The organism is Lysobacter antibioticus (assembly GCF_001442535.1).
Classification (GTDB): domain Bacteria; phylum Pseudomonadota; class Gammaproteobacteria; order Xanthomonadales; family Xanthomonadaceae; genus Lysobacter; species Lysobacter antibioticus.
The window spans coordinates 3727847-3809950 of the sequence record NZ_CP013141.1 but is presented as its reverse complement, the minus strand read 5'-3'; the positions used below and the strand labels follow the sequence as shown (position 1 = coordinate 3809950).

The window sequence follows — 82104 nt, the reverse complement described above, 5'->3', positions numbered from 1 at the left end:
CAGCGCCGGGCGGGCGCCGCGGGCGCGGACGAACTCGGGGCCGAAGGCCTGGCCGGCACCGGGCAGGCATCGCGGCGCGGCCCAGCGCCAAGGAGCGCGCGGGCTCAGCGTCCAGTCGATCGCCGGCCGGCCCAGGGCCTGGGTCAGGGCATTGGCTTGGCGCTGATTGCCGGCATGGCCGTCGGTCAGGATCCAGGTTGCAGCCGTGGAGTTAGTTTTGGCAGAAAGGCCGTTTCGTTGCACAGATGCGCTTAATCCGTTCCGGGATTGTCGGTTCTAAGGTCAGATTGAGACTCTACACTTCGTCTCCCGATCAATGCCCAGCGCGGCAGCCTCATGGAGAAGACGATGTCCAGGCCCCTGAACGACGAAGCCCTCGATCAACTGTTCCGCACCGCCCGCACGCATAACGAGCTCGGCGGCGAGGTCAGCGACGAGACGCTGCGCCAGCTGTACGACCTGGTCAAATGGGCGCCGACCAGCGCCAACGGTTCGCCGGCGCGCTTCGTGTTCGTGAAGTCGGCGCAAGCCAAGGAAAAGCTGCGCCCGGCGCTCTCGGAAGGCAACCTGGCCAAGACCATGGCCGCCCCGGTCACGGTGATCGTCGGCCACGACCTGGAATTCCACGACAAGCTGCCCTACCTGTTCCCGCACGCCGATGCCCGCAGCTGGTTCGCCGGCAACGACGAGCACATCCGCACCACCGCCTTCCGTAACGGCAGCCTGCAGGGCGCTTACCTGATCCTGGCGGCGCGCTCGCTCGGCCTGGACACCGGCCCGATGTCGGGCTTCGACAACGCCAAGGTCGACGAGGCCTTCTTCGCCGGCACCCAGGTCAAGTCCAACTTCCTGATCAACCTTGGCGCCGGCGACCCGGCGGCGTTGTTCCCGCGCTCGCCGCGCCTGCCGTTCGACGAGGCCGCGCGCATCGATTGAGGCGTGCGCGCCGCCACGCTTCCGGCGTGGGCCGATGCCGGCCCGCGCCTGCTTGCGCAATAGTGCCGTGAAGTCTTTACCCGCGATCCATCCCTGATAATTCCCCTTTCGAGGAGCTCACCATGAAGCGCATCCTGCTTGCCGCTGCCCTGGGCCTGGCCTTCGCCGGCACCGCCAGCGCCGCCGCCCTGACCTACAAGATCGACCCCAACCACACCGACGTCGTGGTCGGCTGGAGCCACTTCGGTTTCTCCAACCCGATCGCGCATTTCGGCAAGGTCGACGGCACCATCACCTACGATCCGGCCAAGCCGGCGGCGTCCTCGGTGCAGGTGACCATCCCGCTGTCGGGCCTGAACTCGCACGTGCCGGACTTCGACGAGCACCTCAAGAGCGCCGATTTCTTCGACGCCGAGAAATTCCCGACCATCACCTTCAAGAGCACCAAGGTCGAGGCGGCCGGCGAGAAGAAGCTCAAGGTGAGCGGCGATCTGACCGTGCACGGCGTGACCAAGCCGGCCGTGCTCGACGTCACCATCAACAAGATCGGCGAGCAGCCGATGGCCAAGCGCGCCGCCGCCGGCTTCGACGCCAGCACCACGCTCAAGCGCAGCGATTTCGGCCTCGGCAAGTACGCGCCGAACGTCAGCGACGAAGTCAGCATCCGCATCACCACCGAAGCGCTGGTGCCCAAGCCCGAAGCCAAGAAGTAAGCGCGAACGCATGATCATCGAACGTCCATCCAGCGCCCGCGGCCATGTCCAGGCGGGTTGGCTCGACAGCCGCCACACGTTCTCGTTCGGCGGCTATTACGACCCGGCCTGGATGGGCTTCGGTGCCTTGCGCGTGATCAACGAAGACCGCGTCGACCCCGGCGCGGGCTTCGCGCCGCATCGCCACGCCAACATGGAAATCCTCAGCTACGTGCTGAGCGGCCGCCTGGCGCACCAAGGCAGCGCCGACGACGGCGGCGTGATCGGCGCCGGCGAACTGCAGTGGATGAGCGCCGGCCACGGCGTCGAACACAGCGAGTACAACGCCTCCGACAGCGAGCCGGTGCATTTCCTGCAGATCTGGGTCCAGCCCGATCGGCTCAACGCCCAGCCCGCCTACGCCAAACGCGAAGCGGTCGCGGCCGCTGACGGCGAGTTCGTTCTCCTGGCCTCGCGCGACGGCGCCCACGGCGGCTTGCCGGTGCGCCAGGACCTGCGCCTGTACTCGCTGGCGCTGACGCCAGGGTCCAGCGCGCGGCGCCTGCTCGATGCAGGGCGGCTGTATTGGCTGCAGGTCGCGCAGGGGCGGGTCGAGGCGGGTGGACGTACGCTCGAAGCCGGCGACGCGCTGGGGTTTCGCGACGAGTCGGCCGAGCTGGTGCTGACCGGGCTGGGCGATTCGACCGCCGATCTGCTGTTTTTCGATCTGCCGCCGGGGGGCTGAGAGCAAGAACCAGGGGATTGCTCCTGAGCACCCCACCCGACCGCCGCGCCCCGCACACGGCCCGACCGCGCAACGCTGCTAAACTGCCACCCCCGCGTCGCCATCCGTCGTCTCCCTCATGACCGCAGCCAACGCCCATCCCACCCAGGCCAACGCCGAGCAGCGCTACACCGTCACGCGCGCCGACCTGCCGTTGAGCTGCCCGCTGCCGTCGATGGCGCTGTGGAACTCGCACCCGCGCGTGTACCTGCCGATCGAGGCCGAGCGCGAGTGCCAGTGCCCGTACTGCGGCGCGCATTTCACCCTGGTCGACGACTGATCGCGGCCGCGTGACACCGCCCACGCCGAGCATGCGCCGGCTGACGGTGATGCAATTGCTGCCGAAGCTGGAATCCGGCGGCGTCGAACGTTCGACTCTCGAAATCGCCGAGGCGCTGGTGCGCGCCGGCCACCGCGCCATCGTGGTCTCGGCCGGCGGCCGCCTGGTGCCCCAGCTCATCGCCTCGGGCGCCGAACACATCGAACTGGCGATCGGGCGCAAATCGCCGTCGACCCTGCGCCATGGCTTCACCCTGCGCCGGCTGTGGGCCGAACATTCGGTCGACATCGTCCACGCGCGTTCGCGCCTGCCGGCCTGGATCGGCCTGCTGGCCTGGCGCGGCCTGGACGAAGCTACACGGCCGCGCTTCGTCACCACCGTGCACGGGCTCAACTCGCCGTCGCGCTACAGCGCGGTGATGACCCGCGGCGAACGCAGCATCTGCGTCTCGCGCACGGTCCGCGACTACGTGCTCGAACACTATCCCGACACCGATGCCGACAAGCTGCGGATCATTCCGCGCGGCATCGACCCGGCGGCGTTCCCGCACGCGCCCTGGCCCGATCCGCAAGCGCGGGCCTGGGCCGCGGCGCGGCATCCCGCGCTCGCCGGCGACGGTCCCTTGTTGCTGTTGCCCGGGCGCGGCACGCGCCTGAAAGGTCATGCCGATGCGCTGGCCTTGCTCGCCGCGATCCGCGCCGACGGCCGCGATGCGCGCCTTTGGCTGCCGGGCGCGCGCGAGGCCGGGCGCGAGGCGTATATCGTCGAACTGGAACAGGCCGCGCAGCAGCTCGGCATCGGCGAAGCGATCGCCTTCACCGCACCGACCGACGAGATCGCCCGGGCCTACGCCGCGAGCGACCTGGTCCTGCAGCTCTCGCGCAAACCCGAGGCCTTCGGCCGCACCGTGGTCGAGGCGCTGTCCTGCGGGCGGCCGGTGGTCGGTTGGAACCACGGCGGCGTCGGCGAGCTGCTGACCCAATTGCAGCCGCGCGGCGCGGTCGCGCCGTTCGACCTGCAGGCCCTGCGCGCGGCGGCTTGCGAATTGCTAACGCAAGCGCCCGCGGCTGTGGATACGATGGCGTTTTCCCTGCGGGCGATGCAGGAGGCCACGCTTGCCGTCTATGCCGAACTCGTCGATGCCTCACGCCGCGCCTGATCCGGCGACGGCGTCGTCCGGGCCGCCGCCCGCCGAGGCACCTCATGCGATCGTCGGCTGGCGCTGGGCGCCGGCCTGGATCCTGGCCTATGTCGCGCTGCTGTTCGCGCCGGGCTATGCCGAAACCGTACTTACCCTCGGTGCGCTGACCGCCCTGGTGCGGCTGGTGCTGGTGCGCTTCAACACCGGCGCGCGCCTGCTCAGCGATCCGGCCTGGGTGCTGACCAGTGCCCTGTTCGCGGCGTACTGGTTGCCGGAACTGATCTCGGCGACCGATGCGGTCGACCCCGGGCGCGCCTTGCGCGAGGCCGCGGTCGATCTGCGCTATCTGCCGTTCCTGTGGCTGGTCGCGGCCGCGGTCGCGACCCGGCAGGGGCAGCGCACCACCTTCGGCGGTTTGGCCATCATCATCGGCCTGTGGACCGTCGACGCCTTGCTGCAAGGCCTCACCGGCACCAGCCCGCTGTTCTTCGGCATCGACTCGCTGAAGCAGGCGATCAGCGGCCACGGCATGTGTTCGGACGCCGAGATCGCCAGCGTCGACCGCCTCAGCGGCGTGCTCGGCCCGTGCAATCTCAAACTCGGCCAAGTGATCGCGAGCTTCTCGCCGTTCGTGCTGTACGCGGTCGGCCGCCGTTTCCGTCTCGGTGGTTGGTTGGTCGCGGCGGCCGCGGTCGGCGTGGTGGTGGTGCTGGCCGGCTCGCGCGCCTCGTGGATCACCTACGGCCTGGTGCTGGTGCTGTCGGGCTGGCGCCTGCTCGGTTGGAAGCGCTTGCTCGGCGTGTTCGCGTTCGGCGTGCTGGCTCTGGCCGTGCTGGACCAAACCACCCCGCAAGTGCACGACCGTCTTGCCCGCACCGCGCACATCGTCAGCGCCGACGTCGAAGGCCTCGACAGCGCGCTGTCCGGGCGCACGCGCATCTGGCGCGCGGCGCTGTGCATGGTCGGCGAGCATCCGCTCAACGGCGTCGGCGCGCGCGGTTTCCGCGAAGCCTTCCCGGCCTGCGACCCGCAACCCGGGCGCACCACGTCCTGGGGCGAAGGCCCGGCGCTGCATGCGCATCAGCTGCTGCTCGAAGTGCTCGCCGAAACCGGCGCTTTCGGCCTGTTGCTGTGGTTGGCCGGTGCGGCCCTGGCCTGGCGGGCCTGGGCGGTCGCCGACGCGCGCGCACGCGAAGCAGCGCGGCCGGCGATGCTGGCCTTGCTGGTGACGGTGTTCCCGTTCAACACCCACCTGGCCTTTTATTCGACCTTTTGGGGCGGGCTGACCTTGTTGTTGGCTGCCTTGTACGCCGGCAGCCTGCTCGCGCAACCGCCGGACGAGGGCGACGCGACGGTGTGAGCGGTCGCGTTGTTCTGGCCCCGATCGGGCCGATCAGGCCGGGGCGTTTTCGACCGGCTTCTTGTACGGCGAGCGCTGGCCCGGCGGGCGGCGCTTGAAGCGGCGGTGGATCCACAGGTACTGGCTCGGCGCTTCGCGCACCATCGCCTCGATCTGGGCGTTGACGCGGGTGCTGTCCTGGGTGGCGTCGCTGGACGGGAACTCGGCCAGCGGCGCACCGACGCGCAACACGTAGTCGGCGCCTTCGCGGCGATGGAAGAACGGCACCACCGCGCAACCGCTGAGGCGCGCGAACTGGTGGGTGGCGGTGATCGTCGCCGCCGGCACGCCGAAGAACGGCGCGAACACCGTGTCCTTGCCGCGCATGTCCTGGTCCGGCGCATACCACAGGAAGCCGCCCTGCTTGAGGTGGCGCATCGCCGGGCGGATCTCTTCGTTGGTGAACATGGCCGCGGCATAGCGCAGCCGGCCGCGTTTGACCGCCCATTCCATGACCGGGTTGCGGTGCTTGCGGTACATGCCGGCCAGCGGCAGGTGGTCGCACATCAGCCGGCCGCACATCTCCAGGGTCATGAAATGGCCGGAGATCATCAGCACGCCGCGTCCGGACGCGCGCACCTCGTCGAGCCGCTCCAGGCCTTCGATGCGCACCGTGCGCCGCATCGGCGCGACCTCGCCCCACCAGGCGCGGGCGAACTCGAAGAAACCGATGCCGAGGTCGCGGAAGCTTTGCCGCAGCAGGGTTTCGCGCTCGGCCTCGGTCTTTTCCGGGAAGCACAGGGCCAGGTTGATGCGGGCCGCGCGCCGGCGCTGGCTCGCCACGCGCAGGGCGAAGACTCCGATCAGGTGGCCGAGCGCACGTTGCAGGCCCCAGGGCAGGCGCGCGCCGAAACACATCGCGGCCAGCGCGAGCCACATCGGCCACAGGCGCGGCACCAGCAGGGAAGGGCGAGGGGGCAGGACAGGTTCGGCCATGGCCATAGTTTATGCGGTGAGCGTGTAGTGCCGCTGCAATACGGGCTACGAGCGCGACCGCGGCGGGCATCCGCACGTCGGGGTTCGATGCCGGCGGTGTCTGGTTTGCGCTGCGCTGCGGGCCTCGCGGCCTGCGCGCCGATCAGCTGCGAATGCCCGCGTATCGGCGGTTTTGCGCACCCGGTCGAGTCCGCCACGGTGCGCGATGACGGCATCCACGACCGGATCACCTCCGCAAGCTTTATCCTTGTCGGATGCGGAAGGACTTGATCGAGCGCCTGTTGCGCGGCCTGTATTCGGTCGCGCTGTATCTGTTGGCGCCGGTGACGATCTATCACCTGATCTGGCGCGGTTTCCGCCAGCCGGCCTATTTCCAGCGCTGGCTCGAGCGTTACGCGATCTATCGCGGCCCCGCGCAGACCCGCACCCTGTGGTTGCACGCGGTCTCGGTCGGCGAGGTCAACGCCGCGATTCCGTTGGTGAATGCCTTGCGCCGCGGCCGCCCGGACCTGCGCCTGCTGGTGACCACGATCACCCCGACCGGTTCGGACCGTGCGCGTTCGGCCTGGGGCGATTCGGTCGAGCACGTGTATCTGCCTTACGACTTGCCCGGCGCGGTCGGGCGTTTTCTGCGCCATCACCAGCCCTGTGCGGCGCTGATCATGGAAACCGAGCTGTGGCCGAACCTGCTGTTCGGTTGCCGCGACCGCGGGATTCCGGCCTACATCCTCAATGCGCGCCTGTCGGAGCGTTCGCTGCGCGGCTACCGGGTGCTCGCGCCCTTGGTGGGACGGGCCCTGCGCACGGTGCGAACGGTGGCGGCGCAATCGCGCGCCGACGGCGAGCGTTTCGTCGAACTCGGCGCGCGCCCCGAGCAGGTCACCGAGACCGGCAACCTCAAATTCGACGTCAACGTGCCCGACGCGCTCGACGAATTCGCCCTCGAATGCCACCGCCACACCGGCGAACGGCCGGTATGGATCGCCGCGAGCACGCACGAGGACGAAGAGGCCGCCACAGTCACCATGCATCGGCGTCTGCGCGAGCGTTTCCCCGACCTGCTGCTGTTGTGGGCGCCGCGCCATCCGGAACGCTTCCGGATGGTCGCCGAACACGCCCGCAGCGCCGGCTGGCAGGTGTCGACGCGTTCGCGCGCGCGCTGGCCGCAGCCCGGCGACGATGTTTTCGTCATCGACACCCTCGGCGAACTGATGAGCTTCTACGCCTGCGCCGACGTCGCCTTCGTCGGCGGCAGCCTGCAGGCGATCGGCGGGCACAACCTGCTCGAACCGGCCGCGACCGGCACCCCGATCGTGACCGGCCCGCACCTGCACAACTTCGTCGAGATCGCGCAGCGGCTGGAAACCGCCGGCGCGTTGCGGATCGGCGCCGACGCCGAAGTGGTCGAGGCCGCGGTCGAGCGCCTGTTGGCCGACCCGATCGAACGTGCCAGGATGATCGACGCCGGCCGCGCCCTGGTCGAGCTGGGCCGCGGCGCCTTGGCGCGCACCATGGCGCTGTTGCAGCCGGCGTTACCGCCGCTGCGCTGAGCGCGGCGAATTCCCCCTGTAGGAGCGGCGTAAGCCGCGACAGCGGGATGGGTAGAAACGTCATCGTCGTCGTAAATCATCGACGCGAAATACCGGCACGCGGGTAGGAGCGGCGCAAGCCGCGACCGCGCATCGGCAGCCATTGCGCTGCCATCCGCAGCGCGCCGTATTCGCAGCGGTGCCCGCGGTTGCGCGGCTGTTGCCGCCGCGTGGTCGCGGCTTGCGCCGCTCCTACCCTGGTCCGCTGACCGCCGCTGCTCTCAGGAGTAGGAGCGGCGCGAGCCGCGACCGCGCATCGGCAGCCATTGCGCTGCCATCCGCAGAGCGCCGTATTCGCCGCGGTGCCCGCGGTTGCGCGGCTGTTGCCGCAGCGTGGTCGCGGCTTGCGCCGCTCCTACCCCGGTGAAGATGCGCGGCCTCGATCGATCACATCGACGATGTGGCTGCTGCGCATCCATTGTCGCGGCTCACGCCGCTCCTACAGGGGGAACAGGCGCCGCCGCAAACGAAAAAACCGCCGGTGGGCCGGCGGTTTTTCGTAGGGCTCCGAACGTATCCGGATCGCCGCGTTATTGCGCCTGCGGCGGTGCCAGGTTGGTCGCCGCGTCGGCGGTCAGCAAGCGGTTGATGTCCTGCACGTCGGCGACATCGAGCGAGCCGGCGGCCTGTTCCAACAGCAGGCGGTTCTGCAGGTAGTTGTACTTGGACTGGGCATAGGCCTGCTGCGCTTCCAGCAGGGTGCGCTGGTTGTTCAACACGTCCAGCACGGTGCGGGTGCCGACTTCCAGGCCGACCTGCGAGGCGTCGTAGGCGGCTTGCGCCGAGACCAGGGCGAGGCGGCGCGCTTCGACTTCGCTGATGCCGGCGACCAGGGTCTGGTAGGCGTTGCGGGTGGTGCGCACGAGCAGGCGCTTCTGCCGTTCGAGTTCGTCCTGGGCGGCGTCGCGACGCGCCAGGGCCTGGCGCACGCCGGACTGGATGCGGCCGCCCGCATACAACGGCACCGACAGTTCCAAGCCGATGCTCGGCCCGTGGTTGGCGTTGCCGGGCGCGTTCATGGTCTGACCCATGAAGGTGCGGTCGCCCCAGTTGGCGTTGTCGCCGTAGCTGCCGTTCAAGCTCAGGGTCGGCCAATGGCCGGCGCGCGCGGTTTCCACGCCGATTTCGGCGGCGCGCACCTGCAGGTCTTGCGCACGCAGCGAAGGGTTGTTCTGCACCGCGTTGTTGACCCAACCTTCGACGTCCTGCGCTTCCGGCAGGTTCGGCTTGAAGTCGGCCGGCAAGGCCTTGAGTGCGCGCACCGGCTGGCCGGTGATCTGGCTCAGGCCCTGGTAGGCGTCTTCGACCGCGTTGCGCGCGGTGATGGTGCCGGCGCGGGCGGTGTCGTACTGCGCGCGCGCTTCGTGCACGTCGGTGATCGGCGCCAGGCCGACTTCCAGGCGCTTGGAGGCGTAGTCGAACTGCTTCTGCAACGCGGTTTCGGCGGCTTCGGCGGCGGCGAGGTTCTCGAGCTTGACCAGCACGTCGAAGTAGGCCGCCGAGGTGCGCGTGATCAGTTCCTGGCTGGCCGACTCCAGGGTGAAGTCGCTGGCCTGGCTGATCGCATTCTGACCCTGGTAGGTCTTGATGCTGGCGCGGTTGTAGATCATCTGACTCGCGGCGAGCGAGTAGTTGCGCGAGGTGCTGTCGGAACGAAAGTCGACCCCGGCCGGGATCGGATCCGGATCGGTCGGATCGCTGCTGCCCGAACCGCCTTCGGTGGTGGTGCGGCTGCGGGTCAGCCGCGCCGTGCCCGACAAGGACGGCAGCAGCGCGGCGCGGGCCTGGATGCGGTCTTCCTTGGTCGCCAGACGGTTGGATTCGGCCGCCGACAGCTGCGGATCGCCCTGGCGCGCGAGTTCATAGGTCTGCAACAAGTCTTCCGCCGACGCGACGGCCGGCAGCAGGGATAAGGCCAGGGCAAGAACGAGAGGGCGGCGGATCATGCGGCTTCCTTGAGCGTTCAGAACTCGAAGGCAGGCGCGGGGGCCGCGCCGACGAGATAGGGGAGGTCGGTTTCGAACAACGATTGGATGCGCGCAGCGTTGACATCGTTGCGTTCGCCGGCGGTGACCCGCAGTCCTTCCATGGCCGGCGAGCGGCCGCGGACGACGAACAAACGGCCGTTGGGCTGCAACCACTGCAACCACTGCGGCGGAATTTCCGAGACCGCGCCGGTCACGCAGATCGCGTTGAAGCGGCGGTCGGTGCGGTACGTCAGGGCGTCGGCATCGACGACCTGGACATTGTTGATCGATTGCGCGGCCAGGCGCTTGCGCGCGGTCGCGGCGAGGTCGGCGTGGCGTTCCAGGCTGACCACTTCGCGGGCGAGACGGCCGAGGCAGGCGGTCAGGTAACCGCTGCCGGTGCCGATCTCGAGCACATCGTCGGTCGGGTCGACCGCGAGCGACTGCAGCGTGCGGCCTTCGAGCACCGGCTTCATCATGAATTCGCCGTGCGCCAACGGCAGCTGCACGTCGGTATAGGCCAGATTGCGGTGCGCTTCGTCGACGAAGGCCTCACGCGGCAAAGCGGCCAGCACATCGAGCACGCGCGGGTCGAGCACGTCCCACGGCCGAACCTGTTGTTCGACCATCAGTTCACGTGCTTTTGCGTAATCGAGCGTCGTCATCGGGGCGTCTTCATGTTGCGTGGGAACTGCGAATTCTACCGGGACCACGCGACCCCCGGAGCAAAAGAATTAACCACGCCCGGGCCCGGGCTTAGTGCCGAAAGTCACCGGAACTCTCGGCACCGTGCGGGTTTCGGGCCTCGGCGCGGCGGTTTCAGCGCTCGCGGCGGGCGTAGGCACGCAGGAACATCGACACCGAGGCGTCGATGTGCGCGCGCACCTCGGTCCGGCCTGGCGCGCCGCAGCCGAACATCAGCAAAGCGTGCGGTTCGCCCTTGACCAGGCAGAAGAACTGCGGCGCGGCGCGGGGCACGTCGTCGATCTCCAGCTCGCCGGCCTCGACCCGGCGCTGCAGCAAGGCGGTGAATTCGTCGTGCAGGCGCTGCGGCCCGGCCTCCCAGAACATCTTCGACAGCGGCGATTGGGCGACCTGGGGCGAGCACAACAGACGATGAATCTGGATCGCCTCGGGCGAGCTGACCATCTCGTAGAAGGCGTTGGCGATCGCCAGAAGGCGCTCGCGCAGCGGCGTGGCCGGGTCGGGCACGAACATCAGCGGCGGCAGGTGCTGCTCGCAATAGGCCTTGACCGCGGCGCCGAACAGGGTCTCTTTGTCGCCGAAATGGCTGTAGACGGTGAGCTTGGAGACCCCGGCCCCGGCGGCGATCTGGTCCATGCTGACCCCGTCGAAGCCATCGACAAGGAACAGGCGCTTGGCCGCGTCGAGGATCGCGTTGCGCTTGCTGAGGTCCTTCGGACGGCCTGGGCCGGCCGGCTTGGCCGGTGACGTCGGGGGGCTGGAGGGTCGGGGCGAGGACATAAGGAATACTGGACTACCGGGTTCGTTATTTATACAGTACTGGCAAGTACATTAATTCGCGATGAGGCTAACCGCAATGCGCCACCGGACTTTTACCGCCGCGCCCACCGCCCCGATGCTGTTCGGCGCGGCGCTCATGCTGGTCCTGACGGCCTGCGGCAACGGCCAACAGGTCGAAGAGTCCCCGCGGCCGGTGCTGGTCGCCCGCCCGGGCGGTGCGGTCAACGGGGTCTCGGCCTTCGCCGGCGAGGTCCGGGCCCGCGAGGAGAGCCCGCTGTCGTTCCGGGTCGGCGGCAAGCTGATCGAGCGCAAGGTCGACGTCGGCGCCCATGTTGCCGCAGGCCAGGTGCTGGCGATACTCGATGCCGGCGATCTGGAGGCCCAGGCCCGTGCGGCCCAGGCCCAGCTCGCCGCCGCCGAGGCCGACTACGGCCGTGCCCGCGCCGACCAGGTCCGCTACTCGCAGCTGGCCAAGGACCAACTGGTCAGCCGTTCGACCCAGGACGCCCAGGACGCCGCGGCCAAGGCCGCGCTCGGCCAGGTCAACGCCGCCCGCGCCAACCTCGAGGTCGCGCGCAACCAGTCTGCCTATACCCATCTGCGCGCACCGAGTGCCGGCGTGATCGCCAGCCGCAGCGCCGAGGCCGGCCAGGTGGTCGCCGCCGGCCAGCAGGTGTTCGCGCTGGCCGCCGACGGCGCCCGCGAAGTCGCCTTCGCCGTGCCCGAGGGTGCGATCGCGACCTTCAAGCCGGGCCAGGAGGTCTTGATCGAACTGTGGTCGCAGTCCGGCCAGCGTTGGCCGGGCCGGGTCCGCGAGGTGTCGCCGGCGGCCGATCCGGCCTCGCGCACGTACGCCGCGCGGGTCACCGTCGACGCGCCGGCCGGCACCCTGGAGCTGGGCCAGAGCGCGCGCATCTACCTGCCCAACCAGGCCGCCAGCGGGCTCAGCGTGCCGCTCGCGGCGGTGCAGCGCAGCGCCAACGGCACGGCCGTGTTCGTCGCCGACCTCAACAGCGGCACGGTCAAGTTGCGGCCGGTGCAGACCGGCGCCTACGGCCCCGAGCGGGTGCCGGTGAACTCGGGCCTGCAGCCCGGCGACTGGATCGTCGTCGCCGGCGGCCACCTGCTGCGCGACGGCCAGAAAGTCGTCGCCGTCGACCGCGACAACCACCCGGTCGAGCAGTCGCCCAGCGACGGCAAGCGCCCGTCGCTCAGCGACGCTAAACGCTAACCGCCCCGCGACCCCGACCAGGCCGGCCATGCCCTCGCGCTACCGCCCGCACCCTCGCCCCAACTCTGTCCCGCCCGCCGGGACAGGGGCCTACGAAGTGAGCTGATCCATGCGCTTCAATCTTTCCGAATGGGCCCTGCGCCATCGCAGCCTGATCGTCTACGCCATGCTGGTGCTGGCCATCGCCGGTGCGATGTCCTACCTGCGCCTGGGCCGCAGCGAGGACCCGGCTTTCACCTTCAAGGTGATGGTGGTGCGCACCCTGTGGCCCGGCGCGACCGCCGAGGAAGTCTCGCGCCAGGTCACCGAGCGCATCGAGAAGAAACTCATGGAGACCGGCGAGTACGAGTTCATCCGCTCGTACTCGCGTGCCGGCGAATCGCAGGTGATCTTCGCCGCGCGCGATTCGATGCGTTCCAGTGAAATCGGGCCGCTGTGGTATCAGGTGCGCAAGAAGATCGGCGACATCCGCCCGACCTTGCCCAGCGACGTGGTCGGCCCGTTCTTCAACGACGAATTCGGCGACACCTTCGGCAACATCTACGCACTGACCGGCGAGGGCTTCGACTACGCCGTGCTCAAGGACTACGCCGAGCGCGTGCAACTGGCGCTGCAGAGCCAGACCGACGTCGGCAAGATCGAACTGATCGGCGTGCAGGACGAAAAGATCTGGGTCGAGCTGTCGAACGTGAAGCTGTCGACCCTCGGGGTGCCGGCGCAGGCCGTGCAGGAAGCGCTGAATCAGCAGAACGCGCTGGCCCCGGCCGGTTTCTTCGAGACCCCGACCAGCCGCGTGCCCTTGCGCGTCGGCGGCCAGTTCACTTCGGTCGAACAGATCCGCGAGTTCCCGATCCGGGTCGGCGACCGCACCTTCAGGCTGGCCGACGTCGCCGACGTGCGTCGCGGTTTCTCCGATCCGCCGCAGCCGCGCATGCGCTTCATGGGCCAGGATGCGATCGGCATCGGCGTGTCGATGAAGCAGGGCGGCGACATCCTGCAGCTCGGCAAGACCCTGGAATCGGAATTCGCGCGCCTGCAGAAAACCCTGCCGGCCGGCATGGAGCTGCGCAAGGTCGCCGACCAGCCCGCCGCGGTCGAGGAATCGGTCGGCGAGTTCGTGCGCGTGCTCGCCGAAGCGGTCGCGATCGTGCTGCTGGTGAGCTTCTTCTCGCTCGGCCTGCGCACCGGACTGGTGGTGGCGCTGTCGATTCCGCTGGTGCTGGCGATGACCTTCGCGGTCATGGATTTCTTCGGCGTCGGCCTGCACAAGATTTCGCTCGGCGCGCTGGTGCTGGCCCTGGGCCTGCTGGTCGACGACGCGATCATCGCGGTGGAGATGATGGCGATCAAGATGGAGCAAGGCTTCGACCGCCTGCGCGCCGCCGCCTTCGCCTGGGACAGCACCGCCTTCCCGATGCTGACCGGTACCCTGGTCACCGCGGCCGGCTTCCTGCCGATCGCGACCGCCGCATCGAGCACCGGTGAGTACACCCGCTCGTTGTTCCAGGTGGTGACCATCGCGCTGTTGGTGTCGTGGATCGCCGCGGTCGCCTTCATTCCCTTCCTCGGCGACAAGCTGCTGCCGGACTACGGCCACGCCGCGGCGCCGCCGAAGCCCGGTTCGCTGGCCGCGCGCTGGCACGATGCGCGCGTGGCCTGGGCCCAGCGCATGCCGATGTTCGCCAGCGTGATCGCGCCGAAGCCGCCGATCGACGGCCACGCCCACGACCCCTACGAGTCCAAGTTCTACGTGCGCTTTCGTCGCTGGGTGACCTGGTGCGTGCGCCGGCGCTGGCTGGTGATCGGCATCACCATCGGCGCGTTCCTGCTGTCGGTGTTCATGTTCCGCTTCGTGCCGCAGCAGTTCTTCCCGGATTCGGTGCGCCCCGAATTGATGGTCGACATGGAACTGGCCGAAGGCAGCTCGCTGCGCCAGACCGGCGAACAGGTCCAGCGCCTGGAAGCCATGCTCAAGCAGCGCAAGGACCTGGCCAATTACGTGTCCTACGTCGGCACCGGTTCGCCGCGTTTCTACTTGCCGCTCGACCAACAGCTGCCGGCGGCGAACTTCGCCCAGTTCGTGCTGATGCCGAAGGACTTGCAGGCCCGCGAAACCCTGCGCACCTGGATCATCCAGGACGTGGTGCCGCGCTTCCCCGAACTGCAGTTGCGGGTGACGCGCCTGGAGAACGGCCCGCCGGTCGGTTATCCGGTGCAGTTCCGCGTGTCCGGCGAACACATCGACCAGGTGCGCAAGATCGCCAACCAGGTGCGCGAGAAGATCCGCGCCAACCCGCACGTGGCCAACGTCAACCTCGACTGGGACGAGCCGAGCAAGGTCGTGCGCCTGCAGGTCGACCAGGAGCGTGCGCGTGCGCTCGGCATCAGCTCGGCGCAGTTGTCCCAGTTCCTGTCCAGCTCGCTGTCGGGCTCGCACATCAGCACCTACCGCGAAAGCAACGAGCTGATCGAGATGCTGCTGCGCGGCCCCGACCAGGAACGCCTGCAGCTCGACATGCTCGGCAGCCTGATGGTGCCGACCGGCAACAACCGCAGCGTGCCGTTGACCCAGATCGCGACCCTGGAATACGGTTTCGAGGAAGGCATCATCTGGCATCGCGACCGCCTGCCGACCATGACCGTGCGCGCCGACATCTACGACGGCACCCAGCCTTCGAGCGTGATGGCGCAGATTTCGCCGACCCTGGACGGACTGCGCGCCAAGCTGCCGTACGGCTATTCGATCGACGTCGGCGGCAGCGTCGAGGACTCGGCGCGCGGGCAGAAGTCGATCAACGCCGGCGTGCCGCTGTTCCTGTTCGCGGTGTTCACCCTGCTGATGCTGCAGCTGCGCAGTTTCTCGCGCAGCTTCATGGTGCTGTTGACCGCGCCGCTGGGGCTGATCGGCGTGACCCTGTTCCTGTTGGTGTTCCGGGTGCCGTTCGGCTTCGTCGCGATGCTCGGCACGATCGCGCTGGCCGGCATGATCATGCGCAACTCGGTGATCCTGGTCGACCAGATCGAACAGGACCGCAGCGAAGGGCATGAGCCGTGGAAAGCCATCGTCGATGCGACCGTGCGGCGCTTCCGCCCGATCGTATTGACCGCGCTGGCGGCGATCCTGGCGATGATCCCGCTGTCGCGCAGCGCCTTCTTCGGCCCGATGGCGGTGGCGATCATGGGCGGCTTGATGGTGGCGACCGCGTTGACCCTGTTGTTCCTGCCGGCGCTGTATGCGGCCTGGTTCCGGATCAAGGTGCCGAGCGAGGGCTGAGGTCGAACTGACCCGTCGCATCGAACGCTCCCTCTCCCGTAAACGGGAGAGGGGTTAAGCAGGCCACGGCCAAGGCCGAGCCGCGTTGCTTCAAGCGTGCTCGACGCTGAAGGCCAGGGTCGCCTCGATCGCGCGCTTCCAACCCGCATACAAGCGTTCGCGTTCGGCCTCCAGCATCTGCGGCTCGAAGCTGCGCTCGACCTGCCATTGCTGCGCGATCTGTTCGCGGCTTTCCCAGAACCCCACCGCCAAACCCGCCAGATACGCCGCGCCGAGCGCGGTGGTCTCGCTGACCCGCGGACGCTTCAAGGGCACGTCGAGAATGTCGGCCTGGAACTGGGCAGTGAAATCGTTGGCGATGGCGCCGCCGTCGGCGCGCAGGGATTTCAGTTCGATGCCCGAATCGGCCTGCATCGCGCTGAGCACGTCGCGGGTCTGATAGGCCAGCGATTCGAGCACGGCGCGGACGAAGTGCTCCTTGCTGGTGCCGCGGGTCAGGCCGAACATCGCGCCGCGCACGTCGCTGCGCCAGTACGGGGCGCCCAGGCCGACGAAGGCGGGCACGAAGTACACGCCTTCGGTCGAACGTGCGCGCTCGGCGTAGGCCTGCGAATCGCCGGCCTTGCCGAGCATGCGCAGACCGTCGCGCAACCATTGCACCGCCGAACCGGCGACGAAGATGCTGCCTTCCAGGGCGTACTCGACCTGGCCGTCGATGCCCCAGGCGATCGTGGTCAGCAGGCCGTTGTTCGAGCGCACCGCCTTGTCGCCGGTGTTCATCAGCAGGAAACAGCCGGTGCCGTAGGTGTTCTTGGCCATGCCGGCCTCGAAGCAGGCCTGGCCGAACAGCGCCGCCTGCTGGTCGCCGGCGACGCCGCAGATCGGCACCGAGTTGTTGAAGAAATGGCGCGCGCCGGTGTGGGCATAGACCTCGCTGCTGGAGCGCACCTGCGGCAGCATCGACGCCGGCACGCCGAGCATCTTCAACAGCTCCGGGCACCACTGGCGCTTGTGGATGTCGTACATCAACGTTCGCGAAGCGTTGCTGTAGTCGGTGACGTGGGCCTTGTTCTCCGACAGGTTCCAGATCAGCCAGGTGTCGATGGTGCCGAACAACAGGTCGCCGCGCTCGGCCTTTTCGCGCGCGCCCTCGACGTGGTCGAGGATCCACTTGACCTTGGTCCCGGAGAAATACGCATCGATCAGCAGGCCGGTGCGTTCGCGCACCATCTCTTCATAGCCGTCGGCCTTGAGCTGGTCGCAGATCGCCGCGGTCTGGCGCGATTGCCAGACGATGGCGTTGTGGATCGCCTGGCCGGTATGGCGGTCCCACACCACCGTGGTCTCGCGCTGGTTGGTGATGCCGATGCCGGCGATCTGCGAGGCGCTGATCTGGGCCTTGGTCATCGCCTCGATGGCGGTGGTCTGCACGCTGGCGAGGATCTCGCGTGGGTCGTGCTCGACCCAGCCCGGGCGCGGAAAGATCTGCTCGAACTCGCGCTGGGCCACGCCGACCACGGCGCCGTTGCGATCGAACAGCATCGCGCGCGAGCTCGTCGTGCCCTGGTCGATGGCGAGGATGTAGGACTTGTCCATGTGGGTACTCGTTCGGGGTCGAGGTCGGGAATCGGGAATAGAGAATTGGGAATCGGGAAGTGCGAATAGGGATTGGCGAATAGCGAATAGGGGACGGAGTCGGGTGGCGCTGGCCGGTGCGTCGCACCGATTTACGATTCCCGATTCTCCATTCCCGATTCCCGCCTCTCACCCATACACGGCTTGGAAAGCGAATGCGCCCAGCAGTGCGCCGATGATCGGCGCGACCACCGGCACCCAGGCATAGCCCCAGTCGGAGCCGCCCTTGCCGGCGATCGGCAGCAGCGCATGGGCGATGCGCGGACCGAGATCGCGCGCGGGATTGATTGCATAACCGGTCGGTCCGCCGAGCGACATGCCGACCACCACCACGAGCAGGCCGACTCCGAGCGGGCCCATGCCGGGCGCGAGCGTGTTGGCGCCGATGGCGAGCGCGCCGAAGGTCAGGGCGAAGGTACCGATGGTTTCGGTCAGCACGTTGGCCTTGGTGTCGCGCACCGCCGGCGCGGTGCAGAAGATCGCGAGCTTGGCCGCCGGATCGTCGCTGATCCGCCAATGGGCGAGATAGGCCAGCCACACCAGCACCGCGCCGGCGAAAGCGCCGGCGATCTGCGCGGCGACATAGCCGGGCACCACCGCCCATGAGAGTTTGCCGATGCTCGCCAGGGCGATGGTCAGCGCGGGATTCATGATCGCGCCGCTGGTCGGCCCGGCGATGAAGATGCCGATCAGCACCGCCAGCCCCCAGGCCGCGGTGATCACGCCCCAGCCGGCGCCTTGCGCCTTCGACCGATTGAGCAGAGCGCCGGCGACCACGCCGTTGCCGAGCAGGATCAACATGCCGGTGGCGATGAACTCGCTGAGGTATTGCGACATCGGTGTGACCATTGCGATGGATCTCCTGGGTGCCGCGTTGCTGCGATGGCGCTGTTATGGAGGGCGGCTACGGCGTTGTGGGTCGAGGCAACAGATCGGTTGCGATCTGTGGGCGAGTAACGGAAACGAGATTCCTTTGAACGCGATTCCCGATAGTGCGCGGTGGCACGCGGGCTCATGCGTGCCCCGCTGGTGCATCTCTATCGACTCGACCGGCCACGCGTAGCGCGACATACCCCTGCAGTTGCATCGCGCCGGCTGCATCGATGCGCAGCCCGAGCTTCGAGCGCCGCCACAGAATGTCGTCGGCGCTGCGCGCCCACTCGGAATCGACCAGGTAATCGACCTCGGCCGTGTACAGGTCGGCGCCCAAACATTCGCCCAGGTCCTGCAGATGCGAGCAGCTCTCGACGATGCGCAGCGCCCGGCTGCCGTAGTTGCGGCACAGGCGCAGGGCCAGCGCGTCCGGCAGCCACGGCCGGCGCAGGCTGAAGTCTTCATGGAAGGCGTCGAAATCGGCATCGGGCAGATCGCCGCCCGGCAACGGTGCGGTGCCGGTCCAGGCCGGGCGCAGTCCGCCGAACAGCGGTGCGAGCCGGTCGCAGGCTTCCTCGGCCAGCTTGCGCGCGGTGGTTAGCTTGCCGCCGAACACGTTGAGCAGCGGCGCGCCTTCGCGGTCGAGGGTGAGCAGGTAATCGCGGGTGATTTCCGATGCGGCGTCGCTTTCGTCGTCGAGCAGGGGCCGCACGCCGCTGTAGGTCCAGACCACGTCGCTCGCTTGGATGGCGCGCTTGAAATAGCGCGAGGCGGCCTCGCACAGGTACTGGGTTTCGGCCTCGTCGATGTGCGGCGCCGAAGGGTCGGCGCGGTAGTCGACATCGGTGGTGCCGATCAGGGTGTAGTCGTGCTCGTACGGGATCGCGAACACGATGCGGCGATCGGGTTGCTGGAAGATGTAGGCATGATCGTGCTCGAACAACCGCGGCACGACGATGTGGCTGCCCTTGATCAGGCGCAGGCTGTGCCGGTGCGGCACCTGCGCGACTTGGTCGAGGAAGCGTACCGCCCACGGACCGGTGGCATTGATCAGGACACGCGCGCGCACTTGCCGCGACACGCCGTCGGCGCCGCGCAAGCGTACGTCCCAAGCCTGTTCTCCACGCCGCGCCGAGACGCAGGCGGTGCGGGTCAGCACGGTCGCGCCGCGCTCGGCCGCATCCATCGCGTTGAGCACCGCCAGGCGCGCGTCCTGGACCCAGGCGTCGGAGTAGACGAAGCCGTGGATGAAGTCGTCGCGCAACGGCCGCCCGGTGATGTGCTTGCGCAGGTTGACCGAGCGCGAACCGGGCAGTCCGCGTCCGCGCCGGCCGCCGAGCCGGTCGTACAGGAACAGGCCGATGCGGATCATCCACGCCGGGCGCAGATGCGGTTGATGCGGCAGGACGAAACGCAGCGGCCAGATGATGTGCGGGGCCATGCGCAACAGGCGCTTGCGTTCGGCCAGGGCCTTGCCGACCAGGGCGAACTCGAACTGTTCGAGATAGCGCAGGCCGCCGTGGATCAGCTTGGTGCTGGCGCTGGAGGTGTGCGAGGCGATGTCGTCGCGTTCGCACAGCAGCACCGACAAGCCGCGGCCGGCGGCGTCGCGGGCGATGGCGACGCCGTTGATGCCGCCGCCGACGACGAGCAGGTCGACATCGGGCAAGCTCACGACAGGCGGTTCGATGACGGATCGGTCGAGAGAGGATGCGGGTTCGGTCATGCGCTCTCGCGAATGCTGCGGGCCGCGGCGTCGACCCAGGACACGTCAGGATGATGGCATACGGTGACGAATCGATTGTGGCCGGGGTTCACATCAACGACGGGTGACGGCGGTGTTGCGGTGCGGCCGGGCGAAGGGCAAAAAAAACCCGATGCACGAGCACCGGGCCAGGAGTTACCAGAACTTTGGAGAGAGCGGTCTTGCGGTTGCCGCAAGCCGCCGGGGCGGCCTGCGGACGATGGGCCGAGGCGTCAGTCGCGCAGTTCGGGGATGTGGCAGGGCAGTTCGAGTTGCGCCAGCACCGCGTCGGTGACCGCGCGGGTGCCGACGGCCTGGCCGGCCGGGGCGAGGTCGGCGGTCAGCACGCCGGCTTCGAGCACGGCCGCGACCGCCTGCTCGATGCACTCGGCTTCCGCATTCAGGCCCAGCGAATGACGCAGCAACATCGCCGCGCTGAGGATGGTGCCGCAGGGGTTGGCGATGCCGCGGCCGGCGATGTCGGGCGCCGAGCCGTGGATCGGCTCATACAGACCGACCTTGCCTTCGCCGAGCGAGGCCGACGGCAGCAGGCCCAGCGAACCGGCCAGCATCGAGGCTTCGTCGGTGAGGATGTCGCCGAACATGTTCTCGGTCACGATGACGTCGAATGCGCGTGGCTTGGCGATCAGGTGCATCGCCATCGAGTCGACCAACTGGTGCTCCAGGGTGATGTCCGGGAACTCGTCGCGGGCGATGCGGGTGGCGACTTCGCGCCACAGGCGAGAGGTTTCCAGCACGTTGGCCTTGTCGACCGAGACCACGTGCTGGCGACGGCCGCGCGCGAGCTGGCAGGCGCGGCGCACGACCCGTTCGATTTCCTCGACGCTGTATTCGCACAGGTCGCTGGCGCTGGTCTCGCTGCGTTGCTTCTGGCCGAAATAGATGCCGCCGGTCAGTTCGCGCACCACGATCATGTCGACGCCGGCCAGCAGATGCGGCTTGATCGGCGAAGCGCCGAGGGTGGCCGCGTGCGGTTGCACCGGGCGCAGGTTGGCGTACAGGCCCAGGCCCTTGCGCAGCGCCAGCAGGCCCTGCTCCGGACGTACTTTCGCCTTCGGGTCCGACCACTTGGGGCCACCGACCGCGCCGAGCAGGACCGCATCGGCGCGCTGGCAGGCGCTCAGGGTCGCAGCCGGCAAGGGCTCGCCGCTGGCATCGATCGCGGCGCCGCCGATCAGGTGCTCGTTGAGGGTGAACTGATGGCCGTAGCGGCGGCCGACCGCACGCAGCACTTCGACCGCGGCGGCGGTGACTTCCGGACCGATGCCGTCGCCCGGCAGAACGACGATGTCAGCGCGCATGTTGATTCTCCTGGCGGGGGTTCAGTGCCGTCGCGCGGCGCTGTTCGTATTGGTTGATGGTGTCGAGTTGGCGCAGCAGATAGCCGAGCTGGTCCACGCCTTCGATCAGACAGGTCTGGGCGAAGGCGTCGAGCGGGAACTCGATCGCACGGCCGTCGGGCAGGTGCAGGCGTCGCGTGCGCACGTCGATGCGCAGCTCGATGCCGGGCTGGTCCAGCAGTTCGTCCAGCAGTTCCTGCGAGACCACGATCGGCAGCAGGCCGTTCTTGAGCGAGTTGCTGCGGAAGATGTCGGCGATCTCGCTGCTGATGACCGCGCGCAGGCCCAGGTCGGTCAGCGCCCACGGCGCGTGTTCGCGCGAGGAGCCGCAGCCGAAATTGCGGCCGGCGACGAGGATCGCGGCACCTGCGTTCTCTGGACGGTTGAAGACGAAGTCCGGGTTCGGCGAGCCGTCCGGCAGCGCGCGCCAGTCGTTGAAGGCGAACCGGCCCAGCCCCTTGCGCTCGGTGGTGGTGAGAAAGCGCGCCGGAATGATCTGGTCGGTGTCGATATTGCGTTCGCGCAGCACCACGGTGCGCGCGATCAGCTCGACGAAGCCGTCATTGGACTGCGCCGCGGCGAAGTGGGTGCCGGAGGATTGGGACGCGGACATTACGCGACCTCCTTCACAGTGGCGAGATAGGCACGCGGGTCGGTGACGTGGCCGGCGATGGCGCAGGCGGCGGCGGTCAGCGGCGAGGCCAGCAGGGTGCGCGAGCCCTTGCCCTGGCGGCCCTCGAAATTGCGGTTGCTGGTCGAGACCGCGAGTTGGCCGGGGCCGACGAGATCGCCGTTCATGGCGATGCACATCGAGCAACCCGGCTCGCGCCATTCGGCGCCGGCCTCGCGGACGATGCGGTCGATGCCTTCGGCCTCGGCGTCGCGCTTGACCTGCTCCGAGCCCGGCACCACCAGCATGCGCACGCGCGGATGGATGTGGCGGCCGCGCAGCACCTGCGCGGCTTCGCGCAGGTCCGACAAGCGCGAGTTGGTGCAACTGCCGACGAAGACCACGTCGACCGGGCGGCCGGCCATCGCCGCGCCGCCGTCGAAGCCCATGTAGGCCAGGGCCTTGGCTTCGTCGGCATCGTTCGCCTGCGGCAGATGCGCATCGATCGCCGCGACTTGGCCGGGGTGGGTGCCCCAGGTCAGGGTCGGTTTGATCGCGCTGGCGTCGATATGCACTTCGCGATCGAACACCGCGCCGTCGTCGGTCTTGAAAGCGCTCCAGCGTTCGACGGCGCGCTCGAAGTCGACGCCGCGCGGCGTGCGCGGGGTCGCGGCCAGATAGTCGAAGGTGGTCTGGTCGGGCGCGATCAGGCCGGCGCGCGCGCCGGCTTCGATCGACATATTGCATACGGTCATACGCTGGTCCATCGACAGCGCGCGGATGGTCGAGCCGCGGTACTCGATGACCTGGCCGGTGCCGCCGTTGACGCCGATCTCGCCGATGATGTGCAGGATCAGGTCCTTGGCGCCGACACCAGGCGCCAGCTTGCCCTCGACGTTGATCGCCAGGGTCCTGGGCTTGCGTTGCAGCAGGCACTGAGTGGCCAGGACGTGACCGACCTCGCTGGTGCCGATGCCGAAGGCGAGCGCGCCGAAGGCGCCGTGAGTGGCGGTGTGGCTGTCGCCGCAGACGATGGTCATGCCGGGCTGGGTCAGGCCGAGTTCCGGGCCGATCACGTGGACGATGCCGCGGTAAGCGCTGTCGAAATCGAACAGTTCGACGCCGTGGCGCGCGCAGTTGCGGCGCAGGGTATCGACTTGGCTCTCGGCCTCGGCGGTGAAGTAGGGCAGGCGGCCGTCGGCGCCGGCCGGCAGGGTCGGGGTGGAGTGGTCGAGCGTGCCCTTGGTCAGGTCCGGGCGGCGCGGCGCGAGCCCGCGCGATTCGAGTTCGGCGAACGCCTGCGGCGAGGTGACTTCGTGGATCAGGTGCAGGTCGATGTACAGGACCGCGGGCACGGCGTCGCTTTCGGGCGATACCAGGTGCGCGTCCCACAGTTTGTCGAACAAGGTGCTGGGAGGAGCCGAGGTGGTAGTCATGGAGTCCGGTGTTCTGTGTTGGCTGCTATGGCTGGAGTGTTTCGTGGTGGTTTCGGCTGTTTGCTTCTCGCCTCTCTCCCGCCAAGCGGGAGAGAGGCTGGATTCATGCCGTGGCCGTCAGCCGCTGCGGCGCCTGCTGGGTGCGACGGATGCGGTTGGCGACGTCGAGCCAGGCCAGGGCGCTGGCCTCGATGATGTCGGTGCTGGTGCCCGAGCCGGTCATCTCGATGCCGTCGATGCGCGCGGTCACGCTGGCCTGGCCCTGGGCGTCGTCGCCGGTGGTCACGCTCGACACGTTGTAGCTGTCGATGCGCAAGGCTACGCCGGTCGCGCGCGCGAGCGCGGCGAACAAGGCGTGCACCGGGCCGTCGCCGATCGCCGCCTCGCTGACCGCGGCGCCGTCGGGATCGAGCAACTGCACGCTCGCGGTCGGCAGGCTGCCGTCGGCGACGCCGGTGCTGACGTGCGCGCGTACCAGGCGATGGCCGCGGGCGGCTTTGGCGTCGGCGCCGAGCACCAGCGATTCCAGGTCGGCGTCGAACACTTCGCGCTTTTTCTCGGCCAAGGCTTTGAAGCCGGCGAACACCGCGTTCAAGCGCGCCTCGTCCAGGGTGAAACCCAGGGTCTGCAGGCGGTCGCTCAATGCGGCGCGGCCGCTGTGGCGGCCCATCACCATCTGCGACTGCGCCCAGCCCACGTCTTCCGGATGCATGATCTCGTAGGTGCCCCGGTGCTTGAGCATGCCGTGCTGGTGGATGCCGGACTCGTGGGCGAAGGCGTTCTGGCCGACGATGGCCTTGTTGCGCTGGACCACCATGCCGGTGATGCGCGACAGCAGGCGCGAGGTCGGCACCAGCCGGCGCGTGTCGATGCGCGTGCCGACGTTGTAATAAGCGTTGCGCACGCGCAGCGCCATCACCAGCTCTTCCAGGGCGCAGTTGCCGGCGCGTTCGCCGATGCCGTTGATGGTGCACTCGACCTGGCGCGCGCCGCCTTCGATCGCGGCCAGGCTGTTGGCCACGGCCAGGCCCAGGTCGTTGTGGCAGTGGGCGCTGAACACGGCGCGGTCGGCGTCGCGCACGTTCGCGCGCAGGTACTCGAACAGGCTGCGGATTTCGCTCGGCGTGGTGTAGCCGACGGTGTCGGGGATATTCAAGGTGCGCGCGCCGGTGGCGACCGCGGCGCTGCAGATCTGCGCCAGATAGTCGTGCTCGGTGCGCAGCGCGTCCTCGGCCGAGAATTCGACGTCGTCGACGTATCGACGCGCCTGTTCGACCGCGGCGATCGCGCGTTCGATCACCTGCTCCTTGTCGAGGTTGAGCTTGTGCTGGCGGTGCAACGGGCTGGTCGAGATGAAGACATGGATGCGCGGCTTGGCGGCGCCTTCGAGCGCGCGCGCACAGGCTTCGATGTCGCCGGGGTGGCAGCGCGCCAGGGTCGCGACGGTCGAGCCGCGTACCTCGCGCACGATCGCGCGGGTGCCTTCCAGATCGGCTTCGGAGCTGGCCGGGAAGCCGGCTTCGATGACGTCGACGCCGAGCTCGGACAGGGCGTGGGCGAAGCGCAGCTTCTGCGAGGCGGTCATGCTGCAACCGGGCGATTGCTCGCCGTCGCGCAGGCTGGTGTCGAAGATGGTGACGTGTTGAGGCGCGTCGGTGATCGCGTTGGTAATAGGTACTACCGGTCCTGGCGAGTCGTTCATGCGGGGACTTCCTCTGTTACAGCTGAATGGCGGGTGGAATACGGGGCATCGGTGGCGGGGCGGGAGTCGGGGCCGCTCGGGCCCCGGCTAAGTCGCAGCGCGGGAGGAAGATTGGCCAGCGTATAAATGTCCGCCTCGATGGTTGCGGTCTCGCGACCGAGCGCCTCGCGGGTGCGCCGACGCGGGCGCCGCGGCGCCCGCGGGCGCACTTCCGAGAGCAGGCGCGCCAGCACGCCGGCATCGAGGTTGCCGCCGGAGACGACCGCGCATTTGCGTTTGCCGACGATGCGGCGGCCCGCGGCCAGGGCCAGCGCGCCGGCGCCCTCGGCGATGATGTGTTCTTCCAGGGCCAGGCGGACCAGGGTCTCGCGCAGCTCGGCTTCGCGGACGATGACGATGTCGTCGAGCATGCTCTCGAGCACGCGTTCGGTCAGGCGGCCCGGGTCCTTGACCCGCACGCCGTCGGCCAGGGTCGCGACCGGTTCGATCAGGCGGCGGTCGCCCTTGAGCGCGCGCGCCATCGAGTCGACGCCCTCGACCTGAGCGCCGATCACGCGGATGCGCCGCGCCGCGGGGGTGCGCGCCAGCAACTCGGATTTCAGCGCCAGCACCACGCCGGCGGCCAGGCCGCCGCCGCCGATCGGCACCATCACCACGTCGGGCGCGAACGCGGCCAGCTCCAGGCCGACCGTGCCCTGGCCGGCGATCACGTCGGGGTCGTCGAAGGCCGACAGCAGGCGGTAATCGTGCTGGTCGGCCAGTTCGATCGCGAAGGCCTTGGCCTCGTCATAGGTCTCGCCGTGCAGGCGCACGGTGGCGCCCCAGTGGGCGACGCCGGCGATCTTGGTCTGCGGCGCGCAGCGCGGCATCACCGTGATGACGTTGATGCCCAGGCGATAAGCCGCCCAGGCCAGGCCTTGCGCATGATTGCCGGCGGAGGCGGCGATCACGGTGCGGTGATCGCCGCGTTCGCGCGCGGCCAGCAAGGCGTTCAAGGCGCCGCGCACCTTGTAGGAGCCGGTGCGCTGCAGGTTTTCCAGCTTCAACCAGCAGCCGAAACGCTCGGCGTGGTGCAGCGGAGTGGGTTCCAGATAACGCCGCAACCGCGCCTGCGCCGCCAACAGATCGGCGGCGCTGACTTGGGCCAGGCTGGCTACGTCGCAGTCCACGGCGTCAGACCGGGGTCAGCCACGAGGTGTAGCGCGATTCCTCGCCCCGCACCACGCGCGCGTACAAAGCGGCCAGCTCGCGCGTGACCGGGTTGTCGCCGAACTCGCGCCGGTCGAGCACGGCGATCGCGGTCGCTTCGGCGGCGGTGCCGCAGACGAAGACCTCGTCGGCATCGAGCAACTCGTGCAAGGTCACTTCGCGCGATTGTGCGCCCGACAGCTCGATCATGGTATCGCGGGTGATGCCCGGCAGGGCGTCGCGATGGTCGACCGAGGTGATCGCGCCGTTCTTGACCATGAACACGTTGGCGCCGGTGCATTCGACGACATAGCCCTTGTCGTCGGTGAACAACGCCTCGTCGAAGCCGCGTTGCTTGGCTTCGCGCTTGGCCAGGATCGAATTGACGTAGGCGCCGCTGAGCTTCAGCGCCGGCAGGGACGTGGCCGGATTGCGCTTCCACGGCGACACGGTCAGGCGGGTGCGCGCGCCGCCCAGATGCACGACCTTGGCGAGCGTTGCGATCATCAGGTGCTGGGTCAGCGGATCGACGTCCAGGCCGATGCTGCCGGTGCCCATCCAGGTCAACGGACGGATGTAGGCGTCGCGATGGCCGTTGGCGCGCAGAGTCGCCAAGGTCGCCTCGCTCGCGCGGTCGACGTCGAAGTCGATGCCGAACATCTGCGCGCCCTTGCGCATGCGCTCCATGTGTTCGGGCAGGCGGAACACCGCCGCGCCGCCGTCGGCGGTGGCGTAGCTGCGGATGCCCTCGAACACCGCGGTGCCGTAGTGCATGGCATGGGTGGTCAGCGGCGCTTCCGGCGTGTCGCCCGCGATGAAGTTGCCGTCGAACCAAATGAGTGGTTGATCAACCGCAATCGGGACTTCGCCGCCAATGCGGGACTCAGAGCCACGAGCGGCGGTCGAACCATCGACTTCAGCGCTCAGGACTTCGCTGCGAGCCGGCGCATAAGCCCGCTCGCGCATCGTCGACGCGGCTTGCGCCGGCGATTGCGTCTCGGCTTGGGCCGGACGCTCCAGGATTTCGGCATTCAGGTGCATGGGGAAACCTCGACAGCAAGACAGTCGTAAAGCTTGGCGAGTTGGCTCTGCAGCGCGGAGTCGGCGCGGTCGCCCTCCACGGTCATGCGCAGATGCCAACGATCGCCGTCGGGTTGCGCTTCGCCGTCCACCGACAGGGGACGGAAGCCGCGACGTTCGGCGGCGCCCAATACGCGAGCCAGCGCGCCTTCGGCCTGGCGCAGGGTCAGTTCAAGCTGGTATCGCATGGGCGTCCTCCTTCTCGGCGGTGGTGGGGGGCGTCAGGCTGACGATCGCGTCGGCGTCGTTGGCCTCGGGGTCGAGCATCTGAGCGTTGTTGTGGTTCGGCGGCACCAGCGGCCAGACGTTGGCGGCCTGGTCGATGGCGACGTGCAGCAGCACCGGGCCCGGGGTGTCGAGCATGTAGGCCAGCGCTTCCTCGACCGAGTCGGCGCGGTCGACGTACATGGCCTTGATGCCGAACGCGGTGGCCAGGGCGCAGAAGTCCGGGTTGTCGGACAGGTCGATTTCGGAATAGCGGCGTTCGAAGAACAGCTCCTGCCACTGCCGCACCATGCCCAGGGCCTGGTTGTCGAGCAGGACGATCTTCACCGGCAGGCGGTAACGCGCGGCGGTGGCCAGCTCCTGCACGTTCATCAGGAACGAGCCGTCGCCGCTGACGCAGATGACCTGCGGCTCCGGCTCGCCGTCGCGGCGCAGCGCCAGTTGCGCGCCGATCGCCGCGGGCAGGCCGAAGCCCATCGCGCCGAGGGCGCCGCTGGTCAGGTGCTTGCGCGGGTCGTCGAAGCGCCAGTGCTGAGCGACCCACATCTGGTGCTGGCCGACGTCGCAGCTGACCACCGCTTGAGGCGCCAGCTCGGACAGCCGCTTGAGCAGCGACGGCGCGTACACGCTTTCGCCGGGCGCATCGTAGCGCGGCGTGCAGTCGCGCTTGCGTTGCAGGCAGGTGTCGCGCCAGCTGCGGCGCGCGTTGCCGTTGCGGCCGCGCAGTTGCGCGGTGCACGGCGGCGTCAGCGCATCCAGGGCACGGCGCAGGTCGCCGTTGACCGCGGCATCGGCGTGACGCAGCTTGCCGATTTCGCAGGCGTCCAGGTCCATGTGGACCACGCGCGCGTTCGGTGCGAACTCGGCCAGCTTGCCGGTGGCGCGGTCGTCGAAGCGCGCACCGACCACGATCAGCAGATCGCATTCCTGCACCGACATATTGGCGGCGCGGTTGCCGTGCATGCCCAGCATGCCCAGGTTCAAGGCATGCGCGGCCGGCAGCGCGCCCAGGCCCTTGAGGGTCAGCACCGCCGGAATCTGGCAGCCGTCGACGAAGGCGCGGAAGGACTCGACCGCATCGCCCAGGGCGATGCCGCCGCCGCCGTAGATCAGCGGCTTTTGCGCATGCGCGATCAACGCCGCGGCTTCGTGATAAGCCGCATCCGGCGCGCTCGGCACCGGATCGGTCGGCAGCGGCACGTGCGCGGCCAGATGGGTAGCGTCGGCGTTCTGCACGTCCTTGGGCAGATCGATCAACACCGGGCCCGGACGGCCCGAACGCGCCAGCCGGAAGGCCTCGGCGACCATGCCCGGCAAGTCGTCGACGCGGCGCACGATGAAGCTGTGCTTGACGATCGGCATGGTCATGCCGAACACGTCGAGTTCCTGGAAGGCGTCGGTGCCCATCAGCGAGGTCGCGACCTGGCCGGTGATGGCGACCATCGGCACCGAGTCCAGCATCGCGTCGGCGATGCCGGTGACCAGGTTGGACGCGCCCGGACCGGACGTGGCTACGCATACACCGACTCGCCCGCTGGCACGGGCATAGCCGTTGGCCGCGAAAGCCGCGCCTTGCTCGTGACGGACCAGCACATGCTTGAGGTCCGACCCGTGCAGGGCATCGTAGAAAGGCATGATCGTGCCGCCCGGATAACCGAACAGCGTGTCCACGCCTTCTGCGGCCAGTGCTTGCACCAGCCAGCGGGCACCGTTCATCAGGCGGCCTCTTCCTGTCGTTCGCCGCGGGGCGCGGCGGGGGCGGCGGTCTGCGCTTTCGGCGCGGTGTCCAGCCACTTCATGTTGGCGCGCAGCTTCTTGCCGACCGCTTCGATCGGGTGGTCGAGGTCGCCCTGCTTGAGCTTCTTGTAGTTGGCGTTGCCCGAGGCGTACTCGGCGATCCACTGGCGGGCGAAGGTGCCGTCCTGGATTTCGGTCAGCACCTTGCGCATCTGCGCCTTGGTGTTGTCGTCGACCACATAGGTGCCGCGGGTCAGCGCGCCGTACTGGGCGGTCTCGCTGATGAACTCGTGCATGCGGGTCACGCCGCCTTCGTAGAACAGGTCGACGATCAGCTTCAGTTCGTGCAAGCACTCGTAGTAGGCGACTTCGGGCTGGTAGCCGGCCTCGACCAGGGTTTCCCAGCCGGCCTGGACCAGCTTGGTCGCGCCGCCGCACAGCACCGCCTGTTCGCCGAACAGATCGGTCTCGGTCTCTTCCTTGAAGGTGGTCTTGATCGCGTTCTGGCGTGCGCCGCCGATGCCGCCGCAGTAGGTCAGGGCGAACTCTTCGGCGCGACCGCTGGTGTCCTGGTGCACGGCGTAGACGCTCGGCACGCCGCGGCCGATTTCGTATTCGCGGCGGACCAGCGCGCCCGGGCCCTTCGGCGCGACCAGCACCACGTCCAGGTCGGCGCGCGGTGCGATCTGGCCGTAGTGCACGTTGAAGCCGTGCGCGAACAGCAGGCAGGCGCCCTGGGCGATGTTGGGTTCGATCACGTCGCGGTAGAGCTGCGCCTGGACCATGTCCGGGGTCAGCACGGCGACGATTTCGGCGCCGGCGACGGCTTCGGCCGGCGATTTGACGGTAAAGCCGTCGGCCTTGGCCTTGATCTCGGTCGGGCCGCCCGGGCGCAGGCCTACGGTGACGTCGAAGCCGGAGTCGCGCAGGTTCAGCGCATGGGCGCGGCCCTGGCTGCCGTAGCCGACGATGGCGATCTTGGGGCGGGAGGCGGTGCTGGTGGTCATGACGGATCTCGTAAGGAGGAGTGAAGAGCAGGAGTGAGTGCGGAGGAGTGAGGAGCGAGCGGACAGTCAGGCGGGTTCGGGAACGGGGGTGTCGATCAGGGTCGCGTCGATGTTTTTCGTTGCCGGCGATTGCAGCGGGCCGGGTGCGGTGACCGCGCCCTGCGAGGCCGAACCGACCAGGCGCGCGTACTTGGCCAACACGCCGGTGGTGACGCGCGGTTCGATGCGCGCGGGCTCGCGCGCGGTGAGGTCGGCGGCGACGTCGAGACGACGCGTCTTGACGTCGATGCTGACCACGTCGCCTTCGCGCAGACGCGCGATCGGGCCGCCGTGCGCGGCTTCCGGCGAGATGTGGCCGACCATGAAGCCATGGGTGGCGCCGCTGAAGCGGCCGTCGGTGATCAGCGCGACGTCGTTGCTCAGGCCCTGGCCGACCAGGGCCGCGGTGACCGCCAGCATCTCGCGCATGCCGGGGCCGCCGGCCGGGCCCTCGAAGCGGATCACCACGATGTCGCCGGCGTTGATCCGGCGCGCCTGCACCGCGGCGAACGCGGCTTCTTCGGAATCGAACACGCGCGCCGGGCCGGCGAAATGTTCGCGGCCGTGACCGGCCAGCTTGAGGATGCAGCCCTCCGGCGCGAGGTTGCCGTACAGGATCGAATAGCCGCCGCGCGGCTTCAGCGGGTCGGCGATCGGACGCACCACGTCCTGCGCGTCGGCCATCCTGGCCTCGGCCAGCTCCTGGAAAAAGGAACGGCCGGTGACCGTCGGAATATCCTCGATCAAACCGGCCGCCTTGAGTTCGCGAGCCACCAGTGCCGCACCGCCGAATTCGAACATCTCCGCGGCGGTGTAACGGCCGCCCGGTTTCAGGTCGGCGATGACCGGCGTATGCGCGGCGGCTTCGAATTCTTCCAGGTCGAAGGCGACGCCGGCTTCGTGGGCGATCGCCAACAGGTGCAGTGCGGCATTGGTGGAACCGGCGGTGGCCGAGACCGCGCGCGCTGCGTTGCGCAACGCATGGGGAGAGAGAAGCGCTCGCGGTCTCGGCCCGCCATTGCGCAACTGGTGCATGACCATTTCGCCGCAGGCGCGCGCGGCCTCGGGCTTGTCGGCGTGGATCGCCGGGATGTCGTTGAGGCCCAGCGGCGACAGGCCCAGGAAGGTCAGCACCATCGCCATGGTGTTGGCGGTGAACTGACCGCCGCAGGCGCCGGCGCCGGGGCAGGCATGCGATTCGATGCGGTGCAGCTCGGCGTCGTCGATGCGCCCGGCCGAATGTGCGCCGACCGCCTCGAACACGTCCTGCACGGTCAGCGGCTTGTCGTCCTGGCCGGCCTTGGACGGACAGTGGCCCGGCATGATCGTGCCGCCGTAGAGGATCACGGTCGGGATATCCAGGCGCGCCGCGGCCATCGCCGCGGCCGGGATGGTCTTGTCGCAACCGACCAGCAGCACCATCGCGTCCAGGCAATGGCCGGACACCGCCAGCTCGATCGAATCGGCGATGGTTTCGCGCGAAGCCAGCGACGCGCGCATGCCGTCGGTGCCCATCGCGATGCCGTCGGTGACGGCGATGGTGTTGAACTCGATCGGCGTGCCGCCGCCGTCGTGCACGCCGCGGCGCACGTGCTGGGCCAGATCGCGCAGGGTGATGTTGCACGGCGAAACGTCGGACCAGGTGTGGACGACGGCGACCAGCGGTCTGGCGATGGCCGCGTCGTCGAGGCCGGTCGCACGCAACATCGCGCGTGCGGGGGCTCGGGCCGGGCCTTGCTTGATGGCGTTGCTTCTCACGAACAGGTGTTCCTAAGTCGTTGGCGACAGGAACCCAGGGCCTTAAAACGAAAAACCCCGCGCCTTTCGGGCGCGGGGTCTAGGTTCTTTCGACCTGGGTTGTGTGGTTTTGCTACACGAACCCGACTCCCGCGCTTGTAAGCGAGGTAATAAGTACGAGGACGAGAATAAGCGTGGCGATAACCGGCCCGTGTCGGAGCGCAACGCGCGCGGCGTCGTTCGAGGCCTGCTGGGCCTGGACCGAAGTCGTCTGCGAGTGGTTGCTGCGCTGCGTCATGTCAGCGAGAAGAACATGCCCGTTTGGGGCTTGTCAATAGTTTCTGGGAAAACCATCGCAGGGCGCGGACGCGGTCACATCTCGCCCGATCCAGCGAATGTGTCTTGTCCTTCCTTGCGGTTCCCGCGTTTCAACATGGGGAGCTTTCATTGCAGCTCTCCCCCTTTGGAAAGGGGGGGCGGGGGCATTTGCTTTTGCCCTTATCGCAAGGCCCGAGGCAAATCCCCGGCGCGTCGGCGCGTTCAGGCTTCGTGTTCACGCCGGGCGTGGCCTCTTCTTCAAAGGGGCGCATAGACCGCGCGCGTTCCCTTATGCGCCGTCCGCCAACAAGCGCTCCCGCAACGCCGCGTAGTCCGCCGGCAACGGTTCCGCGCTCGCCGGCCGGGCCAACGACTCGGCCAGCGCCGGCGGCGGTTCCACGACATGACCGACCAGCGGTTCGACGATGCTGTCGAACTTGGCCGGATGCGCGGTGGCGACTACCGCCCAAGGGCGTTCGTCGCCTTGCCCGCGCAAGGTCTCGAGCAGGTGCAGGCCGGTCGCGGTGTGCGGACAGGGCACGATGCCGTGGCGTTGCGGCGCGCTGCGGATGGTCTCGGTGATGGTGGCATCGTCGACGCCGACCGCGCGCACGGCGGCACGCAGTTCGGCATCGTCGCGATGCCAATGGCGCAGGCGCTCGAAGTTGCTCGGTGCGCCGACGTCCATCGCATTGGCGAGGGTCGCTCGGGTCGGCTGAGCCAGGTAGTCGGCGCCGGCGAAATAGCGCGGCAAGGTGTCGTTGGCATTGGTCGCCAGCACGATCTCGCCGATCGGCAGGCCCATGCGCTTGGCGACGAAGGCGGCGCAGGCGTTGCCGAGGTTGCCGGTGGGGACGATGAAGTTGAGCGGCTCGCCGCGTTCGGCGTAATGGCGTGCGGCGGCGTGGGCGTAATACGCCGCCTGCGGCAGCAGCCGCCCGAGGCTGATGCTGTTGGCCGAACTCAGCGGCCGTTGCGCGCGCAGGGCTTCGTCCGACAGCGCTTGCTTGGCCAGGCGTTGGCAGGCATCGAAATCGCCGTCGACGCGCAGCGCGCGGACGTTGTCGCCCCAGCAGCCCAGGCCATGCGCCTGGCGCGGCGAGACGCGACCGTCGGGATAGAGGATCACCACTTCGAAACCGGGGCGGCGATGGAAGGCGGCCGCGACCGCTGCGCCGGTATCGCCCGAGGTTGCGACCAGGATCGTGGTCGGCGGCGCATCGGCCTCGCGCAGGCCGGCGAGCGCTTCTGCGAGAAAACGCGCGGCGTAGTCCTTGAACGCGGCGGTCGGGCCGTGGAACAACTCGAGCAACCAATCGTCGGGTCGCGACAGCGGGCGCAGCGGCGCATCGAAGGAGAAGGCGTGCTCGCAGATCTGATCGAGGCGCTCGCGCAGCGAGGACTGCTCGAAGTAAGGCGCGAGAATAGTGTGGGCGGTGTCGGCCAGTCGCTCGGCGGCGAGCGGTTGCGACAACGGCAGGATGCGTTCGGGCACGTAGAGCCCGCCGTCGGGCGCAAGACCGGCGACGAGCGCCTGGTCGATCGCGGTCGGCGGGGTGTTGCCGCGGGTGCTGAGGAAGTTCATGCGATGTCCGGGTGAGTGAGTGCGGTGTTTGTAAGGAGGGCAGCCCCCTCGATCCCCCTTTCTCAACGGGGGAAGACAAGCACGTCGAATAGGTGGCAGCAGGAAGTAGGTGAAAGCCGGAAGCGTTTGCCGTTGCCGTTGCTACTCCCCCCTTTGACAAAGGGGGGCAGGGGGGATTTGCTCTGCCGCATCCCTACCCGATCACCTCCGCGCGCGGTCCCGCCACCGGCGTGACGTAAGCGCGCGAATCGAAGCCGGCGTCGGCGAAGGCTTGCTGCATCGCCGGTGCCGCCGCGGCCGCTTCGGCGCGCGAGGCGAACCAGGCGAAACAACTCGGGCCCGCGCCGGAAATGCTCGCGCCGAGCGCGCCGTGATCGAGCGCCGCCGCTTTGACCGCGGCGAAGCCGGGGATCAACGGGGCGCGACGCGGTTCGACCAGCAGGTCGACCAGGCCTTCGCGCAACAAGCCGGCATCGCCGCGCTGCAAACCGGTCAGGAACAAGGCCAGGTGCGCGCTTTGCTTCACCACCAACGCCAGCGCATACGGATCGGCGAGTACGGCGCGGGCGCGCCGCGTTTCCAACACCTGGTCCGGATGCACGACGACCGCGTACAGCCAGTCGGGCACCGACAGCGGAATCATCCGCGTCGAGGTCGCCATGACCACGCCGCCCAACAGCATCGGCGCGACGTTGTCGCCGTGGCGGCTGCCGCTCGACACCGATTCGCCGTCGAGGGCGAATTCGTACAGCGCATCGCGCGACAGCGGTTGCGCGAGCACCGCATTGGCCGCGACCAGCGCGGCGACGCAGGACGCCGCCGAGCCGCCGAGGCCGGAGCCGAGCGGTATGCCCTTGTCGAGTTCGAGTTCGAAGCCGTGGCCGAGGCCGAGTTTTTCGCGCAGCGCGATCAAGGCCTGGCCGGCGGTATTGCGCGCGGCTTCCAGCGGCAGCGAGTCGGCGCCGGGCACGTCGCCGCGGATCGCGCGGATGCGTACTTCGGGCGCATCGATGCGACGCACCGTGGCGACGTCGCGCGGCCCTTCGATCGAATGCCCGAGCAGGTCGAAGCCCACGCCGATGTTGCCGACGCTGGCCGGCGCGAACGCGCTGGCCTGGCGCCGCTGCGCGGCCGCGTCGGAGGCGGACGAAGCGGAAGAGGAGGCGGAAGAAAAAGCGGCGCTCATGCACGGGCTCCAAGGGTTTGCGCGATCGTCAGCAAGTCGCCGAAGACGCCGGCGGCGGTGACGTCCGGGCCCGCGCCGGGGCCTTGCACCACCAGCGGATTATCGGCGTAACGGCGGGTGCGGAACTGGATCAGATTGTCGGTGAGCGCGCCGTGCAAGGCGGCGTGGCCCGGCGGCGGCGAGACCACGCCGACGCTGGCGCGGCCTTCGCGATCGAGGCGGGCGAGGTAACGCAGGCTGAGGCCGGCGGCACGGGCGGCGTCGAAGCGCTGCTGCAGCGGCGCATCGAGTTCGTGCAGGCGCTCGAAGAATTCTTCCTTCGATACGCTGCGCAGCGCTTCCGGCACCAGGCTCTCGACTTCGATCTGGTCGAGCGACAGGGCGCGACCGGCTTCGCGGGCGAGGATCACCAGCTTGCGGGCGACATCGGTGCCGGACAGGTCGTCGCGCGGATCGGGTTCGGTGTAACCCAGCGCATGCGCTTCGCGCACCAGTTCGGAGAACGCGGTCTGGCCGTCGTAGCGGTTGAACAACCAGGCCAGCGTGCCCGAGAGAATGCCTTCGACTTCGGTCAGTTCGTCGCCGGTGTCGAGCAGCGAGCGCAGGGTCTGGATCACCGGCAGGCCGGCGCCGACCGTGGCTTCGTAGCGGAACTGGCCGCCGCTGCGCTCGGCCTCGCGGATGGCCTCGTAGCGCGCCAACGGGCCGGAACCGGCGTGCTTGCTCGGCGTGACGATATGGATGCCGGCGGCGATCCATTGCGGATAGAACGCGGCGACCGCATCGCTGCCGCTGCAGTCGACGATCAACGCATGCGGGATGTGTTCGGCGCGTACGTGCGCGGCGAAGCGCTCCAGCGCCAGGGTTTCCACGCCGTCGCCGGCCAGCGCTTCATGGGCGTCGTCGAAGGCCATCGCGCGCGGCGCGAGGTGCATTCGGCGGCTGTCGGCGATCGCGCGCAGGCGCAGGTCGACCTTGTTGTGGCGGCTGTCGCGTTGGAAACGCGATTGCGCTTCGTGCAATTGCGCGAGCAGGGCGCGGCCGACCTTGCCGGGGCCGATCAACCCGATCGACAGGCAATGCGGCGACAGCCAGAACGCCGAATGCGCCGCGCGCAGGGCGCGGGTGGCATCGCGCGCGGCGATCGCGACCGAGATGTTGCGCTCGCCGGCGCCCTGGGCGATCGCACGCAGATTGATGCGCGCCTTGGCCAGGCCGTCGAACAGCTGGGCGGCGACGCCGGGCGTGCCGACCATGCCGTCGCCGACCGCGGCGAGCACGCAGATGTCCGGGGTGACGGTGACCTCCTGGGCCTGGCCGTCGGCCATGGCATCGGCGAAGGCGGCGACGATGGCGTCGCGGCCGCGCGCGGCCTGGTCGGCGCGCACCACGCAACAGATCGAATGCTCGGACGAGCCCTGCGAAATCATCGTCACCGATACGCCGGCGCTGCGCAGCGCGCCGAACAGGCGTTCGGCGGTGCCGGGCACGCCGACCATGCCGTTGCCGATCAGTTCCAGCACCGCCAGGTCGTGGACCAGGCTCAGGCCTTTGACCGGCGCGGCATCGGGTTCCGATACCAGGCTGATCAAGGTGCCGGGTGCCTGCGGATTGCGGGTGTTGCGGATGCGCAGCGGGATGCCGCGTTGTTGCACCGGCGCCAGTGTCTGCGGATGCAGGACCTTGGCGCCGAAATAAGCGAGTTCGCAGGCCTCGGCATACGACATGGTCGGCAGGCACACCGCATCGGGCACCAGGCGCGGGTCGGCCGACAGCACGCCGTCGACGTCGGTCCAGATCGTCAGCGCATCGGCGTCGAACAGGTTGGCGAAGATCGCCGCGGAGTAGTCGCTGCCGTTGCGGCCGAGCGTGGTGTCGCGGCCCTGGCCGTCGCGGGCGACGAAACCGGTAACGACGACGTCGTTGTCGGCATGCTGTTTGCGCCAGTCGGCGAGGCGCGCGCGGCTCAGCGCCCAATCAACGCCGACACCCATCTCGCCCGGATGCACCACCAGCACCTCGCGCGCGTCGAGCCGCGCCCAGCCCGCGGCTTCGCCGCCGAGTGCGGCATGCATGAGGTAGGAGGACAGAACTTCGCCGAGGCCGGGCAGGGCATCGGCGTAGGCGCCGTCGGAGGCGGTCGCGAGCGCTTCGAGCGCCGCGCGCAGGCTGTCGAACTCGGCATCGATCGCCGCGTGCGCGCCGTGACGGTGTTGGCCGTCGAGTGTGTCGGCGGTGTCGAGGTGACGCTGGCGCAGGTCGGACCAGGCCGGTACCCAGTCCTGGCCGGCGCGGGCGCTGGCGACCAGGGCGACCAGCGCATCGGTGACGCCCTGCATCGCCGAGACCACCACCACTCGTTGCGGTGCGCCGTCGTCGAGCAGGCCGGCGGCGATGCGGTAACGGCCGGCGTCGGCCAGGCTGCTGCCCCCGAATTTGTGGGCATGGCGTGCGGGCGCGCGCACCGGCGCATAGGCCGAGCCCTGCATGGGCGGCGAGAAGGCTTGCGCCGGTTTGGACGCTTCGGCGTCGGAGCCAGCCGCTTCGGGCTGGTCGTCTAGAGCGGGCTGAGGTTGAGCGGACGACATGGAAAACTCCTGATGGAGCTCCGTGTCCCGGTTCGGGTGAGGCTGGCAGCCCGCACCCTGGTCGGGTGCGGAGCGGCGTGGTCGATTAGCTGGACACGCCCGTCCGCACCTTGTGAGAGGTGGTACCGGTACCGGTGGTGGTAATCGACATCGACGCAATCGCCGATACCCCGCCTTGCGGCCGGGTCGAGACGTTGCGGGCGATGGCGAAGGCGGGGTGCATGGGCTAGCAATAACCCGCCGTTGTGCGGCGCGTCAAGTGGGGGCCGGCAGGAATGTGGCGAACGGCGGAATCGGCCGCTGCCCGGGGCCCTCTCCCCCAGCCGGGCGCCGGCCCCCGGCGCGGGGAGGCGCCGGCGCGGACTCAGCGGCCGTAGTTTGCGGTGATCCGGGCCTGGCCGATGACGTGGTCCCGCAGCATGAAGGCGGCCAGGGCGCCGCCGGCATTGGTGTCGACCTTGAGTTTGTCGACCTTGAGCGCCCACACGGTGAATTCGTAGCGATGCGTGGTGCCCGCGGGCGGGCAGGGCCCGGCATAACCGGGCTTGCCGAAATCGTTGCGGGTCTGCACGGCGCCCGGCGGGAAGGCCTTCGCAACCGCGCTCGCGCCGCTGTCGAGAAACGTGGCCTTGGCCGGGATGTTGACCACCACCCAATGCCACCAGCCCTTGCCGCCCGCGGCGTCGGGGTCGTGCACGGTGACCGCGAAACTGCGGGTGCCGGCCGGCGGGTTGTGCCAGGCCAGCGCCGGCGACTGATTGCCGCCCTTGCAGCCGAAACCGTTGAACACGTAGCGCGCGTCGATCGTGTCGCCGTCGCGGATGTCGGGGCTTTCGACGACGAAATCGGCGGCCAAGGCGCACGGCGAGGCTAGCAGTAAGGCGACGGGCAGCAGGTGGCGCAACAGGTTCATGGCGTGGCATCCGTGTGGGCGATGGACCGAGGCGAAGGCATCGGCGGGTCATGGGCGTGCGCGCAGCACGATCACGAAAGGAGCGGCTGCGCATTATCGCCAGCCGGCGTGGCCTGGCGAGTGTCGGTGTGTCAGACGTTGCTTAGCTGCCCCACGGCGGCGCAGGTGCCGGCACCGGTTGGGTCAAGTCGAATTCGACCCGGAACAATCGCCCCGGGCGGGCGAGCTCGTAGACGAAGCGGCGCTCGTCGATCTCGATCGCCCAGACATTGGGAATCGAGACCGCGCGGCCGAGCTTGCCGAACAAGGCCTTGCTTTCGTCGTCGGCGGGAAACTCGTAGCGACCGGCGCGCGGCGACTCGCGCCAATCGCCGCCGTAAAGCGTCATCGCATCGGCGCTGCCGTCGGCGTGGCGATGATCGTGCTTGAGGTTAAAGCGCGTGCCGTCGTCGCGCAGCACCCAGGTGCGCGAGCGGTCGTCGCCGACATGGAACGGCACCCGGATTTCGTTCGCGCTGCATTCGCGGACGTGCATGACCAGCGGCTTGCCGGCGAAAGGGTCGTCGGCGCTCTTGGGCGTGTCGACGACGACGCGCCCGGCGAAGGCCTTGCCGCACAACGGGCGCAGGCGGTCGAGCAGATCGGAGCGGGTGGCCGTCGTTGTGGCGGTGGTCGCGGCGATGCCGGGGCCGGGCTTCGCGGCCGGGCCGGCGCAGGCGGACAGGGCCAGGGCCAGCGGGGCCGCGACGAGCGCGGCAAGGGCGGGCAGGAGGTGGGCGCGTCGGCGCGGCAGGGTCGGTTTCATCGCCGAACCCTAGCCGGCCCGGTCATCGCGGGCAATCGCGGCCGTCGCCGGGCACCGCCCGCGGCCCGGCCGGATTGGCGCCGTCGCCGGTTTCCATGTCTAATGCGCGTTGAAGCGGGGGTACCGCCGATGGCCTGAACGGCCCGGTGGTTGAGACAGACCCTTCGAACCTGATGCGGTTTAGACCGCCGTAGGGAAGCTTCGCCGGAGGCGCCTTCAGCGCGTCCGCGCGCCGCCCGCTTCGTCCCGGCTCGAATGAGCCAAGCTCAAAGAGCTATCCACAGGACGAACTCCGATGAATGCGGTGCCCAGCGAACTGATCCAGCAAGCCGAGAAGTTGTCGGCCGACGTCACCCGCCCGATCCCAGGCTCGCACAAGATCCATGTGCAAGGCTCGCGTCCGGACCTGCAAGTGCCGATGCGCGAGATCGCGCTGGCACGCACCCCGACCATCTTCGGCGGCGAAGACAATGCGCCGCTGGCGGTCTACGACACCTCGGGCATCTACACCGACACCGGCGCGGTCATCGACCTGGCCGCTGGCCTGGCGCCGTTGCGCGCGGCCTGGATCGCCGAGCGCGGCGACACCGAAGCGCTGGCCGGCCTGTCCTCGGAGTTCGGCCGCAAGCGCGAGCACGACCCCAAGCTGGCGCACGTGCGTTTCGGCAACCGGCCGCTGCCGCGCCGCGCCATCGGCGGCGCCAACGTCACCCAGATGCATTACGCGCGCCGCGGCATCGTTACCCCGGAAATGGAATACATCGCGATCCGCGAGAACCAGCGCCTGGAAGCGATCCGCGAAGGCCATCTGCTGACCCAGCACCCGGGCCAGAGCTTCGGCGCCAACATCCAGAAGATCATCACCCCGGAATTCGTTCGCGACGAAGTCGCGCGCGGCCGCGCGATCATCCCGAACAACATCAACCACCCGGAAAGCGAGCCGATGATCATCGGTCGCAACTTCCTGACCAAGGTCAACGCGAACATCGGCAACAGCGCGGTGTCTTCGGGCATCGCCGAGGAAGTCGAGAAGCTGGTGTGGTCGATCCGCTGGGGCGCCGACACGGTCATGGACCTGTCGACCGGCAAGCACATCCACGAAACCCGCGAGTGGATCATCCGCAACTCGCCGGTGCCGATCGGCACGGTGCCGATCTACCAGGCGCTGGAAAAGGTCGACGGCCGCGCCGAAGAGCTCAACTGGGAGATCTTCCGCGACACCTTGATCGAACAGGCCGAGCAGGGCGTGGATTACTTCACCATCCATGCCGGCGTGCTGCTGCGCTATGTGCCGCTGACCGCCAAGCGCGTGACCGGCATCGTCTCGCGCGGCGGCTCGATCCTGGCCAAGTGGTGCCTGGCGCACCACAAGGAGAATTTCCTCTACACCCACTTCGAGGAAATCTGCGAAATCATGAAGGCCTACGACGTGGCCTTCTCGCTCGGCGACGGCCTGCGTCCGGGTTCGATCGCCGACGCCAACGACGCGGCCCAGTTCGGCGAGCTGGAAACCCTGGGCGAACTGACCAAGATCGCCTGGAAGCACGACGTCCAGACCATGATCGAAGGCCCCGGCCACGTGCCGATGCAGTTGATCAAGGAGAACATGGACAAGCAGCTCGAGGTCTGCGGCGAAGCGCCGTTCTACACCCTCGGGCCGCTGACCACCGACATCGCGCCGGGCTACGACCACATCACCTCGGCGATCGGCGCGGCGATGATCGGTTGGTTCGGCACCGCGATGCTTTGCTACGTCACCCCGAAGGAACACCTGGGGCTGCCCAACAAGCACGACGTGCGCGAAGGCCTGATGGCCTACAAGATCGCCGCCCACGCGGCCGACCTGGCCAAGGGCCACCCGGGCGCGCAGGCGCGCGACAACGCGATGAGCAAGGCGCGTTTCGAGTTCCGTTGGGAAGACCAGTTCAACCTCGGCTTGGATCCGGAGCGCGCCCGCGAGTACCACGACGAGACCCTGCCGAAGGACGCGCACAAGGTCGCGCACTTCTGCTCGATGTGCGGCCCGCATTTCTGCTCGATGAAGATCACCCAGGACGTGCGCGACTACGCCAAGGAACACGGCGTCGAAGAAATCGCCGCGCTCGACGAAGGCATGGCCGAAAAGGCCGCCGAGTTCCGCGCCCAGGGCGCGGAAGTCTATCGTCGCGCCTGATCGTCGCGGATCGTCGAGAAGGTCCGGCGCGACGCGATGGCGTCGCGCTGGATTTCCAACATCGCGCCGCTTCTCCTGTAGGAGCGGCGTAAGCCGCGACCAACCGAAGCGTCGTACGAAAGCGCAGTAACCGAAGCCCCGAAGCCCCGAAGTCCCGAAGCCCCGAAGTCCCACGGCTCTGGTCGAGTGCGATCCGGATGCCTGCCGCTGCGGAGGCTGGCGTGGTATTCGGCCTCTTCGGTGGGGCGCGGCCCGCGCCGCTGCTACCCTTGAAGCGGTTGCGCGCTCACCCCTCTGTGCGCCGTCCGCCAAGTCCTGCACACTCTCGCCGCATGAGCGACCGCAGCTACACCTCCCTCAAATGGCGCGTCCATGCGCGACGCCACCCCTCGGCCTTCCTGCTCGCGGCGCAGCTGCTGAGCCTGCTCGTCTACCCCTTGTTCGAGCCCGCCGGCGGCGGACGGGTGGTGTTCGGCGCGTTCGGCGTATTGGTGCTGGCGTTGGCGGTATGGGTGGTCAACCGCAGCCCGGCGATCAAATGGATCGCCTGGATCATCGCGGTGCCGGCGTTCGTGCTGTCGGTGTTGTCGGTGCTGTACGCCAGCCCCGGTCTGTTGATCGCTTCCTCGGCGCTGGAGGCGGCGCTGTACTTCTACGCGGCCAGCGCCCTGATCGCGTACATGATGAGCGACCACCGGGTGACCGCCGACGAGCTGTTCGCCGCTGGCGCGACCTTCACCCTGCTGGCCTGGGGCTTCGCCTACGCCTTCCTGGTCTGCCAGGCCTGGTACCCGGGCAGTTTCATCGGCGCCGAACGCCCGGGCGAGCCGCGCACCTGGCTCGAGCTGCTGTTCCTGAGCTTCACCAATCTGTCGGCGGTCGGCCTTGGCGACATCCTGCCGATCAGCCCGGCGGCGCGGGTGCTGACCATGTTCGAGCAGCTCGCCGGGGTCGGCTACATCGCCGCAGTGGTCTCGCGCCTGATCGGCCTGACCATCCTGCGCAACGACCGGCCGTGAGGCCTTAACACCCTCGCGTTACAGGGCATTGCACGGGTCTTGGGCCCTTTTGGAACGATACGTTCCGGTGTTTTGGCCGGTTTGAGGCCGCCTGCGTCACTCGAACAGGTCCGGCTCAGCTTCGCGGACGCTAGAATAGGCGGTTCCAACGCGCTTTTCCGATTGCGCCATCGCGCCATGCCGGATATGTCGGTTTGTCGTTTCGCCGCCCATGCGTTCAGGCACATGACCGGCGGCGGGCGAGTGCGCATCATCAGCAGGATTCATGCCGCGAATTCACGAGCCATCGTTACCGACTCCGCCCGCCGAGCAGCTGCGGGTGGGGGAGTGCCTGGTCGACATCCCCTTGCGCGAGATCCGCGCACCGGGCGCCCGTCGGCCTCGCCGCATCACGCCCAAATCGATGGGCGTGCTGCTGGTGCTCGTCGAACACGCCGACCGGGTGGTCAGCCGCGACGCGCTGCTGACCGAGGTCTGGCCCGACACCTTGCCGACCGACGACGTGGTCACCCAGGCCATCACCCAACTGCGCAAGGCCTTCGACGAAGACCGCGGTAATCCGCGCTACATCGAGACCATCGCCAAGAACGGCTACCGCCTGCTGGCCGAGGTCGAATGGCTGCCGCAGGAGAGCGCGGCCTCCACGCACCACGAGCCAGCCGACGACGTTGAAATATCGACCGCACCGGCGGCGTTGATCGACGAGCGCGTCGAACCGGTGCCCTTGCCGAGCCACCCGCGTCCGCGCGGCACCTGGCGTTCGATCGTCGGCGTGATCGCGCTGGTGATCGGCCTGGTCGGCGGCCTGGTGTGGTGGTCGCTCGCGCGCCAGACGCAATCGCAGGCGGCCGCACCGGCGGTCGATCCGGCGCGCGCGACCAATACGCCTCGCCCGTATCGCCTGATCACCTCGATGCCCGGCTTCGAGCTCGCCCCGACCCTGTCGCCCGATGCGGCGATGGTGGCTTACGTGGCGATTCCCGAAGGCCAGCGCGGCACCGCGATCCTGGTGCAGACCACCGATCAGACTCCGCCGCGCCAGCTCACCCAACCGAACGGCCAGGCCGAGGACAGCGCGCCGGCGTGGTCGCCGGACGGTCGTTCGATCGCCTTCCTGCGGCTCGAACCCGGGGTGTCGTGCCGGGTGCTGGTGATCGCCGCCAACGGCGGCGCCGAGCGCGAAGTCGGCAGCTGCGACTCGCGAAATCCGCCGACCTTCGATTGGACCGGCGACGGCCGCGGCCTGATTTTCGGCAGCATGTGGACCCCGCAGGGCATCGTCGGCATGCGCGTGCTCGACCTCGCCAGCGGCGAGTGGCGCGCGGTGCCGTACCAACCGGGCGCCGGCAACCTCGACCTGTCGCCGCGGTTCTCGCCGGACGGGCGCTGGCTGGTGTTCGTGCGCAACAGCCCGCAGGGCGATTTCTGGCGCCTGCCGGCCGAAGGCGGCAAGGCCGAACGCTTGAGCCATCTCAGTGCCGACGTGCGCGGCTGGGACTGGTTGCCGGACAGCCGCAACATTCTGTTCGGGCGGATGATCGACGGCGATACGCGCATGTTCCGTCTCGACCTGGACACCGGCCAGGCCCGCGACCTCGGCATCGAGTCGGCGCAGGCGCCGGCGGTGGCGGCGGCGCGGCCGGCCGCGGCCTTCGTCCAGCGCAAGCCGTACTTCGGCCTGTTCCGGGTGGTGCTCGGCGACACCTCGCAAGGCGCGGTGCACGTGGTCGACCCGCTGTTCCCGTCCTCGGCGCGCGACATCCTGCCGACCATCGCCCCCGACGCGCACCAGATCGTGTTCGTCTCCGACCGCTCCGGCAGCACCCATCTGTGGTGGGCCGACATGAACCAGCCCGATTCGCTGCGCATGCTGCAGGGCGTGCAGCCCGGAACGCGTTATGCGCCGTCGTGGTCGAGCGACAGCGCACGGGTGACCGTGGTCGGGCCGGACGCCGAAGGCCGCAACGTGGTCCACGAGATCGTCCCGGCCAGTGGCCGGGTCACTCGGCTGCCGGTGCCGCTGCCGGACCCGATCCAGGCCGTGCAACTGCCCGACCCGCATCGCCTGCTGGTCCTGGCCGGCACCGGCGACGGCCGCCTGAGCCTGAATCTGTTCGACCGCCGGCTGACGCCCTGGCGCCTGCTGACCCAACTGGCCGATGTTTCCGAGGTCCGCGTCGACGGCGCCCGCAACCGTCTGCTGTTCACCCGCCAGACCGAGGCCGGGCTGTGGCAGTCGGACCTGGCCCTGACCCCGGCCAGCGTGCGTCGCATCGACGACGGCGAGCCGGTCGCCGACCGCTACCGGCTCTGGGACGTGGCGACCGAGACCGGCGAGCTGCGCTATCTCGATCAGCAGCCGACCTGCCTGTCACTGCTGCGCCGGATCGCCTCGCCGGAGTTGCCGCCGTCGGTCCTGTGCCTGGACCAAAGCCGGCGTTCGGCGATCAACGGATTCAGCCTGAGCCCGCGCGGCGACGCCGTTTATCTGGCCCTGGCCAAGTGGGACGGCGCTGATATCGGTTACATGGACCTGCCCGAAGAGCCGAAGACCTTCGTGCCCGGCTGGCTCAACTGATTGATTCTGCAAATAAATGTGCTTTCGGAAAAGCTTCGGTTGTGACGTCGTTCCGAATTCGCCTAACTCTCCGTCAAATTTCTGAAGTCGCGCGCCGGACTTAGGCAAAACAACACCTCATTCTCGGCACATGAGGTGGACCAATGGAGCAAGCATTGTGGGCGGATCGCGGACAGCTGTTGCAGCTGGACGCTCAGGATCCCGCCATTCAGGCCAGTTGCGTCGGCGTCTCCCGTCTCGGCAGCGCCCAGCTGTCGGGCACGCATTTCTCGATCTGGGTCCAGCTGCGCGGCAGCTCCTGGGTCGAAGCCAAGGAAGGTAAGTTCCGCCTCAAGCGCGGCGACTGGATCGCGTTCGAACGCGACTCCAAGCCGGTCCTGCAGGCCGACCGCTACGGCGTCTGCGTCGGTCTCAACCTGACCGCCGACGCGATCAAGGCCATGACCCGGCTCGCCGAGTGCAGCCTGTATGCCGGCCGCGGCCGCATGAGCCGCCACGACGCCCGCATCGCCCTGCGCCTGTGGCGCCAGGCCCATGCCCGCAACGGCGAGGCCGACGGCGGCCTGGACATCAACGCCCTGCGTCCGATCCTGCTGCACCTGGCCGGCGTCCAGCGCGAGCTGACCGCACGCATCCAGCGCTGCCCGGGCCGCTCGCGCAGCCGCAAGCGCCAGGTGTTCGGCCGTCTGCAACGCGCCCGCCTGTACCTGGAAGGCAACTGCGACCGGGTGGTGCGGATCAGCGAGTTGGCCGAACTGACCAGCTTCTCGAGCTGGTACTTCTCCAAGACCTTCCACAGTCTTTATGAGGAGAGCCCGCAGGCGGCCTCGGCGCGCATGCGTCTGGAGCACGCGGCCGATCTGCTCAAGAACACCTCGATGATGATCGGCGAAGTCGCCGCGGCGAGCGGTTTCGACAACTGCTGCAGCTTCGCCCGCGCCTTCCGCGCACGCTTCGGCACCTCGGCCACGCGTTACCGCAGCGCAGCCGCCAGCGCCAAGCTGGAAGCGGCGAAGCCGGCGGCCGCACCGCTGCGCAAGGCCGCATAAGCCGCATCGTTTGTCGCGACACGCGGATCGGCGCATGCGCCGTACGCAACACCGCAATACGTAAGCAGGACGACCGCTGAAGTTTCGAATGCGCGCCGCGCGCGCATCGAAACTTCGGCGAGGATCGTGGCCCCGGCCACGAGCGCAGGGCCAGCCCGGCACGATCGCCGCACGCGATCTCCCAGCACGCAGCGCCATTGCGATTTATTTCTCCAGCAACCTGCGCTGAATCGTTGCGCAGTCGAGCGCGGTGCGATGCCGCGCTCGCCGCCGTTTCGATTTATCGGTCGTTCATGCCGAGCGCATCGACAGCATCGGCAAACTTTCTCGTCTGCGCGCGCAAACCTGTGCGTCGCCTGAGTGTGTCGTCGCATCGACTCGCTGTCGACGATCGATCGCGGCGTGCGCATCGCGTTTTCATCGGCGCTTGATTGCATCGTTGCGTTGTGACCACGACCGCGACGACTCAATCGGCAAAGTCTCCCGGCCTCAAGGGCAAAGCAGCAACGGCTTGCGGGTCGTACTTTTGCAAAGCGTTTTAACACGCCCATAACGAGATTACTGGAGAGAGATAGATGAACCATCGCAGTCTGCGCCCCGCGGCGCGGTACGGCTTGCTGCCGTCCGCCATCGCCACGGCGTTAGTGTCGGCCCTGATCCCGGCGATCGCCGGCGCACAGGAAGCCGACGCCTCCAATCAGGCCACCACCACCCTCGACCGCATCGAAGTCACCGGTTCGCGCATCCGTCAGGCGAATCTGGAAACCTCGCAGCCGGTCGTCACGATGACGCGCGCCGACATCCAGAAGCAGGGCTTCACGAGCGTCGCGGACATCGTCCAGAACATCACCGCCACCGGTTCGCCGGCGATCTCGCGCGCCGACGCGCTGTCGTCGGGCGAAGAAGTGGGCGGTCAGTACGTCGACCTGCGCAACCTCGGCCCGCAGCGCACGCTGGTGCTGATCGACGGTAAGCGCATGGGCATCAGCTCCAGCGGTTACTCCGACTTGGCAGCGATCCCGAGCTCGATCGTCGAGCGCATCGAAGTCCTCACCGACGGCGCTTCGGCCCTGTACGGTTCGGACGCGATCGCCGGCGTGGTCAACATCATCACCCGCAAGCGTTTCGACGGCCTCGAAGCCAGCGCCTACCTGGGCCAGTACGGCCAGGGCGACGGCAACAAGGAAGTCTATAACTTCGTCGTCGGCCAGACCGGCGAGCGCGGTTCGGTGACCTTGGGCGCCGAGTACAGCAAGGAAGATCCGGTCATGGCCCGCGATCGCGCCTTCACTCGCTACCCGAACGGTCGTGGCCATCCCTTCCCCGATCTCGGCGGCGCGAACGGCGGCGTGCGTAGCAACGGTTGGAGTGCCATCAATCAGTGGGGCACGCTGATCGATACCCTTGGTGATGCCGATCCGGACAACGACATTCTCCTGACGGCGAACCGTGGTACGACGAATACCAAGGACAAGAACAACTTCCATGAGACCAACGGTCTCACGGACATGGCCAACGCGAACGAACAGATGTATCTGTCGACCGGCCTGGAGCGTCGTTCGGTGTTCGCCAATGCCGAGTTCGACATCACCGACAACCTGCGCGCCAAGGCCGACGTCCTGTACACGGACCGCGAAGCCGTCCAGCAGATCGCCGGCTATCCGTTCCGTTCCACCGGTTTCAGCGATCGCTACGAAGGCGACCTGAGCCTGAAGGCCGGCAGCGCGTTCAACCCGTTGGGTCGTGACGCCGACTTCTTCCGCCGTGGCTGGGAAGTGCCGCGCCAGACCAAGTCCGAGCTGACCACCTACCGCTTCAGCGGCGGCCTGGAAGGTTCGTTCGAACTGGCCGGCAAGCCGTGGGATTGGGACGCTGGTTACATGTACAACCAGAACAAGGGCGTCAAGACCGGCACCGGCAACCTGTACCTGCCGCACGCCGAGAAGGCCCTGGGTCCGTCGTTCATCGACGCGGGCGGCGTGGCCCGTTGCGGCACCGCGGCCAACCCGATCGCCGACTGCCTGGCGTGGAACCCGCTGCTGGGTCCGGACGTCAATGCACCGGGTTCGTTGAACAACAAGGATCTGCAGAAGTACCTGTACCTGCCGACCCACGACACCTCGACCACCAAGACCGAGGTCTACAGCCTCAACCTCAGCGGCGTGCTCGCCACGCTGCCGGCGGGCGATCTCGGCCTGGCGGCCGGTTACGAGCACCGCAAGGAATCGGCGCACTACTCGCCGGACGCCCTGCTGCAGTCGGGCCTGAGCACCGACCTGGCCGGTAGCGAAACCCAGGGCGGCTACTCGCTCGACGAGCTCTACGTCGAACTCGCCGTGCCGGTGCTGGCCGACGTGGCCTTCGCGAAGGAACTGTCGTTCAGCCTCGCCGGTCGTTACTCGGACTACAACACCTTCGGCGACACCACCAACGGCAAGTTCAGCCTGAAGTGGAAGCCGATCGACGACCTGCTGGTGCGCGGCACCTACGCGACGGGCTTCCGCGCCCCGACCGTGGCCGATCTGTACGGCGGCGTCAGCGAGAGCTTCGACAACTACACCGATCCTTGCGACACCTCGTTCGGCTCGGCCGTGCGTAACCCGCAGGTCGCCACCCGTTGCGGCGGCGCGGTCCCGGCGAACTTCCGCCAGGTCGCTTCCGGCGGCCGTCCGGCCACCGGCCCGAACGCCCAGTCCGACAGCGCTTTCCTGTCCGGTTCGAACCCGAACCTGATGCCGGAAACCTCGAAGTCGACCAGCATCGGTTTCGTCTATAGCCCGAGCTACGTCAGCGGCCTCGACATCAGCCTGGACTGGTGGAAGATCAAGATCGACGACGTGATCGCGGCTGAAACCGTCACCTCGATCCTCAACAACTGCTACGTGCTCGGCATCGATTCGGCCTGCAGCCGCTTCGAACGCGATGCCGATGGCCAGGTCGTGGGCGTGACCCGCAACCTGATCAACGGCGGCTACCAGGAAACGGCCGGTTACGACCTCGGCGTCGCCTACCGTCTGACCGACACCCGCTTCGGCAACTTCTCGTTCAGCTGGAAGACGACCTACGTCGACTACCTGGAATACAAGCGCGACGGCGAGTCCACCACGCCGGTCGAGCAGCGTACGAGCTGGGTCGCCGACGGCGCCAGCAACTTCCGCGTGCGTTCGAACTTGAACGCCGACTGGAGCTACGGCGACTTCGGCGCGAGCTGGGGCGTGCGTTACTACTCCGGCCTGAAGGAAGAGTGCGCGTATGACCTGAACGGCGGCGCGGAATGCGACAAGCCGAACTACCAGTCGGGTTACAAGGGCATCCAGCCGATCCGCGAAGTGGGCGGCAACACCTTCCACGACATGCAGGTCCGCTACAACACCCCGTGGAACGCCACGGTAGCGGTGGGTGCGAACAACGTGTTCGACCACGTCGGCCAGACCATGTACAGCCAGCCGAACAGCAGCTTCTCGTACAACGGCAGCTTCGACATCGGTCGCTTCGTGTACATGAAGTACACCCAGCGCTTCTGATAAGCGTCAGGTAGTACCCGCAATACGACTACGGCCCCGAAAGGGGCCGTAGTTTTTTGTGGTGTAAGCGGCCGGTGATGTTGTCGCCGTTGGTTCTGGGCTAAATCGATAAAACAGCGAGAGTGGACGAAGAGGCGAGTGCCGTGAGCCGGCGCTTTTGGAAAGAACAGAAAGTAGCTGCCTTTTATCTGGCAAGGCGATGACGCATGAGGCGCCATAAGCGAGTCAGACCCGGAAACAAAAAGCCGCCCGAAGGCGGCTTTTGCTTTTGTGCAAACGTATCGAAGATCAGAACTTCGGCTTGTCTTCTTCCGAGGTGGCCGCGTAGCGCTCGATGGCTTCGACCAGGATCTTCTTGGCTTCTTCGGCGTTGCCCCAACCGTCGAGCTTGACCCACTTGCCCTTCTCCAGGTCCTTGTAGTGCTCGAAGAAGTGGCCGATGCGCTCGAGCCAGTGCGGGCTGACCTGTTCGATGTCGTGGATGTGGCTGTAGCCGGCGAAGACCTTGTCGACCGGCACGGCGAGCAGCTTTTCGTCGCTGCCGGCTTCGTCGGACATCTTCAGCACGGCCACCGGACGGCAGCGGATCACCGAGCCGGGGATCAGCGGCAGCGGCAGGATCACCAGCACGTCGGCCGGGTCGCCGTCGCCGCAGACGGTGTGCGGGACATAGCCGTAGTTGCAGGGATAGCGCATCGGGGTCGACAGGATGCGGTCGACGAAGATGGCGCCGGAGGACTTGTCGACCTCGTACTTGACCGGCTCGGCATCCTTCGGGATTTCGATGATGACGTTGATCTCGTGCGGCGGATTCTTGCCGGTGGAAACGAGGTCCAGACCCATGTGTGCTCCGACTGCTGAGGCCCGCCGGAAGGCGGGCGGTGAAAGAAAGAGGGCCATTCTACGCGGCCGGGTGCTGCGTTGCAGCACGCAGCTTGGGCGGGTTCGGGCGGGGGCCGGCGTCTGCGTAAACGTCCAAGCGGCGACAAAGCTGCGGCTTCGTGCATGCATCGGCGGCGAACCGTGCGTCAGCCGCGGTGCCGCTGGGCGCCGTTGCGGGCCGCGTCCAAAACGTCCAGGCGCCGTCCAACGGGCGCAGGGCCCAGTTCCCGGCGGGTGTGCTTGCCGCTCGCTGCGCAGGGTGTTAATCCTGCATTTAGATCGATACAAATGCGGGGAGCGACGATGGCGTGGTGGGGCTATGTCGAGCAGGAGCTGATCGGTTTCTTCGGCCTGGGGGCCTTGCTGCAGCTAGTGGCCGAGCAGGGCTACCGGGCGCTGCTGAGCGCCGACGGGGCCGCGGCCTTGTTGTACCCGGTCATTCCGATCCTGCTCGTGTACGAGCTGCTGCGCACGATCGCCCAGCGCCGCTTCAAGCTCGAGGACTACAAACTCCCGTTCCTGACTCTGTTGGCCAACCGGCTGATCTCGACCTTCCTGACCTTCGGCGTGGTGACCTTGTGCATCGGCCTGTTCCAGCCGTATGCGCCGTTCCAGGTCGGCATCGGCGTGCCCGGGCTGATCTACGGTTACCTGGTCTGGGAGTTCGCCCATTTCGTCTATCACTACCTCGCCCACAAGGTGCGCTTGCTGTGGTGCCTGCACTCGACTCATCACGCGCCGGTGGCGATGAATCTGTCGGTCAACTACGCCCACCTGTTCCTGGAGGCGCCGTACGCGGATCTGGTGCGCACCACGATCTGCATCCTGGCCGGGGTCGAGCCGCCGCTGCTGTTGCTGATCATGTTCGTCGACGGGCTGTGGGGGCAGTTCATCCACCTGGGCGAGCACGCGCTCAAGGACGGGCGCTTGGGGTTCCTGCACCGGGTGATCCTGACGCCGGCGCACCACCGCGTGCATCACGCGCGCAATGCGGTCTACATGGACACCAATTTCTGCAATCTGCTTAATGTCTGGGACCGCGTGTTCCGTACTTATCAGCCGCAGCGTGAGGATGTGCGGATCGAGTACGGCATCACCCGGCCGCTGAAACCCGGCAGTTTTCTCGATGCCTACCTGGGCGAGTTCGTCGCCTTGTCGCGCGACGTCGCCGCCGCGCCCGGATGGAAGAACAAACTGCTGTATCCGATCATGCCGCCGGGCTGGAGCCACGACGGCGAGCACAAGACCGCCGAGGTCAGCAAACGTGCCTGGCTGGCGCAGCAGGGGGCGCAATGAAGCGTCGGCAGATCGCGTTGCTGTGGTTGGCGGCGGCCTTGCCGACCGCAATGGTCTGCGCGGGCGAGCCTGCGCGAACCAATCTCGCCTTGCATCGCCCGGCCACCGGCTCGGCGATCTGCAAGCCCGGAGAGGAGGCGCAGAAGGCGGTCAACGGCTTGCTCGCCAGCAAGACCCACGACAAGTTCTGTTCGCTGCAGCGGCCGGCCTGGCTGCGCGTCGATCTGCAAGCCGAGCGCGAGCTGCGCGGCTTCACCGTCAAGCATGCGCAAGCCGGCGGCGAAGCGGCCGCCATGAACACCCGCGCTTTCGCGCTGTCGGTTTCCGGCGACGGCGCGACTTGGCGGCAGGTAGTGAAGGTGGACGACAACGTCGACGGCGTGAGCGTGCATCGCATTGCCCCGACGCGGGCGCGTTATGTGCGCCTGGACATCGCGCAGCCGGCGCAGGACCCGGCCGACCCGGCGACCCGCATCTACGAGCTGGAAGCCTGGTGACCGCGTCTCGCGGCGGCTCGGCATCGGCTCGGCATCGGTACTGGGGCCGACCCTAGCGTGGGTACGCCCTAGCTTGGATGCGGCCATACGTCTGCGTATCTAGGAGGCTCGTACTCCGTCCATCGCAGGCCTGCCATGTCCGTACAGCTCGACGCCACCCGTTCCGCGCCGCCGACCGACACCTATTGGAACGATCCGGTCGCCGCCGACCCGAACCGTCTGGCCGAGCCAGCTGTCATCCAAACAGCAGTCGCCGACACGACAGTCGCCGAGCTTGCCGAGCCTGACCGCCCGGCGCTGGACGAGGCGGTGGCGATCGACGGCAGCGACACGAATCCGCGGCAGCGCACCCAGGGCACTACGCCGGACGGCAAGACCGTACGGATCGATCCGCTGCACCAGGGCGCCGAAGTCTCGATCGCGCGCGAGCAGACCCTCGCCGACGCCGGCCTGGGTCGCACCTATGTCAGCAGCGACCAGGTCGTGCTGACCACCGGCGCCAAGAACGACGACGTGCAGATCACCCAGCGCGACGACGGCACCCTCGATGTCGGCATCAACGGCGAGAAGTACGAGGTGCGCCTGGGCGAGAACCAGGAGCTGACCATCCGCAGCGGCGCCGGCAACGACACCATCAATGTCGCCTCGAACGTGAAGGTGAACATCGTCGTCGACGGCGGCGCCGGCGACGACAAGATCGCCACCGGCGCGGGCAACGACCGCATCGACGGCGGCCTCGGCAACGACACCGTCGCCACCGGCGCCGGCCGCGACGATCTGTTCGGCAACAGCGGCGACGACCGTCTCGATGCCGGCGACGGCGACGACGTGGTCTATGGCGGCGACGGTGCCGACACGCTCGGCGGCGGCAACGGCGTGGACTTCCTTGAGGGCGGCCAGGGTCAGGACACGCTCGAAGGCGGCGCCGGCAAGGACATGCTGTCCGGCGGCCTCGGCGACGACAGCTTGGGCGGCGGCGACGGCGACGACGCGGTCTATACCGGCGCCGGCAAGGACACGGTCGACAACCGCTCCGGCCACGACACCGTGTACGCGCAGCAGGCCAGCGACCTCATCAATGCCGGTACCGGCGCCCGCAACACGGTGATCAACGTCGAGATCAGCGCCAGCAAGGGCGTGACCATCGAGGGCTCGGACGCGTTCAAACAACGCGTCGGCGCCGAGATCGAGTTCCTGCGCAGCTCGCCGAACGGACAGCAGATGCTGGCCGAGTTCGACCAGGCCGCCGCGCGCGGCAACACCGTCACCATCAAGGAACTGGCCAACGAGCACAACGGCTACGCCCAGACCTTCAGCAACGACGCCGACATCGCCAACGGCAAGCCCGGCGCCGGCGGCGACGTGCAGATCAGCTACAACCCCTCGTTCCACATGGCCGAGTTCCCGGCGCCGGTGGTCGTGCTGTATCACGAGATGTCGCACGCCTATAACGGCGTCACCGGCACCTTCCAGCCTGGCACCTATCGCGGCACCGGGCCCGACAACGGCGAGGTGCCGAACGCCGAGCGCCAGGCGGTCGGCCTGGAGACCAGCGCACCGGCCTACGATTTCGACGGCGATCCGAATACGCCCAAGACCACCGCCAATCCCGATCATCTGACCGAGAACGGCATCCGCGGCGAACTCGGCCTGCCGGACCGGCCGAGCTATACGCTCTGAACCTCGCCGGCGCCGCGTTCGCCTTTGCGGCGACTCGGGTACGCGCGCTCCGGTGCCGCCTGGAAAGGGCCGCATCGGCCTTGGACTGCGCGATGATCGGCCCCGTCACCTTCAGCAACGCGCTCATCGCTAGAGTCGCGACATGACATCCCATCACGTCCACCGCCGTTTACCCGCCGCGCTGCTGGTCGCACTGGCCGCGTTCGCAACGCCTTCCTTCGCCGCCGAGCCCGCCCGGACCATGTCAGCCTCCGTTCCCGCGCCGTCGAGCGGCGCGAACACCCACGTGCACGGCCAAGGCGCCGCGTTGGATGTCCGATTCGCCTACGATCCGGACCAGCAGGCGCTGCGCGTGGATTACAAACTGCGCAACGTCGGGACCGCGGCGTTGGCGGTGTTCGACCGCGGCGATCGCCACGCGGTGGCCAGCGGCCGGCAGAAGGTCGGCGCGATTGTTCCGCCGGCGTGGCGCGACCAAGCCGGCGATGTCACCCTCAGCCACCTCGCCCTGCCGCTGGCCGATCCAGCGCCGACCGCGCCGGTGCGGTCGTTGGCGCTCAAGCTCGCGCCCGGCGCCGAGTCCAGCGGCCGGTTCGCGTTCGCCGTGCCCGGCCTGCAAGCGCCCAGGCGTTTGCGCTGGTGCCTGGGCGTGGCCGCGTTCGCCGACACCGATTTCGATACGCCCGAGCGCGTCGGTGCGCTGGAAATCTGGCGCGCGTGCTTCGCGGTGTCGGAGCGGCAACAGATGCTGTGCACGCCCTGGTTCGATGTCGCGCGCGGAGCGTTCGAAGCCTGAGCTCTGGACGTCTGTTCCCGAAGCACCTGTAGAAACTGCTGCAACTGCGGCCGCGAATCGCAACGATTGCGTAAGCATCGACGCAGTGGCACAGGCGCGGTCGCGGCTCGTGACCGAAGGAGCTCCGCGTGGGGCGCCGCTCCGGCAGGATGAGCGCGCCATCGCCGCGGAAAACGAAAACGGCGGCCGAGGCCACCGTTTTCGCTGACCCGATGGCTACGCTCCGGGTTATTCGACTTTCACCTCGACCCGTCGTGCTTCTTCGGGCTTGCCGTCGCCGGTGGTGACCGCCGGCTTGTCCAGTACGATGCGCTCGGCGGCGATTCCCTGCGACTCGAACCATTGCTGCACCGCTTGCGCGCGCTGCTTGGATACCTCAGCGTTGGCCGCGGCGCTGCCGGTCTCGTCATGGAAGCCGGAAATCCGCAGCTTCTTGTCCTGATGCGCGTTCAGCACCAACAGCACGCCCTTCAGATCGTCCGCGATGTTGGCCGGCAACTGCGCGGTGCCGACGTCGAAGTACAGCTTGGCCTCGTGCTTGTAGTCGGCGACTTCGAAGAAGGACTGGTCGTCGATGACGTCCTCGCCCTTGACGGCCGCCGAAGCGACCGCGGCGGAGTCGGCGGCGCCGTGCCGTGCCGATTCGCCGACCGCCGAGACCGGCAACAGCGGCACCAGCAACAAGGCGACGATGTTGATGATCTTGATCAGCGGGTTGATCGCCGGGCCGGCGGTGTCCTTGTACGGATCGCCGACGGTATCGCCGGTGACGGCGGCCTTGTGCGCTTCCGAACCCTTGCCGCCGTGGTGGCCGTCTTCGATGTACTTCTTGGCGTTGTCCCAGGCGCCGCCGCCGGTGGTCATCGAGATGGCGACGAACAGGCCGGTGACGATGGTGCCGATCAGCAGACCGCCGAGCGCCTTCGGCCCGAGCAGCAGGCCCACCACCACCGGCACCGCGACCGGCAACAGCGACGGCACGATCATTTCCTTGATCGCCGACTTGGTCAGCATGTCCACGGCGCGGTCGTACTGCGGCTTGCCGGTGCCTTCCATGATTCCGGGAATGTCGCGGAACTGGCGCCGCACTTCCTCGACCACCGCGCCGGCGGCGCGGCCGACCGCTTCCATCGCCATCGCGCCGAACAGATAGGGAATCAGGCCGCCGATGAGCAGGCCGATGATCACCATGTGGTCGGACAGGTCGAAGTTGAACACGATGCCCGGATGCGCGGCCTGCAGGTTGTGGGTGTAGTCGGCGAACAACACCAGCGCGGCCAGCGCCGCCGAACCGATCGCATAGCCCTTGGTCACCGCCTTGGTGGTGTTGCCGACGGCGTCGAGCGGGTCGGTGACCGCGCGCACGTCCGAGGGCAGCTCGGCCATTTCGGCGATGCCGCCGGCGTTGTCGGTGATCGGGCCGTAGGCGTCGAGGGCGACGATCATGCCGGCCATCGACAGCATCGAGGTGGCGGCGATGGCGATGCCGTACAGGCCGCCGAGCGCGTGCGAGCCCCAGATCGCCACGCACACCGCGATCACCGGCAGCGCGGTCGACTTCATCGATACGCCGAGGCCGGCGATGATGTTGGTGCCGTGGCCGGTGGTCGATGCGGCGGCGACGTGCTTGACCGGTGCGTACTGGGTGCCGGTGTAGTACTCGGTGATCCAGACGATGGCGCCGGTCAGGATCAGGCCGATCAGCGCGCAGCCGTACAGGTTCATCGCGCCGTGGCTGGCATCGCGCATCAGCTCGGTGGTGATCGGATAGAACGCGATCGCCGCGAGCACCGCCGAGACGATCACGCCCTTGTACAGCGCGCCCATGATCGAGCCGCCGGCCTTCACCTTGACGAAGAACGCGCCGATGATCGAGGCGATGATCGACACGCCGCCGAGCACCAGCGGGTACAGCACGCCATTGGCGCCGACCGTGCTGGCCATCAGGCTGCCGAGCAGCATCGTCGCGATCACCGTGACCGCGTAGGTCTCGAACAAGTCCGCCGCCATGCCGGCGCAGTCGCCGACGTTGTCGCCGACGTTGTCGGCGATCACCGCCGGGTTGCGCGGGTCGTCCTCGGGGATGCCGGCTTCGACCTTGCCCACCAGGTCGGCACCGACGTCGGCGCCCTTGGTGAAGATGCCGCCGCCGAGTCGGGCGAAGATCGAAATCAGCGATGAGCCGAAAGCCAGGCCGACCAGGGCGTGCAGCGCCTTTTCGCCGGTCACGCCGAGCTTGGCCAGCGCCAGCCAGTAGCCGGCCACGCCGAGCAGCCCCAGGCCGACCACGAGCATGCCGGTGATCGCGCCGCCGCGGAAGGCGACGTCCATGGCCGGGCCGATGCCCTTGCGCGCGGCCTCGGCGGTGCGCACGTTGGCGCGCACCGAGACGTTCATGCCGATGTAGCCGGCCGCGCCAGAGAGCACCGCGCCGAGCAGAAAGCCGATCGCGGTCGGCCCGCCGAGTGCGAACCAGATCAACACGAACAGCACTGCGCCGGCGATGCCGATGGTCATGTACTGGCGGTTGAGATAGGCGCGTGCGCCTTCCTGGATGGCGCCGGCGATCTCCTGCATTCGTTCGTTGCCGGCGGGTTGTGCGCTGATCCAGCGCGCGGACACGATGCCGTAAAGGATCGCGATGACGGCGCAGCCCAGCGCCAAGGTCAAACCGTACTGCTCCAGCATGAACCCCTCCCCAAGTGTAGAAGTGGACATCACAGGACAACGGGTCGATCGTGTTGTGCCGCGGAAAGCTGTTGGCCGGTGTGCCGCGGAATCGCTTCTTGCGCTGATGCGTGTTGCATTGCAGCGACGCCGTGCTGCGAACACGGCGGTGTCGCGACTATCGCACACGCACTGGGCCGGTGAAACCTCGCCGCCGAGAGCTGGCGCAAGCGGCCGGCGGCCGTCGGCGGGGCTGCGACTGCAGTCACGGATCGGGTCCGGTTCGTTCCCGGGATCGACCCGTTATCGCCTTGACCCGTGCACGCGTGCGCTGTGACGCAGCAGCTGAATACGCGCGCTGCGGATCGACCGGCGCAGCGGCATGCATGGGCGTGCGGACGCTCGCACAGCGCCGACAGGCCATCGGTTTGACACTGCCTGCGCTGCGCCGCTTAGATCGATGGCGCGCATCGTGTCGGCCAGGGAATCGCCACGGTTTGCCGATGCGCACTGCGGGCATGGCCCGCAGGGGGAGCCACGGGCGGATGCGTCGTTGCGGCGTCGATGCCGGTGTGCGCTTGAGTACAGGAAAGGGTTTTCCATCGAACCTCAAGTCAGGAGATGTCCATGAGCAAGAAGCTGATCGCATGTTGTGTGTTCGTGTTCGGTATGGGGCTGGGGCTGACCGCCGCGGCCGGTGGGTCCAGCATCACGCCGGAAATGGCGCAGTGCATCTACGACTGCAAGCTGGCCGGTAACACCCAGGCCTATTGCTGGTCGTGCTGCGTGCAGAAGCAGTGCCCCATCCCGCTGGAATAAACCCGGCCGGTTGAACCCCGGGTCGTGTCGACCCGCGCGTCGGCCGCCTTATCCGGGCGGCCGACGCGTTCGCCCGATCGCCCTGCGTTCGCCATCTGGGCCGGGCGGAGCGGGCCTTGCAGGCCCGGCCGGCGAGGGTTCAGCCAATGCGTGCCAGTCTGCGCCGGCCTTGTGAGAGCGGAGCCGACGATGCGATTCGTTCCCGTTTTATTCGTTTCGATTCTGTGCGCGGGCCTGCCTGCGCTCGCCACCGCCGCCGATCCGGTGCCCGAGATCAAGCGCGGGCCGATTCCGGCCCAGGCGGTCGCCCGCCTGCACACCCTGCGCCAGATTCCCGAAGCCTGCGCGCGGGTCGAGGGGATATTCACCGGCCAGGCCGCGGATCCCTACAAATTCGCGGTCGTGCGCACCAGCCCGAACTGCCAGCCGCGTGCGCGTTTCGTCGACGCCGCCAAGGCGCAGCCTTCCGAAGCCGGCGGCTGGAAGTTCAACGATCTGATCCGCGTGCCCAGCGCCGCCTGCCCGCAGCAACAGGCGGTGGTGCGGATCTGGCGCAAGCCGGCCGCGGCCGCGGTGCCGCCGACCCTGGATGCGCAGGGCAAGTCGCGCCTGTACCTGCAGGACGAAAAGGAAAAGGCCGCGGCCAACAAGCTCGCCGCGATTCCGATGTTCGCGGCTGAAATGAAAGTCGAAGGCCAGGCCTGCGGCGGCTGAATACGCGCCGGGGCGACCGCCTCATCGCGAGCTGAGCATCGTCAAAAAGCGTCGCATAAAGAAAGGGCCGCAATGCGGCCCTTTCTTTCATCCTGCCCGAGTGCAGTGGCTTCGTTGCGAAGCCGCTGCGCTTACTTGGCGACCCGGCAGTTGCCGATGTGGATGAGACGAGTGTCGGCCTGGTAGGAGTCGAAGGTGCCGACCAGGTCGAGTTTGTCGCCCTTGCGCAGGGTCATCGAATAACCGCGCTGGTCCGAGGCCATGTGGCACATTACGCGGGTGAAGACGATGGCGTCGCGGCTGCTCGGAATGAAGCCGGGCAGCAACGAGGGCTTCATGTCGTAGAACACGCTCAGGCCGCCGCTGCCGGATTCCGAACCCAGGAAGTAGCCGCTCACGCGATACGTCTTGCCCTTGTTGCGCACGTCGATCATCGCGACGTTGTCTTCGACGGTCTTGGAGACTTCGTCGGCCAGCTTGATCGCCGAGATCGAGATCGGCTTGGCGCCGCCGGCGGTCTTCGGCGGTGCCTTGCCGGGCTTGAGCTGGTACAGCATCTTGCACATCGAGGTCTTGATCGAGTCGGCGTTGGCGAGCGCGCCGCGGCGCGTCTTCATCAACATCGTCACGGTGCCGTCCGGCACCGCGGTCACGTAGACCTGCAGGCCGCGATGGGCGACGTTCGGCGACACCTCGAGCAGCAGCGAGCCGGTCTGGCTGTTCGCGTCGATCACGTTCATGCCGTCGGACACGGCGATGTTGTTCATCTGGGCGACCGCGCTGGCGACGCTGAGGCCTGGCACGGTCACCGAAGTCGAGTACTCGGTGCCCTTGAGCGGGTTGCCGGACTTGGTGAAATTGTCTTCGCACTTGCCGGCCAGGGCCGAAGCCGAGGGCAGCAAGAGAATGAGCAGCGGTAACAGCTTGCCTTTCATGAAGGCCTCCTTGATATGTCGAAACTCAGCGTCCGTGCGTCCGCCATTAAGTGCATGAACGCGCGCGATGGCAGAGTGCCGTAATCGCCCAGGCGATTCAACGGGTTTCGCCGTATGGTTAATGTGCTGTGTGCCTATTCCTGACGCAGCGCACAGCTTGCGGCGCCCGCGAAAACTGAACTCGCGGCCGTGCAGGCGGGTTGGACATCGCCTGCGCGTCGGTGATCGAGGGGGCGTTCGTGCACTGCGTGCTGCCGATGCGTCCGCGTACGGGCGCACCGGTGGACAGCGTTCCCAGCCTCAGCAGCCCGGGGCCTGCGCGTAGCGGCGCTGCATTTCTTCCGGCTCGATCTGCTCGATGCTGTGGCCGATGTTCCAGCGATGGCCGAACGGGTCGATGACCGTGCCCGAGCGTTCGCCGTAGAAGTGATCGCGCGGCGCCATTGTCAGGCGTGCGCCGGCGGCGACCGCGCGTGCGACCACGTCGTCGGCATCGTCGACGTGCAGGTGCAGGGTGTGGCTGTGGCCGCGTTCCGGCTCCGGACGGCGGATCTCGACCTCGGGGAATTCCTCGCACAGCATCAAGGTGGTGCCGCCCAGGTCGAGTTCGACGTGGCCGATGCGGCCGCCGGGTTCGACCAGGCGGAATTTCTCGGTGGCGTCGAAGACCTTGCAGTAGAACGCGATCGCGGCCTGGGCGTCGCCGACGCACAGATAGGAAAACAATTCGTGGACGGCCATGGCGGGCTCCGGGGTGGATGACGGCGCCAGCATGGCTGCGGGCCGCTCGCGAGGATTGGAGAAAATTGACCGGCGCCGCGCACGGCGCTCGCGCCTGGCTAGCCCGGTCCGATCGGCAGATGATGCGGCGCGGCGAGCGGCGCGGCCAGATACTCGCGCGGGCTGACCCCGGCGAATTCGCGGAACTCGCCGATCAGGTGCGACTGGTCGAAATAACCGTGCTCGAGCGCGAGCTGCGCCCACGCCGGCCGCGGCGTCGCCGACAAGGCCGCGAGCAGGCGGCGGAAACGCTGCACGCGCGCATAGCGCTTGGGCGCCAGGCCCACCGCATCGCGGAAGCCAGCGATGAAGTGACGATGGCTGCGGCCGCCGGCTTCGGCGATCGCGGCGATGGTGTCGTCCGTGCCGGATGCCCGCTCGAGCCGGGTCGCCGCCTGCGCGATCTGTGGGTCGAGGCCGCGCAACGGGCGCAAACGCTCGTGCAGGAAGCGCTCGAACACCTGGCGACGACGGCGCGGATCGTCGGTTACGGCAAGACGCTCGTACAGCAGCTCGGCGGCATTGCCGCACAGATCGCCCAGCGATACGTGTTGGCCGGCGAGCTCGGCCGCGGACACGCCGAACAAGGCCAGTGACGCGCCGGGGCGCAGCACGGCGCCCACCGACGCGGCCGGCGCCGAGGTGTCCTTGATGCAATACGTGGCGCGGATGCCGGCGACGGTCGCGGCGGCGTGGCGACGGCCGATGCGATCGTCGGCACCGGCGTACAAGCGCAGCGGCGGTCCGTCCAGGCGCACGACCAGGTGCATCGAGCCGTTCGGCAAGGAATGCTCGCGCAGGGCGCGCTCCGGCCCGGCCGGACGCGCCTGCACCCAGATGCGTTCGATCCAGGGATGCAGCGAAGCCTGCATGGGGCGTTCGGCGGTCATGGCGTGCGGGAGAAGGGCGACAGGTCGTGGCGGCGGCAATGCACGATCATGCGCTCGTATCCGATAGCGGTGCTCGATGCCTGGGGCCGGCGCGCATTCATATCGAGACGGAGCGCACCGGGATCGCGGCGTTCTTGCACGATGCACCCGCGCCGCTGGCGGTGTAGTCGTAGATGCTGCCGTTGCGGACCATGAACCTGATCGTGCAGCGGCCGGTGTCCGCGGCCGGTGCCGATGGAGCCGCCTCGCGCATCGGTCCGGTGGCGCCGAAGACGTAGTGCAGCCAGCGGCTGCTGTCTTCCTCGCGGTACGAGAGCGGGTCGCCCCAGGTGCCGACCAACAGTTGCACAGGTGCGTCGATCCAGCTTTCCAATGCCGGGTTCGGCGTGCGCTGGCGACGTTCGCTCGCGCGGGCGTTGCGCGCCGAGGCTTCGGCCTGCGCGCGGGCGTCGTCCTGCTGGTCGCGCAATTCGGTGTGGACCTGGTCCATCGCGCCGGACAGGCGCGCGAGCGTGCTTTCGACTTCCTGCTGGCGCGCGGCGATCCGGGTCTTGGAGCGGGAGGTGGTGTAGCGCGGCCGCTTGCCGTCGGTCCAGAAGCGCTGCCAGGACAGGTCGACCACGGTCAGTTGGTTCGCCGCGCCGTCGAGCGGGGTCATGCCGTGCTCGGGGTTGCGCGAGGCCGGCTCACAGGCGAAGCGCTGCGCCTGGGTCATCCAGCCGGCGGGCGTGGGCGCCCACTCGCTCGGCGCCCGGCTTTCCTGGGTGTCGTTGCGCCGATACACCTCGACCGCGGTGCTGCGCGCTTGTCCGCGCGCACAGTCGAACTGCAGGTGGTGGACGATCTTGTCCGGCGCAGACTGGTGCTCCATGACCTCGAACACCCGGATCGAACGCGGCGCCGCTTCGCGCGCGCTCATCGCCGCGTCGGGGCCGTCGGCGAACAGGATCCGGCTTTCCTCTTCCGGCGACAGAGCGGTCTCGATCCAACTGCTGTCGGCGTAGATCAGGCCGCGCGTGGGTTTGTCGCCGTAGCGATGCAACAGATAACCCTCGCCGGCACAGGCCGGTGCCGCCGCCAGCACGAGGGCGGCGAGGCTGGCCGACAGTGCGGCTTTCTTGCCGGCTCTCTTGCCTGCTCTTTTGGCGGCCTTCGTGGAGGTGTTCGTCCAACTGTCCATGATCGAACGCGGTCCTTGGGGCGGCGACCATCGCCGCTGCCCGAGGATAGCGCCGCCCGCTGTGGGCGGCGCGCTCAGGCCGGTTTTGCGATGGCGTTAGCGGCCGGCCGTCGCAGTTCGCTCAGCCCTCGAAGGCTGGCAACTTGGGTTTCACCGCGATGTTCTTCAACGCTACGTACTTGGGCAGGCCGTCGCGGCCGTACGGCGGCGGGGCTTCGCCGCGGATCAGCGGCTCCAGATAGGCGCGGGCCTTGGCGGTGATGCCGTAGCCGTCCTTGCGCAGGAACCCGGCCGGCATCTTCTTCTCGTGGTTGGCGACCTTGCTCAGCGGCGCGGCCTCGATCTTCCAGCGATACGGCGCGTCCGAGGTGCGCACGATCACCGGCATCACCGAGTTCTGGCCCTTCAACGCGAACTCGACCGCGGCCTTGCCGACCGCGCGGGCCTGCTCGACGTCGGTCTTGGAGGCCAGGTGGCGGGCCGAGCGCTGCAGATAGTCGGGCAAGGCCCAGTGCACCTTGTAGCCCAGAGCGTCCTTGACCCGCCCGGCCAGGTGCGAGGCGACGCCGCCGAGCTGGGTGTGGCCGAAGGAGTCGTGGCCGCCGCCGGCATCGGCGACGAAGCGGCCGTCGGCGGTCTGGATGCCTTCGCTGGCGACCACCACGCAATAGCCGACGCGTTCGACCGTGGCCCGGACCTTGGCGAAGAAATCGGCCTCATCGAAGGGGCGTTCCGGAAACAGGATCAGATGCGGAGCCTCGTCCGCGCCCTGGCCGGCCAGGCCGGCGGCTGCGGCCAGCCAGCCGGCGTGGCGGCCCATGGCCTCGTAGACGAAGACCTTGGTCGAGGTCTCGGCCATCGCCGCCACGTCGAGGGCGGCCTCGCGCACCGACACCGCGGTGTACTTGGCGGCCGAGCCGAAGCCGGGGCAGCAGTCGGTCACGGCCAGGTCGTTGTCGACCGTCTTCGGCACCCCGATGCAGGTCAGCGGGTAGCCGAACTCGGCCGCGAGCCGGGACACCTTGAGGGCGGTGTCGGCCGAGTCGTTGCCGCCGTTGTAGAGGAACCAGCGCACGTCGTGGGCCTTGAGCACGGCCAGCAAGCGCTCGTAGCGGGCGCGGTCGGCCTCCAGCGACTTGAGCTTGACCCGGCACGAGCCGAATGCACCGCCGGGGGTATGGCCGAGGGCGCGGATCGCCGCCGCCGACTCCCGGGAGGTGTCGATCAGCTCCTCGCGCAGGGCGCCGAGGATGCCGTTGCGGGCCGCCAGCACCTTGACCTTGCGGGCCCGGGCGGTCTCGATCACGGCCGAGGCCGTGGCATTGATGACGGCGGTCACACCGCCGGATTGGGCGTACAGCAAAGTTCCGTTGGGCATGGGGATTCCAGGATTTCGGCCGGATTGCGGTAAGCTGCCAGCAATATTTTGCCCGGCGGGTGAATGGCGGCTCCGAGTGTAGCGCCGCCCCGCGGACTGGCCAGCCTCGGGCGGCCGGTGGGTTGCGAGGCTGGCGTGGCGAACGCCGGCCGCGACGATTTCGTTAGTTTTCAGGAGCGATGTTGATGCGATTGGTACTTCTGGGCGCGCCCGGTTCCGGCAAGGGCACGCAGGCTGCGCGGCTAAAGGAGCATTTGCAGGTGCCGCATATTTCCACCGGCGATCTGTTACGCGGCGAAGTCGCGGCCGGTTCCAAGCTGGGTCTGGAAGCCAAGGCGGTGATGGACGCCGGCAACCTGGTCAGCGACGAGATTCTGCTCGGCATGCTCGAGGACCGTTTTTCGCGTCCCGACACCGCCGGCGGTTTCATCCTCGACGGTTACCCGCGCAACCTGGCCCAGGCCGATGCGCTCGACGTGCTGCTGAAGAAGATCGGCCAGCCGATGGATTTCGCCGTGCAGCTCGAAGTGCCGACCGAATTGCTGGTCCAGCGCATCGCCGGCCGCGCCGCCGAGCAGGGCCGCGTCGACGACAGCCCGGAAGCGGTGCGCACGCGCCTGAAGGTTTACGACGACGTGACCGCGCCGGTCATCGAGTACTACCGCCAGCACGGCCGCCTGACCGTCGTCGACGGCGTCGGCTCGCTGGACGTGGTGTTCACCCGCATCATCGAAGCGCTGGAACCGGCGCCGACGGTGGGTTGAGACTCGTTTCTTCTGCGTCGCGTTCGCGCTCCGGTTTTGCTCTCTTTCTCGCTGCACCGCGTTCGCGCCCCGGTTCTTCTCCCTCTCCCGCTTGCGGGAGAGGGTTGGGGTGAGGGCATTCGCTCTCCCAGCCGCCGCACAGGTTTCGCGGTAGCGGGATCGGCAGCCGTGGAGCTTCTGCGCACGCCGACTCCCGCGCCCTCACCTCTTGTCCTCTCCCGCAGGCGGGAGAGGGGGCGTCGGTGCCGTGCAGGAGCCGCTCACGTTAGACCTTCGACGTTAATCCAGGACCTCGGATCTTGAAGCTACATATCTTGGGCATCGCCGGTACTTTCATGGGCGGTGTCGCCGCGCTCGCACGCGAACTCGGTCATGAGGTCGAAGGCAGCGACCAGGCGGTGTATCCGCCGATGTCGACCCAGCTCGAACAGCTCGGCATCGCGCTCAAGCAAGGCTATCGGCCCGAGCACATCGGCGCCGATTGCGATGAGATCGTGGTCGGCAACTCGCTGTCGCGCGGCAACGCCGCGGTCGAGCAGGTCCTCGACGACGGCCGCCGCTACACCTCCGGCGCACAGTGGTTGTGCGAACAGGTGTTGCCGGGCCGCGACACGCTCGCCGTTGCCGGCACCCACGGCAAGACCACGACCACGACCATCCTGACCTGGCTGCTGGAGGCGGCAGGGCGCCAGCCCGGCTTCCTGATCGGCGGCGTCGCCGAAGACTTCGGTGTGTCCGCGCGCATCGGCGCCGGCCGCGAGTTCGTCGTCGAAGCCGACGAGTACGACACCGCTTTCTTCGACAAGCGCAGCAAGTTCGTCCACTACCGTCCGTTGGTGGCGATCCTCAACAACCTCGAATACGACCACGCCGACATCTTTCCCGACGTCGCCGCGATCCAGCGCCAGTTCCATCACCTCGTGCGCACCGTGCCGCGCCGCGGCCGCCTGATCGTCAACGGCGAAGACGAACGCTTGAGCGAAGTGCTGGCGATGGGCTGTTGGACTACGGTCGAGCGCTTCGGCCTGCAGTCCGAGGCCGGTGTCGCGGCTCCGGCCTATGACTGGACCGCGCGCCTGATCGAAGCCGACGGCAGCGCCTTTGCGGTGATCCACGACGGTATCGAAATCGGCGAAGTGCGTTGGCCCTTGCTGGGCCGGCACAACGTCATGAATGCCTTGGCTGCGTTGGCCGCCGCGAATGCGGTCGGCGTGGATGTCGTCGGCGTGCTACCGGCGTTGGCGGCGTTCCGCAGCGTCAAGCGTCGCCTGGAAGTGATCGGCGAAACCGGCGGTGTCACCGTCTACGACGACTTCGCCCACCATCCGACCGCCATCGCCACCACGCTCGCCGGCCTGCGTGCCAAGGTCGGCAGCGCGCGCATCGTCGTGGCGATGGAACCGCGTAGCAACTCGATGCGCCTGGGCGCGCATTCCGAAGCGCTCGCGCCTTCGCTCGACGGCGCCGACACCGTGGTGTTTCTGCATCGGCCCGAGTTGGCCTGGGATGCCGGCAAGGTCGTCGCCGGTCTGCGTGGCGAGGGCGTGACCGTGCCCGACGCCGATGCCCTGATCGCCGCGCTGAGCGAACGCGTACGCGCCGGCGACCATGTGGTGTTCATGTCGAACGGCGGTTTCGACGGCGCCCCGCGGCGGTTCTTCGCTGCGCTGCGCGATGCGCAGGCGGCGTAGTCGCCTCGCTGCCGTCCGACCGTCCCCGTAGGACCAGCGTCCCACAGGGATTTCCTACGCTCATAACCCGCGACCGCGCCGCTCCGATCTAGCCTCGCAGCTGGCTGGTGCCCAAGGGTAGGAGCGGCGCAAGCCGCGACCGCGTTCGTTCCCGAACCGGCGTCGGCCGCGAGGTCAGGCAACACTGGCTTTCGCCTTTGCCGCAAAGATTCCGATTCGGCTTCGGCTTCGGCTGTTGCTGTTGCTGTGCGCGGCTCCGCACTCGCGAAGGCAATCGAAGACCCGGAGGGCGGCCTGCATGGATGCAGGCCGTTTTTCATCGGGACAGGGATGTCCCGTATGAAAAAGCCCTGCGTGTGCACCGCTCGTGCGGGCTGGTGATTCAAAGAAAAGCATTTTTCTTTGGTTACCTTTGACCGAAGGGAATCCAGACGGACTTTTGTTGCTTATGACAAAAGAAAGTAACCCGCCGCTTTAGTGGCGGAAGCTTTTGGCGTTTGATCTAGCTTCTACAAAAAACATCAAGCAAGAGCAGAGCTTCCGTCCGCTAACGCGGCCGGGTTACTTTCTTTTGCTAAGCCCAAAAGAAAGGTAACCAAAGAAAAGGGCTCTCCTTGCAAGGGCACAGGCCACGAGTGCGATGCTGTCGCCGGGATTTTTCGATAAGACGTCCCTGTCTTATCGAAAAACGGCGCACGTCCTGTGCGCCGCCCTCCGGGTCTCCACTTGACCGGCAAAGCGGCAAAGCAGATCAAAATCTCGGCAACGGCAACGGCAACGGCAACGGCAACGGCAACGGCAGATGCCGTAGTTCAGGCCCACTGGCCCCACCCCGCATATCGTGGCGACGACGGGTCTTGGCTACACTGCGCCCATGTCCGAAGACACCGCCGCTTCCGAATCGCTGGGCCTGTTTCCGCTGCACACCGTACTGGTGCCGGGCGCGGCGCTCGGCCTGCGGGTGTTCGAGCGGCGTTATCTGGACCTGGTGCGCGATTGCGGCCGGCAGGGGCGCGGTTTCGGTGTCTGCCTGATCATCGACGGCAACGAGGCCGGTGCGCCGGCCACGGCCGCGGCCTACGGTACCGAGGCGGTAATCGAGGATTTCGGCACCGGCGACGACGGCCTGCTGACCTTGCGTGTACGCGGCACGCGCCGCTTCCATGCCGGGCGCGTGCGGGTGCGCGACAACGGCCTGCAGGTCGCCGAGGTGCAGTGGCGCGCGCCGGAACCGATCGAGGTCGTGCGGCCCCAGCATTCGCTGCTGGTCACCTTGCTGGAGCATCTGCTCGAACAGATCGGCGGCGAGCATGCCAAGGCGCCGCGTTCGTGCATGGACGACGCGGCCTGGGTCGGCTGGCGCCTGACCGAACTGTTGCCGCTGTCGTCGACCCAGCGGCAGGCGCTGCTGCAGATGGATGGGCCGCATCAGCGCCTGGATCACCTGCTGACGGTATTGCCCTAAGCCCGGGTTTCCAGGCGTGATCGATCGGCGCCGCGCACAGACGGGCGCCGATCACGCGGCAAACTCACGGCGCCGGGTCGGTACCCGGCACTCGATACTGCGATTGCAGACGCAGCACGCGCGTACCGTTCTTCGGGTGCGCCTGCTCGATCATGGTGAAGCCGGTCAGTGCCTTGCGTACTTCGGCATGGGCGCGGCCGTCGTCGGACTGTGGCAGCCACAACGCGGCGGCGTTGAAGGGCTTGTTCAAGCGCAGGGTCTGGGTGGTGCCGACCCACAGCGGCGTGCCGTCGGACAGCACCGCCGGCGCCGGCCACAGACGCAGGGCGTATTGCACGTCCGGGCTCGGCCCGTCGCGCAGCATCAGCAGCGCTTCGGCCTGCGCATCGAGCGTCGCCGGCAGCACGATCTGGTCGCGCGGCGGCGCGTCGTCGTCGAGCAGCGCGATCGTCGCCAGCCAGTTGGCCTGTTCCTGCACGCGCCAACCGTTGGCTTCCAGGCTCGCGCGCAGCGGCGGCAAGGGGCCGGCGATCTGGATGTCGAGCGGCCAGCGCTGGCGCACGTCGCTCTCGTTGCGTTGCGCCGGCAGCGTCGCCCAGTCGCTCTTCCACCACGGCCCGGCTTCGAGCACGGTGGTCGGCGTGGCGGCGGCGAACTTCGCCAGCAAGGCGTCGGCCGAGCGCGGCGCATGCCACAACGCGGCGGCGACGAAGACGGTATAGAACAGCCAGGCCAACGGCCGCATCCAGAACGAGCGCGCGACGTGGCGGCGATAGGCGATGCCGAGCAGCAACAGCCAGACGATGCCGAACAGGGTGCCGCCGACCAGATCGCTGGGCCAGTGCGCGCCCAGGTAGAGGCGGGCGAAGCCGACCAACGTGGTGACCACGCCGGCCAGCAGATAAGGCCATACGCGTTGCCGGCCCGGCAGTTCGCGCGCGATCAGCACGGCGAAGAAGCCGAACACGATCGTGGTCATCGTCACCGCGACCGAAGGAAAGCCGAAGCCGGCCGGCGCGGTCGGCGGGCGCGGCATGTCGATCGCCGCTTCCAGCAACGAAGTCAGGGCGAGGCCGAACACGATCGCGCCGACCCAGTGCGCCGCCGCCATCCAGCGCCGGCGCCAGGCCAGGTAGATCAATACTGCGAGCGAGGCCGGGCCGAGCACGGAGGCATCGCCCAGGCTGGCCAGCCCCGCCATCAAGCGGTCGGCGAGCGGATTGCGCAAGGTCCACATGAACTCGTGGACGCTGTGATCGATCGCCAGTGGGCCGCCGCTCGCGAGTAGGGTGGCGAGCAGGGTGAACCAGATCCAGCTGATCCCGAGCAGGCACACCGCCAGCATCACCAGCGAGGCCGATTCCGGTCGGTTCGGATCGATCAGGGCCGCGGCGTAGCGGCCCAGGCGCGGGTGCGCGCGGGTCCAGCGCAAGGCGCGTGCGAGCAGGTTGTTGGCGTGCGAGGCGAACCAGCGCCAGGTGTAGAGCACCGTCGCCCAGACCAGGGCGACTGCGACCAGCAAGGCGCCGAGCACGATCGCAAGGCGATCGGCGACCGCGGCGACCGCGTCGTAGGAGGCGCCGAGCACCCAGCCGGGTGCGAGGAACAGCGCCGACCAGACCAGGCAGGCGCCGAAGCTCGGGATCGCGTAGCGCTTCATCGGCATCTTCAACATGCCGGCGATCGCCGGCACGAACGGCCGCACCGCGCCGACGAAGCGCGCGATCACGATGCTCTTGCTGCCGTGGCGGCGGAACAGGCCTTCGCCGCGGTCCAGCCATTGCGGATAACGCGAGAACGGCCAGCGCTGGCGTAATTGCGGCCCCCAGCGGTAGCCGACCCAGTAGCTCAGGCCGTCGCCGGCGAAGGCGCCGAGGGTCGAGCAGACCAGCGCATACGGACCGCTGATGTGGCCGAGGCCGACCAGGGTGCCGACGGCGAACAACAGGGGCAGGGCGGGCACCACGATGCCGACGATGACCAGGGCATCGCAGAACGCGATCAAGAAGATCACGATGCCTGCGGCGATCGGATTGGCCGCGATCCATGCGGTCGCGCTTTCTAGCCAGGCAGGTTCCATCGGCCGATTATAGGCAGCGATGTCTGTTGCGCGGATGACTGCCCGCGCTTGACGACAGGTCATGACCTACGGCACTGCCTGGGGGCGGGAATGGGGAATAGGGAATCGAGAATCGTAGAGCGCTTGTCCTGCCTCGGCCGATGCATTCGCCTGTCCCGATTCCCGATTCCCGATTCCCGATTCCCGATTCCCGATTCCCGGCCCGGCTACACTGGCGGCATGTCCTGTGATGTCATCGAAGTCGCCGCACTCAAGGCCGACAGCTTCGGCCGTATCGCCCTGATGCGCGATAGCGACGGCCTGTTCGTGCGCCGCGACCTGGGCCACGTGCCGTGGTGGTTGCGTCTGCCGGCCTGGTGGCTGGCGCGGCGCGAGGCGCGCGCGCTGCAGCGCGTCGACGGCCTCGAGGCTACCCCGCAGTTGCTGCGTTGGGACGGGCGCCGGCTCGATCGCAGCTACCTGGACGGCGCCGCCATGTACCAGCGCCCGCCGCACGGCGACCTGGCCTACTTCCGCCAGGCCCGGCGCCTGTTGCAGCGGCTGCATCGGCGCGGTCTGGCCCATAACGACCTGGCCAAGGAAGCCAACTGGCTGGTGCTGGTCGACGGCCGCCCGGCGATCATCGATTTCCAGCTCGCGACCCGCGGCGACCCGCGTTCGCGCTGGATGCGCCTGCTCGCGCGCGAAGACCTGCGCCATCTGCTCAAGCACAAGCGCACCTATTGCCCGCAGGCGCTGACGCCGGTCGAACGGCGCGTGCTCAAGCGCCATTCCTGGTTGCGCGAACTGTGGTTCGCGACCGGCAAGCCGGTCTACCGCTTCGTCACCCGGCGCATCCTGCATTGGGAAGACAACGAGGGGCAGGGGCCGAAGCCCTGACGGCCGGGATTCGGGAGTCGGGAATCAGTATCAGGGATTTGGGATTCGTTGAAACCGCGAGGCGATCAGGCGAGGCCGTGTCGACCTCGACCTCGGCCTCGCGCGCGGACGGCTTCCGTACGCACAGGCCGCGCAAGCGCATGGTGCACCCGGTCCGCTACGATCCGTCGATACGGCCGCACCGTCGCGGAACACGAACTCGCAGCGTCGTCGCTGAGTTGGCATTCCGCGCATCGGTCGCATCCTCTGTCCAGCGCAGGGCTTCCGCTCGGGAGCTCGGCGTCCGCCCCCCAGGAGCTTCCATGAGCAGCTTGTCCGGCAAGACCATCTTCATCACCGGCGCCTCGCGCGGCATCGGCCGCGAGATCGCGCTGCGCGCCGCGCGCGACGGCGCCAACATCGCCATTGCCGCCAAGTCCTCGGTCGCCAATCCCAAGCTGCCGGGCACGATCCACAGCGTCGCCGCCGAAGTCGAGGCTGCCGGCGGCCGCGCGCTCGCGCTCAAATGCGATATCCGCGAAGAAGACGAGGTCAACGCTTCGGTCGCCGCGGTCGTCGACACCTTCGGCGGCATCGACATCTTGATCAACAATGCCAGCGCGATCTGGTTGCGCGGCACGCTCGACACACCGATGAAGCGTTTCGACCTGATGCAGCAAGTGAACTCGCGCGGCAGCTTCCTGTGCGCGCAGGCCTGCCTGCCCTACCTGCAGCAGGCCGCGAACCCGCATATCCTGACCCTGGCGCCGCCGCCGAGCCTGGACGTGAAGTGGTGGGCACCGCATACCGGCTACACCTTGGCCAAGATGGGCATGAGCTTCGTGACCCTGGGCCTGGCCGGCGAATTCGGCCCGCAGGGCATCGCCGTCAACGCGCTGTGGCCGCGCACGATCATCGCCACCGATGCCTTGAACCTGATCCCGGGCATCCCGATGGACCGTTGCCGCAAGCCGAGCATCGTCGCCGACGCGGCGCATGCGGTGTTGGTGCGCCCGGCGCAGGGTTTCTACGGTCGGTTCCTGATCGACGAAGAAGTACTTGGCGAGGCCGGGGTGACCGACTTCAGTGAATACGCGGTGGATGCGAGCAAGCGGCCGCTGCCGGATTTGTTTCTCGATTGATGGCGTTCTGAGGGGGCGGCGCAGTGCGCTGTTCTCCGCCAGTGTCCAGGGTGGGAGCGGCGTCCTACTGGATTTCCTTCGGTCACAAGCCGCGACCACGGGACGCGTTGAGCCAGCAAGGCAGATGGGCCATCCATCGATGCGGCGAACTTTCGCGAGGGTAGGAGCGGCGCAAGCCGCGACCGCGCTGCGACGGTTTTGCGGCGCAACGCTCAAGCAAGATCCGGATCCGGATCCAGATCCAGATCCAGATCAAACGCTAAGAGCTTTCGCCACTAAAGCGGCGGGTTACTTTCTTTTGTCATAAGCAACAAAAGAAAGGTAACCAAAGAAAAATGCTTTTCTTTGAGTCAAGGGCCCGCACGAGCGATGCATGCGCGGGGTTTTTTCATACGGGACATCCCTGTCCCGATGAAAAACGGCCCGCATCCTTGCGGGCCGCCCTCCGGGTCTTCGATTGCCTTCGCTAGTGCGTGGCTGCGCACAGCAACAGCAGAATATCTACGGCAACGGCAACGGCAACGGCAACGGCAACAGAAATTTCCGGTCACCGCTGCCTCGGGCTCCCATCCGAAGCCGCCGCGCTCATTGTTTCGGTTGCTTCAACGCGTCCGCCAACGAATACAGCAGATCGACATAGAACTGTTCGGTCTGCACCAGGCCGGCGATCTTCGAGCCTTTCAGCGGTTCGATCACCATGTATTCGTTCGGCGCATGGGCGCCGCTGCCGTGGCCCAGGCCGCCGGCGATCATCGGCAGGCCCAGGGTCTGGGTGAAGACGTAGTAGGGTGCGCTGCCGCCAATGCGCGGGGCGACGGGCGGGGTGAAGCCGTGTTTGCGGTAGGTGCCGATCGCGGCGCGCGTCAGCGGGGCTTCGACCGAGGTCTGCGCCGGCGGGTAGCCGGAAAGCTTGCGGATCTCGATGTCGTCGAAACCCTTGGCGTCGAGCTGTTTGCGGATCAGCGCCACCGCTTCGTCGGGGGTCTGGTCGGGCACCAGGCGCGAATCGACCTTGGCCACGGCACGGTGCGGCAGGATGGTCTTGACGCCTTCGCCGGTGTAGCCCGCGACCAGTCCGTCGATGTTGAGGGTGGTGTCGAACAGTTCGGCCGCGCTGGCGTCGCGGTCGTTGCGGCCGTTCTTCCAGCGCGCCGCGGCGAAGGCGTCGAGTTGTTTCTGGGTGTCGCCGGCGCGCTTGGCGACCAGTCCGTTGAACAGACGCTGTTCCTCGACGTTCGGCGCTCGGATCGCATCGCGATAGCCGGGCACGGCGATCTCGCCGTCGGGCGTGGTCAGGGTGGCCAGGGCCTGCACCAGGCGCCAGCTCGGTGAGTCGAGCTTGGCGGCGAGCGAGCCGTGCACCTCGCTCTTCTGCGGGCCGCCGGTCTTGGCATTGCCCTTGGCTTCCAGCTCCAGGTACAGGATGCCTTTCACGCCGAGGAACATCGACGCTTCGCCGTCGCGGTCCTGGGTGTTCATCGGGAAGAACACGCCATCGGCCTTGCGCAGTTGCGCTTCGTACTTGGCGACGACTTCGGGGTAATGCGGCGAGCCCAGTTCTTCCTCGCCTTCGGCCAGCACGATCAGGTTGACCGGCGGTTTGCCGCGCACCTGGATCACCGCGTCGAGCGCATTGAGGAAGGCGCGTTGCGGGCCTTTCTGGTTGGTCGCGCCGCGCGCCATCAATACCTTGCCGAGCTTGGGGTCGTCGACGAGGGCGCCGTCGAAGGCGTCGACCTTCCAACCGGTGGGTTCGATCGGCTGCACGTCGTACATCATGTAGACCACGAGCGTGTGTTCGGCGCCGGCATCGTAATAACCGTAGACGCCGGGGTGGCCGGTGGTCGGCACCAGGGCGGTATCGCGGAAGCCGAGTTTCTGCAGGTCGCCGCGCAGCAGTTCGGCCATCGCGTCGATGCCCTTGTCCTGGGCGCTGATCGAAGGCTGCCTGACCCAGCGCTGCAACTGGGCGAGGTCGGCCGCACGCTGTTTTTGCAGATGCGCATAGACATCGGCGTAGTCGCCGGTGAAAGCGGGCACCGAAGCGGCGTCGAAGACGGCGGTTTCGGTGATCGCGATTTTCGGCGGCGCGGCGCCGGCCTGGGCCAGGACCACGGCGAGCACGGCGGGAAGCAGACGGACGGTGCGGCTACGGCGTGAACTCATGACGTTTCCTCATCGAAGAAGAGCATGGAGTGTCCGGCGTCGTGCCTTCGCAGCGCCGGCGCGTTGGCCAGGGTCGTTGCGAACCGCGCCGGATGGAAGTGCCGCGAGGGTGTCGCGGTGCCGCGATCCGTGGGTCCGGCCATGCCGCCGGCGTGGATCCCGATTAGGCCCGCTGCGCCGGCGATGGCGGGCCCGGCCTCGGCCGCCGGCGCGTTGTCGGCCGGTCGGTCGGCAAGCCGCGAGGCCGCCCGACCGCCCGGGTGGGCAGCCTGGGGCGTCATCCGCCGCCGCTGCGTGCGCCGGCACGATGCGCGACAATGGCGGTTCTTCTTCCTCGACCGCGACCGCCGCCCGCATGGACACCGCCTCGCTCTACGCCCTTTCCGAGCGCTATTACCTGCCCGTCTACCGCCCGCGCCGGATCGTGCTCGATCACGGCAAAGGCTCGCGCGTGTGGGACCTGGACGGACGCGAGTACGTCGACTTCGGCGCCGGCATCGCGGTCAACGCGCTCGGCCATGCGCATCCGGCGCTGATCCAGGCGCTGACCGAACAGGCCGGCAAGCTCTGGCATACCAGCAACGTCTTCATCAGCGAGCCGCCGCTGCGCTTGGCCGAGCAGCTCGTGTCCGCGGCCGGTTTCGCCGAACGCGTGTTCCTGTGCAACTCCGGCGCCGAAGCCAACGAGGCGGCGATCAAGCTCGCGCGCAAGTGGGCGACCGCGCAGGGCCGCGAGCCCGAGCGCCGGGTGATCCTGAGTTTCCGCGGCAGCTTCCACGGCCGCACCCTGGCCGCGGTCACCGCGACCGCACAGCCGAAGTACCACGAGGGCTTCGAGCCGTTGCCGCCGGGTTTTCGCTACAGCGATTTCAACGATCTGGCCGCGGCCGAAGCGGCGATGGCCGCGGGCGACGTTTGCGCGGTGCTGGTCGAGCCGGTCCAGGGCGAGGGCGGGGTGACGCCGGCCACGCAAGAGTTCCTGAGCGGCCTGCGCGCCTTGTGCGATCGCCACGAAGCGCTGCTGATCCTCGACGAGATCCAGTGCGGCATGGGCCGCAGCGGGCGTCTGTTCGCCTGCCACGGCTACGAGGTCGTGCCCGACGTGGTGACGCTGGCCAAGGCGCTCGGCAGCGGTTTCCCGATCGGCGCCATGCTGGTCGGCCCGAAAGCCGCGCAGTCGATGCAGTTCGGCGCCCACGGCACCACCTTCGGCGGCAATCCGCTGGCCGCGGCGGTCGCAGGCGCGGCGCTGCGCGAGTTGAATTCGCCTGAGCTGATGGCCAACGTCGAGCGCCAGGCGCAGGCGATCCGCGCCGGCCTCGCCGGGCTCGATAGCGAACTCGGCTTGTTCTCCGAAGTGCGCGGGCGCGGCCTGATGATCGGCGCGCAGTTGCGTCCCGAACACGCCGGCAAGGCCGGCGAGATCCTCGACCGCTGCATCGAGCACGGCCTGTTGGTGCTGCAAGCCGGGCCGGACGTGCTGCGCTTCGTGCCGGCCTTGAACATCGGCGACGAAGATGTCGCCGACGGGCTCGCGCGCCTGCGCGCGGCCCTGCTGCAGTTCCTCGGGCGTTGATCCGGGCGCGATGAGCGACTGCATCTTCTGCGCCATCCTCGCCGGCCGCGCGCCGGCGAGCCGGGTGTACGAGGACGAGGTCGCGGTGGCCTTCATGGACCTGCGCCAGGCGGTCGAAGGCCACGTCCTGGTGGTACCGCGCCGGCACATCGAGGACATTTACGCCCTCGACGAAGCCACCGCGGGGCATCTGATGGCGATCGCGGTGCGCATCGCCAAGGCCTTGGCGGCGCAAGTCCGGCCGGCCGGGCTCAATCTGTGGCAATCCAACGGCGAAGCCGGCGGCCAGGAAGTGCCGCACCTGCATCTGCACGTGCAGCCGCGCCGCCAGCACGACGGCGTCTTGCGCCTGTACCGCGATGGTTTGCCGGCGCCGGCCGATCGCGCGGCACTGGACCGGTTGGCCGAGCGCATCGCCCGCCATCTCTAGCGATTACCCATCGAAACCGCGTCGGTATCGCCTTTGCAGGCAGTCCGGCCGGGGCCGGGTCTTTACGGTTCTTCACTAAACGATAATAATTCTCGTTTGCTTTAGACCCCGGAGCCCCCGTATGTCCTGCAGCCGTCACGTCCCGGCGCCCCTCGCCCTGGCCATTGGTTTTTGCCTGAGTTTCCCGGCCCTGGCCGAGAGCCCGGATGCCGCCGCCGACCAGGCCAAGACGCTCGACCACATCGTCGTCCAGGGCGCGTCCATCGGCTACAAGGCCGGCAACGCCAGCACCGCGACCAAGACCGACACGCCGATCTCGGAGACCCCGCAGGCGATCACCGTGGTCACCCGCGAGCGCATGACCGACCAGGGCGCCTTGAACGTGCAGGACGCATTGAACTACGCCGCCGGCGTGCGCTCGGACGCGTACGGCCTGGACTCGCGCGGCGACTGGACCCTGATCCGCGGCAGCTCGCCGCAGGAATACCTCGACGGCTTGCGCAGCAACTTCAACTACTACACCAGCTCGGCGCGTACCGATCCCTACATGCTCGAGCGCATCGAAGTGCTGCGTGGCCCGTCCTCGATGCTGTTCGGGCAGGGCAGCACCGCCGGCGTGATCAATCTGGTCAGCAAGCGCCCGCAGGCGCAGGCGCAGCGCGAAATCGGCGTGCAACTGGGCAGCTTCGACCGCCGCCAGGTCAACGCCGATTTCACCGGGCCGCTGACCGCCGACGGTACCTGGCTGTATCGCATCGTCGGTGTTTACCGCGACAGCGAAACCCAGGTCGATCACGTCGACGACGACCGCCGCCTGATCGCCCCTTCGCTGACCTGGAAGCCGAGCGAAGACACCTCGCTGACCCTGCAACTGCGCTGGCAGCAGGACCGCACCGGTTCGACTTCGCAGTTCTTCGGCTGGAGCGGCTTGCTGGCGCCGAACCCGAACGGGCGCGTCCCGGCCAACCGTTTCATCGGCAATCCCGGCGATCATTACGACACCGATCGCACCAGCGCGGGCTGGCTGTTCGAGCATCGTTTCAACGACAACTGGACCGTCCGCCAGTCGTTCCGCGCCGCACGCAACAAGGTCGACTACGCCAGTCTGTACGGCGATCCCTTCAGCGCGCCGCTGAATCCCTTCATCGACGCCGGGCAACGGGTCATCAACCGCGAAGGCTGGTTCGCCCACAACCGGGTGCGGATGCAGAACCTCGACCAGCACGTCGAGGGCCGCTTCAAGACCGGCGCGGTCGAACACCAGATGCTGCTCGGCCTGGATGCGGTGCGGTTCAAGCAGGAGGAAGCGCAGTTGTTCGACGGCTCGCCCTCGCGCGGCGGCACGGTGCCGCCGATCGACATCTACAACCCGGTCTACACGCCGTACACGCCGCCGCCGTTCGGCCCGGCGGTCAACAGCAGCCAGCGCCAGGTCGGCGCCTATCTGCAGGACCAGATGCGTATCGGCGATCACTGGATCGTCGTCGCCGGGCTGCGCCACGATCGCGCCAAGAACGGCCTGGTCGGCGCCGCCGACGAGACCTCCAACGCCACCACCAAGCGCCTGGGGGTGATGTTCCACGACTGGGCCGGCTGGTCGCCGTACCTGAGCTACAGCGAGTCCTTCACCCCGGTGGCCGGCACCAACGCCCTCACCGGCGCGCGTTACAAGCCGCAGAAGGGCGAGCAGATCGAAGCCGGCCTCAAGTTCGAACCGGCCGGGCGCGAGCTGAGCTTCACCGCCGCGACCTACGAACTGCGCGAAGAAAACCGCTTGGTGCCCGATCCGGCCAACCACAACACCAACGTGCAGGCCGGCAAGACCAAGGTCAGCGGGTTCGAGCTCGAACTTACCGGCAGGGTGACTTCCAACTTCGACATCACCGCGCACTACAACTATCTCGACAACGACAAGCAGCTCGAAGCCACACCGCGCCATCAGGCGGCGGTCTGGGGTAAGCAGCGTTTCAGCGTCGGCGGCCGCGACGGTTTCGCCGCCGGTTTGGGCCTGCGTTACATGAGCGCCTTCGACAGCCCGCCCGCGCCGACCACGCCCTCGGTCACCCTGGCCGATGCGATGGTGTCGTTCGAGACCGGCGCATGGCGTTGGGCGCTCAACGTCAACAACCTGACCGACAAGCGCTATTTCAGCATCTGCATGGGCCGAGGCGACTGCTGGTTCGGCGCCCGTCGCAATATCGGCCTGAGCGCCACGTTCACTTTCTGATCGCCATGAAGAACAAAGGGCCGGCGCGTCGCCGGCCCTTTCGTTTGCGCGTTCGCTGCGGCGAATGGCACTAACCGCGACTCGCCCACATCCCGTGCCATCCTCTCTTTGAAAAGAGGGGGTAAGGGGGGATTTGCTCTTGCCCCCCCCGGACGCCTTACAGCGTAGCGAACGTCGCCCGAGCCGCTTCGATGGTCTCGGCGATTTCCGCCTCGCCATGCGCGCTCGACACGAAGCCGGCCTCGAACGCCGACGGCGCCAGATACACGCCGCGCTCGAGCATGCCGTGGAAGAAACGGTTGAAACGCTGGGTGTCCGAGCCGAGGGCATCGGCGAAGCTTTCGACCGGGCCTTCGCGGAAATACAGGCCGAACATGCCGGGCGCACGGGTGGTGTGGAAGGCGATTCCAGCGGCTCTCGCCGCGCTTTCCAGGCCATCGCAGAGCGCGTGGGTGCTGCGTTCCAAGGCATCGTGGAAGCCCGGCGCCTGGATCAGTTCCAGGGTCGCCAGGCCCGCGGCCATCGCCACCGGATTGCCGCTGAGCGTGCCGGCCTGGTAGATCGGGCCGCTCGGCGCGACCTGGCTCATCAGGTCGCGGCGACCGCCGTAGGCGCCGACCGGCATGCCGCCGCCGATGATCTTGCCGAAGGTGCTCAGGTCCGGAACGATGCCATAGCGCTGCTGCGCGCCGCCAAGGGCGACGCGGAAGCCGGTCATGACTTCGTCGAAGATCAACAGCGCGCCGTACTTCGTGCACAGTTCGCGCAGATGCTGCAGGTAGCCGTCGCGCGGCAGGATGCAGTTGGCGTTGCCGACGATCGGCTCGATGATCAAACCGGCGATTTCGTCGCCGACTTCGTCGAACAGGGCGCTCGCGGCATCGAAGTCGTTATAGGGCAGGGTCAGGGTCAGGTCGGCGAGCGCGGACGGCACGCCCGGCGAATTCGGCAGGCCCAAGGTCAGCGCGCCGCTGCCGGCCTTGACCAGGAAACTGTCGCCGTGGCCGTGATAGCAGCCCTCGAACTTGACGATGCGCGAGCGCCCGGTCGCGCCGCGCGCCACCCGGATCGCCGACAGCGTCGCTTCGGTGCCCGAATTGACCATGCGCACCATCTCGCAGCTCGGCACGATGCGGGTGATCGCTTCGGCCATCGTCACCTCGAGTGCGTTCGGTACGCCGAAGCTGAGGCCGTGACGCATGGTCTCGGCGACCGCGGCCAGCACCTGCGGATGCGCATGGCCGGCGATCATCGGGCCCCAGGAGCCGACGTAGTCGATATAGCGGTTGCCGTCGACGTCGTAGAGATAGGCGCCTTGGGCGCGTTCGGCGAAGAACGGTTCGCCGCCGACCGACTTGAAGGCGCGCACCGGCGAATTGACGCCGCCGGGCAGGAGTTCGGACGCGCGGGTGAACAGCTCGTGGGAGCGGGTGTTATTCATGGGGGGCTTCTTCGAAACAGGAAAGGTAGGCGTGCACGGCGGCGGCCGGGTCGGGCGCATCGAACACGCCGCTGATGACCGCCAGCAGATCGGCGCCGGCATCGACGAGCGAACGCGCATTGTCCGGGGTGATGCCGCCGATCGCCACCCGCGGCAGGCCGAGCGCCGCCGCTTGCGTCAGCAACTGCGGCGAGGCCCGTCGCGCATGCGGTTTGGTCGGCGAGGGGAAGAAGGCGCCGAAGGCGACATAGCTGGCGCCATGGGCCGCGGCGCTGCGGGCGAGTTCGATCTTGTCGTAGCACGAAGCACCGAGGATCGCAGCGGGGCCGAGCGCGGCGCGGGCGGTGCCGAGCTGGCCGTCGTCCTCGCCCAGGTGCGCGCCGTCGGCGCCGATGTCGGCGGCCAGGCGCCAATCGTCGTTGACGATCAGCGGCACGCGATGGCGCCGGCATATCGCCAGCAAGGCCGTAGCTTGCTGCCGGCGCAGGGCGGCGTCGGCGGATTTGTTCCGGTATTGCAGCCACTGGGCGCCGGCCGCCAGCACGGTCTCGACTCGTGCCGACAAGCGGCCGGTGTCGGCTTCGTCGGGCGTGATCGCGTACAGACCGCGGCGCGGCCAAGGAGAATTCATGCTTCGGCTTCCGTCGGGGAGGGCGGGGTGTGACAATGCGCGTCCCGCAATCCCCGCATTATCCGCCCATGTCCGAGATCGCCGCGACCACCGCCTACCGCACCTGGATGTGCGTCGTGTGCGGCTTCATTTACGACGAAGCCCAGGGGCTGCCGGAAGAGGGCCTGGCCCCGGGAACGCGATGGGCCGACGTGCCGGACACCTGGACCTGCCCGGATTGCGGGGTGACCAAGGACGATTTCGAGATGATGGAAGTCTGAGGCGCCGCTGCGCGGGCGTTTCGTCCCGGCGGATGGCCGGCTCCGGCCGGTTTCAGTCACTTCTTGGGTGTCCTTCCCCGCGTGAAGGCGCCCGTTACATAGGCATCCCGCATCGCGGGGCCGCCCAGGCCGGCGTGATCCCACCGCCCGTCTTTATTCGATACCCGGCCCGAACTGCAGCTTGGCGCCGTCGCGCAGGTTCAATCGAGCGGCCTGGCCGGCATTGAGCTCAAGCACGTATTTCGCCGGCGCATCGCTCGGATAGGGCGGGCAGGCATCGCCGGCCGAGCACGGCGGCACGTCGCGGCGTTGCGAGACCAGTCGCTTGCGGGCATCGAAGTAGAGGATGTCGAGCGGGATCCGGGTGTTCTTCATCCAATAGGCGAGCGGCTGTTCCCTCTCGTGGACGAACACCATGCCCCGGTCGGCGGCCATCTCGTCGCGGAACATCAGCCCGCGCGCCCTGGATTCATCGTCGGCGGCCACTTCCACCGTATAGCGGCGGCCTGCGAGTTCCACCCAGGAATCGCCGGCATCGGCGGCGCAGCCTGAAACGAGCAGACTCAGGCCAACGATCGCTATACGTAGCGTCGACATCGCGCTCATCCCTGCGCTTGGACAATGCCCACGAACATCATCGCAGCGGCCTGCGCGCGTCAATGCGAGCGCTGTGAAATTCTTTTCGTGATCCTCTTCCCAATGCGTATTCATGTATGCATAATGCGCGGCCCCGCTGAGCAGATGCATCGCACGGCGGGGACGCGCAGAAAGAGCGGTTTCGACAGGTGTTGACGGTCTGAAACATTGCTGTAAGATGCGCGGCCCGCTGACCGGTTTGTGAGGTTGGCGGGGCGCAGAAAGCGGCGGTTTCGATAAGTGTTGACGAGTCGAAAACATGCTGTAAGATGCGCGGCCCGGTGAGACGGAAGCTTCGGAAAAACGAAGCGGACGACGAGTCGGGAAGCAGCAAAAAGTTTCGCGGACAGGTGTTGACGTTCACGAAAACTGCTGTATAGTGTGCGGCTCGCTCGGG

Annotated in this window: 64 protein-coding genes, 2 pseudogenes and 1 riboswitch; of the genes and pseudogenes, 29 read left to right on the top strand and 37 right to left on the bottom strand. The window is 68.0% G+C overall.

Going from position 1 to position 82104, the window contains the following annotated elements; translation table 11 throughout:
* Positions 1–243: pseudogene (locus GLA29479_RS25790) on the bottom strand (hypothetical protein); the annotation flags it as partial.
* Positions 244–348: 105 nt separating this feature from the next.
* Between GLA29479_RS25790 and GLA29479_RS15435 the strand changes: the two are divergent.
* The 6 genes from GLA29479_RS15435 (at position 349) to GLA29479_RS15410 (ending at position 5193) form a co-directional block, all read left to right on the top strand.
* Entirely contained in the window at positions 349–936 is a 588-nt protein-coding gene (locus tag GLA29479_RS15435; protein ID WP_057973219.1) for a malonic semialdehyde reductase, read from the top strand.
* 122 nt (positions 937–1058) lie between these two features.
* On the top strand, positions 1059–1649 hold the full coding sequence (locus GLA29479_RS15430; protein ID WP_057919133.1) for a YceI family protein: 591 nt from the start codon (positions 1059–1061) through the stop codon (positions 1647–1649).
* 10 nt (positions 1650–1659) lie between these two features.
* Complete coding sequence (locus GLA29479_RS15425; protein WP_057972098.1) at positions 1660–2373, top strand: pirin family protein; 714 nt, start codon at positions 1660–1662, stop codon at positions 2371–2373.
* A 118-nt stretch (positions 2374–2491) separates the two neighbouring features.
* Positions 2492–2692, top strand: a complete 201-nt coding sequence (locus GLA29479_RS15420) for a zinc-finger domain-containing protein (protein ID WP_031370314.1) — start codon at positions 2492–2494, stop codon at positions 2690–2692.
* A gap of 31 nt (positions 2693–2723) precedes the next feature.
* Positions 2724–3851, top strand: a complete 1128-nt coding sequence (locus tag GLA29479_RS15415) for a glycosyltransferase family 4 protein (RefSeq protein WP_057919131.1) — start codon at positions 2724–2726, stop codon at positions 3849–3851.
* A complete protein-coding gene (locus tag GLA29479_RS15410) occupies positions 3832–5193 on the top strand; it encodes an O-antigen ligase family protein (protein WP_082639024.1) in 1362 nt (453 codons plus the stop codon). The genes GLA29479_RS15415 and GLA29479_RS15410 overlap by 20 nt, the downstream gene beginning before the upstream one ends.
* A 33-nt stretch (positions 5194–5226) precedes the next feature.
* Here the strand turns inward: GLA29479_RS15410 and lpxL are convergent, their stop codons facing one another.
* Complete coding sequence (gene lpxL / locus GLA29479_RS15405) at positions 5227–6168, bottom strand: LpxL/LpxP family Kdo(2)-lipid IV(A) lauroyl/palmitoleoyl acyltransferase (protein ID WP_057920198.1); 942 nt, start codon at positions 6166–6168, stop codon at positions 5227–5229.
* Positions 6169–6422: 254 nt separating this feature from the next.
* Here lpxL and waaA point away from each other — a divergent pair, with 254 nt between their 5' ends.
* Complete coding sequence (gene waaA, locus GLA29479_RS15400; protein ID WP_057972097.1) at positions 6423–7718, top strand: lipid IV(A) 3-deoxy-D-manno-octulosonic acid transferase; 1296 nt, start codon at positions 6423–6425, stop codon at positions 7716–7718.
* A 569-nt stretch (positions 7719–8287) separates the two neighbouring features.
* On the opposite strand, the gene GLA29479_RS15395 is transcribed toward waaA, so the two are convergent.
* The 3 genes from GLA29479_RS15395 to GLA29479_RS15385 form a co-directional block, all read right to left on the bottom strand.
* Complete coding sequence (locus tag GLA29479_RS15395; protein WP_057919129.1) at positions 8288–9703, bottom strand: TolC family outer membrane protein; 1416 nt, start codon at positions 9701–9703, stop codon at positions 8288–8290.
* A gap of 17 nt (positions 9704–9720) precedes the next feature.
* Positions 9721–10389 carry a protein-L-isoaspartate O-methyltransferase family protein gene (locus GLA29479_RS15390; RefSeq protein WP_057972096.1) on the bottom strand — a complete coding sequence of 223 codons (669 nt, stop codon included), beginning with the start codon at positions 10387–10389 and terminating at the stop codon, positions 9721–9723.
* Positions 10390–10543: 154 nt separating this feature from the next.
* A complete protein-coding gene (locus GLA29479_RS15385; protein WP_057919127.1) occupies positions 10544–11209 on the bottom strand; it encodes a TetR/AcrR family transcriptional regulator in 666 nt (221 codons plus the stop codon).
* Between the two features lie 76 nt (positions 11210–11285).
* Here GLA29479_RS15385 and GLA29479_RS15380 point away from each other — a divergent pair, with 76 nt between their 5' ends.
* Both GLA29479_RS15380 and GLA29479_RS15375 read left to right on the top strand, forming a co-directional pair.
* Positions 11286–12440 carry an efflux RND transporter periplasmic adaptor subunit gene (locus tag GLA29479_RS15380; RefSeq protein ID WP_248842739.1) on the top strand — a complete coding sequence of 385 codons (1155 nt, stop codon included), beginning with the start codon at positions 11286–11288 and terminating at the stop codon, positions 12438–12440.
* Between the two features lie 109 nt (positions 12441–12549).
* The gene (locus GLA29479_RS15375; RefSeq protein ID WP_057972095.1) at positions 12550–15714 is read left to right on the top strand and encodes an efflux RND transporter permease subunit; all 3165 of its coding nucleotides are present in this window, start codon (positions 12550–12552) and stop codon (positions 15712–15714) included.
* A 90-nt stretch (positions 15715–15804) separates the two neighbouring features.
* On the opposite strand, the gene glpK is transcribed toward GLA29479_RS15375, so the two are convergent.
* The 18 genes from glpK to GLA29479_RS15285 all read right to left on the bottom strand — a co-directional run bounded on the left by glpK (position 15805) and on the right by GLA29479_RS15285 (position 39483).
* Positions 15805–17310 carry a glycerol kinase GlpK gene (glpK, locus tag GLA29479_RS15370; RefSeq protein ID WP_057919124.1) on the bottom strand — a complete coding sequence of 502 codons (1506 nt, stop codon included), beginning with the start codon at positions 17308–17310 and terminating at the stop codon, positions 15805–15807.
* A 168-nt stretch (positions 17311–17478) separates the two neighbouring features.
* Entirely contained in the window at positions 17479–18198 is a 720-nt protein-coding gene (locus GLA29479_RS15365) for an MIP/aquaporin family protein (RefSeq protein WP_211264992.1), read from the bottom strand.
* 163 nt (positions 18199–18361) lie between these two features.
* Complete coding sequence (gene glpD / locus GLA29479_RS15360; protein WP_425599942.1) at positions 18362–19948, bottom strand: glycerol-3-phosphate dehydrogenase; 1587 nt, start codon at positions 19946–19948, stop codon at positions 18362–18364.
* 251 nt (positions 19949–20199) lie between these two features.
* Positions 20200–21288, bottom strand: coding sequence for a 3-isopropylmalate dehydrogenase (gene leuB, locus GLA29479_RS15355; RefSeq protein WP_057919123.1), 1089 nt, complete (start codon positions 21286–21288; stop codon positions 20200–20202).
* Positions 21278–21940 (bottom strand): 3-isopropylmalate dehydratase small subunit, encoded by a 663-nt coding sequence (gene leuD / locus GLA29479_RS15350; RefSeq protein WP_057972093.1) that lies wholly within the window; start codon positions 21938–21940, stop codon positions 21278–21280. The genes leuB and leuD overlap by 11 nt, the downstream gene beginning before the upstream one ends.
* Entirely contained in the window at positions 21940–23373 is a 1434-nt protein-coding gene (gene leuC / locus GLA29479_RS15345) for a 3-isopropylmalate dehydratase large subunit (RefSeq protein ID WP_057972092.1), read from the bottom strand. The genes leuD and leuC overlap by 1 nt, the downstream gene beginning before the upstream one ends.
* Positions 23374–23476: 103 nt before the next feature.
* Positions 23477–25045, bottom strand: a complete 1569-nt coding sequence (locus tag GLA29479_RS15340) for a 2-isopropylmalate synthase (protein ID WP_425599984.1) — start codon at positions 25043–25045, stop codon at positions 23477–23479.
* 26 nt (positions 25046–25071) lie between these two features.
* The gene (locus GLA29479_RS15335; protein WP_057919120.1) at positions 25072–26244 is read right to left on the bottom strand and encodes a threonine dehydratase; all 1173 of its coding nucleotides are present in this window, start codon (positions 26242–26244) and stop codon (positions 25072–25074) included.
* A 4-nt stretch (positions 26245–26248) separates the two neighbouring features.
* Positions 26249–27304, bottom strand: a complete 1056-nt coding sequence (locus GLA29479_RS15330; RefSeq protein WP_057972090.1) for an aminotransferase class IV — start codon at positions 27302–27304, stop codon at positions 26249–26251.
* Positions 27295–27531, bottom strand: coding sequence for an ACT domain-containing protein (locus GLA29479_RS15325; RefSeq protein WP_031370333.1), 237 nt, complete (start codon positions 27529–27531; stop codon positions 27295–27297). The genes GLA29479_RS15330 and GLA29479_RS15325 overlap by 10 nt, the downstream gene beginning before the upstream one ends.
* Positions 27515–29284 (bottom strand): acetolactate synthase 2 catalytic subunit, encoded by a 1770-nt coding sequence (gene ilvG, locus GLA29479_RS15320; protein ID WP_057972089.1) that lies wholly within the window; start codon positions 29282–29284, stop codon positions 27515–27517. Before ilvG ends, GLA29479_RS15325 begins: the two co-directional genes overlap by 17 nt.
* Positions 29284–30312, bottom strand: coding sequence for a ketol-acid reductoisomerase (gene ilvC / locus GLA29479_RS15315; protein ID WP_057919117.1), 1029 nt, complete (start codon positions 30310–30312; stop codon positions 29284–29286). Before ilvC ends, ilvG begins: the two co-directional genes overlap by 1 nt.
* 66 nt (positions 30313–30378) lie before the next feature.
* Complete coding sequence (gene ilvD, locus GLA29479_RS15310) at positions 30379–32109, bottom strand: dihydroxy-acid dehydratase (RefSeq protein WP_057972088.1); 1731 nt, start codon at positions 32107–32109, stop codon at positions 30379–30381.
* Between the two features lie 586 nt (positions 32110–32695).
* Positions 32696–33991: a threonine synthase gene (gene thrC / locus GLA29479_RS15305; protein ID WP_057972087.1), complete on the bottom strand. Its 1296-nt coding sequence runs from the start codon at positions 33989–33991 to the stop codon at positions 32696–32698.
* Positions 33992–34184: 193 nt separating this feature from the next.
* Positions 34185–35177 carry a homoserine kinase gene (locus tag GLA29479_RS15300; protein WP_057972086.1) on the bottom strand — a complete coding sequence of 331 codons (993 nt, stop codon included), beginning with the start codon at positions 35175–35177 and terminating at the stop codon, positions 34185–34187.
* Positions 35174–37666, bottom strand: a complete 2493-nt coding sequence (gene thrA / locus GLA29479_RS15295; protein WP_057972085.1) for a bifunctional aspartate kinase/homoserine dehydrogenase I — start codon at positions 37664–37666, stop codon at positions 35174–35176. Before thrA ends, GLA29479_RS15300 begins: the two co-directional genes overlap by 4 nt.
* A gap of 463 nt (positions 37667–38129) precedes the next feature.
* A complete protein-coding gene (locus tag GLA29479_RS15290) occupies positions 38130–38678 on the bottom strand; it encodes a YbhB/YbcL family Raf kinase inhibitor-like protein (protein ID WP_057972084.1) in 549 nt (182 codons plus the stop codon).
* A gap of 142 nt (positions 38679–38820) precedes the next feature.
* The gene (locus GLA29479_RS15285; RefSeq protein ID WP_057972083.1) at positions 38821–39483 is read right to left on the bottom strand and encodes a hypothetical protein; all 663 of its coding nucleotides are present in this window, start codon (positions 39481–39483) and stop codon (positions 38821–38823) included.
* 106 nt (positions 39484–39589) lie between these two features.
* Positions 39590–39698, top strand: a riboswitch (TPP riboswitch).
* Between the two features lie 80 nt (positions 39699–39778).
* On the opposite strand from GLA29479_RS15285, the gene thiC reads away from it, so the two are divergent.
* Both thiC and GLA29479_RS15275 read left to right on the top strand, forming a co-directional pair.
* On the top strand, positions 39779–41656 hold the full coding sequence (thiC, locus tag GLA29479_RS15280; protein ID WP_057919110.1) for a phosphomethylpyrimidine synthase ThiC: 1878 nt from the start codon (positions 39779–39781) through the stop codon (positions 41654–41656).
* 332 nt (positions 41657–41988) lie between these two features.
* The gene (locus tag GLA29479_RS15275; protein WP_057972082.1) at positions 41989–42675 is read left to right on the top strand and encodes an ion channel; all 687 of its coding nucleotides are present in this window, start codon (positions 41989–41991) and stop codon (positions 42673–42675) included.
* Between the two features lie 96 nt (positions 42676–42771).
* On the opposite strand, the gene GLA29479_RS25355 is transcribed toward GLA29479_RS15275, so the two are convergent.
* Entirely contained in the window at positions 42772–42942 is a 171-nt protein-coding gene (locus GLA29479_RS25355; protein ID WP_161786062.1) for a hypothetical protein, read from the bottom strand.
* Here GLA29479_RS25355 and GLA29479_RS15270 point away from each other — a divergent pair.
* The 3 genes from GLA29479_RS15270 to GLA29479_RS15260 all read left to right on the top strand — a co-directional run bounded on the left by GLA29479_RS15270 (position 42941) and on the right by GLA29479_RS15260 (position 49826).
* The gene (locus GLA29479_RS15270; RefSeq protein WP_057972081.1) at positions 42941–45253 is read left to right on the top strand and encodes a winged helix-turn-helix domain-containing protein; all 2313 of its coding nucleotides are present in this window, start codon (positions 42941–42943) and stop codon (positions 45251–45253) included. The genes GLA29479_RS25355 and GLA29479_RS15270 overlap by 2 nt on opposite strands.
* 143 nt (positions 45254–45396) lie before the next feature.
* A complete protein-coding gene (locus tag GLA29479_RS15265; protein WP_057919107.1) occupies positions 45397–46302 on the top strand; it encodes a helix-turn-helix domain-containing protein in 906 nt (301 codons plus the stop codon).
* A 575-nt stretch (positions 46303–46877) separates the two neighbouring features.
* Positions 46878–49826, top strand: a complete 2949-nt coding sequence (locus tag GLA29479_RS15260) for a TonB-dependent receptor plug domain-containing protein (protein ID WP_057919106.1) — start codon at positions 46878–46880, stop codon at positions 49824–49826.
* Positions 49827–50114: 288 nt separating this feature from the next.
* Here the strand turns inward: GLA29479_RS15260 and ppa are convergent, their stop codons facing one another.
* Complete coding sequence (gene ppa / locus GLA29479_RS15255) at positions 50115–50669, bottom strand: inorganic diphosphatase (protein WP_031370347.1); 555 nt, start codon at positions 50667–50669, stop codon at positions 50115–50117.
* Between the two features lie 342 nt (positions 50670–51011).
* Between ppa and GLA29479_RS15250 the strand changes: the two genes are divergently transcribed.
* The 4 genes from GLA29479_RS15250 to GLA29479_RS15235 all read left to right on the top strand — a co-directional run bounded on the left by GLA29479_RS15250 (position 51012) and on the right by GLA29479_RS15235 (position 54977).
* A complete protein-coding gene (locus GLA29479_RS15250; RefSeq protein ID WP_057972080.1) occupies positions 51012–52004 on the top strand; it encodes a sterol desaturase family protein in 993 nt (330 codons plus the stop codon).
* The gene (locus GLA29479_RS15245; protein ID WP_057972079.1) at positions 52001–52501 is read left to right on the top strand and encodes a discoidin domain-containing protein; all 501 of its coding nucleotides are present in this window, start codon (positions 52001–52003) and stop codon (positions 52499–52501) included. The genes GLA29479_RS15250 and GLA29479_RS15245 overlap by 4 nt, the downstream gene beginning before the upstream one ends.
* Positions 52502–52636: 135 nt before the next feature.
* Positions 52637–54181 carry a M91 family zinc metallopeptidase gene (locus GLA29479_RS25985; RefSeq protein WP_057972078.1) on the top strand — a complete coding sequence of 515 codons (1545 nt, stop codon included), beginning with the start codon at positions 52637–52639 and terminating at the stop codon, positions 54179–54181.
* Positions 54182–54323: 142 nt separating this feature from the next.
* Positions 54324–54977 (top strand): hypothetical protein, encoded by a 654-nt coding sequence (locus GLA29479_RS15235; protein ID WP_144436538.1) that lies wholly within the window; start codon positions 54324–54326, stop codon positions 54975–54977.
* Between the two features lie 228 nt (positions 54978–55205).
* On the opposite strand, the gene GLA29479_RS25980 is transcribed toward GLA29479_RS15235, so the two are convergent.
* Complete coding sequence (locus GLA29479_RS25980; protein ID WP_282955885.1) at positions 55206–55652, bottom strand: OmpA family protein; 447 nt, start codon at positions 55650–55652, stop codon at positions 55206–55208.
* Positions 55641–57665: pseudogene (locus GLA29479_RS15230) on the bottom strand (sodium-translocating pyrophosphatase); the annotation flags it as partial. The gene GLA29479_RS25980 and the pseudogene GLA29479_RS15230, both read right to left, overlap by 12 nt.
* A 606-nt stretch (positions 57666–58271) precedes the next feature.
* On the opposite strand from GLA29479_RS15230, the gene GLA29479_RS15225 reads away from it, so the two are divergent.
* Together GLA29479_RS15225 and GLA29479_RS15220 are read left to right on the top strand one after the other, a co-directional pair.
* Positions 58272–58463 carry an NRT1/PTR family MFS transporter gene (locus GLA29479_RS15225; protein WP_144436537.1) on the top strand — a complete coding sequence of 64 codons (192 nt, stop codon included), beginning with the start codon at positions 58272–58274 and terminating at the stop codon, positions 58461–58463.
* A gap of 189 nt (positions 58464–58652) precedes the next feature.
* Entirely contained in the window at positions 58653–59177 is a 525-nt protein-coding gene (locus tag GLA29479_RS15220) for a hypothetical protein (RefSeq protein ID WP_057972075.1), read from the top strand.
* 131 nt (positions 59178–59308) lie between these two features.
* Here GLA29479_RS15220 and GLA29479_RS15215 read toward each other — a convergent pair whose 3' ends face one another.
* From GLA29479_RS15215 to GLA29479_RS15195, 5 genes are all read right to left on the bottom strand, one after another.
* Positions 59309–60112, bottom strand: a complete 804-nt coding sequence (locus GLA29479_RS15215; protein WP_057919097.1) for a hypothetical protein — start codon at positions 60110–60112, stop codon at positions 59309–59311.
* A gap of 300 nt (positions 60113–60412) precedes the next feature.
* Complete coding sequence (locus tag GLA29479_RS15210; protein ID WP_057972074.1) at positions 60413–60853, bottom strand: VOC family protein; 441 nt, start codon at positions 60851–60853, stop codon at positions 60413–60415.
* 98 nt (positions 60854–60951) lie between these two features.
* Complete coding sequence (locus tag GLA29479_RS15205; protein ID WP_211264991.1) at positions 60952–61764, bottom strand: helix-turn-helix transcriptional regulator; 813 nt, start codon at positions 61762–61764, stop codon at positions 60952–60954.
* 115 nt (positions 61765–61879) lie between these two features.
* Positions 61880–62962: a hypothetical protein gene (locus GLA29479_RS15200; protein ID WP_057972072.1), complete on the bottom strand. Its 1083-nt coding sequence runs from the start codon at positions 62960–62962 to the stop codon at positions 61880–61882.
* A 121-nt stretch (positions 62963–63083) separates the two neighbouring features.
* Positions 63084–64340, bottom strand: coding sequence for a 6-phosphofructokinase (locus tag GLA29479_RS15195; protein WP_057919093.1), 1257 nt, complete (start codon positions 64338–64340; stop codon positions 63084–63086).
* 185 nt (positions 64341–64525) lie between these two features.
* Between GLA29479_RS15195 and GLA29479_RS15190 the strand changes: the two genes are divergently transcribed.
* The 3 genes from GLA29479_RS15190 to GLA29479_RS15180 all read left to right on the top strand — a co-directional run bounded on the left by GLA29479_RS15190 (position 64526) and on the right by GLA29479_RS15180 (position 68260).
* Positions 64526–65104: an adenylate kinase gene (locus tag GLA29479_RS15190; protein WP_031370360.1), complete on the top strand. Its 579-nt coding sequence runs from the start codon at positions 64526–64528 to the stop codon at positions 65102–65104.
* A gap of 296 nt (positions 65105–65400) precedes the next feature.
* A complete protein-coding gene (gene mpl / locus GLA29479_RS15185) occupies positions 65401–66795 on the top strand; it encodes a UDP-N-acetylmuramate:L-alanyl-gamma-D-glutamyl-meso-diaminopimelate ligase (protein ID WP_057972071.1) in 1395 nt (464 codons plus the stop codon).
* An 874-nt stretch (positions 66796–67669) separates the two neighbouring features.
* On the top strand, positions 67670–68260 hold the full coding sequence (locus GLA29479_RS15180) for an LON peptidase substrate-binding domain-containing protein (RefSeq protein ID WP_057972070.1): 591 nt from the start codon (positions 67670–67672) through the stop codon (positions 68258–68260).
* 64 nt (positions 68261–68324) lie between these two features.
* Here the strand turns inward: GLA29479_RS15180 and GLA29479_RS15175 are convergent, their stop codons facing one another.
* Positions 68325–70340 (bottom strand): bifunctional DedA family/phosphatase PAP2 family protein, encoded by a 2016-nt coding sequence (locus GLA29479_RS15175; RefSeq protein WP_057972069.1) that lies wholly within the window; start codon positions 70338–70340, stop codon positions 68325–68327.
* 219 nt (positions 70341–70559) lie between these two features.
* Between GLA29479_RS15175 and GLA29479_RS15170 the strand changes: the two genes are divergently transcribed.
* Together GLA29479_RS15170 and GLA29479_RS15165 are read left to right on the top strand one after the other, a co-directional pair.
* Positions 70560–71219, top strand: coding sequence for a protein kinase family protein (locus tag GLA29479_RS15170; protein WP_057919089.1), 660 nt, complete (start codon positions 70560–70562; stop codon positions 71217–71219).
* Positions 71220–71521: 302 nt separating this feature from the next.
* The gene (locus tag GLA29479_RS15165; RefSeq protein WP_057972068.1) at positions 71522–72340 is read left to right on the top strand and encodes an SDR family oxidoreductase; all 819 of its coding nucleotides are present in this window, start codon (positions 71522–71524) and stop codon (positions 72338–72340) included.
* A gap of 585 nt (positions 72341–72925) precedes the next feature.
* On the opposite strand, the gene GLA29479_RS15160 is transcribed toward GLA29479_RS15165, so the two are convergent.
* Positions 72926–74506 carry a M20/M25/M40 family metallo-hydrolase gene (locus GLA29479_RS15160; protein ID WP_057972067.1) on the bottom strand — a complete coding sequence of 527 codons (1581 nt, stop codon included), beginning with the start codon at positions 74504–74506 and terminating at the stop codon, positions 72926–72928.
* A gap of 355 nt (positions 74507–74861) precedes the next feature.
* On the opposite strand from GLA29479_RS15160, the gene GLA29479_RS15150 reads away from it, so the two are divergent.
* From GLA29479_RS15150 to GLA29479_RS15140, 3 genes are all read left to right on the top strand, one after another.
* The gene (locus tag GLA29479_RS15150) at positions 74862–76082 is read left to right on the top strand and encodes an acetylornithine/succinyldiaminopimelate transaminase (protein ID WP_057920194.1); all 1221 of its coding nucleotides are present in this window, start codon (positions 74862–74864) and stop codon (positions 76080–76082) included.
* A gap of 10 nt (positions 76083–76092) precedes the next feature.
* Positions 76093–76512, top strand: a complete 420-nt coding sequence (locus GLA29479_RS15145; protein WP_057919087.1) for an HIT family protein — start codon at positions 76093–76095, stop codon at positions 76510–76512.
* Between the two features lie 121 nt (positions 76513–76633).
* Positions 76634–78739, top strand: coding sequence for a TonB-dependent siderophore receptor (locus tag GLA29479_RS15140; RefSeq protein ID WP_057972065.1), 2106 nt, complete (start codon positions 76634–76636; stop codon positions 78737–78739).
* Positions 78740–78896: 157 nt separating this feature from the next.
* Here the strand turns inward: GLA29479_RS15140 and hemL are convergent, their stop codons facing one another.
* Both hemL and thiE read right to left on the bottom strand, forming a co-directional pair.
* A complete protein-coding gene (gene hemL, locus GLA29479_RS15135; protein ID WP_057919085.1) occupies positions 78897–80180 on the bottom strand; it encodes a glutamate-1-semialdehyde 2,1-aminomutase in 1284 nt (427 codons plus the stop codon).
* Positions 80173–80811 carry a thiamine phosphate synthase gene (thiE, locus tag GLA29479_RS15130; RefSeq protein ID WP_057919084.1) on the bottom strand — a complete coding sequence of 213 codons (639 nt, stop codon included), beginning with the start codon at positions 80809–80811 and terminating at the stop codon, positions 80173–80175. The genes hemL and thiE overlap by 8 nt, the downstream gene beginning before the upstream one ends.
* 68 nt (positions 80812–80879) lie before the next feature.
* Here thiE and GLA29479_RS15125 point away from each other — a divergent pair, with 68 nt between their 5' ends.
* The gene (locus GLA29479_RS15125) at positions 80880–81071 is read left to right on the top strand and encodes a rubredoxin (protein WP_031374068.1); all 192 of its coding nucleotides are present in this window, start codon (positions 80880–80882) and stop codon (positions 81069–81071) included.
* A gap of 153 nt (positions 81072–81224) precedes the next feature.
* Here GLA29479_RS15125 and GLA29479_RS15120 read toward each other — a convergent pair whose 3' ends face one another.
* Positions 81225–81668 carry a DUF192 domain-containing protein gene (locus GLA29479_RS15120; RefSeq protein ID WP_057973216.1) on the bottom strand — a complete coding sequence of 148 codons (444 nt, stop codon included), beginning with the start codon at positions 81666–81668 and terminating at the stop codon, positions 81225–81227.
* Positions 81669–82104: the final 436 nt, after the last annotated feature.

What these genes read in the sequence shown, in the direction of transcription:
- GLA29479_RS15395 (WP_057919129.1), bottom strand. Translation starts at nt 9,703, where the DNA reads ATGATCCGCCGCCCTCTCGTTCTTGCCCTGGCCTTATCCCTGCTGCCG.
- GLA29479_RS15145 (WP_057919087.1), top strand. Translation starts at nt 76,093, where the DNA reads ATGAGCGACTGCATCTTCTGCGCCATCCTCGCCGGCCGCGCGCCGGCG.
- GLA29479_RS15120 (WP_057973216.1), bottom strand. Translation starts at nt 81,668, where the DNA reads ATGTCGACGCTACGTATAGCGATCGTTGGCCTGAGTCTGCTCGTTTCA.
- thiE (WP_057919084.1), bottom strand. Translation starts at nt 80,811, where the DNA reads ATGAATTCTCCTTGGCCGCGCCGCGGTCTGTACGCGATCACGCCCGAC.
- GLA29479_RS15365 (WP_211264992.1), bottom strand. Translation starts at nt 18,198, where the DNA reads ATGGTCACACCGATGTCGCAATACCTCAGCGAGTTCATCGCCACCGGC.
- GLA29479_RS15380 (WP_248842739.1), top strand. Translation starts at nt 11,286, where the DNA reads ATGCGCCACCGGACTTTTACCGCCGCGCCCACCGCCCCGATGCTGTTC.
- GLA29479_RS15165 (WP_057972068.1), top strand. Translation starts at nt 71,522, where the DNA reads ATGAGCAGCTTGTCCGGCAAGACCATCTTCATCACCGGCGCCTCGCGC.
- GLA29479_RS15220 (WP_057972075.1), top strand. Translation starts at nt 58,653, where the DNA reads ATGCGATTCGTTCCCGTTTTATTCGTTTCGATTCTGTGCGCGGGCCTG.
- thrC (WP_057972087.1), bottom strand. Translation starts at nt 33,991, where the DNA reads ATGAACTTCCTCAGCACCCGCGGCAACACCCCGCCGACCGCGATCGAC.
- GLA29479_RS15415 (WP_057919131.1), top strand. Translation starts at nt 2,724, where the DNA reads ATGCGCCGGCTGACGGTGATGCAATTGCTGCCGAAGCTGGAATCCGGC.
- GLA29479_RS15250 (WP_057972080.1), top strand. Translation starts at nt 51,012, where the DNA reads ATGGCGTGGTGGGGCTATGTCGAGCAGGAGCTGATCGGTTTCTTCGGC.
- waaA (WP_057972097.1), top strand. Translation starts at nt 6,423, where the DNA reads ATGCGGAAGGACTTGATCGAGCGCCTGTTGCGCGGCCTGTATTCGGTC.
- GLA29479_RS15170 (WP_057919089.1), top strand. Translation starts at nt 70,560, where the DNA reads ATGTCCTGTGATGTCATCGAAGTCGCCGCACTCAAGGCCGACAGCTTC.
- ilvG (WP_057972089.1), bottom strand. Translation starts at nt 29,284, where the DNA reads ATGAACGGTGCCCGCTGGCTGGTGCAAGCACTGGCCGCAGAAGGCGTG.
- GLA29479_RS15420 (WP_031370314.1), top strand. Translation starts at nt 2,492, where the DNA reads ATGACCGCAGCCAACGCCCATCCCACCCAGGCCAACGCCGAGCAGCGC.
- GLA29479_RS15430 (WP_057919133.1), top strand. Translation starts at nt 1,059, where the DNA reads ATGAAGCGCATCCTGCTTGCCGCTGCCCTGGGCCTGGCCTTCGCCGGC.
- GLA29479_RS15215 (WP_057919097.1), bottom strand. Translation starts at nt 60,112, where the DNA reads ATGAAAGGCAAGCTGTTACCGCTGCTCATTCTCTTGCTGCCCTCGGCT.
- hemL (WP_057919085.1), bottom strand. Translation starts at nt 80,180, where the DNA reads ATGAATAACACCCGCTCCCACGAGCTGTTCACCCGCGCGTCCGAACTC.
- GLA29479_RS15260 (WP_057919106.1), top strand. Translation starts at nt 46,878, where the DNA reads ATGAACCATCGCAGTCTGCGCCCCGCGGCGCGGTACGGCTTGCTGCCG.
- GLA29479_RS15375 (WP_057972095.1), top strand. Translation starts at nt 12,550, where the DNA reads ATGCGCTTCAATCTTTCCGAATGGGCCCTGCGCCATCGCAGCCTGATC.
- GLA29479_RS15140 (WP_057972065.1), top strand. Translation starts at nt 76,634, where the DNA reads ATGTCCTGCAGCCGTCACGTCCCGGCGCCCCTCGCCCTGGCCATTGGT.
- leuC (WP_057972092.1), bottom strand. Translation starts at nt 23,373, where the DNA reads ATGACTACCACCTCGGCTCCTCCCAGCACCTTGTTCGACAAACTGTGG.
- glpD (WP_425599942.1), bottom strand. Translation starts at nt 19,948, where the DNA reads ATGACCGAACCCGCATCCTCTCTCGACCGATCCGTCATCGAACCGCCT.
- GLA29479_RS15195 (WP_057919093.1), bottom strand. Translation starts at nt 64,340, where the DNA reads ATGCCCAACGGAACTTTGCTGTACGCCCAATCCGGCGGTGTGACCGCC.
- GLA29479_RS15190 (WP_031370360.1), top strand. Translation starts at nt 64,526, where the DNA reads ATGCGATTGGTACTTCTGGGCGCGCCCGGTTCCGGCAAGGGCACGCAG.
- GLA29479_RS15330 (WP_057972090.1), bottom strand. Translation starts at nt 27,304, where the DNA reads ATGCACCTGAATGCCGAAATCCTGGAGCGTCCGGCCCAAGCCGAGACG.
- GLA29479_RS15150 (WP_057920194.1), top strand. Translation starts at nt 74,862, where the DNA reads ATGGACACCGCCTCGCTCTACGCCCTTTCCGAGCGCTATTACCTGCCC.
- GLA29479_RS15425 (WP_057972098.1), top strand. Translation starts at nt 1,660, where the DNA reads ATGATCATCGAACGTCCATCCAGCGCCCGCGGCCATGTCCAGGCGGGT.
- GLA29479_RS15265 (WP_057919107.1), top strand. Translation starts at nt 45,397, where the DNA reads ATGGAGCAAGCATTGTGGGCGGATCGCGGACAGCTGTTGCAGCTGGAC.
- GLA29479_RS15125 (WP_031374068.1), top strand. Translation starts at nt 80,880, where the DNA reads ATGTCCGAGATCGCCGCGACCACCGCCTACCGCACCTGGATGTGCGTC.
- GLA29479_RS15435 (WP_057973219.1), top strand. Translation starts at nt 349, where the DNA reads ATGTCCAGGCCCCTGAACGACGAAGCCCTCGATCAACTGTTCCGCACC.
- GLA29479_RS15390 (WP_057972096.1), bottom strand. Translation starts at nt 10,389, where the DNA reads ATGACGACGCTCGATTACGCAAAAGCACGTGAACTGATGGTCGAACAA.
- leuD (WP_057972093.1), bottom strand. Translation starts at nt 21,940, where the DNA reads ATGTCCGCGTCCCAATCCTCCGGCACCCACTTCGCCGCGGCGCAGTCC.
- lpxL (WP_057920198.1), bottom strand. Translation starts at nt 6,168, where the DNA reads ATGGCCGAACCTGTCCTGCCCCCTCGCCCTTCCCTGCTGGTGCCGCGC.
- GLA29479_RS15200 (WP_057972072.1), bottom strand. Translation starts at nt 62,962, where the DNA reads ATGGACAGTTGGACGAACACCTCCACGAAGGCCGCCAAAAGAGCAGGC.
- GLA29479_RS15275 (WP_057972082.1), top strand. Translation starts at nt 41,989, where the DNA reads ATGAGCGACCGCAGCTACACCTCCCTCAAATGGCGCGTCCATGCGCGA.
- GLA29479_RS25355 (WP_161786062.1), bottom strand. Translation starts at nt 42,942, where the DNA reads ATGAATCCTGCTGATGATGCGCACTCGCCCGCCGCCGGTCATGTGCCT.
- GLA29479_RS15175 (WP_057972069.1), bottom strand. Translation starts at nt 70,340, where the DNA reads ATGGAACCTGCCTGGCTAGAAAGCGCGACCGCATGGATCGCGGCCAAT.
- GLA29479_RS15180 (WP_057972070.1), top strand. Translation starts at nt 67,670, where the DNA reads ATGTCCGAAGACACCGCCGCTTCCGAATCGCTGGGCCTGTTTCCGCTG.
- GLA29479_RS15285 (WP_057972083.1), bottom strand. Translation starts at nt 39,483, where the DNA reads ATGAAACCGACCCTGCCGCGCCGACGCGCCCACCTCCTGCCCGCCCTT.
- GLA29479_RS15385 (WP_057919127.1), bottom strand. Translation starts at nt 11,209, where the DNA reads ATGTCCTCGCCCCGACCCTCCAGCCCCCCGACGTCACCGGCCAAGCCG.
- GLA29479_RS15325 (WP_031370333.1), bottom strand. Translation starts at nt 27,531, where the DNA reads ATGCGATACCAGCTTGAACTGACCCTGCGCCAGGCCGAAGGCGCGCTG.
- ilvC (WP_057919117.1), bottom strand. Translation starts at nt 30,312, where the DNA reads ATGACCACCAGCACCGCCTCCCGCCCCAAGATCGCCATCGTCGGCTAC.
- GLA29479_RS15245 (WP_057972079.1), top strand. Translation starts at nt 52,001, where the DNA reads ATGAAGCGTCGGCAGATCGCGTTGCTGTGGTTGGCGGCGGCCTTGCCG.
- ppa (WP_031370347.1), bottom strand. Translation starts at nt 50,669, where the DNA reads ATGGGTCTGGACCTCGTTTCCACCGGCAAGAATCCGCCGCACGAGATC.
- GLA29479_RS15205 (WP_211264991.1), bottom strand. Translation starts at nt 61,764, where the DNA reads ATGCAGGCTTCGCTGCATCCCTGGATCGAACGCATCTGGGTGCAGGCG.
- GLA29479_RS15235 (WP_144436538.1), top strand. Translation starts at nt 54,324, where the DNA reads ATGACATCCCATCACGTCCACCGCCGTTTACCCGCCGCGCTGCTGGTC.
- GLA29479_RS15210 (WP_057972074.1), bottom strand. Translation starts at nt 60,853, where the DNA reads ATGGCCGTCCACGAATTGTTTTCCTATCTGTGCGTCGGCGACGCCCAG.
- GLA29479_RS15300 (WP_057972086.1), bottom strand. Translation starts at nt 35,177, where the DNA reads ATGAGCGCCGCTTTTTCTTCCGCCTCCTCTTCCGCTTCGTCCGCCTCC.
- GLA29479_RS15160 (WP_057972067.1), bottom strand. Translation starts at nt 74,506, where the DNA reads ATGAGTTCACGCCGTAGCCGCACCGTCCGTCTGCTTCCCGCCGTGCTC.
- GLA29479_RS25985 (WP_057972078.1), top strand. Translation starts at nt 52,637, where the DNA reads ATGTCCGTACAGCTCGACGCCACCCGTTCCGCGCCGCCGACCGACACC.
- thiC (WP_057919110.1), top strand. Translation starts at nt 39,779, where the DNA reads ATGAATGCGGTGCCCAGCGAACTGATCCAGCAAGCCGAGAAGTTGTCG.
- glpK (WP_057919124.1), bottom strand. Translation starts at nt 17,310, where the DNA reads ATGGACAAGTCCTACATCCTCGCCATCGACCAGGGCACGACGAGCTCG.
- GLA29479_RS15290 (WP_057972084.1), bottom strand. Translation starts at nt 38,678, where the DNA reads ATGAACCTGTTGCGCCACCTGCTGCCCGTCGCCTTACTGCTAGCCTCG.
- leuB (WP_057919123.1), bottom strand. Translation starts at nt 21,288, where the DNA reads ATGCGCGCTGACATCGTCGTTCTGCCGGGCGACGGCATCGGTCCGGAA.
- GLA29479_RS15270 (WP_057972081.1), top strand. Translation starts at nt 42,941, where the DNA reads ATGCCGCGAATTCACGAGCCATCGTTACCGACTCCGCCCGCCGAGCAG.
- thrA (WP_057972085.1), bottom strand. Translation starts at nt 37,666, where the DNA reads ATGCAGGGCTCGGCCTATGCGCCGGTGCGCGCGCCCGCACGCCATGCC.
- GLA29479_RS15410 (WP_082639024.1), top strand. Translation starts at nt 3,832, where the DNA reads ATGCCTCACGCCGCGCCTGATCCGGCGACGGCGTCGTCCGGGCCGCCG.
- GLA29479_RS15225 (WP_144436537.1), top strand. Translation starts at nt 58,272, where the DNA reads ATGAGCAAGAAGCTGATCGCATGTTGTGTGTTCGTGTTCGGTATGGGG.